Source organism: Hymenobacter coalescens, from assembly GCF_054783195.1.
The window spans coordinates 56,589-168,260 of record NZ_BAAGRA010000021.1 but is presented as its reverse complement, the minus strand read 5'-3'; the positions used below and the strand labels follow the sequence as shown (position 1 = coordinate 168,260).

The window sequence follows — 111,672 nt, the reverse complement described above, 5'->3', positions numbered from 1 at the left end:
CGCCAGCAGCTGCGCCGCTCGCTCAAAACGCTCAAGCAGGAGGGCTTCCGCCACCTCTACCACCTGCACGGCCCCGAGGAAATCGACGCGGTGCAGCACATTCAGCGCGACCCGCTGCACAACAACCGCCGGACCGAAACCGGCCCCTTCGATATCATCGGCGACGTGCACGGCTGCTACCGGGAGCTGGTCGAGCTGCTCGACCGACTGGGCTACACCGTGGAAGCGGAGGAGCGCCTCGACCCGCGCGACTTGGGCGTGCGCGTCACGCGCCGGGCCGCCGCCCAGGCCAGCGGGATGGAGCCGTCGGAGCTGCCGACGCCGGGAAACCCTTTTGAAACAGCAGGCGAGGCCGCGCGCAAAGTCGTGTTCCTCGGCGACCTGGTCGACCGCGGCCCCGATTCGCCGGCGGTGCTGCGCCTGGTCATGCGCATGGTGCAGGACGGGCTGGCGCTGTGCGTACCCGGCAACCACGACATCAAGCTGCTGCGCTACCTGAACGGGAAAAGCGTGGCCGAAAAGCACGGTTTCGCCGAAACGCTGGCCCAGCTGGCCGGCGAGTCGGAAACCTTCAAAAAACAGGTGCGCCAGTTTCTCGACGGGCTGGTGAGCCACTACGTGCTCGATGAGGGCCGCTTAGTGGTGGCCCACGCCGGCCTGCGCGAAGACATACAGGGGCGCGGCTCCGGGGCGGTGCGCGCCTTCGCGCTGTTCGGCGAGACGACCGGCGAAATCGACGAATTCGGGCTGCCTGTGCGCTACAACTGGGCCTCGGAGTACCGCGGGCGGGCCATGGTGGTGTACGGCCACACGCCCGTGCCCGAACCCGAATGGCTCAACCACACCATCGACATCGACACGGGCTGCGTGTTCGGCGGCCGCCTCACGGCCCTGCGCTACCCCGAGCGGGAGCTGGTCACGGTGTCCGCCGCCCGGGTGTACTGCGAGCCGGTACGCCCGCTGCGGCCGGCCGAAGTAGCCGCCGATGCCGCCCTGCTCTCGGCCCAGCAGCATCACGACGACGTGCTTGACATCCGCGACGTGACCGGCAAGCAGATCATTAAGACGCGCCTGTTGCCCTCGGTGACCATCCGGGAAGAAAACGCCGTGGCGGCCCTGGAGGTCATGTCGCGCTTCGCGCTGAACCCCAAATGGCTGCTGTACTTGCCGCCCACCATGTCGCCCTCCGAAACCTCGGCGCTGCCCGAGCTGCTGGAGCATCCGGCCGAAGCCTTCGACTACTTCCGCCGGCAGGGGCAGGAGCGGGTCGTGTGCGAGGAAAAGCACATGGGCTCCCGCGTGGTGCTGGTGCTGGCCCGCGACGAGGAAGCCGCGCGCCGCCGCTTCGGGGTGGTGGGCGAGGGGCCGGGCAAGTGCTACACCCGCACCGGCCGCAACTTCTTCGCCGATGCGGCCCTGGAGGCGGCCTTCCTGGGGCGCCTGCAGCAGGCGCTGACCGCCAGCGGCTTTTGGGAGCAGTTCGGCACCGACTGGCTGTGCCTCGACGCGGAGCTGCTGCCGTGGTCGGCCAAGGCGCAGGAGCTGATCAAAAACCAGTACGCGGCGGTGGCCGCCGCTGCTACGGCCGCCCTGCCCGAGGCCGCCGCCGTGCTCAGCCAGGCCGCCACCCGTGGCCTCGATGGCGTGGAGGCGCTGCTGGCCCGCACCACGGCCCGTCAGGCAGCCGCCGAGCACTACGCCGCGGCCTACCGCCGCTACTGCTGGCCGGTGGACAGCCTGGCCGACCTGCGCCTGGCGCCCTTTCACCTGCTGGCCACCGAGGGCCGTACGTACTTCGACAAGGACCACGCCTGGCACATGGAAACCCTGCGCACCCTCTGCCGCGCCGACGAGGGCCTGCTGCGCGCCACGCCCTACCGCGTGGTGCACCTCAATGACATAGCCGACGTGGAGGCTGCTACCCAGTGGTGGACGGACCTGACGGCGGCCGGCGGCGAAGGCATGGTGGTGAAGCCCTACGACTTCATCCCGGCCGGGCGCAAAAACCTGGTGCAGCCCGCCCTCAAGTGCCGCGGCCGCGAGTACCTGCGCATCATCTACGGCCCCGACTACCTGCTACCCGGCAACCTGGAGCGCCTGCGCGAGCGAAACGTGAAGGGCAAGCGCAACCTGGCCCTGCGCGAATTCGCCCTCGGCGTGGAGGGGTTGGAGCGCTTCGTGGCCGGGCAGCCGTTGCGGGCCGTGCACCAGTGCGTATTCGGGGTGCTGGCCCTGGAAAGCGAGGCCGTGGACCCGCGCCTGTAAGCGCGGGTTCACAGCCGGTGGCGCAGCGCAAGGCTGCTACCGGCCTTGCTTCTGCTTTTTCAGCCATTTCAGCGCTGCTGCTACCTTGGCGTCTTTGCTGAGGTCGGTGAAGTTGTCGCCGCCAGAAATGGGTACGTCCGGGGCAACGCTGGTTTTGTAGGTGGCTTGGTTGCGGTCGGTTTCCAGCAGGCCGGCAATGGTGAGGTAGGAGCTGCCGCTGATGCGGTAGCTTTCGTTGGCGGTGGTGGCGCCGTAGGTGGGCTCGCCGAAAAAGCGGGTGGCCGGGCGGCCTTTCAGGCTGATAGCCACGATTTCGCCGGAGCTGGCCGTCAGTCCGCTGGTCAGCACGGCAATGGGCTTGTCGGTGCGCCGCACGGGGCAGCGGTTGTCCAGCGTGGTGACCTTCAGGGTATCGAGGTAGAAGTTGCCCTGCCGCAGGTACCACTGCTGATCAGGCCGCCCGTCTTTGTCTACAAAGCCGCCCAGGTGCCCGTCGCCGATGAGGGGGGCGAGGCCGGCCAGCATGGGAGCCATGGCGCCGCCGTCGTTGAGGCGCAAATCGATAATCCAGGCCCGGGCTTGGTCGGGGTAGTGGCGGCAGAGCGAGTCCTGCACTACCTGGGCCGCGTCGCGCATGGCCTGCAGGCTGCCCCCGGCGTTGATGCCCGGCAGCTGAATGTAGCCGACACGGCCGGGCAGGAGCCGGATGATCAGACCGGGTTTTTGGGCCAGTGCTTGCTTCACGGCGGCATTGGCGTACGGCGGACGGGCGGTGTTACGCCACTTGTACGTTTTGCCCTTGTAAGTCAGCCAGCCGTGGTCGTCCTGGAGTTGCTCGAACACATAGGGGTAAATCGGGAGCAGTTCCCGCACCGACTGCGCGCCCCGGGCCCGTTGGTAGACCACCTGCCGCAGCTGGGGCCAGTCCACGGCTTTACGCTCCAGGGAGTAGGTCTCCAGCAGGGTTAAGCTTTTGTCTAGGAACGCTTTAACGGAATCGGGAAGCGGAGCAGGAGTTGTTTGGGCGTGAGCCTGGGAAGCAACGGCCACGCCAAAGGCCACGAGCAATAGTTTCTTCATGCCGGGAAGATGCGGTTTCTAGCAGTAGGGTTGTTTAGGGCGGGTAAGTCAGGGCTAATGCGCGTCCGCAATGGCGTGCTATTGGGGTGCCACTGGCAGCGAAACGTCGCCTCCCTGCCGCGCAGGGAGGTACCACAGCGGATTGGGAAGGTGCCGCGGGGCGTCAAGCCTCCAATGATGCCGTAGCCAAGGGCGGCAAGTCCAGTCAGCCATGGACTCAGTTGCTTGGAGCGTCGAGCCGAAAACGTCCGGCAGCTACTTTTCCATGCTCCTTTCCCGCGCTGCCCGAAACTCCGAGCCTTCGCGCCACTTTGGAAAGGTCGTTTCGCCGGCCAGGCGCTGGCCCACGCGTAGGTACAGCTCCGCGTCCTGGGCAATGCCCGCCAAATCCCAGGTGGGGTCGAACTGGTCAGCGGGCTTGTGGTACATGTGGGTGGTGTAGTGCTGGCGCTGCCGGGCAATGACATCCTTGCCGCCAGTGCGGCTCTCGAATCCGCCCGAGGCGTAGAGCGAGGGCACCCCGACGTGGGCGAAGTTGAAGTGGTCGGAGCGGTAGAACATGCCGGTTTCGGGCGTCTGATCGGGCAGCAGGTAGCGGCCCTGCTCCTGGGCCGCCGCCCGGGCGTAGTCCTCCAACTCCGACTGCCCGTAGCCGATGACCGTCAGGTCCTTCATCTCGCCGTAGGGCCAGAGCATGTCCATGTTCAGGTCGGCCACGGTCTTGTTCAGCGGAAACGGCGGGTGCTGGGCGTAGTAGGCCGAGCCAAGCAGGCCCTGCTCTTCGGCCGTCACGGCCAGGAACACGATGCTGCGCTGGGGCTTCTCCCTGGCCTGTTGGAAGGCTTCGGCAATGCTCAGCAACGCCGCCAGGCCGGTGCCGTCGTCCACGGCGCCGTTGTAGATGGAGTCGCCCTCGATGGCGCGGCCCACCCCGAAATGGTCCCAGTGCGCCGAGTAGACGATGTACTCGTCGGGGCGCGTGGTGCCGGGCAGCACGGCCAGCACGTTCTTGCTCGTCTGCCGGCGCAGGCCGTTGCGGATGCTGCCGGTGAGCGTGAGCCCTCCCAGCGGCCGCGGGCGGAAGCCTTTGGTGTTGGCGGCGGCGTACAGCGCGTCGTAGCTCTGGCCAGCCGCCTGAAACAGCTTCTTGGCCGCGTCCAGCGTCAGCCAGCCTTCCAGGGCGCACTTGTCGGCGCCTTTGTTCGCGGTCTGGGCGCGCAGCTTAGGGCTGATGGCGCCACTCAGCACCACCGACCACGGGTAGGCTGCCGGCTGCGTGTCGTGCACGATGAGTACGCCGGCGGCCCCGTGGCGGGCGGCTTCTTCGTATTTGTAGGTCCAGCGGCCGTAGTAGGTCATGGCCTTGCCGCGGAATAGCGTGGTGTCGTTGCCTGCGTTGCCGGGGTCGTTGACGAGGACGACCACCGTTTTGCCCTTTACGTCGAGGTCCGCGTAGTCGTCCCAGCCGTACTCGGGGGCCACCACGCCGTAGCCGGCAAACACCAGCGGCGAGTTGGTGACGGCCACCTGCGGCTGCTCGCGCTGGGTAAAGGCCACGAAGTCGGTTTTGTACGGCAGACTCAGGTTCTGGCCCTTGCCCTTGATTTGCAGGGTCGGGGAGGGCGTGCCGGTGATTTCCACCAGCGGCACGGGCTGGAAGTAGCTGCCGCCGGGACCGGGCTGCAGGCCGAGGCGCTTGAATTCGCGGGCCATATACGCAGTGATGCGCTCCTCACCCGCCGTGAACGGCTTGCGCCCCAGCATCTCGTCGGAGGCCACGTCCCGCAGGTAACGGCCGATGGTGGCCGCGCTGATGGCCGGGACCGGCCGGGCGGAGGCCGTGGCGGCGGCCGGGGCCGGGGTTGAGGCCGCCGTGGGGCTGGTCGTGGTGGGCTTGGTTTGGCAGCCGGGCAGGCCGCTGAGCGCGAGGCCGAGCAGGCCCAGGGCGGCCAGGCCGGGAGTAGAGTGGGGAAAGCGCGCGGAAAAAGACATCGGCAGGGAAGAAGCAAAAACGGTTTGGAGCCGGGCCCCGCTCCCAAAGGCAGCAGGCAGCGGTACCTGCGGCTCAAGGTACTAGTTGCGGGCCTAACGTGGACGCCGGATTGCCGGCGGGCAGCGCCGCAGCCGCACGCTTGGATGGTCAAGCCGGCGGCCATCACCGCCGAATGGCCCGGGGCTTTACCAAGTATTATCGTTAAGAGAAACATATTTATTGTTATTCGATAAATAATGCGTTGGTTTGGGTGTAGTCAATCCCACTTACCTATGCCCACCGCTACGCCCGTTCCGCCGTTGTTTCGTGTGTTACGCACCCTTGCGCTGCTACAATTTATCCTCTCCGCCGTGGGCGTCTTTTTGAGCCTCTCCTGGAGCACCCGTTCCCTGACGGGGAGCCACGACCTGGTGTTTGTGACGCTGGAGCGTACCGCGCCGCAGCGCGGGCAGTTGGCCCCGGGGCAGCTGGATTTGCTGCAGGCCCAAGCGGCGGGCCGCCAGCACTTCCTGATCGACAAAAGCCAGCAGCAGCGGTTGGTGTACCGGGAGGCCCACGTGGGCAAGCGCCTGGCTCTGGCGCTGCTGGGCTACACCAATTCCTCGTTGGGCCGCTCGTCCACGGCCCTGCTGCTGTTCTCCATGTTCACCGGGCTGCTGCTCTACCGCATTCTGCGCGACCTGAGCCTGGATTCGCCCTTTACCAGCGTCAATGCCGCGCGCATCCGCTGGCTGGGGCTGCTCATGATTGGCCTCGACGTGTACAACTTTCTGGCGACGGTGTGCCTGCGTGCCCTGGTGCCGGCGTTTCCCCTCGGCGACGGCAGCCGCGACGCCGTTCGTCGCTTCGCGGTGCTGGACCCGGCCGGCGACCTAGGCAGCTGGAAGTTCGGGCTGGTGCTGCTGGTGGTGGCGGCCGTGTACCAGCGCGGCGTGGTGCTGGCCGAAGAAGCCGAGCTGACCGTCTGAGCATGCCCATCATCGTCAACCTCGACGTGATGCTGGCCCGGCGCAAAATGTCGCTGAGTACGCTCTCGGCCGCCGTCGACATCACGCTGGCCAACCTGTCCATCCTGAAAAGCGACAAGGCGAAGGCCGTGCGCTTCAGCACCCTGGAGGCCATCTGCCGGGTGCTGCAGTGCCAGCCCGGCGACCTGCTCGAGTACGTGCCCGATGCCGTGCCCGGCCGCGGTGGCCCGTCCGCCGAAGCCGAAGTGTAGCCGCGCAGGGCGGCTTAGTGCGTCAGTTCTTGCTTGCGGACCAAGGTCCGCTCGATGCGGCGGTCGGGAATCAGCCACATCAGCGCCACGAAGACGTACACAGCCCCGGCCAGCCAGGGCAGCCAGAGCGAGGAGGTAATGCCCAGCAGGTAGAGCGGGGGCGACGCTTTGCCCTTCAGGTCTCTGCCGATGGCATGGGCCAGCACCGAGTTAGGGCCGTCCTGCCGGATGATCAGTTGCTGCAGCAGCCAATAGGCCACGCCCGACATCAGCAGCACCACCCCGTACAGCAGGAGCGTGGCGGGCGCAAAATGGTTTTCCCCCATCCAACCGGTAGCAAAGGGCACCAACGACAGCCAGAACAGCAGGTGCAGGTTGGCCCAGAGCACGGCGCCGCTGATGTGTGAGGCGCTGCTGAGCATGTGGTGGTGGTTGTTCCAGTAGATGCCAATGTAGATGAAGCTGAGCACGTAGCTCAGAAACACCGGCACCAAGGGGCGCAGGTCGGTCAGGTCGCCGACCCCGTGCGGCACCTTGAGTTCCAGTACCATGATGGTGATAATGATGGCCAGAACACCATCGCTGAATGCTTCCAGGCGGCCCTTGTGCATAGCAAAGTCAATGATCAGGGCGCAATTAACAAGGAACCATCGGCTAAACCACGCCCCTAGGCGGGCGTAGCCACCCGGCTCAGGCCGGGTTGTTCCCGGGCTGCTCGCCCGTCAGGTCGGGCTGCTCGTACTCGCCCACGCGCCCGAACTGCCGCTCGTGCCGGATGCCCGCGTCCTCGCCGTAGGGGTGGCCGCCGAAGCCGTGGCGCATCATGGCAATGGCCTTGGCCCAGGTCGGGTCCTTGTCGCGGGAGGTGAACAGCTGCACCACCGACTGCGTGATGACCGGAATGGGCACTTCCATGTGCAGCGCGTCGGCCACCAGCCAGTTCACCTCGCCCGTGTCCTCGATGTAGCTGGGCACGGTGAAGCCGCCTTCCTGGTCGTAGGTTTTCTTCATCAGCTCCACCAGCCAGCTGCGCACCACCGAGCCGTTGTTCCACAGCTCCAGAATGGCGCTGATATCCAGCTGCTCGCGGTATTGAGCGAGCATGCCCATGCCCTCGCCGATGGCCTGCAGCATGCCGAACTCGATGCCGTTGTGCACCAGCTTCACGTAGTGGCCGGTGCCGGCCGGGCCGGTGTGCAGAAAGCCGCCCGGCACGGCCGTGGCCACGAAAAACTCGCGCAGCAGGGCCACCGCCTCCGCCGGGCCGCCCACCATGTAGCAGGCGCCGTTGCGCGCGCCGGCCGGGCCGCCGCTGGTGCCGCAGTCGAGGTAGTGCAGGCCGTGCTGCTGCACCCGCCGGGCCCGGCGGATGGAGTCGCCCCAGTAGGAGTTGCCGCCGTCCACAATGACGTCGCCGGGATCCAGCACGCCCAGCAGGCCGCTGATCAGCCCGTCGACGGCCGCGCCGGCCGGGATGTAGAGGAACACCTTGCGCGGCCGCTCCAGCCGCCGGGCCAGCTCCGGCAGGCTGCTGACCACCTGAATGCGCTCCGATTCCAGGTCGGGGCGCGGGTGCAGGTCCAGCCCGACGACGGGGTAGTTTTTCTCGGCGGCCTGTTGCGCCAGTGCCGCGCCCATCTTGCCCAGGCCGATAATGCCAATTTGCGTGTTGCTCATCAAGAATGACGTGAAATGGTGGGCGGGGAATGGCTGAATGGGATAGAGGGCAATGCACTAAGGCGAGCCGGCGGATAACAGGCCGCAAGGCTGGCCACGCGGGCCAGTATGGCCGCCACCTGCCTGCGCGTTACCGGCCTACTGGCCGGGCGCTTCCGGAGCCGGTGCTTCCTGCAGTTGCCTGCGTTCCTCGGCTTGGTCTACCACGCTGGGGAACAGATAGCTTTCGGGGCGGCGGGGGTGCAGGAGTTTGGCAATCAGTCCCGTCCAGCCGGTCTGGTGGCTGGCGCCGAGGCCTTGGCCGGTTTCGGCGTGGAAGTATTCGTGGAAGAGCAGGTAGTCGCGGAAGTGCGGGTCGTCGCGCAGGTGCGGGTCGGGGCCGAGGGCGGGGCGGTGGCCCGCCGCGTCGCGCAGAAACAGGCGGGTGAGGCGGGCCGTGAGGGCATCGGCAATTTCCAGCAGGGAGCGGTGCTGCCCGGAGCCGGTGGGGTATTCCACCCGAAAATCGTCGCCGTAGTAGTGGTGAAAGCGCTGCAGCGCCTCGATGATGAGGAAATTCATCGGCAGCCACACTGGGCCGCGCCAGTTGCTGTTGCCGCCGAACAGGTCCGTTTCCGACTCGGCGGGCTCGTAGCGCACCGTGAAGTCGCGGCCGGGAGCGTGGTACACGTAGGGGTGCTCCCGGTGGTAGCGCGAGAGCGACCGGACGCCGTAGTCGGAGAGGAACTCGTCCTCGTCGAGCATGCGCCGCAGCAGCAGCTTCATGCGGTGGCCGCGCAGCAGGCTCAGCAGGTGGCGGCTGCCCTTGCCCGGCTCCTGCCAGCGCGACACCAGCGCCGCCAGGTGCGGGCGGTGCTCCAGAAACCAGCTCATGCGCTTCACAAACTGGGGCATTTCGCGCAGCAGGTCCTCGTCGAGCACCTCCACGGCGAACAGCGGCACCAGCCCCACCAGGGAGCGGACTTTCAGCGGCCGCCGGCCGTGCTCGGGCGTGTTGAGCACGTCGTAGTAGAAGCCGTCCTCGTCGTCCCACAGGTCCAGGCTGGCGCCGGGCTGCTGGCTGCCGGCCATGGCCTCGGCGATGTAGAGAAAGTGCTCGAAGAACTTGCTGGCCATGTCCTGGTAGAGCGGGTTGGTTTTGGTCAGCTCCAGGGCCATGCGCATCATGTCCAGCGCGTACATGGCCATCCAACTCGTGCCGTCGGCCTGCTCCATGGTCACGCCGGGCGGCAGGTCGGCCGAGCGGTCGAATACGCCGATGTTGTCCAGGCCCAGGAAGCCGCCTTCGAACACGTTGCGGTTGGCCACGTCCTTGCGGTTGACCCACCACGAGAAATTCAGCAGCAGGCGGTGAAACGCGGCTTCCAGGAAGGCCGTGTCGCCCTGCCCGCGCTGTTTCTGGTCCATCTTGTACACGCGCCAGGTGGCCCAGGCGTGCACGGGCGGGTTCACGTCGGAGAAGTTCCACTCGTAGGCCGGCAGCTGCCCGTTCGGGTGCATGTACCAGTCCTGCAGCAGCAGGCGCAGCTGCTGCTTGGCAAAGTGCGCGTCGATCATGGCCAGCGGCACGCAGTGGAAGGCCAGGTCCCAGGCCGCGTACCACGGGTACTCCCACTTGTCCGGCATCGAGACGATGTCGGCGTTGTTGAGGTGGCGCCAGTGCGCGTTGCGGCCCTGCTCGCGTTGGGCGGGCGGCGGCGGGAAGGCCGGGTCGCCCTGTAGCCACTCGGGCACGTCGTAGTAGTAGAACTGCTTGCTCCAGAGCATGCCCGCCAGCGCCTGCCGCTGCACGTTGCGTGCGTCGGCGCTGGGCACGCCGGCCTGCAGCACGGCGTAGAACTGGTCGGCCTCGGCGCGCCGCTGCCGCAGCAGCCGGTCAAAGTCGGCGAAGGGTTCGGCCGCTCCGGCGGCGCACAGGCGCAGGCGCAGCACCTGCTGCTGGCCCGCGCCGATGCTCAGCGGGTAGTGCGCGGCCGCCTTGGTGCCGGCGCGCTGCGGGTTGAGGGCCGCGGGCTGCCCGTGCAGCAGGTAATCGTTGATGCCGTCCTTGAAGTACTGCTCGCCCGTGGGCGGCGGCACCTGGTAGAGCCGTTGCGTATTTGTGTGGTTGTCGCAAAACCACAGCTCCGGCGCCGGTCCGCCGGCCGCGTCGCAGTGCAGCTGCAGGGCCGGCAGCGCCCGGTGCGCCACGTCGACGACCGCCGCGTCGGGCGCGGCGGCGCGCAGATCGGGCCGGTAGGCGTCGTGGCCCCAGCTCCAGGTGTTGCGAAACCACAACTGCGGCAGCACGTGCAGCGGCGCCTCTTCGGGGCCGCGGTTGTAAACGGTGAGCTGAATCAGCAGGTCTTCGGGGCCGGCCTTAGCGTATTCCAGGCAGATGTCGAAGTAGCGGTTTTCGTGAAAAACGGCCGTGTCGAACAGCTCAAATTCTGGCCGTAGCCGCCCGCGCCGCGCGTTTTCCTGCACCAGCCAGTCGTACGGAAACGCCCGCTGCGGATACTTGTAGAGCATCTGCATGTACGAGTGGGTGGGCGTGCTGTCGAGGTAGTAATACAGCTCCTTCACGTCCTCGCCGTGGTTGCCCTCGGGCCCGGTCAGGCCAAACAGCCGCTCCTTCAGGACCGGGTCCTGCCCGTTCCAGAAGGCCGGGGCAAAGCACAGCAGCTGCCGGTCGTCGGAAATGCCGCCGATGCCTTCCTCGCCCCAGCGGTACGCCAGGCTGCGGGCCATGTCGTGGGTGGTGGTCCGCCAGGCGTCGCCGCCGGCGCTGTAGTCTTCGCGCACGGTGCCCCACTGCCGGTCGGCCAGGTACGGCCCGAAGCGCCGCCAGGGCGTGGGGCTGTGCGGGTGGTTGGCGGCTTCCAGCCGCTGGTGCTCGGGCGTATCGGGTGTGGTCGACATGGCGGCAAAGCAAGAAGGAATAAGGGGGAATGAAGAAGGAGGATGGAGGAAGCGGAGCAGAAGAGCCACTTCGTCATTCCTCCTTCTGCATTAACAATCAGCCGTTGCCCACAAAGCCGGGGTAAAGCAGCATGCCCCCGTCGGCAAACAGGGTGTGGCCCGTCACGTAGTCCGACTCGTCGGAGGCCAGCCACACGGCCACCTTGCCGATGTCGGCCGGCTCGCCGATGCGGCCGTACGGAATCAGCTTCAGCAGATCTTTCTCCTCCTGCGGCGTGTCGCGGGCTTCCTCGTTGATGGGCGTGGCAATGGCGCCCGGCCCGATGCCGTTGACGCGGATGCGCTGCGGCGCCAGCTCCTGGGCCACGCTTTTCATGAGCAGCATCAGCCCGCCCTTGCTGGCGGCGTAGTTTACGTGCCCGGCCCAGGGAATGACCTCGTGCACCGAGCTCATGCAGATGATCTTGCCCGTAGCTTTGGAAATATCCGGCTGCGGGCCGCGGCGCACAAACTCCCGGGCCGCCTCGCGCATGCACAGAAACTGCCCGGTCAGGTTCACGCCGATGACGCGCTGCCACTGCTCCAGCGTCATGTCCAGAAACGCCGCGTCCTGCTGAATGCCGGAGTTGCTGACCAGGATGTGCAGGGTACCGAAGGTGTCGATGACGGTTTGGAACATGCGCTGCACGTCTTCTTCCCGGCTCACGTCGGCCTGCACGGCAATGGCCTCGCCGCCACCGTCCTTGATGCGCTGCACGAGCTGTTCGGCCGGCTCGGCTTCCTTGTGGTAATTGACTACTACCTTGGCGCCGGCCGCCGCCAGGGCTTCGGCGACGCCCAGCCCGATGCCGGAACTGGCGCCGGTGACGAGGGCAACTTGATTGGCAAGAGGAGAGGGAGTTGAGGGCATAGCGCTGAGGTTAGCGGGAAAGACTTGCTGCATAGACTACGAAAGGCCGTGCTTGGTTACGAAACGCCCGATGGCGGGCGCATGAAGCCGCAACCTTTTCGCTTGGCAAATAGCCGCGTCGTTAGCGGCGAGCTGAGGCAACAAGTCTACTGAACGCGCTTATGAATCAGGCATTGATTAAAATTTTCAGTTGATTGTGAGCAGGTTACAAATTATGTATCACAAGTTTCAATAATTATTGAAACTTGTGATACATTTGAGCCGAACAAGCAGCAAGAACCTTTTACCACCACTTCCACCTGACGCGCTATGGGCCGCACACGCATTGTTCTGGCCGGGGGAACCGGGTTTCTGGGCCAGTGTCTGCTCCACTATTTTCGCCCGCAGCCCGTCGAGCTGGTGGTGCTGACCCGCACGGCGCAGCCGGCCCACGACAACGTGAGCTACGTCGGCTGGGACGGCCGCACCCTGGGCGAGTGGGCCAGTGAGCTAGAAGGCTGCGACACGCTCATCAACCTGGCCGGCCGCACCGTGGACTGCCGCTACTACGAAGCCAACCGGCGCGAAATCATCCGCAGCCGCGTGGACAGCACCCGCGCGCTGGGGGCCGCCGTGGCCGCCTGCCGCCGCCCGCCGCGCCTCTGGCTGAACGCCTCCACAGCCACCATCTACGAGCACACCGAGGGCGACCAGCCGGCCAACACCGAGGCCGACGGCGTCATCGGGCAGGGCTTCTCGGTGGAGGTAGCGCAGGCCTGGGAGGAGGCGTTCTGGGGCTGCGAGGCGCCCGCCACGCGCCGCGTGGCCCTGCGCACGGCCATCGTGCTCGGGGCTGCGGGCGGCGCCTTCCCCACACTGGCGCGGCTGGCTCGCTGGGGCCTGTGCACGCCCCAGGGCTCGGGCCGGCAGTGGGTCAGCTGGCTGCACGAGGCGGACTTCTGCCGCGCCGTCGATTTTCTGCGGCAGCAGCCCACGGCCAGCGGCACCTACAACCTGTGCGCGCCCGCGCCCCTGCCCAACGCCGACTTCAATGCCCTGCTGGCCCGCGTGCTGCGGCCGCTGCTGCGCCTGCCCCAGCCGGAATGGCTGCTGGAAGTGGGCGCGCTCGTGCTCCAGACCGAAACCGAGCTCATTCTGAAAAGCCGCAAGGTGTACCCGCAGCGCCTGCTCGACAGCGGCTTCACGTTTCGGTTCCCGACCTGCGAAGCGGCCGTCACCGATATTCTGCGTACTGTAGACGCGTAACTTTCGCGTCCCTGATTCCGACTTTCCCTTGACCGAGCAACCGCCACTCCCGCCGCCGGCCCCAACGCCGTTGCAGCACGCCAAAGCCCAGTTTATTCAGCTGTGGGGCGCTTCCGCCGCCAACTGGGGCATCAACCGCACCATGGCCCAGATGCACGCCCTGCTGCTGGTGTCGCCCGAGGCGCTGAGCACCGAGGACCTGATGACGCAGCTGCAGATTTCGCGCGGCAACGCCAGCATGACCGTGCGCGACCTGATTGACTGGGGTTTGGTGTACAAGGAGTTGCGCGCGGGCGAACGGCGCGAGTTTTACGTGGCCGAAAAAGACATGCTGCAAGTCACGCGCTGCATCATCCGCGAGCGGAAGCGCCGCGAGCTGGACGCGATGAAGCGCAGCCTCGACCAACTGGCCACCCTGCCCGGCGACCCGAACGACCCCGATTACCGCGAGTTTCACCGCACGCTCACCGATATTCAGCAGATAGCCGACGGCGCCGACCGCGTGCTGGGCGGGCTGATGAAGGCCGAGCGCAACTGGTTCCTGGATAAATTCCTGCGGCTGTTCATGTAGCGCGGCCGCTCCACCTCTTACTGGTTTGGTTTTATGGAAACCGATAAACCGCGGCTGCCCGAGCAGCCGGGCGGGCAGCCGCCCGTTGCCCCTTTCAAACCCTTTCAGCTGCCGCCGCCTTCCCCCGAAAAAGGCGATTTACCCATCGTGCAGGCTCTCTACGCCATCGTGCTGACGGCCCTTATCGGGGCGGGGCTGATGACTTTGTCGACCAACGTGTTTCGCGAGTACGGTTGGGTGCTGTTCGTCGGCTCGCCGCTGGTGGCCGGCATGATTGCCACCCTGCTCTACAGCGTGAATACGCCGCGCAGCAGCTCCGAGAGCCTGCGGGCGGCGCTGTGGGTGGTGTGGCTGAGCGCCATCGTCTGCTCCCTGGGGCTGCTCGTCACCTTGCACGTGGAGGGGCTGATCTGCGTGGCCATGACCTTGCCCATTGCCCTGCCGCTGGCGGCCATCGGCGGTTTGCTGGGGCACGGGCTGCTGAGCCTGCTGCGCAGCCGGCCGCAGCGCCTGCAGGCCGTCACGGCCCTGGTGCTCCTGTACCCGGCCGCGCAGCTGGCCGAGGTGCAAATGGGGGCCGCGGCACTGCCCCGCACGGTCACGACGCGGCTTCACGTGCAGGCCGCCCCCGGCAAGGTGTGGCAGGTGCTCAACCGCCCGGTGCGGTACCCGGCCGCGGTCGGGCCGCTGTTCAAGGCCGGCGTGGCCTATCCGGTGCGCACCGCCCTGGTAATGGATGCCAAAGGCGGCCGCGCGCTGGAGTGCGTGTATTCGCAGGGGCGGGCGCGCTTGCCCATCAGCGTGTGGCAGCCCGGGCGCGAGCTGGAGTTCCGGGTGCCCGAAACGCCCGCCCCCATGCGCGAGCTGAGCCCGTATCCGCAGCTGCACGCCCCGCACCTGCACGGCTACTTCCACGTCGACCGCGGCACGTTCCGCCTGCTGGCCGAGCCCGACGGCAGCACCCTGCTGGAAGCCACCACGGTGTACCGCCACAGCATCGGCCCGCGGGCCTACTGGCAGCTCTGGAGCGACTACCTGCTCGACGACATGCACCACCGCGTCCTGACCGCCATCAAAACGCAAGCTGAACATGAATAGCCGCGTACTCAGCCGCCCCCGGACCGCCGCCCGCCGCGGCCCGGCCGATACCGCCCCCGCCGCCGAGCTGTTTGAGCCCGGCTTCGTGCGCGGGCTTTTTCACCAGCTAGCCCCCAGCTATGGCTGGCACCAGTGGCTGTCGTTGGGCCTGACGGAGTGCTGGCGCCGGCAGGCGGCCCGGCTGCTGCCCGCCCTGCCCGCGACAGGCGTGGTGGTAGATCTAATGGCCGGCGGCGGTGAGATGTGGCCGGCCCTGCGCCGCCGCCTGGGCGGAGGCGCCCAGTTGCACGCCGTCGATTTTGCCCCGGCCATGCTGGCCGGCGCCGCGCGGCGCCGGGCCACCGCGCCGCAGCACGCGCATACCGCCCTGCACTTGGCCGATGCCCTGCAGTGCCCGCTGCCCGCCGGCCGCGCCGACGCGGTGGTGTGCGGCTTTGGCCTGAAAACCCTGGAAACCCGGCAGTTTGAAAAGCTGGCGGAGGAAGTGCGGCGCCTGCTGCGGCCCGGCGGTAGTTTTATGCTGCTGGAACTGACGCTGCCCGCGCAGGGCTGGCGCCGCCGCGCGTTTGAGGGATACCTACAGGCGGTGCTGCCGCTGGTGAGCTGGCTGAGCCGGGGGCAGGCGGCCCTGCACCGCTACCTGCCGTTTTACGCGCACTCCTTTGCCAACCTCGACGCCGTGGAGGGGGCGTTTCACCTGGCCGGGTTCGGGCAGGTACGCCAAGTGCCGCTGCTGCTGGGCTGCGCCACGGCGCTGGTGGGCGTGCGCGGGTAACGAACCGGCGTGGGCGAGGCCCGGTAGCTGGGTTTCGCCTGCGCGGCTAACGGCGCAGGCGCTACTTTCGCCGCATGCAAACCCGGATTGTCGCCGAGCTTCAGCGCCTCGAAGCCACCCACGAGGTACGCGTTCTGTACGCTTGCGAAGCGGGCAGCCGGGCCTGGGGCTTCCCGTCGCCCGACAGCGACTTCGACGTGCGCTTCATTTACGTGCGGCCCGCCGCGGCGTACCTGACGCTGGAAGAAGGGCCGGACACGCTCAATTTTCCCGTTGACGACGAGCTGGACCTGGCCGGCTGGGACCTGCGCAAGGCGCTAAAGCTGCTGCGCGGCTCCAACGCGGCCCTGTTGGAATGGCTGCAGTCGCCGGTGGTGTACCACGAAGCGCTGGACTTCCGGGCCGCCGCGCAGCCGCTGTTGCCGGCCTGCTTTCAGCCGCTGGCCGCGCTGCACCACTACCTGGGGCTAGTGCGCCGCGGAGTGGAAGATGACCTACCCCATTCGGAAATTCGACTGAAGCGGCTGTTTTACGCGTTGCGCTCGGCCCTGGCCGCCCGCTGGATTCGAACCCGTGCCGCCGTGCCGCCGATGGAGCTGGTGCCGCTGCGGACGCTGTTGCCCGCTGATTTGCAGGACTCGGTAACCGAGCTACTGCACCGCAAGGCGGACGCCAACGAGAAAACCGTAGTGCCGCGTCCGGCCGCGCTGGCTGCCTTTATTCAGGCCGAATACGAGGCCGGCCAAGCGGCCCGCGCTGTGCTGCCTTCTGCGCGCCGCCCCGATCCCACGCCGGTGCTAGACGCGCTGTTTCAGCGGTTACTGGCGGCGGCCTTTTAAACCCGCCGCCGGGCGTCACATGACCTATCCTTTCGCTTTCCGTCGCGCCAACGGCGTAACTTATTGCTCATGCTTATTCCAGACCTCCGCCAGCAGCAGCTCATCCTCTTCGAAGCCGTGAGCGGGAGCCGGGCCTACGGCACCAACCTGGCCCACTCCGATACCGACCTGAAAGGCGTGTTTGTGCTGCCCGAACGGCAGTTTCTCGGCCTAAATTACGTGCCGCAGGTGGCCAACGACTCCAACGACGAAGTGTTCTACGAGCTGCGGCGCTTCGTGGAGCTGGCCCTCAAAAACAACCCCAACGTGCTGGAGCTGCTCGGGTCGCCGCCCGATTGCGTGGTGCGCCAGCACCCGCTGTTCCGCGCTTTTCGGCCCGAGTTGTTCCTCTCCCGGCTTTGCCGCCAGACCTTCGCCGATTACGCCGTGGCCCAGATCAAGAAGGCCAAGGGGCTGAACAAAAAAATCAATAATCCCGAGCCGCCGGCCCGCAAGTCCGTGCTCGATTTCTGCTACGTAACCCAGGGCGCCGGCGCGGTGCCCGCCGAAAAGTGGCTGCAGCGCCAGGGCCTGCTGCAAACGCAGTGCGGCTTAGTCAACGTGCCGCACCTGCAGGATCTGTACGCGCTTTTCGTGGACCGCTCCGCCGACGGCCGCCTGGGCTACCGCGGCCTCGTGCGCGACGCCGAGCTGTCCAACGACGTGCAACTCTCGGCCGTGCCGAAAGGGGAGGAGCCGGTGGCGTACCTGTCCTTCAACCGCAACGGCTACAGCACCTATTGCCGGGTGTACCGCGAGTACTGGGACTGGGTGCAGAAGCGCAACGCCGAGCGCTACCAGAACACCGTCCAGCACGGCAAAAACTACGACGCCAAGAACATGCTGCACGTGTTTCGGCTGCTGCAAATGGCCGAGGAAATAGCCCGCGAAGGCCGCCTGCAGGTACGCCGCCCCAACCGCGACTTCCTGCTGCAAATTCGCCGCGGGGAGTTCGAGTACGGGCAGCTGGTGGCTCAGGCCGAGGAGCTGGTGGCGCGCGTCGACGCGGCCTTCGCGGCCTCAGCCCTGCCTGCCGAGCCCGACCGCGCCGCGGTGGAGCAGCTGCTCATCGAAACGCGACAACGGTTTTACCACGCGCCGGCGGGGTGCTGAGCCCCGCCGGCTGACACCGCGCTACTTGATGATTTCGGCCCGGGTGAATTCCCGGCTGCGGTCAAAGAGGAAGCGGAAGGTGGCGTGGGTGCGCCAGATGCGGCCGCCTACCTGCTCGGCCACCCGCATCATTTTGGGGTTGAAGTCGCCGATCCAGTTCATGACAAAGTTTTCGTAGCGCACCTTGCGCGGGTCCTGCACCACTTTGGAGGCCGCCAGCGCCATGGTCGACTCCAAGCCCTTGCGCTGGTGCTCCGGTGCGATGCCGAACACAATGCCGGTAAACGTATTGACTGCCCCGCGCCAGCGGTGAAACGCAAACTTGGCCTTGCCCCACCAGTTCAGGTTGCCGTCGACGTAGCGAAATAGCTCGTTGAGCTCGGGCAGGCTGATCAGAAAGCCCACCGGCTCGTCCTTGAAGTAGGCAAACCAACAGATGCGCTCATCGATGACCGGCCGCAGCTTCTTCATGATGCCGCGGGCCTGCTCCGGGCTCATTTCCTTCACCCCCAGGTGCTTCACCCAGGCTTTGTTGTAGACCACCCGAAAATCTTCCGCGTACTTCTCCAAGTGGGTCAGCCGCAGGTGCTCAAACCGGTAGTTGGGGTTCTGAAACAGGCGTTGCGCTTTCTCCTGGTACTCGGGCGTGAGCGGGTCGCTTACCTTGCGGAAGTACGTGTACTGGTTGAAGTAGAGCTGGAAGCCGTAGGTTTCCAGCAGGCGCCGGTAATAGGGCGGGTTGTAGTTGACCGCGTAGGTAGGCGGCCCGAAGTTGTCGATGAGCAGGCCCCACCACTGGTCCCGGTCGCCAAAGTTGATGGGGCCGTCCATGGCCTGCATGCCGCGGGCGGCCAGCCAGTCGCGGCAGCCGTCGAGCAACACGGTAGCGGCCTGCTGGTCGTCGATGCACTCAAAAAAACCCATGCCGCCGGTCGGCTGCTCAAACGTCTTGGCCGTGCGCTCGTTGATAAACGCGGCCACGCGGCCGATGGTGCGGCCCGCGTCGTCCACCAGCAGCCAGCGCACCAGCGCGCCGTGACGAAAAAACTTGTTTTTGCGCCGGTCAAACACCTGCTCAATGTCCCGGTCGAGGGGGCGGATGTAATTGGGGTCGGCGCGGTAAATCGTGCGCGGCGGAAACGCCACAAACTCTCGTGCCTGCTCGGGGGAGGCAACTTCCAACAACTGCATAAGGGCGGCAACTCAAGGGGAAAATGGCCGCCGACTCGTTCCGGTAGAGGCGCGGCAGCCTTAAGGGGCTACAACTTACGTCAGTTCCCGTTAACGACGCCGTCGACGGGCGCTTGGTGCGCTGATCGGTTCGGGGCAAATGCCAAGCCCCGCCCCGGTAACGCAGGCAGCGCGACCGGGGCGGGGCTTGATGAAGTTCTGGATAATGCGCCTTAGAAGCGCGTCGTGCTATGCTTGGTGCGGAACGGGGCGGCTTTGGCGCGCTTGAGCTGACCGGCTTTGCTGCGGCTGTGGCGCTTGGCAAATTTCCAGCCTTTGTAGCGCTTGTAGTTGGGCCGATGGGTGTAGATCCGGCCTTTCATTTTGGCCTTGGCATAGGAGCTGATGCGGGCCGCTTCGGCCGGCATGGCAACGCTGCTCACCAGCAGCGCAAAACAGAGAAGCAGGATCCTGATCATCGGAGAGAGAAGGTTGATGTGTTTGTTAAACTCCCCAGGCCAGTAGAAAATTGTGTGCCAAGTTCGGCAGTAGTGGATGCCAGAGCATTGTCTATAAGACTTATTTATTGTTGTTTTTGATTGTTATGCTATTGATAAACAGTTGCTTGTTGTAATAAAAATCTAGTTCCCCGCACGCTCTTATTTTTTAAATCTGCTCTTGCCAGCTGATAGAAATAAGATTTAAAGGAGCCAGGGCACCTGCTTCCTGGCCAGGACTTGAGGCAAATGTAGCAGGCTTCATGTGGAATGATGGCCGTCTGTGCATCCAGTCAGTGAGCAACGCACTGGCCGGACCGAATGCTCGACCGGCCGGTTTTTCACGTGAATCTTTTCAGATAGACAGCAGGCGGTGGTACGGTAGGAGGGACCAGTCGTCTGCTTAAAGCCCGCCGGAATCCGGCGGGTTTTTTCATTGCGTTCTGATGAAGTGTGTGATAGTGAGCATAGTGCAATTGGTTAGCTCATGCTTCATCAGGCCGGATCCGCGCTGAGATAGTGCCTTGCTATCTTACGCCCGACTATCCACTGCGCAATGTCTGTTTCTCCATCAATCCTGGAAGCCCAGGTCCGCGCCGCCTTGCTCGGCTTGGCCGTTGGCGACGCCCTCGGTGTGCCCGTCGAATTCAAAAGCCGCTCCCAGAGGCGCATCGACCCCGTGGTGCGCATGCGTGAATACGGCACCCACCACCAGCCCGCCGGCACTTGGTCCGACGACGCCTCGCTCACGTTCTGCCTGGCCCAGGCCATTGTTGATGGCTTCTCCGTCGGTCTGGTCGCCGAGTACAGCTGCCGCTGGTACTACAAAAACCTCTGGACGCCGCACGGCCACGTATTCGATATCGGCATTACCACCCGCGAGGCCCTGAGCCGCTTCAAGGCCGACCCCGACCTGATCCTGGCCGGCGGCACCGACGAGTACAGCAACGGCAACGGCGCGTTGATGCGCATTCTGCCGCTGGCTTTCTACCAGCCCGATATGCCGCTGGAAAGCCGCTTCCATCTCATCTTCGAGGTGTCGGCCATTACCCACGGCCACATCCGCTCGGCCGTGGCCTGCCTGCTGTACCTGGAAATGGCTCGGCACCTGCTCGCGGGGCTGACGCCGGCCCAAGCCTACGCGCGGCTTTGCGCAGATGCGCCCGCGCAGCTGCTGCAGCTGAACGTGCCGGCCAAGGAAGCCGAGCAGTTTGAACGCATCCTCAGCGGCCAGCTGCCCGACGTGCACGCCGCCGCTATCAGCAGCGGCGGCTACGTCCTGCATACCCTGGAAGCCGCCCTCTGGTGCCTGCTGCGCCACGAAACCTACGCCGAAACCGTGCTGGCCGCCGTCAACCTGGGCGACGACACCGATACCACCGGCGCCGTCACTGGCGGCTTGGCCGGGCTCCGCTACGGTGAAGCCAGCATTCCGCCCGAGTGGCTGCAGGTGCTGGCCCGCCGCGCCGATATCGAAGACCTGGCTATCCGCCTCGCCGGGGCTGTGCAGGACTAAAAACGAATCAGCCCCGCACGCTGCCGTGCGGGGCTGATCTGGCGTCAGACGAAGGGAGGCGGATTTACTCTACCACCACACCCATCTTGCCGAATTTGTCGATGCGCTGCGAAATCCGCTCGTCGCTCGGCAGGGCTTCCAGTTCGTCCAAGGTCTTGATGAGCGTTTTTTTCAGCGTCTGAATCATTTTGTCGGAGTCGGTGTGGGCTCCACCCAGCGGCTCCTTCACGATGCCGTCCACGAGCCCGGCCTTGAGCATGTCGGTGGCGGTGAGCTTGAGCGCCTCGGCGGCCTGTTCCTTGTAGTTCCAGGAGCGCCACAGGATGCTGGAGCACGACTCGGGCGAAATCACCGAGTACCAGGTGTTTTCCAGCATCAGCACCCGGTCGCCGATGGCAATGCCCAGGGCGCCGCCCGACGCGCCTTCGCCGATGATGATGCAGATAACCGGCACCTTCAGCATAAACATCTCCTTCAGGTTGCGGGCAATGGCTTCGCCCTGTCCGCGCTCCTCGGCCTCCAAGCCCGGGAAGGCGCCCGGCGTGTCGATGAGCGTCACGATGGGCTTGCCAAATTTCTCGGCTAGCTTCATCAGGCGCAGCGCCTTGCGGTAGCCCTCCGGGTTGGGCATGCCGAAGTTGCGCATCTGCCGTTGCTTGGTGTTGCGGCCTTTCTGCTGGCCGATAAACATCACCGTACGCCCGTCTACCTCCGCGAAGCCGCCCACCATGGCTTTGTCGTCGGCCACGGTTCGGTCGCCGTGCAGCTCCACGAATTTTTGGGTCATGCCCTCGATGTAGTCGAGGGTATAGGGGCGGTCGGGGTGGCGCGAGAGCTGCACGCGCTGCCAGCGCGTGAGGTTGGCGTAGGTTTCCTTTTTGAGGGCCCGGATTTTGGTCTCCAGCGCCTCTACGGCTTCTGAGACGTCAACCTGGCTTTCCTGCGCCAGCTTTTGCATCTCGCGGAGCTTGCCCTCAAGGGCGGCGATTGGTTGTTCGAAGTCGAGCAGCATGGCCAAACGGGGCGACGGTGAGCCGTCGCGCAGTCGTTCTTAACGGTGGAAAATGGGGGAGGGCAAAGGTAAGCGAAGCGAGGCAAGCAAGGCATGGCAATTTTTTGCGTCGGCTGCGAAAAATTTTGTAGTTGTAAATCAGCGACAACAGCCCGCCGGAGCTGTTTTGGAGAAAAAACTTTCTCTTGGGGCTTGCAGCGCCCCGATTTACCGCCCTACCTTTGCAGCGCAATCGGGGAAACGCCCCGGCCACATTGCACCCTGGTTCGGTAGTTCAGTCGGTTAGAATGCCGCCCTGTCACGGCGGAGGTCGCGGGTTCGAGTCCCGTCCGGACCGCAAAGGCCCTTCAGCAGCACGCTGGAGGGCCTTTTGCTTTTCCGGCCAGTGCCCTAACGAAAAGCCAAGCCGGTCTGAGCAAACCTGGTGGCTCTCCGTCCCGAACCGTAGTATGCTTCGCCTGGCCACCGCCACGCGCCAGGGCCAGTGCTCCGCCGGTTGTTCTTGGCTGGCCGCCTATCTTTCGGCTCATTCCTTTTATGCGATGCTGACGACGAAGATTTGTTGGACCAAAAACTGCGCCCTTGCGGGACTGAGCCTGGCCGCGCTGCTGGCTTTTCAGACCAAGCCGACCAAGTCCGCGCAAAACAAGTCCCCTCAGGTTAAGCCCGCGCAAGTCAAAGCGGGGCCAGCCAAGTCAGCGCCGGCCAAGCAACCACCCTACGACCGCCTGAAATCGGGCATTGAGTACCGTATCTACAAGCGCGCCAGCGGCCGCTACGTGCGCCAACCCGCCTTGCCGCCCACCGGCGATGCAACCTACGCCAAACGCGTGGGCCAGGTCATGGCGCTGCACGTGGAGTACCGCACGGCCAAGGACTCGGTGCTGTTCCAGTCGCGCAAGCAGCAGCTGGGCTACCCCGTGCGCGTGCCGCTGCAGGCCGTGACCCGCAAGGGCGGCCTGGAAGAAGCCATTTCGCTGCTCCAGCCCGGCGACTCGGCCGTGTTTCGCTTCAACGCCGACTCGCTCACCTTCAAGACCTCTGGCCGGCCGGCTCCGCCCGAAATCAAGCGTCACGGCAACACGATGCGGCTGCTCGTGAAGGTAGCCGCCATCCAGAGCCAGGACAATGCTATGGCCGCCCAGCAGCGGATGATGGAGGCCATGCAAGCCAAGGCAAAGCAGGCCGACGAAAAGCAAAAGCCCATCGATGACCAGTTGATCCAGGAATACCTGCAGAAAAACAACCTGCAGGCCCAAAAAACGGCTTCGAACCTCTACTACGTTATCACGCAGCCCGGCAGCGGTGCCCAGCCCACCAAAGGCCAGACGGTGGCGGTGCATTACCGCGGCACCCTGCTCGACGGCAAAGAGTTCGACTCTTCGCTCAAACGGGGCCAGCCCATCGAATTTCCCATCGGCACCGGCCAGGTGATTCCCGGCTGGGACGAGGGCATTTCGCTGCTTCAGAAAGGCGCTAAAGCTATTCTGCTCATTCCCTCGGGCTTGGCCTACGGGGCGCGCGGCGCCGGCGCCGACATCCCGCCCCACGCTGTGCTGCGCTTCGACGTGGAGCTGGTGGACATCAAACCCGCTGGGCCCGCGACGCCCGAGCGGTAGGGGCTACGGCCTCTGGCTGCCACGCTAAAAAAAAGATTACTACATATGCCCTTTAAAACCAGCTTTATGCACTGTGGGGGCGGTTTTTTTAGCTCCCAAAGAGCATTTTGTATTTTGAAATGTAAAAACCCGCCTTACCTTTGCAGCACCTTATCGAAAAGCACACGGCTTGAGAGTGGGTTACCTGGTTCGGTAGTTCAGTCGGTTAGAATGCCGCCCTGTCACGGCGGAGGTCGCGGGTTCGAGTCCCGTCCGGACCGCAAAGGCCCTTCAGCAGCACGCTGGAGGGCCTTTTGCTTTTACGGCCGGCGCGGCTGGGCCAGCTAATAACAAAGTGCCCGGAAACGAAACGAGCCCCAACCGCAGGGCCAGGGCTCATTCCATTATTCACCAACGCTGCTGCAGGGCAACAGCATGGCGCAAAAATACAGTTTATCATTCCGGGTTAATACCACATATCCATGTGATGCCGGCCTCTTGGGGCATTGCGCTAGGTGAGCAAACTGAGGCGCTCCACCACGGGCTCGGCCTGGCGCCCGCCGTGCTTGCCAAAGAAAGCCTCCACGGTAGCAGCAAGGCGTTGGCACTCTTCGGTGGGCGAGCCAGCGGCTGATCGGGGCACGGCCATATACAGACGCGCACCGTCGCAGGCGGCGTAGCTGTGCACGTACATTGCCGTTTGCAGCGGCAAGGGGCTGACCCACCGCTCGAAGCCTAACGCAAGAAAGTAAGCCTCATTCATGGCGCTTGTTCGGTTGAGCCGGGAGTATGTGCCTAACCGCTGAACAGTAAACGTGCCCTGCGACGGTAAGGATATCACATGATGATGTGACAAGAACAAGAAATGTACAAAAACACGCTGGTTGGCCTTTAAACGAAACCGAGAGTACGGGTTACTGAGTTTTTGATAAGATTGTAGTTGTTAAAATTATATTATAAGAACTTTGCTTTAAATTAGGATTTGTGTAAATAATCATATTATTGGAGAATTATTTGGGTTATATGATTGGATGAGTTATAAATTGGTGTCAAATACGGACCAAAACCTTTCTGAGTTATGAACAAACTTGTACTCTTGCTCGCTCTGTTTGTGCTCGGCTGCGCCGGGCAGGCCGAAGCCCGTCCCCGTCCCCGCTATGTACGCGCCAAAATAAGCGGCCGGCCCCACGTGCACCGCCCCAATTACACGCCGTACCGCGGTGCCGGCAACCCCTTCCGCGGGGTGCTGGCCCTGCTGCGCTAGCTACTGGTGAAATCAAGCAAAGCCGCCGGGGCCTTCGTGGGGTCGGGCGGCTTTGTGCATCTTGCGGGCATGAACGTTTACACCCTCGATACCGGCCTGTTCAAGCTTGACGGCGGCGCCATGTTCGGCGTCGTGCCCAAGTCGCTCTGGTCGCGGCAGTACCCGGCCGACGACAACAACATGTGTACCTGGGCCATGCGCTGCCTCCTGATTGAAGACGGCGGCCGACTGGTGCTCGTCGACAACGGCATCGGCGACAAGCAGGATGAAAAGTTTCGCGGCCATTTCTACCTGCACGGCGACGCCACGCTCGAAGGCTCGCTGCGGCAGCATGGCTTCACCGCGGCCGATGTCACCGACGTTTTCCTGACGCACCTGCACTTCGACCACTGCGGCGGTTCGGTGGTGCGCACCCCCGACGGGCGGCTGGAGCTGGCTTTCCCGAACGCTACGTACTGGTCGAATCAGGCCCACTGGGACTGGGCCGTGACGCCCAACGCCCGCGAGAAAGCCTCGTTTCTGCGCGAAAACATCCTGCCCATCCAGGAAAGTGGCCACCTGCGCTTCATCGACCCGCAGCTGGGTGTGCCCGCCGACCTGCCCATGCTGCGCGACATTGTGTTTGCCGACGGCCACACCGAGAAAATGATGGTCCCCGTGCTCGACTACAAGGGGCGTAAGCTGGCCTTTATGGCCGATCTGCTGCCCTCCACGGCGCATTTGCCCATGCCCTGGGTGATGAGCTACGACGTGCGGCCGCTGCAGACGCTGGCCGAGAAAGAAGCCGTGCTGCGCCGCGCCGCCGAGGAGCAATGGGTGCTGGTGCTCGAGCACGACGCGCACACCCAGGCCTGCACCGTGCAACAAACCGACCGCGGCGTGCGCCTGCACGAAACGCTGCGCCTCGCCGACCTTTAATGGCAGCCCGGAGCTTGGGCCTGGCCATGTCGGGCGGGGCGGCGCGCGGTATTGCGCATTTGGGCATGCTGGAGGCGCTGGCGGAATTGCAGCTGCCCATTGGGGCCATGTCGGGCGTGAGTTCCGGGGGCTTGGCGGCCGTGTTCTTCGCGGCGGGTATTCCGCCGCGCGAAGTGCTGCGCCTGCTCACCGACACGCGTTTTCTGCGCTTGGTGCGCCCGGCTTACCGGCGCGGGCTGGTGAGCCTGGCGCTGCTGGAAAAGCTGTTTGTGGCGCACCTGCCCGGCCGCCAGACGTTTGCCGACCTGCGCCTGCCCGTCACGCTGTCGGCCACCGACTTGGCTTCGGGCGAAACGGCCTTTTTCGACGAGGGGCCGCTGATTCCGCCGCTGCTGGCCACCGGCGCGGTGCCGGTGCTTTGCCAGCCCATCGAGTACCGCGGGCGGGTGCTGGTGGATGGCGGGCTGCTGAACAACCTGCCGGTGGAACCGCTGCTGAACCGGCCCGAACTGGTCGTCGTCGGGGCCCACACCAACGTGTTCAATCCCGAAGGACCGATTGAAAGCATCCGGCACGTGGCGGAGCGCACATTTATGCTGGCCATCGGCACCAACGTGGCTCCCCGGCTGGCCCGCTGCGCCTTGGTGCTGCAGCCCCCAGAACTGCGCCACTACCGCGTGGCCGACCTGCGCCACGCCGAGGCCCTCTTCGCCATCGGTCACCGCTACACCCTGCAGCAGGCCGCGGCGCTGGAAGCGCTGCTAGCGGCACCCGCCGAGGATTTTGGCTAGCTTTGTTGGCTTTTTCCCCGACACCTTCTGTTACCCGCACCTATGAACGGCTTCTGGCTGGCGTTTTCCAAGTTTTGGTTTAAGCTCGTGGGCTGGCGGCTGGCCTCCAGCATTCCGCCCGATATCCGGCAGGCCATGATGATTGCCGCCCCGCACACCAGCAACTGGGACTTCATGCACGCGCGGGCCGCTTTTTTCCTGATGCGCCGCAACGTGCGCTTCACCGTGAAGAAGGAATGGACGGACATTCCGATCCTGGGCAAGCTGATGCTCAGCCTCGGCGCGCTGCCCATCGACCGTAGCAAAAACAACAGCATGGTGGAAGCCATGACGGAGCTTTTCCGGCAGTACCCCGACCTGATCATCCTCATCACCCCGGAAGGCACCCGCAAGTACCAGCCGCGCTGGCGCCGCGGCTACTACCACGCGGCGCAGGCCGCCGGCGTGCCCATCCTGCTCGGCTTCCTCGACTACAGCCGAAAGGAAGCCGGCGTGGGCCCGGCGGTATACCCGACGGGCAACTACGAAGCGGACGAGGAGAAAATCAAAGCCTTCTACCGCACCAAAAAGGGCCGTTTCCCGGAGCAGGGCATCCGGTAGCGACGGCGGCTGGTTTAGACAAAGGAGCCGCGGAGAGTTGGTGCCTGGTGCGCCAGCCTCCGCGGCTCCTCTGCGTCCGCGCCCGTTGGGGCGCCTGATCATTGGCGCGTAAATCAGCAAGAATCGGGTCGGCCGGGCGCAGGCGGCGTGGTACTTTCGTCTTATGCTCACCGCCGACCACAACCCCGACTACCAGCGCGTCGCCCAGGCCATCCGGTTTCTGGAGGCCAATTTTCGCCGCCAGCCCAGCCTGGACGAAATCGCGGCGGCCGTCAGTCTGAGTCCCTTTCACTTCCAGCGGCTGTTCAGCGAATGGGCGGGCATCAGCCCCAAGCGCTTTGTGCAGTACCTCACGGCCGATTTCCTGAAGGAGCGCCTAGCCGCGGCCGGCAACCTGGCCGAAGCCGCCGAACTGGCCGGCCTCTCGACGCCCTCGCGCCTGCACGACCTGTTCGTGACCCTGGAGGCCGTCACCCCGCACGAGTACCGCACCGGCGGCGCGGGCGTGCGCATCGCCTACGGGGCGCACCCTACGCCCTTTGGTCAGGCGCTGCTGGCCGCCACCGAGCGCGGCATCTGCGGCCTGCACCTGCTCGATGCCCGGCAGCCCGACGTCGACCGGGCGCTGGAGGAACTGCGCCGAAACTGGCCTAACGCCCAGTTCGAGGCTGATGCTGCGCGCACGGCGCCGCTTATGGCGCAGGCTTTTGCGCCGGGGGCGGGGCAGCCGCTGCACCTGCTGGTGCGCGGTACCAACTTCCAGGTGAAAGTGTGGGAGGCGCTGTTGCGCGTGCCGGGCGGACAGGTGGTCAGCTACCAGCACGTGGCGCGGGCTATTGGGCAGCCCAAGGCGCTGCAGGCGGTGGGCTCGGCAGTGGGTGCCAACCCCGTGGCCGTGCTCATTCCCTGCCACCGCGTCATTCGCAAAGAAGGGGTGCTGGGCGAGTACCGCTGGGGTTCGGCCACCAAAAAGGCGCTCATCGGCTGGGAAATGGCGCGGGCCGAGCAGCAGGCGCAGGCCTTGGGCCAGCCGTTCGCGCCGGCCGGGAAACAAACCGCGCCCCAGCCCGGCCAGCAGCTCAGAATGGAATGCCTTTAAACAAATAGGAAATTTCCACCCCGAGCTGCACCTGCACATCGGCCTGCAGCTGCGTCAGAAAGGCCTGACTGGCACGCCGGAACTCGGACTCGGGCACCGTGACGGCGTGCACCTCGCGCTCGTGCTCGGTCCAGACCAGGGCCACCGCCGGGGCCTGCCGCCGGATAAGCAGTGCCGCGTTGTCGGGAAAGCCTTCCAGCGTCAGGCGGCAGTCATCCAGGGGAACGGGGCGGTAGGCCTGCCAGTGGTGCAGCAGCGCGGCCAGGCGAAAAAGCGGAAAATCTTCCCGTAAAAAGGTGCGCTCCTGCGCCGTAATCGTCAATTCGCCCCCGAGCAGGTACCAGAGCGAGGCGCCCGGGTATACATCCAGCTGCGCGGCGGTGGGCTGGCTGGAGAAGCCGCGGTAAGCAAACTGCACCGGATATTATTGCTGGGTGAGGGCGTAGGCCAGCAGGTTGGCGCCCATGCGCAGGGCTTCCTCGTGCTTTTCCACCGGGTCTTTGTACACCTCTGGGTCTTCCCAGCCGTTGCCCAGGTCACACTCGTAGCTGTAAAAGCATACCAGCCGGCCCTTGTAGATCAGCCCGAAGCCCTGGGGCCGCTTGCCGTCGTGCTCGTGCACTTTGGGCAAGCCCTTGGGAAAGGGAAATTTCTGGTGGTAAATGGGGTGGGAGAAGGGCAGCTCCACGAACTCCAGCTCGGGAAATACCTTTTTCATCTCGGGCCGGATGTACTTGTCGAGCCCGTAGTTGTCGTCGATGTGCAGGAAGCCGCCGCCGAGCAGGTAGCGGCGCAGGTTGCGCGCCTCCGCGTCGGTGAAGGTGACGTTGCCGTGGCCGGTCATGTGCACGAAGGGGTACTGCAACAAGGCCGGGGAGGCGGGCTCCACGGTGGCCTCCTCGGGCGCGATGTTGGTCTTCAGCGCCTGGTTGCAGAAGCGGATCAGGTTCGGCAGCGAGGTTTTGTTGCCGTACCAGTCGCCTCCGCCGCCGTACTGCAGGCGGGCAATCTGGAAGCTGGGCGCCACGGGCGCGGCCGCCCCGAGCGTGAACAGCAGGGTAAAGGCAAGCAGCAGGGATTTGAGCATAGCGAAGAAAGGCAGGCAGGGCCCGGATTACAAAGTAACGCACGGGGCGGAAAGTTCAGGCCCGCGCCGTTGGATTCAGAGCCGCCGGCGCCAGGGCACCCTACTGACACAGAAAAGGGAGCAGGAACTGCCTGCGGTATCATGTGTTTCTTGTCGTTTGCACCGGGTGCTGGCCAGCGCCCGGTGCAAACGACAGTAGCAGATCAAACGGTAACGGGTAAGGATGTAGTGAGTCTGGGCCTCATGCTTTAGCTCTGACGATGGAGTATTCCGGTCAGGAAGCTACTCGCGGACAATGTGGGCCGTGAACACGGCCGCCAGCGCCGCCGTTTCGGTGCGCAGGCGCGTGTGGCCCAGCGTCACGGGCCGGATGCCGCGCGCCAGGGCCAGGCCGATTTCCTCGGGCGTGAAGTCGCCTTCGGGGCCGATGAGCACGCAGCAGCTGGCGGCCTGCCCGGCCACCTGCGCCAGGGAGGTTCGTTCGCCCTCGGCCAGGTGGGCAATAAAGGTGGTCGGGGGCTCTACCGTGCGCAGGAAGGCGGCGAAGTCGGTCAGCTCGTCGAGTTGCGGCAGCCAAGCCTGGCCCGACTGCTTCAGGGCGCTGACGGCGATGCGCTCCAGCCGGTCGAGCTTCAGCTCGCGCCGCTCGGAGCGGGCGCAGCGCAGAAACGAGAGCCGGTCGATGCCGATTTCGGTGGCCTTTTCCACCAGCCACTCCATGCGGTCGAGGTTTTTGGTGGGCGCCACGGCCACGTGCACGAAGTAGGGGCGGCGCGGCACCTGCTGCTCGGCGCTGATGCGCAGCTGGCAGCGCTTGGGGTCGGCTGCCGCCACCTCGGCCTGAAAAACGCCGCCGCGGCCGTCGATCAGCTCCACCGCGTCGCCGGGCTGCAGGCGCAGCACCCGCACGGCGTGCTTGCTTTCGTCTTCGGGCAGGGTGTAGCTGCGGCCGGCCAGGTCGGGGGCGTAGAACGTGTGGGGCATGGGGGCAAAGGTAGGCGCCGGGCCGCAGAGCGGAAACGCGAGGATAGCGGCATGCAAAACGCCCGTCGTCGGGCTGGGCCGGTGACGGGCGTTCGGGCAGGCCGCAGGGCCGCCGGCGGGGTTAGTTCAGGGCCTTGTTCAGCACCTCGGCCAGGCGGATGCCGCCCTGCTGCAGGCGCAGGCGCACCTCCCCGATGTAGGTCTGGTAGTACTGCTCGTCCAGGGTGCTGCCGTTGGGCGCTACGGCGTACTGCTTGGTGCTCATCAGGTACGACTCGAACAGCCACTGCTCCGAGCCGGCCCGGCCCCACTGCTGCACCAGCATCTTGTCGGGCTGGGCGTAGGCCTCGGCCATCTGCTGGTCCGACAGGCCTTGGGCCTTGATCAGGCCGCTGTCCCACATGCGGTGCAGGTTGGTGCCCTGGCCCTGAAACTGCAGCTGGATGTCGTTGCCGCCCTTGTCCTCGGCCCGGCTTACGTGCATGGGCTCGTGGATGTCGCCGACGAGGTGCACCACGAACTTCAGCGCCTCCAGGCGCTTTTCGCGCGGCTGCTTTTTGTCGGCGAGCAGCTTCACGTTGTCCTGCAGGGCCTGGTAGGCGTTGGGCTCCGTTTTGGCCTTGAGCTGCTGGTGAAAGTCGGCGAAGCCCATGCCCAGCGGCAGGTTCACGAAGTGCCACGGGCCGGTGTGCTTGTACTCGGGCTTGCTGCGCACCTCGTCGGCCCAGGAGGCCACGTCGGCCAGGGACTCGCTGGCCAGCAGTTCTTTCACCTGCGCGGCGGCTTTGCGCGAGAGGTGCTTTTCGGCAATCAGGGCAATGGTGCGGTGGCCTTCGTGGCCCCAAGCGCGCAGGGAGTGGGGGGCGCACAGCAGCAGGGCCAGGCAGCCGGCGGCCGCGGCCTTGCGCAGGGAGGCGCGGGAGAAAAAGCGGGGTAAGCGGAGCATGAATGGAAGGGAAAAGGTCCAACGACGCCGAAACGCATCGAAGGCTGCCGCAAAGGTCCGGGAAAATTTGCGCGCATCGAAGCAGGCTGGCTGCCGTACAAGAAAGCTTACACGCACTCATTCTTAAATCCACATCCAATGGCCCTGAAACTCAAAAAGCTCAAGGATCAAGTCATCGTCATCACCGGCGCCTCGTCGGGCATCGGCCTGGTCACGGCCCGCATGGCCGCCAAAAAAGGCGCCAAGCTGGTGCTGGCCGCCCGCTCCGAGGGTGCGCTTCGCCAACTCACGCAGGAAATTGAGCAGGAAGGCGGGCAGGCCGTGTACGTAGTGGTCGACGTCAGCCAGCCCGAAGCCGCCCGCACCATCGCCTGGAAGGCGCAGGAAGCATTTGGCGGGTTTGATACCTGGGTCAACAACGCGGGCGTGAGCATTTACGGCAAGGTGGAGGACATCCCCGTCGAAGACATGCGCCAGCTGTTCGACGTGAACTTCTGGGGCCTGGTACACGGCTCGCTGGAAGCCGCCAAGCACCTGAAGACCCGCGGCGGGGCCATCATCAACGTGGGCAGCATCCTCTCCGACATCACGGCCATTCTACAAACCATCTACTCCGCCAGCAAGCACGCCGTGAAGGGCTTCACCGACGGGCTGCGCATGGAGCTGGAAATGGACGAGGCGCCCATTTCGGTGACGCTGATTCAGCCCGCGGCCATCGACACGCCGTACCCCGTGCACGCCAAAAACTACATGGAGCGCGAAGCCAAGCACGCGCCGCCCGCCTACGCACCCGAGACGGTAGCCCGCGCCATCCTGCACTGCGCCGCCACGCAGGAGCGCAACGTGGTGGTCGGCGGGGGCGGCCGCGCCTTCATCAGCATGGAGCAGTGGACGCCCGGCCTGCTCGACAAGTTCATGGAGAAGGCCTTCGTGAAGCAGGAAAAAGCCGACTATGCCCCGCGTCCCCTCGGCCAGAACGCCCTGGACCGCCCCATGGGCGCTTTGGAGGAGCGCGGCAATTACCCTGGCCACACCCGCGAATCAAGCTACTACACGCAGGCCGTGACCAGCAGCCCGGTGCTGAAGACGGCCCTGGCCGTGGGGGCCGGCCTCGCGCTGGCCACCTGGCTCAGCAAGGCCAAGGGCGGCAACGGCGTGCGACCCACCGCGAGCAGCTACCCGCGACCCGCCGTTACGGGCAATAGCCTGGACTTCGATTCGGCGGGCCACGACCACCGCTACTCGGAAACCAAGTCGTACGACCGGCCCTAACCAAACCAGGCGGTACCGACCAGCAGCGCCAGCCCCCGCACGGGAGCTGGCGCTTGTTGTTGCCTATCATCAATAAACCGGTGCAGCCTCACCATCAAGGCCGGGGCTAGGCGTTAGGCGGCGGCTTCCAGCAGGCGTTTGAGCGTGCGCTGATACCGTTCCATCATGCGGCCGGTGTGCCAGCGCAGCAGCCAGCCCGGCAGCGCAAAGCCCAGCGCCTGCCGCACCAGGCGCGCCTCAAACTCCAGCCCGTACACGAACTCCGTAGTGCCGGGCCCGAGCGGGCGAAAGCGGCGCTCCACGCTCAGGCGGTGGGGGCTGCCCGCCACGCTGACGCAGTGCATGCGGCGGCCCGGCTCGTAGACCAGATACTCCAGCTCCGTGAGGGAGTGGGGCTCCCGCGGCGAGAGGTAGGCATCTTCGGTGGCCACCGCGCCCACGGCCGGCTGCTCCGCATGAAGGCGGGTGCCGTGTACCTCCGCGCGCCAGTGGGCGTCGTTGCGCAAGTCGGCCGCGTACGCGAATACCTGCTCGGCCGAAGCCTGAATAACGATACGCCGCTCGACGGCTACGACTGGGGAAGGGGATACGATCTGCTGCATAGCGGCGAAACCCAGGCTGGGGGTGCACGCCGAAGAAGACGGTGCCGGCCTGGAGGCAGCCGCAAAAGTGGACGGCCCGGCTGGATGGCACAACCGCACAATGATGTGACGACAGCGGGGAAGGGTGGCCGGGACGGGTAAAAACCTTTGTGCAGCCGCTGCCGGGCGTTTTTCAGGGTTTACATGCGGGCATGCCTACCTGGCAAAAGCGGCCGCTCACCCATAAGTGTTATCAACGCTGAGGCCTTGGCTCAACACTTTTGCGGTCCACCCTCACCTGAGGGTCAGCTACAACCATGACAGCGAAAAAAATCATTGCCGTAGTCGGCGCCACGGGCGCCCAGGGCGGCGGGCTGGCCCGCGCCATCCCGCAGGACGCGCAGAGCGCGTTTGCCGTGCGCGCCGCGACCCGCAACGCCCACTCCGAAAAGCCCGCGCCCTGCCTCAGCTCGGGGCCGGGGTCGTGGAGGCCGATAGCGAAGGTCGGCCGGCGACGGGCCCTGAAAGGCGCTTGCGGAGCGTTCTTCGTGGCCTCGCCCCAAATACCAAAAAGCCCCGCCGGCAACTGCCGACGGGGCTTTTTTAGTGAGTGAAGATGGAGCAGGAGAAGCCTAGGCGCCGGCTTCGACGGCTACTTTCGGGGCACCGGCCATGATTTCGTCGTTGGCGAAATCGGCAAACTTCTGGAAGTTGTCCACGAACTTCTGGGCCAGGTCGGCGGCCGTGCGGTCGTAGGCTTCCTTATCAGCCCAGGTGTTGCGCGGCTCCAGGATGTCGGTGGGCACGCCCGGCACGGCAGCGGGTACTTCCACGCCGAAGATGGGGTGCTTGTGGAATTCCACGCCGTCGAGCTGGCCCTCCAGGGCCGCCGTAATCATGGCGCGGGTGTAGCTCAGCTTCATGCGCGAGCCCACGCCGTAGCTGCCGCCCGACCAGCCGGTGTTGATGAGCCACACGTTTACGTTGGGGTGCTCTTCCATTTTCTGGCCGAGCATCTCCGCGTATTTGGTGGGGTGCAGCGGCAGGAACACCTGGCCAAAGCAGGCCGAGAAAGTGGTCTGCGGCTCGGTTACGCCCATTTCCGTGCCGGCCACCTTGGCGGTGTAGCCCGACATGAAGTGGTACATGGCGTGCGACTTGTCCAACTTGCTGATGGGCGGAATCACGCCGAAGGCGTCGGCCGTCAGGAAGAAGATGTTCTGCGGCACGCCGGCCACCGAGGGCTCCACCGCGTTCGGAATGTAGTGGATGGGGTAGGCCGTGCGGGTGTTTTCCGTCACCGACTTGTTGGCGTAGTCCACCGTGTGGGTGCCCGGCAGGAAGCGGGTATTCTCCACGATGGAGCCGAACTTGATGGCGTCCCAGATTTCGGGTTCCTTCTCGCGCGAGAGGTCGATGACCTTGGCGTAGCAGCCGCCTTCAAAGTTGAAGATGCCCGCGTCACCCGGCATCCAGCCGTGCTCGTCGTCGCCGACGAGGCCGCGGTTGGGGTCGGCCGACAGGGTAGTTTTGCCCGTGCCCGAGAGGCCGAAGAAAATGGCCGTGTCGCCCTGCTTGCCCACGTTGGCCGAGCAGTGCATGGCCAGCGTGTTGTGCTCGTGGGGCAGCAGGTAGTTCAGCACCCCGAAAATGCCCTTTTTCATCTCGCCGGCGTAGCCCGTGCCGCCGATCAGAATCATCTTCTTGGAGAAGTTCAGAATGGCGAAGTTGGCCTGCCGGGTGCCGTCCACGGCCGGATCGGCTTCGAAGCCGGGGGCGCAGATGATGCTAAAATCCGGCGTCCAGCTGGTGTCCGCGCCTTCTTCGGGGCGCAGGAACATGTTGTAGCAGAATAGGTTGTGCCAGGCCAGCTCGTTCACCACGCGCAGCTTCAGCTGGTAGTCGGGGTGAGCCCCGGCGTAGGCGTCGCGCACGTAGATTTTCTTGTCGGCTAGGTACTGCACCATCTTGTCGTGCAGCTGATCGAACTTCTGCGGATCGAAGGCGATGTTGATGTCGCCCCACCACACGGAATCGGCGGTGTGCTCGTCCTTCACCACGAAGCGGTCCTTGGGCGAGCGGCCCGTGAACTTGCCGGTATCGGCCATCAGGGCGCCAGTGTCGGTCAGCGTGCCTTCGCCGTTCTTGAGCGCCTCTTCCACCAGTTCGGCGGGCGTCAGGTTCAGGCACACCTCTTTGGCTTGGCTGATGCCCAGCGGCTTGAGGCGGTTCATGGCGTTGGTGGAAGCAGCGGTTTCCAGCATATGCGCAGAAATGTGGGAATGAAAAAGGGGTGGGAATGGGAGAATTTGAGACAAAAGTAGTCGAAAAAGCCGAAGCGCCGCAAACGATTGCATCCGGCCTTTTGTCTGTACTAACGGGGCAGCGACTGGGAAAGATTTACTAGATTTACCCGTAAGCCCCAGCCCCCGTGTGGCCGCTGCCGGGCTTTTTTGGTACCTTTTCTCTTCACTCACTTACTCCATCTTCCCCGCACTCATGCAAGTAGCCACCGCCCAGGCGCCGCCGCCGACTTCGCCGAGCACCAAGCATCCTCCCGGCCTGTACCTGCTGTTCTTCACCGAAATGTGGGAGCGGTTCAGCTACTACGGCATGCGCGGCTTGCTGGTGCTGTACCTGACCAAAACCGTCACGCAAGGCGGGCTGGGCATTTCCGAGGCCAGCGCCACGCTGATTTACGGCTACTTCACCGGCTTTGTGTACTTCACGCCCATCATCGGGGGCTACCTGGCCGATAAGTACATCGGGCAGCGCCGCGCCATTCTCATCGGCGGCGTGACCATGGCCCTTGCGCAGTTGTGCCTGTTCATGCAGCCGGCCCTGTCCACCGATGCCGCCATCTTCGGCATGCCTTGGCCCACGGCGCTGGGCCTGCTGCTGCTGATCCTGGGCAACGGCTTCTTCAAGCCCAATATTTCGACCATCGTCGGCAAGCTTTACCAGCAGGGCGACCCGAAACGCGACGCGGCCTTCACCATCTTCTACATGGGCATCAACGTGGGCGCGTTCTTCGCTCCGCTGGTGTGCGGCTACTTGGCCGAAGACCTGTTTGCCACCAAGACCGTCGTCAACGGCGTAACCGAAGTCAGCAGCTACGGCTTCCGCTACGGCTTCCTAGCGGCCGGCATCGGCATGATGCTGGGCCAGCTGGCCTTCAACCTGCTCGGTAAGAAGTACCTCGGCGACGTGGGCATGTACCCCGAAGGGCACGGCGAAGACAAGACCGTGGCCAAAGCACCGCTCACGAAGGAAGAAACCGACCGCATGGCCGTGATTTTCATCATCACGCTGTTCGTGGTGTTCTTCTGGGCCGGCTTCGAGCAGGCCGGGTCCTCGCTTACGCTCTATACCGATAAGTACATCAACCGCGACGTCTTCGGCTTCCTGATTCCGACCTCCTGGTTCCAGTCAGTCAACCCGCTGTTCATCGTGGCCTTCGCCCCCGTGACGGCCGGCATCTGGCTGGCCCTGGGCCGCAAGGGCAAAGACCTGAGCATTCCCGTGAAGATGGGCCTGGGCATGATCCTGCTCGGCGCCGGCTTCCTGTTCATGGTGGGTGCCGTGATGGAACGCGGCGGCGACGTGCCGGACACGACCATCAAAGCCAGCATCCTCTGGCTGCTAGCCACGTACTTCTTCCACACCATTGGCGAACTGTGCCTCTCGCCCATCGGCCTCTCGATGGTGTCGCGCCTTTCGCCGGTGTCGCTCACGTCCATGCTGATGGGGGTGTGGTTCCTGGCGCCGTTTGTGGCTCAGATTGCCGGGGGCTACATCGCTGCCTACGTGGAAGAGCTGGGCGCCCTGAAGGTGTTTGGCCTGATTGCCGCCTTCGTTATCGGCGCGGGCCTGTTGCTGATTGTCATTGCCAAGAAGCTGTTCCACATGATGCACGGCCGCGGTTAAGCGCGCTTCGTGCCCGTTGCACAAGCCCCGTCGGATCTTTCCGGCGGGGCTTTTTGCTAGCTATCAGTTAGCTCCGGGCTGGTGGTGGGGGAGACGGGTAAGCAACGTTCGGGCAGTTATGCGTTTCCTTCGTGCTGAATGGACAGCTCCTAAAACATAGTTACTTGCACTACGCTTGGCCGGGCTTCTTCTCCGAACCTTCCTTCTATGCAACCAACCTCTACGCTGCCTCATCCGCCCCGCACTCCGGCCGCCATCCGCCACCCCACCGGCCTCTACGTTCTATTCCTGACCGAAATGTGGGAGCGGTTCAGCTTTTACGGCATGCGGGCGCTGCTGGCGCTGTACATGGGCCAGTCGCTGCTCTTCGATAAGGCGCAGACGTCGCGCTTCTACGGCAACTACACCAGCCTGGTGTACCTCACGCCCCTGCTCGGCGGCTACCTCGCCGACCGCTACCTGGGCAACCGCCGCTCCATCCTCATCGGCGGGCTGCTGATGGCGTTGGGCCAGTTCTGCCTGTTCGGCAGCGCCTCGCTCTACGTGGCGGGCCAGCCCGAAGCCGGACCCGCCCAAAAGATGCTGTTCTTCCTGGGCCTGGGTCTGCTCATCTTCGGCAACGGTTCCTTCAAGCCCAACATTTCCTCCATGGTCGGGTCCCTGTACCCGGCCGGCGACAAGCGCATCGACGCGGCTTACACCATCTTCTACATGGGCATCAACATCGGGGCCTTCCTGGCACCGCTGGTGTGTGGCTTCCTGGGCAATACCGATAACCCGGCCGATTTCAAGTGGGGCTTCCTGGCCGCCGGTGCGGGCATGCTTCTGGGCACGGCCACGTTTGAGCTGTTCAAGCATCGCCACGTCATCGACGCAGAAGGGGCGCCGTTGGGAGCCCGGCCCGAGCAGCGCGTAGCGCACACGCCGGTAGTCCCGCTGACGCCCGATGCGCCCGTGCGCCGCGAAACGATTGCCGCGCCGGCAACCGGTGTGAGGGCCCGGCACTTGCTGCTGCTGGCCGCCCTTTTCGCCGCGGTGTACGCCGCCATTGCCTGGTACATGGGCGGCGACTGGATCGGCGCCCTGGTGTTTGCCGCCATGCTGGTGGTGCCTCTGGTGGTGCTGGCCGATGCCTCTCTGACCCCGCGCGAAAAGGAGAAAATCTACGTCATCCTCATTCTAAGCTTCTTCGTCATCTTTTTCTGGGGCGCCTACGAGCAGGCCGGGGCCTCGCTCACGTTTTTCGCCGACGAGCAGACCGACCGGCAGTTGGGCCGGTATACCGTGCCGGCATCGTTCTTTCAGTCGGTGCCCGCGCTCTTCATCATCCTGTTTGCCCCGCTGTTCGCTGCTATCTGGACGGCGCTGGGCCGCCGTCGGCTGGAGCCCTCGTCGCCGCTGAAAATGTCGCTGGGCCTGCTGCTGCTGGGCGTAGGCTACCTGATCATCGCCTTCGGCGTGCACGGCGTGGCGGCCAGCACCAAAGTGAGCATGTTCTGGCTGGTCACGATGTACCTGCTGCATACCTTCGGTGAGCTGTGCCTGTCGCCCATCGGGCTGGCGCTGGTCAACAAGCTGGCCCCGGTGCGGTTCGCCTCGCTGCTGATGGCCGTGTGGTTTATGGCCACGGCGGCGGGCAACAAGTTTGCCGGGGTGCTCAGCGGGCTGTACCCCGAGCCCGGTAAAGCCGCCCCCCGCTTCCTGGGCTTCGAAATCAGCGGCCTCTACGAGTTCTTCCTGATTTTCGTGGGCCTGTCGTTTGCCGCTTCCGTGGTATTGTTTCTCATCCACCGCCGGCTGGTGCGCATGATGGCCGAGCCGCAGGCCGCGTAGCCAGCCCAGCGGCCACAAAAAAAGCCCCGCCGGACCATGTCCGGCGGGGCTTTTTTTAATGGGACCAGAGCAGCGAAGCTCGGACCGGCTGATTACATCATGCCGCCCATGCCACCCATGCCGCCCATACCAGCAGCACCGGCGCCTCCGCCTTTCTCGTCTTCGGCTTCTTCCGAAATCACGCACTCGGTCGTCAGCAGCAGGCCGGCGATGGAAGCTGCGTTTTCGAGGGCCAGACGCGTTACCTTGGTCGGGTCGAGGATACCAGCGGCCATCAGGTTTTCGTAGCGGTCCTCGCGGGCGTTGTAGCCGTAGTCGCCTTTGCCTTCGCGCACTTTCTGCACCACTACCGAGCCTTCGCCGCCGGCGTTGGCCACGATGGTGCGCAGCGGAGCTTCCAGGGCCGTGCGGATGATGTTCACGCCGGTGCGCTCGTCGCTGTTGATGGTGTCAACGGCTTCCAGCGAATCCAGGGCGCGCACCAGGGCCACGCCGCCGCCGGGTACCACGCCTTCCTCTACGGCGGCGCGGGTAGCGTGCAGCGCGTCGTCCACGCGGTCTTTCTTCTCTTTCATTTCCACCTCGGTGCTGGCACCGATGTAGAGGATGGCAACGCCGCCCGAGAGCTTGGCGAGGCGCTCCTGCAGCTTCTCCTTGTCGTAGTCCGAGGTGGTCGTCTCGATCTGAGCCTTGATCTGACCTACGCGGCCCTGAATCTCGTCTTTGCCGCCTTTGCCGTTGACAATGGTCGTGTTGTCCTTGTCAACGATGATCTTCTCGGCCTGGCCGAGGTAGTCCAGGGTAGCGTTGTCGAGCTTGTAGCCGCGCTCTTCGGAGATAACCGTGCCGCCGGTCAGGGCCGCAATGTCCTCCAGCATGGCCTTGCGACGGTCGCCGAAGCCCGGGGCTTTCACGGCGGCAATCTTCAACGAGCCGCGCAGCTTGTTCACCACCAGCGTGGCCAGGGCTTCGCCATCCACGTCCTCGGCAATGATCAGCAGGGGCTTGCCCGTCTGCACCACTTGCTCGAGCACCGGCAGCAGCTCCTTCATAGTGCTGACCTTCTTGTCGTAGATCAGGATGAAGGGCGAGTCCAGCTCCACTTCCATCTTCTCCGCGTTGGTTACGAAGTAGGGGGAGAGGTAGCCGCGGTCGAACTGCATGCCCTCTACCGTTTTCACTTCGGTTTCGGTGCCGCGGGCTTCTTCTACGGTGATGACGCCTTCCTTGCCCACTTTGTCCATGGCGTCGGCAATCATCTGGCCGATTTCCTGGTCGTTGTTGGCCGAGATGGTGCCTACCTGGGCAATTTCGGCGGAGTTTTCAATCTTCTTCGACTGGGCCTTCAGGTTGGCCACCACGGCGTGCACCGCCTTGTCGATGCCGCGCTTCAGGTCCATCGGGTTGGCCCCGGCGGCTACGTTCTTCAGACCGGCGCGGTAAATGGCCTGGGCCAGTACCGTGGCGGTGGTGGTGCCGTCGCCGGCCTGGTCGGCCGTCTTCGAGGCAACTTCCTTTACCAGCTGGGCGCCCATGTTCTCGATGGGGTCCTTCAGCTCGATTTCTTTGGCGACGGTCACGCCGTCCTTGGTGATGGTCGGGGCACCGAATTTCTTGTCGATAACCACGTTGCGGCCTTTCGGGCCCAGGGTTACCTTCACGGCGTTAGCCAGTTTATCTACGCCGGCAACGAGTTTGTTGCGGCCTTCAATGTCAAATTGAACGAGTTTAGCGGCCATTGGGCTGTGCTATTGATGTTAAGGCTGGAAGGTGCTTACAGGATGGCGAAGATGTCCGATTCGCGCATGATCAGGTAATCCTGACCGTCGACGGTGATTTCCGTGCCGGCGTACTTGCCGTACAGAACCTGGTCGCCAACCGATACCTGGGGCTTCACCAAGGTGCCGTTGTCGGCTACTTTGCCTTCGCCCACGGCCACGATTTCGCCGCGCTGCGGCTTTTCTTTGGCCGTGTCGGGGATAATGATGCCCGACTTGGTTTTTTCTTCGGCGGCGGCCGGTGCGATGATCACACGGTCGGCCAGCGGTTTGATGCTAACTGCCATACTGCTGGTGTTAGGTTTGGTATGTTAAAGGAGGAAATGACTACTAAGGAGTCGGCAGCCGCTGCACACTTCTTGTGCCAGCCCACCAAAAGCTGACAGAATGAACGCGTACGGGAACTTTCTGCCCGAGTTGTCGCACCCGCAGCCTGCCAAAGCTGACAGGACGGCGGCTCGACCGGAGCGGGCGCAAGTATAGGCAACTGCTGGCAGGATGCCCAAAAAAGGACCGGCGGCTTCTCGCTGATGCGAGAAGCCGCCGGTTGAACAATCGCAGCCGAACTAAATTACTGGGCCGGGGTAGCGGGGGCCGGGGCCGGCTGCTGAGCGGGCGCAGCGGCCGGAGCCGACTGTTGCGGGGCCGGTGCAGCCGTTCCGCCGGGAGCTGCAGCGCCGGGGGCTACCGGAGCCGCGGCGGGCAGGCGGGCTTCCATGGCTTTTTGCTGGTTAACGCTGCGCAGCGGGCCAGCGCTCTGGGTGCTGAGGACCATGTGCGAGCCAAGCGAGAGAACCATCAGGGCAATGGCAAAACCCCAGGTCAGGCGTTCCAGCAGGTCGCCGGTGCGCTTCACGCCCATCAGCTGGGCCGTGCCGCCGGCCGAAAAACCGCCGGCCAGGCCGCCGCCCTTCGAGTTCTGAGCCAGCACCACCAGGGCCAGCAGCACGCATACGAAGAGGGCAATGACAATAATAGCGGTGTACATCTACTCCGGTTGTTGGTTCAGTAAGTCAATTTGAGCGGCAAAATACGCCTTTTTTTCCGGCTGGCGCTGCATCAGCTGCTCGTAAATTTCAATGGCCCGCGCCGTTTTGCCTTGGCGAACCATGATTTTGGCCAAGCTTTCCGACGCCAGGCTCGGCGCCGCGCTGGTGCTGCGCACCGAAAGATCGGCCTGCGGGGCCTCCGTGGGGGCCGGTCGCGCCGCCGCGCTTTTGATGCGGGGTTGGCTTCGCAAGAACTTGTCGATCAGCGCCAGCGACGAGGGAACGACGGGCAGGGCGGCGCGATGGGCGGCCACGTGGGCCAGCACCACGGCATCCGGGTGCCAGTTGTCGGCCAAGGGCAGATCGTGCGTGAACTCGGGTGCGCGCAGCGTCAGGCAGGCGCCCATACGGCTGCCCGCGCTCAACGCGTAAGCCAGGTGCTCGTCGGCCCGCAGGGGCGGAATGGTGCCGACCGCGGGCTCTTCGGGTAGCTCCGGTAACTGGTACGCAGGGCCCGTAATGGGGGCTTCGCTCAGGCCAAACTCAAAACGGGAACTGCCAACTTCCACCGGGGGGCGGATGAGCGGGGCCGCGGCCGGAAGCTCCTCCACCGCTTCGGCCAAGGCCGGCTCGGCATTTTCTTGCGGGGGGGGCGCGGGGGCGGTTGTGGCGAGAGGCGCCAATGGCTCGTCCTGCGCACGTACATCCACAATGGCCTCGGCCAGTACCGGCAGTGCGGGTTCCAGCGCTTCATCACCTGCGGCCACTTCCTCCGAAACCTGAGCCGCCGTTGGCGGCATTGGGGCCTCGTCAGGCATTTCCGTCGGGTGGTTGGCCTCCGAGGCCGGTGCCGCGACATCTGCTTCGACCTTCAGGGACTCATCCGTCGGCTCCTCGGGCCGTGCGGCCGGTGCTTCCGGCGCCGTTGCCGCGGGCCGCAGCTGGGCTTCTATTTCGGTTGGCTCGATCAGGGGCTCCGGCGTGGCGTTGACCTCGGCTTCGTTATTCACCGGAGCGGACAGCAGGGGAGTAACGGGCACTTCCGGGGCCGGCAACTCGATGAGGGCGCGCAGCAGTTCCCGGTCAGCGGCGTAGGTGGCGGCGCGGCGCAGGCGCTGCCCGGCCAGCATGCTGCCGCGGTCGTGGGCGGCTTTGGCCAGCAGCAGGTGGGCCGTCTGGCAGTACGGAAAGGCCACGGCCAGCTGCTCCAGCTCGCGGACTTCGACCTCTGAAATTCCGGTCGTGTGGTCCAGGATGTGCAGCAGGGAGGCGCGGTTCATTGCGAACGAGGTAAAAGAGGGGGCGACTACGCGGCGAAGTCAGCCACAGGGCAAGCGAAGGGAAAATGCGACCAAATCGGCCAAGGGGCCGCAACATTACGGCAATTTAACCGATTGGCAATCGAATCAAGGGAGTTTACCAGTTTGCTACCGACTTATTGAAAACATCGGTGATGATGCGGTCGGTAATGCGCCGGTTGGCCACCGGGTCGTTGGTGATGCCGGACACGTTGGTGGCCGCCGGGAAGTCGGCGTTGCTCTGAAATGTCTGCTCAAAGTCCTGCTTGGAATCCTTGGTGTTGGTAAACTTCACCCGGATCTGAATGGTCAGGCGGTTGATGCCGGCCTGGTCCTGCCCGTTGGTGCTCTGAATGGCCGCCGGCGCAAAGTCGTAGGCCACCACCTGCCCCTCAAACTGCAAATCCCCGTCGCGCGGCACCAGCTTGAGCGTGGTGTTGCGCAAAAAGTAGTCCTTCATGTCCTCGGTAAAGCGCTGCGAGAGAAAGGACGGGCCGTTGGAGGCGTTGTTTTGAAACACCGCGACCGAGAAGGTCTTGATCTGCGTGTAGTCGATGCTGGTGCCCGTGAAGGAGTACACGCCGCAGCCCGCCAGGGGCCAGAGGCCGAGCAGCAAGGCCAGCAGCAAGCCGAAACGCCGGCCCCCGCGCTTATTCCAGGTCATACTGTTTGAGTTTGCGGTAGAGCGTGCGTTCCGAGATGCCCAGGTCCTGGGCCGCGTACTTGCGCTTGTTGTGGTGCTTTTTGAGCGCCTTGATAATCATTTCCTTTTCCTTGGCTTCCAGCGAAAGGCTTTCCTCCTCGGTTTCGTGGGTGATGTCCTCCACGCGCGGCAGCTCGTCGTCCTCGTCGTAGTCGGTGGCGGGCTGCGTGTTGATGATGTAGGGCTCGGCCGGTTCGGCGGGGCGGGCCAGGCGGGCGCCGCCCTCGTAGGGCGTCACGCTCAGGTTGGTGAAGAGGTGGCTGTTTTGCCGCACCAGCTCCTGGGCCTGCCCGGCGCCGTCGGGGCGGGCCGAGCCGGCCGCCATTTCCAGCACCAGGCGCTTGAGGTCGGTCATGTCGCGGCGCATGTCAAAGAGCACTTTGTAGAGCAGGTCGCGCTCCGAAAGGCCCTGCGGCGCGGTGCCGTCGGCGGTGGCGCCCAGCAGCATGGGCAGGTTCGAGCTTTGATCGGCCGGCAGGTACTGGCGCAGGCGGCGGTGGTCCACCTCGCGTTCCAGTTCCAGCACCGACATCTGCTCGGCGATGTTCTTCAGCTGGCGGATGTTGCCGGGAAAGCGGAAGCGCTGCAGCTCCAGCACCGCCTCGGGCGTGAGCGTGATGGGCTTGACGCGGTAGCGCTCAGCGAAGTCCGTAGCAAACTTGCGGAACAGCAGGTAGATGTCGTCGCCCCGCTCGCGCAGGGGCGGCACGGTGATGGGCACCGTATTGAGGCGGTAGTAGAGGTCTTCGCGGAAGCGGCCTTCGCCGACGGCGTTGAGCAGGTTTACGTTGGTGGCGGCTACCACGCGCACGTCGGTTTTCTGCACCTTCGAGGAGCCCACGCGGATAAATTCCCCGTTTTCGAGCACGCGCAGCAGGCGGGCCTGGGTGCCCAGCGGCATCTCGCCGATTTCGTCCAGGAAGATGGTGCCACCGTTGGTGACTTCAAAGTAGCCCTTGCGCGCCTCGGTGGCGCCCGTAAAGGAGCCCTTTTCGTGCCCGAACAGCTCCGAATCGATGGTGCCCTCGGGGATGGCGCCGCAGTTCACGGCAATGAACTGCCCGTGCTTGCGCGGCGAGAGGGCGTGGATGATCTTGGAAAACGACTCTTTCCCCGATCCGCTTTCGCCCGTGATGAGCACGGTCATGTCGGTGGGGGCCACCTGCGCCGCTACCTGAATGGCAAAGTTCAGCGACGGCGCGTTGCCGATGATGCCGAAGCGCTGCTTGATGCTTTGAATCTCTGAAGGTGTCAAATCCGAGTGGTTTTCGGGGAATAGACGAACGGCAGCAGCGAATATTTTACTGACAGCGGTAGAAAATCAGAACGTCATGTCGAGCTTGTCGAGACATCTCGCGTGCCGACGGCAGATAGAAATTACTATCCGGAAAAGCAGTAGAGATGCTTCGACGGGGCTCAGCATGACGTTCTTAAGGTTACGCCACCGCGTTGCCCAGCAGCGTCGTGCTGGTGCACTCGTGCACGAGCACGTTCACGTAGTCGCCCTGCTTGTAGTGCTGGCGCGGGAAGATGACCACCTTGTTCTGGTCGTTGCGGCCGCTCAGGTGCTCGTCGCTGCGCTTCGAGACGCCCTCCACCAGCACCCGGTGCACCTTGCCAACGCCCAACTGGCTGCGCACGAGGCTGTGCTGCTGCTGCCGCGCGATGATTTCGGCGAGGCGGCGCTTTTTCACCTCCAGCGGAATGTCGTCTTCCAGCTTGCGGGCGGCCAGCGTGCCGGGGCGCTCGGAGTAGAAGAACATGTAGGCCATGTCGTACTGGACGTGGTCCATCAGGCTCAGCGTTTCCTGGTGCTCCTCCTCGGTTTCGGAGCAGAAACCGGCAATCATGTCGGTGGAGATGCCGCAGTCTTCGCCCAGGATGCGGCGGATGGCCGCCACGCGGTTCAGGTACCACTCCCGGTCGTAGGTGCGGTTCATCAGCTTGAGCACCCGCGAGTTGCCGCTCTGGGCCGGCAAGTGAATGTAGTTGCACACGTTGTCGTACTTGGCCATCGTGTGCAGCACCTCGTCGGTGATGTCCTTGGGGTGGGAGGTGGAGAAGCGGATGCGCAGCTCCGGGCTCACCAGCGCCACGCGCTCGAGCAGTTGAGCAAAGTTCACGAACTCCGTGCCGTCCTCCGACTGCCACTTGTAAGAGTCTACGTTCTGGCCCAGTAGCGTGACTTCCTTAAAGCCCTTGTTGAACAGGTCGCGGGCTTCCTGCACGATGCTGTGCGCATCGCGGCTCCGTTCGCGGCCGCGGGTGAAGGGCACCACGCAGAACGAGCACATGTTGTCGCAGCCGCGCATGATGCTGATGAAGGCCGTGATGCCGTTCGAGTTCAGGCGCACCGGCGTGATGTCGGCGTAGGTTTCCTCGCGGCTCAGCAGCACGTTCACCGCGCGCTGGCCCGCGTCTACCTGCTTGATTAGGCCGGGCAGGTCGCGGTAGGCGTCGGGGCCGACTACGAGGTCCACGATCTGCTCTTCCTCCAGAAACTTGCTTTTCAGGCGCTCAGCCATGCAGCCCAGCACGCCCACCAGCAGGCCCGGGCGCTTGCGCTTGTGGGCGTTGATTTCCTTGAGGCGCTGGCGCACGGTAATTTCCGCCTTTTCGCGGATGGAGCAGGTGTTAAGCAGCACCAGATCGGCCTCGGCCAGCTCCGTGGTCGTATCGAAACCCTCATCGTAGAGGATGCTCGACACGATTTCGGAGTCGGAGTAGTTCATCTGGCAGCCGTAGCTCTCGATGTAAAGCCGGCGCTGGCGGCCGGTATGGGTGGCTTCGGTCACGCGCACGTCGGCGGGCAGCGGGCTGGCGGCCGGCGCGTTATCCAGGAAATCGAGCGTAAGCAGGGGTTGAGACATGGCCTCGAAAAATCAGCGTAAGGAGGGCAAAGGTACAGCTTCCGGCGGAGAAATGACAGTTTGGCAGACGCGGTTGCGGGGCTACATGGGCAAACTGCTCGGGGGCCGCTGGCTTCTACTGTCAGACAAGAGCCGCCGGCGTTTGGGTTCTGCAACGCTGCCGCTGCAATGCTTGCCGCTAACCTGGACTCCGCTGCTGTCGTTCAGAAGAGCGAAAACAGCCGGTTTGTAGTAGCTTATTGGCGCGGTATCAAAAGGATACGGCCGGGGTAGCCCCTGCGGGGCAAGCCACAATTCACTCATCGATCTTAGGCTGATATGGAAGCCTCCCACCGCGGATGAGCTACAGCAAATTCGGATTACGGCATGAAAATCTTCGGGCCGCCCCTGCAGCTGTGAGCCGCCTGGATTTGCCGGTGCGCAGAAGTCAACCTCAGGGGCTGACGGATGTGCCCAGCACCTCCAACATCGCCCGGGCTTTTAACAGGCATTCCTCATATTCGCGTTCCGGCACCGAGTCGTAAGTAATGGCCGAGCCGACCTGGAAGCTGAGGTAGCCGGTGTCGGCGCGGTACTGCAGGGAGCGGATGACCACGTTGAACTCAAACTCGCCGTCGGGCCAGGCGTAGCCGAAGCAGCCGCTGTAGAGGCCACGGCGGCTGCGCTCGTACTGTTCGATGAGCTGCATGGCCCGCACCTTGGGCGCGCCGGTCATCGAGCCCATGGGAAACGTGGCCCGCAGTACGTCCACCACGTCAACCTCCGGGCGCAGCTCAGCTTCGACCGTCGAAATCATCTGCCACACGTGCCGGAAGGGGTACAGCCCGAACAGCTCGGGCACCCGCACCGTGCCGGGGCGGGCCACGCGGGCCAGGTCGTTGCGCACCAGGTCCACAATCATCAGGTTCTCGGCCCGCTCTTTCTCGTCGTGCAGCAGCCGCTGGCGTTGCTGCTCGTCTTCGGCCGGCGTGGCGCCCCGGCGGATGGTGCCTTTGATGGGCTGGGAAACAATGAGCGGCTCGTGGTAGGCCAGAAACCGTTCGGGCGAAGCGCAGAGCAGGTAGTGCTCGTGCCAGCGGCAGAAGCCGGCAAACGGCGTGGGGGAGGCGGCGTTCAGCCGTTCGAACACGTCGACGGGGTCCAGCGCCACGGCTTCGGCGTAAAACTCCTGGCACAGGTTCAGTTCGTACACCTCCCCGTTGAGAATATCCTCCCGCACGGCTGCTACGGCGGCCAGGTATTCGGCCTTCGGCATGCGCGGCCGCATGGCTGGCACCACCGGGGGGGGCGGCGTGGGCAGGGCGGTAGCCAAAATGAGCTGCAGCGTTTCCTGCGGAGCCGGCCCGTGAATGACCACGACCTCTGCTTGCCAATACAGCCAGATCTGGGGCGTGAAAAAGTGCAGCCCAGGCCACTCCAGGCCGCTGGGGTTGTGGCTGCTCAGCTGCTCAATCTCGTTTTTGACGTCGTAGGTCACAAAGCCGCAGCGCGGCGCGTCCAGAGGCGGGCCGCCTAGCGCGCGCCCCAGCTCACGCAGCGTGGTGGGCGCTTGGGGTGCCGCGCCGGCCACGGCCAGTAGGCGTTTGAAAGGGCCCTTGGGGTAATCCAGTCCGTTGGGCTCGAAGTAGGCGCAATGCACAAAGCCCGCCGCCCAGCGCAGGGCGCGGGTCCGAAAGTCGGTGGGTAGGTCGGACAGCGGAATGGATAGCACGACGCGAAATTACGACGGTAGCCAGGGCAAAGCGGTGGGCTGGCTATTTCAAACTGGCCAGGGCCACTTTGGCTTTGGCGTCCGTGCTGGTTTTGTACTCGTGCTTGCCGTAGCTCAGCGCCTGTTGAAAGTAAGCCCGGGCCTGCGCTTTCTGGCCGGCCTGCTGGCTGAGGTAGCCCATTTGCAGGGCCGATTGCGGCGCAAAATAATACGGAGCCGAGCCGCTAAGCGTGATGGTGCGGCCGTAGTAGAGCCGGGCCGAATCGAGGCGCCCGAGGCCGTGGTAGGCGCGGGCGCGCCGGTACGGCTCCTCCAGCCGGTCGCGCAGCGGTACGGCCGGGCCCGGCCGAAACTGGTCCAGCGTGGCCAGGGCCGGGCGGTAGTAGCCCCCGTCGATCTGCAGGCGGGCGCGGGTCAAGTAGCGGTTAAGCGGCAGCTGGTCGTCCACGAAGCGCTGGGCGTAGCGGTCCTCTTCCACCACCGTCTGGCCATCGGCCCCGATCTGGCGGCGGCAGCGCTCCGCGGCCGCGTCGTCGCCGCTGAGCCAGTGGGCTAGGTACAGCTTAAACCACGCGTCCTTGCGGTAATGCGCGCCACGATACTCGTTGATGAATTGCTGATTGGCGCGGGCCGATGCCGCGTACTGGCCCTGGTACAGTAGTAGATCGGCGGCCATGTGGTGCAGGTACGCCACGGGCAGGTAGGTGCTGGCGGTGGGACGGGCACGGTAGTAGGCCAGGGCCTGGTCGGCGTGGTGCAGCTTTTTCTGCACCGACATGCCCAGGTAGCAAAACAGCAGGTTGTCGGGCTGCGCGCGGTGCAGGCGCTCCACCAGCGCGGCGGCTTCCTCGTCGGCGCCGTAGTAGGTCTGCCGGATGAGGGCCAGCAGAATCTGCGCCTCCAGCTGGAAGTCGTGGGGGCGCTCGGCGGCCGCGCGCAGGTGCTGCAGGCCGGCGGTGGTGTTGCCGGGCAGGCCCAGCAGGTTCAGAAACCAGCGGTACCCCTCGGGCACCGAGCCGATCAGGAACTGGCACAAGCCCAGGGTCTTCTGCGTGGGCAGGTGCGCCGGCCAGCGCTTGGCGCTCTGCTGCACCAGCAGGTAGGCCTGGCGCAGGCTCCAGGCGCCCTGCAGCTCGTGGTCGAACATCACCTGGGCGGCGGCCTGGTGCAGGCGAATCTCGGCGCGGGCGTAGTCGCGCAGGGCCGAGCGCGGCAGCTCGTCCAGCAGCTTCAGCGTGCGGTCCTGCTGGTCGATGACGCCCTCGTAGCGGGCCGGGTCCTGGCTGATGACGAGCTCGGCAAAGCCGGCGCCTTCCTGCACCAGCAGGGCGCCCGGGCTGCGGGGCTGCTGGCGCAGTTCGGCCAGGGCCAGGGCCTTGGCATTGCCGGTCCGCAGCCGCAGCAGCTCGGCGTAGGCGCGGCGGGCAGCGGCGGAAAGCTGATCGGGGCCGGCGGGCAGCTCGGCCGTTGCCTCATCCTGCACCGCGCGCTTGCGGGTGGGTTCCGCGGCCGCCGCGCCGCCGACGCCCAGCAGAAGCACGGCCGCCGCCAGCAACCCCCGGCGCAGCAGGGGCCGGCAGGCCCTCCAGGCTCGGCGAAACTCAGCGGCAATCAACATCCGAACAACAACAAAAAAGGAACGACACGAAGGCCGTTCCTTTTCCAAAAAACACACAACGAAAAACGAGCTACGAAAGCTTACGCGCGCGCTTCCACGTCGGCCAGGATGCGGCCGCAGTGCTCACACACGATGATTTTCTTGTGAGCAATGATGTCGGCCTGGCGCTGGGGGGGCACCGTATTGAAGCAGCCGCCGCAGGCGTCGCGCTTCACCATCACCACGGCCAGGCCGTTGCGGGCGTTGCCGCGGATGCGGGTGTAGGCCGACAGCAGGCGGTCTTCCACGGGCTGGGCCGCCGAGTCGCGCTCGGTCATCAGCTTCTGCTCGTCGGCTTCGCTTTCGCCCACGATAACCTGCAGTTCCGACTGCTTGTTGGTGAGGTCCTTGCGGCGCTCCTCCAGGCGCAGCTTGGTGCCGCTGATTTCCTGGTTTTTCTGGTCGATCTGGTACTGGGCCTCGCGAATTTTCTTCTCGGAAATCTGGATTTCGAGCTTTTGCAGCTCCATTTCCTTGCCGATGGCTTCGTACTCGCGGTTGTTGCGGACGTTCTGCTGCTGGTCTTCGTAGCGGCGGATCAGGGCTTCGGCATCCTTGGCGGCCTGCTTGCGCTGCTTGATCTGCTCGTTGAGGGCCGCAACTTCTTCGTCGAATTTCGCCACGCGGACTTCGTAGCCGGCAATTTCGTCTTCCAGGTCGCGCACTTCTTCCGGCAAGTCGCCGCGCACGCGCCGAATTTCGTCGAGCTGCGAATCGATGCGCTGCAGGTTGAGAAGGGCTTCCAGCTTACTGGCTACGGTGATGTCCGAAGCGGAGTTAGAAATCATAGCGAACAGGGTTCGTGGGGGTCTCGGCTAACAAGACCGCAAAAGTACGCGCAAATTTCTCCATAAGCAATTCCCGGAACAGCTCCCCGGTGTATTGCTCGCTTTCGTAGTGGCCCACGTCGCAGAGCAGCAGGCGGCCTTCGGGCGCGAAGAACTCGTGGTACTTGATGTCGCCGGTCACGTAGGCGTCGGCGCCGGCGGCCACCGCTTTGCGCGTCAGGAAGGAGCCTGCCCCGCCGCACACGGCCACCCGGCGAATCACGGCATGAAACTCCGTGTGCTTGACCACGGGCACCCCGAGCCGCTCGCGCAGCCGGCGCAAAAAATCCTTGGCCGGCAGCGGCTCGGCCAGCTCCCCGATCATGCCCGAGCCCACATCTTGGTGCTGGTTTTCCAGCCGGATCAGCTCGTAGGCCACTTCCTCGTAGGGATGCGCCTGCCGCAGGGCACGCAGCGCCTGGTGCTGCAGGTGCAGCGGCAAGAGCACTTCCACCCGCTGCTCGGGGGCGGTCTGCGGCACGCCGGGCTGCCCGTCAAACGGGTTGGTGCCGGGGCCGGGCGTGAAAGTGCCGGTGCCGTTGAGGCGAAAGCTGCAGTCGTGGTAGTCGCCGATCTGGCCGGCGCCGGCCGCGTACATGGCCTGCAGCACGGTTTCGGTGTGGGCGGGCGGCACGTAGGTGATGAGCTTGGCCAGCAGGCCCGGTTTGGGGTCGAGGATGCGCAGCCGGGTGAGGCCCAGCTTTTCGACCAGGTGGCGGCTTACGCCGTGGCGCACGTTGTCGAGGTTAGTGTGGGCCGCGTACACGGCCACGTCGAGGCGCAGGGCGCGCATGATGGTGCGTTCCACCTCGGAGCTGCCCGTCAGGCGCTTCAGCGGCACGAAGATGACCGGGTGGTGCACCACCACCACGTTGCAGCCGCGGCGCACGGCCTCGTCGATGATGGCGGGCGTGCAGTCCAGGGCGATGAGCACGCCCTTGACGAGCATCGTCGGCTCGCCGCACTGCAGGCCAGCGTTGTCGTAGCTTTCCTGGTAGGGCAGGGGCGCCCAGGCTTCGAGCGTGCGGGTGAGGTCTTGGACGGTAACGGACATGATTCAAAAGTAGCGTACGTCGCCGCTTCTTGCGGGGAGCAACCGTGCGGCAGGATTGGGCTGGAGCAACTGAGGAGCGGATTCCTATCGTTGGGGCAGCCTGCTGCCAACGTCGTGAAACGACTTTGTGACGATATGGGATGGAAAAAAAAGCTGTTTTCCTCTACTTTCGAGTGGCCTACCTGATGGGGAAGGCTACAGACTAAACAGACTGGGCAATAAACGGGCTCCCTACGCTATTCGCCTGCTTATGAATTTCAGAGCAAGACATTAGCAAACCCAATAGAAGAAGAGCAAAGCTCGGTACACAAACTCTTACTGACTCATCCCCGAACATATGAAGCACCACTACGCGATTGCTCTGGTACTGAGCCTATGCGCTTGCAAGAAGGACCCTGAGTCTGATCCCAAACCTGCTTTGGAAGGCCGTTGGGCATACGTCAAGCAAACTGAAACTCTCCATAACTGGGATAACCAAATTCTTGGCCAGTCTACGCAGGATTGGTCAAACCGTGGCTACGCTGAATTGACCAAAAACACGTGGAAGGATTACGCACCTGATGGCACCCCCGTATCTGGGCCACCTTACACTTACACCCGTAACGTTAACACCATACGCTTAAACCTACCTAGCGGCACTTGGCAATACTCCATCGTTAAACTTACTGAGCACGAGTTACACCTACAGAGGACCACAGAGCGCCGCTATTCGAACGCCAATTCGAATACCAGCGTGTACACCGATATATTCTCCCGTTAAGGGGTGAGTGAGTATTGGTAACAAAAGTCTTACTGTCCACACTACTGGAAAGCATGAAAGGCTTGAATTGTAGCCGTCCCCATTAAGTGGGCCACTCAAAAGTAGAGGAACTCACCAGCTTCCTCAGTTGCCGCGCATACTTCGCCACAAAATCCGGCACTTCCCGCCGCTTGTACTGCATAATGAACCGCGGGTGGTCGAAAACCAACACCCGCTCGAACAGGCCCAGCTCGTCGTTGAGCCGCGTGAAATATTCCCCGTTGCGGCGGCCCAGGCTCACGGCCACGTCGCGGCGCAGGCCCAGGGCTACTTGCTCGTGCAGGGAGGTTTGCAGGTCGGGCCACAGAGCCCGCGTCAGAGCCGGCGCGTCGTAGTAGTTGTAGTTGCGGCCCTCGCGCAGCAGCACCAGCGGGTAGAGCGAACCAAGGTAAAAGTGCTGGTAGAACGCCGCCGGCCCGCCCAGCGCGCCGATGAGCTGGTACACGAACTGGCTCGACAGCTCGGCCCGGCGCGGCAGCGCGTTGGCTATGCCGCAGTGCGTGGCCAGGGCAGCCGGGTCGGTGAAGGCCACGCCGGTGCTGCCCGCCCCGAAGCGGCCAGGGTTGATGCCGAGCAGGGCCACGCGGGGTTCATTGTCAGTGTAGTAGCGCTGAGCAAACCGCGCGAGCATGTCGCGGGCGGGCGGCGTCTGGTAGGGGTTCAGGGCGGCCGCGCCGCCGGGCAGGGGCGGGGCTGCGGGGAACTCCGTGAGGAAAGCCAGCAGGCGGTCGGCGAAGGTAGCAGGGCTGTTCATCGGCAAAATCCATACGCAGCGGCGGGCAAAGCGGCTGGACCGCCGCCAATTCGCGTATTTTTGCCGCCCGCCGCCCTGACGCGGCTGCTCCTTTTGCCCATGGCCCGTTTGCTGACCTTGTTGCTTCTGCCCCTGAGCTGGCTGTACGCCGGCGTCGCGGCCGTGCGCAACTGGCTCTACGACAGCGGTGCCTGGGAAAGCAGCGGCGCCGAAGTGCCCCTGATCAACGTGGGCAACCTGCGCGTGGGCGGCACCGGCAAAACGCCGCACGTGGCCTGGGTGGTGCAGCAGCTGCTCGACCGCGGGCAGCTGCCGGCCATCCTGAGCCGCGGCTACGGCCGCCGCACCCGCGGCTTCCGGCTGGCCGCCGCCGCCGATACAGCCGCTACCATCGGCGACGAGCCCTGGCAGCACTTCCACGGCTTCGGCGGGCAGGTGCCGGTGGTGGTCGATGAAGACCGTCGCCACGGTTTGGCCGAATTGGCCCGACTGGCGCCCGACGTCACGGCCGTGGTGCTCGACGACGCCTACCAGCACCGCCGGGTGCGCCCCACGCTCAACATTTTGCTCACGGAGCAGGCCCGCCCGTTTTGGCTCGACCACGTGCTGCCCGCCGGGCGCCTGCGCGAAAGCCGGCGCGGCGCGCGGCGGGCCGATGCCGTCATCGTGACCAAATGCCCGCCCGACTGGCCCGAGGCGGCGCAGCAGGCGGCGGCGGCCCAGGTGCGCCGCTACGCCCGCGCCGGGGTGCCGGTGCTGTTTTCAGGCTACACCTACGGCGCCCCCGAGCCGGTTTTTGAAGACCAGCATCACCCGTTCCCGGTGCCCGGGCAGCCGGTGGTGGTGCTCACGGGCATTGCCCAGCCCGAGCCGTTGCTAGCGGAACTGCGCCGGCAGGGCTTTGCCGTCGTGGCCCACCACCGCTTCGCCGACCACCACGCTTTCACGCCGGCCGAGCTGCAGGCTGTGCGTGCCGCCCGGCCCGCCGGCGCGGCCCTCGTCACCACCGAAAAAGACGCGGCCCGCCTGCGCGACCCGGCGCTGCACACCAGCGCGGCCGATTTGCCGTTGTTTTACGTTCCCATCCGGGTTGCTTTCCTGGCCGACGGCGCTGCGCGCCTGCAGGCCCTGCTCACGCCCTTGCTTACGCCCCGTGCCGTTGCCTGACGCTTTTGCTTTATCCCCGTGCTTGCGGCCCCGCCGCTCGCTGCTGCCGCTGCTGGGGCTGCCCGCTTGCCTCTTGCTGCCCGCTTTGAGCCGGGCACAGGTGGTCGATGACTCCACCAAGGTGCTGTACGGCCCCAACACCACGCTGGTCGTGCGCGAGTCGGCGGTACTGCGCAACGTGCCCGAGGGGACGCCGCTGGACACCACGCTGACGGGCATGCACAGCACCCGCAACTGGTACTACGACAGCACTTTCCACCAAAGTCTGGGCAACGTGGGGCTGGCCTCGCGCCGCCTGCTTTGGACGACCAATACCCAGCTCGGCGCCCGCCTGGGCCGCAACGCCTTTGACCGGTACTTCCGCGACCCGGCCGATATTGCTTATTATGACACCCGCTCGCCGTACACGTTCTTCCGGTTTGTGCAGGGCGGGCTGGGCGAGCAGTTGTTCGAGGGCTCCTACAGCCGCAGCGTCAAGAAGGCCATAAACGTGGGCATTGCCTACGAGCGGCTGGCCACCAACAAGCAGTTGGCCTCCAGCAACCAGCGGGCCGATCAGCAGGTGGTGCATTCCGGGGTGCTGTTTTTTGCGCGCTACCAGACCAAAGACGACCGGTACCACATCCTGACCAATTACTACTTTGCCCGGCACCGGGCGGTAGAGCAGGGCGGCATCCGGCCCAGTCCCTCCGACGGCGACACGCTGACCAAGCTGTACGACTACCGGGGCGAACGGGTGTGGCTCAGCCAGGCCCAGAACAAGGACCATCGCGACCGGTTCCACCTCGCGCATACCTACCGCTTGGTGGGCCGGGGCCTGACGGCCTTCCACGTGCTCGACTGGAGCCGGCAGTACAACCGCTACACCGATGACGCGCTGCAACTCGAAACCGGTGCGCCCGTGTTCTACCCGCGCTTCCGCCTGGATTCCGCCCGCACCGATGACCGCGCCACCTACCGCCAGCTGGAAAACACCGTGGGGCTGCTCGGGCGCACCGAGTGGCTGGAATACCGCGTGTACGGCCGCTACCGCAACCCCAAGCTGACCACGCGCACCCTGCGCGCCCGGCCCACCGAACAGTTAGTAGAAGCCTTCCCCGACGATTTAGCCAACCAAGTATTCCTGGGCGGCAACGCGGCTTTTCGCTGGCGCAAGGTCTTCGGGGTGGAGGTGGCCGGCGAGTACAAGCTCGTGGATGAGTTCTGGCTGCGCGGGCGGCTGCGCTTCGGCCCGCTCACGGGCGAGCTGCTGAACTCCTCGTACGCGCCCACGCTCACCCAGCAGCGCTTCGTGGGCAACCATTACGCCTGGCGCCGCGACTTCGACAATACCAACGTGAACCAGCTCACGGTGAGCCTCGACCAGCGCTTGGGCCGGTCCACGACCAAGCTGCAGCAGCGGGTGCGGGCCTCCGTGAGCTTTGTGAATATCAGCAACTTGGTGTACTACGACGGCGTCCGCACCGATACGCTGCTGGTCCGCCAGGATTTTGTGCCCCGGCAGCTCAGCGGCAGCAAGCAGCTGGTCATCGGCACGCTGCGCCACGAGCTGCGCTACGGCATCCTGCGCCTCGACAACGAGGTCATTCTCACGCGGGGCGGCGACGGGGAAGGCCTGCGCATTCCCGGCATTGTCGGCAACTCGCGGGTGTACGTGGAGGGTTTCCTCTTCAAAAAGGCGCTGTTCACCCAGATCGGGGTCGAAACCTACGTGCAGTCGCGCTTCACGCCCTACGACTACTCGCCGAGCACCCAGCAGTTTTTCGTGCAGGACCGCTTCACCTCCCGCAGCTACCCTGTGGCCGACGTGTTCCTGACGGCCGATATCAAAACCGTGTCGGTGTTTCTGAAGATGGCCTATATCAACCAGGGCATCTACCGCGACGGGTACTTTGCCTCGCCCTTTTACACCGGCAACCCGCGCAGCTTCCAGCTGGGCCTGAAATGGAATTTCTTCGACTAAACGGCTAAATGGTTAAATGGCTGGATATTTAGCCGCGTCGCTGAAAGCAGTGCTTTAGATGAGAACGGCCAGCCATTTAGCCATTCAACCATTCGACAATTATGACACCATGACCGATCATAACGCCGCGCCGCCCTCGGCCGATGAGGCCCGGCAGCGCGAAAAAACCATCCTCAAGCTCAAGCTCAACACCGACCCGCGTTGGGTGGATATTGCCAGCAAGAACATCGGCGACATCCTCGTCGACCACGCCTACTGCGAGCAAAAAGCGGCTTCCACCGGCATCTCGCTCATCGTGAGCTACCCCGAGAAAACGCGCCTGGTGGATGAGCTCACGGAGCTGGTGGCCGAGGAGTGGAGCCACTTCGAGCGGGTGCTGCAGGAGCTGCGCAAGCGTGGCCTGCCGCTGGGGCGCCCGCGCCGCGACGAGTACGTGGTGGAATTGCTCAAGCACGTACGTCGCGGCGGGGCCCGGGAGCGGCAGCTCATGGACCAGCTGCTGGTGTCGGCCCTCATCGAGGCACGCTCCTGCGAGCGGTTCAAGCTGCTCTGGAAGCACATTCCCGACGCCGAGCTGAGCAAGTTCTACTACGAGCTGATGGTATCCGAAGCCGGGCATTTTGTGGCCTACGTGGACCTGGCCAAGGAATATTGCGACCCGCAGGAAGTAGACGTGCGCCTGCAGGAGCTGCTGAAGATTGAAGGCGAGATAGTGACCAGCCTGCCGGTGCGCGATGACCGGATGCACTAAGCCGACGCCGGGCGCCCAGCGCCGGTGGTGGGGCCTCTGGGCGGTGCTGGTCGGGCTGCTGGTAGGCCTGGCGCCGACCGGCGCAACGGCCCAGGAAGCGGCCACGGCCGCCGTGCCCGATTCCGTCCGCACGGCGCTTTCGGCCCGCCACCAGCGGGTACCGGGCTCCACGTTCTACGTCCGTCCGGCCGCTGGTTTCGTGCCCGAGGAGTCGCTCTACGGTTTGGCCAAACCCAGCGGCGCGCTGCTGGAAGTAACCCGCGTGCCGGGGGTCAACTTCCTGAAAATCAGCAGCATGATTGTGCAGCAATACCTGGCCGAGCGGGGCGCGCGCGTGGCGGAGCAGCGCGAGCTGACGTTCAACGGCTACCCGGCCGTGTTCGGGCGGGGCGAGAGCCTGGAGCCCGGCAAGGACCTGATGCTGCTGGCCTTCGGCGATTCTGCCGGCGTCGAGCTCGTATTCGGCCTCTACCAGGACGACGACGCTGCGGCCGAAGCTGAGCTGCGGCAGATGCTGCTCACGGGCTGGTACGACGCGCGCGGCACGGTGCCGCCGCTGGAACTGGCGCCCTTCGTCATCAGCCTGACGGGCACGCCCTTCCAACTGCTGGAGGTGCGCCCCGCCGAAAAGCTGTACCTCTTCGGGCCCAAGACGGCGGCCGCATCTGCCGATTCTTTCGCCACGCGCTTCAGCGTGCAGGTGCTGCCCCCCGCCGCCCCGGACGACGCCCGCCTGCGGTTGCTACGCCTGGCCCGGGCCTGGACCACGCCCGGCGCCACGCTGCAAAGCCGGGAACGGCAACTAACAGGCAGCCCCTACACCTACGAGGTGGAGGGCAGCGGCACGCTGCGGGGCCGGCGCAACGCGTTCTACCAGGTGGTCAGAACCGACGAGGAGGCTACGCTGCTTTTTCACGGTGTGAGCTTCGACGCCGCCCCCAAGCCAACGGCCCCGAAGCCGGCGGGCCAACGGACGACCAGCCGGCCAGGCGGCCCCCCGGACCCCACGGCCGGGTTTCGAAGGGCAGCCGCCACGCTGCGCATGAAACGCTAGCGCGGCCCGCGGGGAAAAATTTCAGCCTTGGAATCGTTTGCGGCCCACCATTGCCTGTTCTGCCGGCCGGTTAAGCGGTATATTGGCCCGACTTTAGCCTATAGCGCCGCATGAACAAAATCGTTTTACTGGCCTTGTTGCTGATTCCCGGCTGGGCCGTTGCGCAGGCGCCGGCGGCCCAGCCGCCCATGAATTTCTGCGGGGTTGATGTTCCGGTGCCGTCCGGCTGCACGCCGGAGTCGGGCTACGACCTGCGTTGCGATAAATACCAGCTTTCCTGGATGTACCTTAACTTCGGGCAGCTCAAGCCCGTGGTGGAAGAAGTGCTCAAGCAGGAAAAGAAAAAGCACAAGGGCTTGGAGCAGCGGCCCATGGACGGTTTTATCCTGGATCAGCCCGCGCAGGGGTACCACTTGAGCTATGCTACTGAAACGGGCATGGCCTACCAGCTGATTTTCTACGGCACGGCCAAAGGGCAGCCCGTAGTGGTGCAGCTGACCATGGACGTTGACCCGGAAAAGACGGCTGACCTGCCCGAGCCGGCCCGGCAGATCGTACGGCTCACCCGCTAAGGCGGCGCGGCCGCGCCCGCTTCAGCCAAGCGGGCGCGGCTCACTTCTCAACACAAGGGCTGTCGGCGCGAGTTGAGCAGACCCGCCGGCACGGACAGGGCCCCGGTATGCGGGTCGATCAGGCCGTTGCGCTCGTCCTCGATGTTGGTGGCTTGGGTGTAGACGTCGCCGGCAATGGGGCGCTGGCGCAACTCCTGCTTGAACTGCCGGATGCTCTCCGTACGGGCTGCCGCGTCCTGTGGCCCCCCGTAGTCGGGAAAGCCGAAACCACCCCACTCACTGACGAGCAGCGGTACCTGGTGGCGGAAAAAGAACGGGTCACCCACCACCAATGGAAACGCGGCAACGCCTTCCAGCTGCCCCCCGCTGAGGCGGTCGAGCAGCTCGCGCCAGTGGCCCAGCTCCGGCGTGTACAGGTGCGCCGTGAGCAGATCCGACTTCAGGCGCCCTTCCCACGACACGTGCTGCCACCCGTCGTTGTCGACCACCAGAAACTGCGGGTGCTCGATGTGCATGTAGTGGTAGGTGTCGATGATGTAGCGGCGCGTGGCCGGGTTGGTAGCAATGTCCTGGGCGCCCCAATCCTCGTTGTACAGGCTCCAGATGACAATGGACGGGTGCGTTTCCATCAGGGCCAGCATGCGCAGCAGCTCGGCGCGGTGGTTCTGGCGGCTGCGCGGGGTGGAGGAGTGCGGGCTGGGCACTTCCACCCACAGCATCAGGCCGAGCTCATCAGCCAGCTGGTAGATGCGCGGGTCGACGCCGGCAATGTGCACGCGCACGAGGTTGCAGCCCAGTTCCTTCATGGCGTGGAAGTGCCGCTTGATTTCCTCGAACGTGGCCGTGCCGGGCTGGTAGAGGATGCCGTCGAGGTACACGCACTCGTTGTTCAGGTACACGTAGCGCCCCCGGGCCTCAATTTTGCGCAGCCCGAAGCGCGCCTCGATCTGGGCCGCGTAACCGTCCTGATCAATGAGCTGGGCCACGAGGCGGTACAGGTTTGGGGCTTCGGGCGACCAGAGCTTCGCGCTGGGCACTTCGAGCACCACCCGCTGTTGTTTCTGCCCGGCTTCGAGGCGCAACGGAAAATCGGACGTGGCCAGCGGCAGTGCGCCGTGGCCGTTTGGGTGCCCGTTCTGCCGGTCGAACACCTGCAGGCGGAGCGTATACTGACCCGGGTCGTGGATGCGAGTGGTCAGGTTAAAGCGCACCAGATGGTCTTCCACCAGGCTCACCACGCCCACGCGGGAGCGGAGGCGGTTGCGCTCCACCAGCTCCAGCCACACCGAGCGCACCGCCCCGGTGTAGGTCTGGTACCAGATGCCGCCGCGCTTGTACACGTGCGACTCCTGCTTGCCACGGGGCGTTTCGGCGTCCATGGTATCGGCGATGCGCACGGTGAGGCGGTTGATCGGGCGCAGGTTGTCTTCGTGCAGCTCGAACGAAAAGGAAGTGTATTCGCCGTAGTGCACGTCTTCGCCCTCCACGGTGCGCAGCTGGCGGCCGTTGAGCCACACGCGCGTCTCGTAGCCGCAGGCCCCGAAGGTGAGCTGGTACATGGAGCGGCCGGCCGGCTCGTCGTGCGGCGGCAGGGTAAATTCCCGCTCGTACCAGGCCACCACCTGGTCTTGCCAGCGGGCCGCGTCGCTTTGCCCATGGGCTTCAGCCAGGTGCATTTCCACCGAACCCGGCCAGGTGGCCCGGTGCTCGTAGTCGCGCCCGAGGTACCAGCATTCGCGCAGGCCCACGTCGTGGGCGTCGAGTGAAAAGCGCCACTCGCCGTCGAGCAGCATGATGTTGTTGAGGCGGAGCACCGCCCGGGGCAGGGGGTTGGGCAGCTCCTCCAGGGGTTGTTTTTCCTCTTCGCTGATCGAGAGGCCGTAGTTCACGTGCTCGGTGTCCATGCAGGTGGAAATGAGTGCAGACCTTACAAACGGATGGCTGCCGCAAACGGATGCCTACCGTCAAGCTTACAACTGGATTGCCGGTGGTTGCACGTGGCGCAGCCAAGGCTCCTGGCGCCTCGCAACGGCACATAAAAAAACCGGTCCTGGCAGGACCGGTTTGGGGGAAAGCGAAGTTTGCGGATCAGGTTTTTTGCTTCTTCTTCTTTGCCGCCGGAAACAGAATGTTGTTCAAAATCAGGCGGTAGCCCGGAGAATTGGGGTGCAAGCTCAGGTCGGTGGGCTCTTCCTCCACCAGGTGCTGGTAGTCTTCGGGGTCGTGGCCGCCGAAGAACGTCCAGGTGCCCTTGCCCAGCTCGCCGTGCATGTAGCGCACCTCGCCGGAGGCCTTGTTTTCGCCCAGCACCAGCACGTCCGATTTGATCAGGCTCTTGCGAAAGGCGGTGGTCTGGCCCATGAAACCCTTCACCGTTTTCTCGTGGTCCTGGGTAAGCATGGTGGGCACCGGGTCGTACTTGGCCGAGAAGGTAAACAGCTGGAAGTAGTCGTTGTCTTCGCCCACGCCCCGCTCGTAGGGCTGCATATCGATGTTGGAGTACTCGTACTGGTACGGGTCGCGCACGATCTGGAAGTCCTTGAAGGCCAGCGTGCGGTTGTAGTTGAGCTTCTGCTGGGCCTGCGGGTCGGCCGGGTCGCCGTCGTACATGCTCTCCACCATGTCCAGCCCCAGGCCGGCCAGGGCAATGTCGTAGGTATCGGTGGCCGAGCACATGGCGAACAGGAAGCCGCCGCCGGCCACGAACTCCTGCATCTTGGTCACCACCGAGGCCTTCATCTGCGCCACCTTCGCGAAGCCGTGGCGGCGCGCCGCCGCTTCGGAGTCGCGCTGCTGCTGCTGGTACCAGGGGCGGTTGCGGTACGAGGCGAAAAACTTGCCGTACTGGCCCGTGAAGTCCTCGTGGTGCAGATGCAGCCAGTCGTACTTGGTGAGCTTGCCGTCGAGCACTTCGTCGTCGTAAATCTCGGTGTAGGGGATGTCGGCGTAGGTGAGAACCAGGGTCACGGCGTCGTCCCAGGGCTGCTTGCCTTTGGGCGTGTACACCGCGATTTTGGGCGCCTTTTCCAGCTTCATCACGTCCATGTTGGCATTCGGGTCGGCAATCTGCCCGAGGATGCCCGCGTACTGCGCGTCGCTGACGACCTGGTAGCTCACGCCGCGGATGGCCAGCTCCTGCTCGGCGCCCTGCACGGCCGGAAAGGCGAAGGCCCCGCCGCGGTAGTTCAGCAGCCAGTCCACCTCCACGTTCTTGGTGAGCAGCCAGTACGCCGCCCCGTAGGCCTTCAGGTGTTCCTTCTGGGCCTCGTCCATGGGAATGAGAATCTCGCTGGCGCGGGCTGCCCCCGGCAGCAGCGAGGCGAGCAGCAGCAGCCCGCAGGTCAGCAAACGTTTTCCTATCATAGTCGTCACGAGGCAAAGGAAGAGAAGCGGTGGCGCTTCGTTGCATCAGAACGGCGCCGGCGGGGGCCGCGTTCCGTGCCGGGCACCGGACCGAATGCGTACGGCCGCAGAAGCGCTGCGCAGCGCCCAGCCCCACAAACAAATGTAGCGAAAGCCCTACAGGTTCGGCCGAAACCGGCTACCTTTCGGCGGGCTGATTCCAGGCACAACCGCCCGGAAGCCGCTAGCTGGATTTGTAGACTTTTTCGTCTAGGTGGGTATGCATTTATTGGAAAACATTCGCGAAGCGTTCCGTTCCATTCAAAGTAACCTGCTGCGCACCGTTCTCACTGCGCTGATCGTCAGCATCGGCATCATGTCGCTGGTGGGCATTCTCACGGCCATCGACGCGATGAAATACTCGCTCAACGCCACCTTTGCCAGCCTCGGGGCCAATTCCTTCGATATCGAAGCCAAAGGCTACAACAACCGCTTCCGCCGCGGCGGCGTGCGCGGCAAAACCTACCCGGCCATCAGCTACCTGCAGGCCACCCAGTACAAGCAGCAGCTCGGCGACGAAGGCCGCGTGGGCGTCTCCGCCTTTATTGCGGGTGCCGTGAAGGTGAAGGCGGGCAGCAAGGAAACCAACCCCAATACCAACGTGGTGGCCGGCGACGAGAACTACCTGCTGAACCAGAGCTACAACCTCTCAGCCGGGCGCAGCTTCTCGCAGCTGGAGCTGGACAACGGCTCCAGCGTGGCCATCATCGGCGCCGAGGTGCGCGAAAAGCTGTTCGGCAGCAATTCGGATGCTATGGCCGTGGGGAAGTACGTGTACCTGCTGGGGCGGCGCTTCCTGGTGGTGGGCACGCTGGAGCGCAGCGGCTCGGGCATGGGCGGCGGGGGCGGGGCCGACCGCCTCGTGCTGCTGCCGCTCGCCACTGGCAACCAGATGCCGCGCAAGCAGGCCCTGACCTACGACATCAAAACGGCCGTCATGCAGCCCGAAAACCTGCCCTTCGCCATGGACCAGGCCCGGGGGCTGATGCGCGCCGTGCGCCACGACCGGCTCGGGCAGGAAGACAGCTTTGAGATGGAAAGCAGCGACTCGCTGGCCGGCAAGCTCGAAAACATGTCGGGCAGTCTGCGCCTGGGCGGCTTCGTGGTCGGCTTCATCACGCTGCTCGGGGCCAGCATTGCGCTCATGAACATCATGATGGTGTCGGTGACGGAGCGGACCCGCGAGATAGGGGTACGCAAGGCGCTCGGGGCCACGGCCCTGCAGATCCGCCAGCAGTTCCTCATCGAGGCAATTGTTATCTGCGTGCTGGGCGGCGCGTTTGGCATCGTGCTCGGCGTCTCGGCCGGCAATGCCGTGTCGCTGTTCGTGGGCGAAGGCACCTTCCTCGTACCCTGGCTGTGGATGATGATCGGACTGGCCATTTGCATCACGGTGGGGCTGGCCTCGGGTTACTATCCGGCCAGCAAGGCCGCCGGCCTCGACCCCATCGAGTCCCTGCGCTACGAGTAACAGCCGCTGAGGTAGGTTGGGAAAGATGCTGCGAGCGAGGTATTGGGCCCTGGCGACCGGGCTTTTGGGGTGCGGCGTAACTGCGCGGGCCCAGACGGCCGCCGTCCTGCAAGCCCACGTGTACACGGTTACCGAAGGGCCCCGCGACGGACGCTTTCAGGTGGCGCAGGTAAAGCTGGCCAACGCCGCAGTGGCCCGGCGGATCAACCAGCGCGTGGCTGACCTGATGACGAACTCGGAAGCCCCATCTGGCCAGAGCCTGCGCCAGCGGCTAAAAGCGGCGGAGCGAGACTGCTGCTACGACGAAGAAACCAATCGGTGGATGAACGCCGGCTCGGGACTCACCGGTGCCAGTTACAGCGTGCTGCTGAATCAGCAGGGGCTGCTGTCCCTGGAGTACGTGATGGAATCTACCGGCAATTACTCGTGGCTGGCTACGGCGCACGTGACCTTCGACCTACGCACCGGTAACGAGCTACAGCTTGCCGATCTGGTGGCAGATTCACCCGCACAGCTAACGGCCCGGATGCGCGGGGCTATCAACCGTCGCTTCGGTGAGGCCATGGCTACAGCCACCAAGGCAGGGGCTGATTCAGCTACGCTGGCTTATATGACGGAGACATTATATTGGGACAGCCGCGCAGGGCGGGTGCGGTTTGGTACTCTTACCGAAGAAGGAGCGACGCCACCGCAGTTGGAGGATTTTGCCGTCACGCCAAAGGCCTTGCTGCTGTTCTACGACGCAGGATTCCACCGCCTGCGGCCCTCTTTCGAACCCGATGCTACTTATCGTTTCCCTTTCGCTCGGCTAAAGCCAAACAGTATTCTGCAGCCTTTAGTTAATGAAGCTAGGTAGGTGTTGTGCAAATGTTGTTTTATATTTGAATAAATATCATTTGGGTAAATGGCGAATCAGCAAACAGTAGGGCAGCGTTTTAGTCAGCTCATTCAGGCGTTGGGCATGTCAAAGAATGCCTTTGCGCTTTCTCTCGACAAGACGGCTACGGTCATCCAGCACATTGTAGAAGAAAGGAATAAACCGGGTTTTGACCTTTTGTGCAAGGTGTTTGAGGTATATCCAAATGTATCAAAAGATTGGTTGTTACAAGGTTCTGGTGATATGTTTTCATTTGGGCAAGAGCAGGGCCCCGAGCCGAAGATGCCCAAACCCATAGAAGAGGAGAAGGTGCTGCCAGCAGCCGTAGCCGACACGCCGCTTGTTGCGGCCGAGCCGCCGGTAGCAGCGGTGGTAGCGCCGCCTGCGCCGCAGCCGGTGGTGCCCGCAGTAGCTTCCGCGCCCGGTGCTGTGGCGCCTGAGCAGCCGGCTCCGGTCCCCGCAGCAGCACCAGCCGCCGGGCCTAGTTGGGAAGTAGCCCTTTACGCTCAGCAGCTGCAGCATCAGTTGGCCCTGGCTGAGCTGCGCAATCAGCACTTGCTGGAACAACAGAAAATGCTGCAGCAAATGGTGGAGCTGATGCGTCAGGCACGCTAGTCACCCGATTCTTATGACCTAAAAAGCGCGGGGCCAGCCGGAAATCAATTCCGGCTGGCCCCGCGCTTTTTAGGCAAGGTGGGTATTAGTGGGTCAGCACCTCGAAGCCCAGTTCCTCCGCTTCCATCAAGCCGTTGGCGTTGACGGCCGTCAGGCGCAGCTTCTTCAGTTCACCCACCAGCAGCGGATCGTACTTGGCCGCCACACGGATGTAGTTGGGTGTGTAGCCTTCGATGCGGCCGTCCGGGGCGAGGTCATCTTCGAACAGCACTTCGGTCTGCTGACCCACGTGCTGCTCGTAAAAGTGGCGCTTCTTCTTCTCGGAAAGGCTGCGCAGCTGCGTGGTGCGCTCGTGCCGCAGGCGGTCCTGCACCCGGCCCGGCAGCGTAGGGGCCAGGGTGTTTTCGCGCTCCGAGTAGGGAAATACGTGCAGGTAGGAAACCGGCAGCTCGTTCAGGAACTGATACGTTTCGAGGAAATCCGCCTCGGTTTCGCCGGGAAAGCCCACGATGACGTCGACGCCGATGCTGGCGTGCGGCATCAGCTCCTTGATCAGGGCCACGCGCTCCTGGTACAGCTCGCGGCGGTAGCGCCGGCGCATCAGGCCCAGGATTTTGTTGGAGCCCGACTGCAGCGGAATGTGGAAGTGCGGCATGAAACGCTCTGACGCGGCCACCGTGCGGATAATCTCGTCGGTGAGCAGGTTCGGCTCGCAGCTGCTGATACGAAAACGCTGAATCCCTTCGACTTGGTCAAGTTCTTTTACCAAATCGGTAAACGTCTCCAGGCGCTGCCGGTCCTCGCCCTGCAGGCCGAAGTCGCCGAGGTTGACGCCCGTCAGCACGATTTCCTTCACGCCGGTAGCGGCCAACTTCTGCACGCGCTCCACCACGCTCTGCACCGAGCCCGAGCGGCTTTTGCCGCGGGCCAGCGGGATGGTGCAAAACGAGCAGGAGTAGTCGCAGCCGTCCTGCACTTTCAGGAAGGTGCGCGTCCGGTCGCCGAAGGAGTGCGCCGCGTGAAACTCCGTGGCTTCCGAAATCGGGGAGGCAAATACCTGGCCCGGCTGCCCGGCCTCGGGCTTGCGGTAGGCGGTTTCGTCGAGGATTTCGGCCAGGCGGAATTTCTCGGCGGCGCCAAGCACGGCGTGCACGCCGGGGATGCCGGCAATTTCCTGCGGCTTGAGCTGCGCGTAGCAGCCCACGATGGTCACGTAGGCCTCGGGGTTGTGCTTGAGGGCCTGCTGCACCACCTTCCGGCATTTGCGGTCGGCGTGGTCGGTGACGGAGCAGGTGTTGATGACGTAGACGTCGGCGCCCTGCTCGAAGGCGACTTTCGCGAAGCCGCGTTCTTCGAACTGCCGGCCCAGGGCCGAGGTTTCGGAGAAGTTGAGCTTGCAGCCCAGCGTGTAAAAGGCAACGGTGCGCGTGTTCATAGGAACGGCAAAGATACGTAGAAGCGGTGGGTAGCGTGGGCTGCCACGTAGCGCGTTGGCCTGAACGGGTTGGCGGGCAAGGAATAGAAACCTATACTTTCGCGTGGCTCACCATACGGGGAAGCTTACAAGTCCATATATAAGGAAATTAGCAACATGCAAAGCTTACGCGTGCTGTCACTGCTTTACAGCGGGCCAGCACTTAGAAGTATGTTGCAAAATAATAGCCTCCTGCAGCCAATTAAGAGTAAGGTGGAAAAGCATAAAAAATGCCTTTGCCCAGTAGCAGCGCAAGCAACTGCTGGCCCTCTGCGACTACGCGCTGACCGGTGCGGCTGAGCACTTGAAAACTGTGCAGAAGATCGAGGCTTGGATGCTGGATCTACAGCGGCCTGAAGTGTTTGACGATGGCCACCCGGACAACGTGGTGACGGTTCAGCGGCGGGCCTTTGCGGAACTTCGTGCGGCCCTTGCCGACCACGGTGTGCTCCAGTCTGAGCAACTGACCGTGTTTCACTTACGGGCCAGGGCGGACTACCTGGAAAAGAAGGTTGAAGCTCAGAAACCGTAATTGCCGCAGCTGCCTAGCCTCGTGGGCTCCTGAAAGGCGCTGGACGTACTTCCTGGCTTGAAAATACCTGGATGTAGGTATGGCCCCAATGTTCTCCCCATGCTTACATTTGGGGTTATGCGTGGATTGTTAAGGTTGGGTTGAGCCTCGGCCTCATGCTCCTACGCATCTCTCTCAATGAATTTATGTTGCTCAATTTACCTCAGTCTAATTGAGCAAAACGCAGTTTCGAAATTTTGCCTTTGCACTTTTTTTTGAATGAAACAGATAACAGTACTCGCTTTTCTTTTATTGACCTCCGTTTTGTCCTACGGGCAGAATGCGAAGGCGACACACAATTCTAACCAGCCTAATTCAACTTGCAAATACGCCAAGAATAGGTGTAGGAACGCTGAAGGTTGCAATACGTGCTTCGCCTGCATAGCTGAAGAGGACAAAGCCAGGGCGGCAAAAGAGGAAGCACGGCAAAAGCAGGCTAAAGCCAGCTACGAAAAAAGTAGGGCGGAAGCAGCCGTTGCAGCGGCGGCGGCTAAGAAGAAAAGAGCCGAGGATGATGCTCGAGCTAATGCTGGCAAGGTTTATATCAATGGCGACGGGCCGACGAAAGGGGGGGCTGTTCCTACTAAGCCAGCGAAGCCAGCGCTGGGTGGGCAGAAGGTTTACATCATCGGAAACGGTAGACTGTACAACGGAACTACCAATGATGAGATACCTGCGCCTGAAAATATGTATTATGAGGCTAGGATCGGTGCGGGAAGCCTAGACTATAATCGTGTGATAGACCCCACTAATGTTCAATACGAGTTTCCTGCTAACACCGCTGTTGTGCAGTTTCGTAATATTAATGCGACTATGGAAAATCACCCGTTTGGTGATATGGCGAATGGGCAATCTTATCCTGTTTGGGATATTTTGGATAAAGATCATAAGCGCACTTTCAATTCAAATTCCGTCGCTCATATCGATCATTTATATGGGAATTGGTTTATAATTGGATATGATTTCAAGAATAGATTTAACTTTGGATTCGTGTCTGCCAAATTATATAATGTAGCCACGAAGCAATACATAGACATTCCTGAAAGAGTTACCCCCATTGGCGCTGTTCACTTGCGCGAATTTAAATCGCATGGGATGACCCTTTTGGGTCGCGCCTATAATTATCACTACATAAGCGGCAAGTTCTCCACAACAACTCCTCAGGGACATCCTGTTACGCGTGAGGAGGCAGATCAGGCCATTGATGGCTTGCTCGGTGGGCCTAGCAAGTGGAAAGCTTTCGTTGTGGTTTCCACCGGGCCGCGCGGGGTCGATATGCCGGGCGTCGTCTACTATGTAGATGAAAACAACAAGATTCAAAAGGCAACTGCAAGTGCAGACGTATTAAAGGGTTTACCATCGTATTAAAGGAAGACCGTTCTACGAAAAAGCCCTTCCGGCCATCTGGTCGGAAGGGCTTTTTTTTGCGCGGTTACTTACTACGCTGGTGGCTGGCTTACCACTCGCTGGCCAGGATGGTGGCCCGGGCGGTAACGTAGGCGTTGCCGGGCGCCGTGGTGTTGTCGATGCTGACGGTTTTGCGCACCTGTCCGTCGACCAGGATGTCGGCGCGCAGTACGGCCCCGGCCGGGGCGCGCTGGGTGCCGCGCACGGCCGTGAAGGACACGGTGGTGCTGAAGTCGTCGCCGGCCGGGATGATGAAGGCCTGCGGCTTCTGCTCGCTGACGTTGGTGCGGGAGGCCAGGTCGTCGAAGAAGTACGCCGTGGTGACGCCGCCGGGCGAGGTACTGCCGGCGGATACCTGGGCCCCGAGGCCGGTAATGTTCTGGCCGTTGTAGCGCACCACGACGCTGTGCGTGGTGGCGGGCTTCGGGTCGGCTTTCTTCTCGTCATCGTCGCCGCAGCTGCTCAGCAGCAGCAGTGGCAGTAGGAGGGCGGATAGGGAACGGAGGGGATAGAGGGCTTGCATGCAGGGAAGATATGTATTGGGATTAACTACCTAAGCTGGACTTGTAGTAATACCAAACTGTCATGATGAGCTTACAATCCCTTGTAAGCTAGCTTCCCGTATGGTGAGCCACGCTAAAGTATAGATTCGCCCGTCGGCCGCGTATGATCAAGGCCATACTGGCAGAAAGGCTTCAGCCTTGCGTATTCGTTGCCAGCCGTTGCCGCAGCAGCGTCATCAGCCCCGCCAGCTCCAGCGGCTGCATTTCCGCCGCCGTGACGAGCGGTGCCACCTGGCCGTTCTCATCTTCCACGAACACGGCCGGCAGCGGCTGGTCTACTAGCTGCGGGTAGGCAGCCGGCAATTGGTCGCGGTAGAGGAAGCGCGCCGGCAGGGGCAAGGTCTGCAGAAACTGCTTCCACTGCGGGCGCATGCGGGCGGCGCCGTACGTCAGCTCGCAGAGCGTGCAGGGGTACGTGGCGGGCGAAACCAGCTTGTGCACCGCATCGAGCAGCGCGTGGCCCAGACCCGAATCGGCATTGTAAACGAAGAGCAGCTGGCGCATGGAAAGGGGTGGTTTTGACCGGCCGATTAGCTGGCGCTACCGCCGCAGAAAATCGGCAAACGACTCCTGCTGGTACGCCTGCCCCTGCAGCACCTGCTGGTCCTTCACGGCCGGGTCGCGGCCGATGATCTGCTTGGCGACGTTGTCCATGGTCAGCTCTCCGTCGGGCGTCATCAGGCCGAAGCCGTCGGTGTAGCAGTAGAAGGCAAAGCCGCCCGGGGCGGCGGCGGGGTCCGGGGCCAGCAGGTTGCGGCTCCAGGCGTACTCGCGGCTCGGCAGGCCCAGCTGCGTGAGCAGGGTCGCGGCCACGTCGGTCTGGCTGCCGAAGGTGCGCACGGCGCGGCCGGCCGCTTCAGGGCGCAGGGCGCCGCCGGTGAGCAGCAGCGGAATCCGAAACTTGGTGGGCGACTGAATGGCCGAGCCGTTGGGCAGGGCGTGGCCGTGGTCGGCGGCAATGACGACCAGGGTGTTGTTCCACCACGCTTCCTGCCGGGCGGCGCGCAGAAACTGGCCCAGCACGTGGTCGGTATAGGCAATGGAGTTGCGGAACTGCATGCCTTCCTCGGCGCCGGGGAAGCGTGGGCGCATCGGCACGTCGAAGGGCTCGTGGCTGCTCAGGGTGAAGGCCGTGACGAAGAACGGGGCGGGCTGCTGGCGCAAATCGCGCAGCACGCGGCCCAGCAGCACGTGGTCGTGGGCGCCCCACTTGGAGTTCTGGTCACGGCGGTTGAAGTCCTGGCGCTCCACCAAGCGCTGGTAGCCTCCGGCCAGCAGGTAGGCTTTCATGTTGGCGAAGGCCAGCTCGCCGCCGTAGTAGAAGGCCGACTGGTAGCCCTGCTGCCCGAGGCTGCGCGCCAGGTTCGGCAACCCCTCGGTTTTGCGCGGGTACTTGATGATGCTCGTCGTAGGCTGGTTGGGGTAGCCGCTGAGCAGGGCCACGATGCCCTTTTGGCTCCGGTCGCCGCTGGCGTAGAAGTTGGTGAACGACACGCCCGTGCGGGCCAGGCTGTCGAGCGTGGGCGTGATGCCCGCTTCGCCGTCCAGGTGCTGAATGACCTTGGCCGTGAAGCTTTCCAGCACGATGAACAGCACGTTGGGTCGGGGCGTGCGCAGCAGCTGTACCGGCATGGGGTCGGGCACAGGCAGGTATAGCTCGGCCACCAGCCGCCGCGCGGTGCTGTCGGGCAGGTATACGTTGGCGTTGAGCCGCTGCTCGCTCAGCCGCAGCGACTGCACCACGTTCCAGGGCACGTTCACGGCGCTGTGGTTGGCAAACGGCGACGAGGCCGAAAAGTACACGTCGCTCTGGTTGACCGGAATCTGCTGCACTCCGCCGCGCAGCGGCACCACCAGCAGCGCTATATATAGGATGCCGGCCAAGCAGGCACGCCAGCGCGCAAACGTGGCCGGCACCAGCGGCAGCGGCGTGAGCAGGCGGCGGTACAGCAGCGTGCCGAGGGCCAGCAGCCCCGCGAAAATCAGCACCAGCAGCAGCACAGGGGCCGAGCCGGCCGAGGCCGCCATTTCCGCGGGCGTGCTAAGGTACTGCAGCGGCGTGCTGTCGAGCCGGAAGCCCCAGGCACGGTACAGCTCCAGGTCGACGGTGGTCATGAGCGCCACCAGCGCGCCGATGACCGCCGTGTACACGGCCAGGGCGCGGGCCCCGCGCCAGCGCGGAAACAGGCCGCCCACCGCCAGCAGCACGAAGGCCGGCAGGCTCAGGTACGCCGCCGCCGAGCCGTCGAGCCGGGCGCCGTACAAAAAGGTGCGGGCTATGGTGCCGCCATCCAGGGCAGCGGTATTCGACCAATGATAAAGCAGAAAGGCCGCGCGCCCGAGGACGAACAGCAACAGCCAGAACAGGAAATAGCGCGGCTGGTAATAAAAGCGGTTTCTCACGGGCGGAGGACGAAGCCGCAAAGGTAAGCGGAGCCGCAGTAGTGTAGGACCGAAAGCAAAGGATCGAAAAACAGGGTGGCTGTGATGAATTGTGTGGAAGGGGTTGTCAAAAACAGGGGGTGGGCTCGATGAAAACGTTTGCGAGAGGAAAAAGGCCCCTAAAAAAAGAGGGGGTCATTGTGAAAAGTGAGTTTCGAATCTATCTTTGACCCATCAAAAGCAGTTTCCCCGCTTTTCTTACTTCACCCTCCCCGTTACGTGGCAACCCTTCGCTTTCGTGCTTTGAATCTGGTCGACCAGCGCAAACCTGTGCCGGTTGAGTCCTCCGAACGCCGTTCGGAGTCGTTTGGTCGCAACGTGTTTGGCCTGGAGGCCATGCGCGCCACCATGTCGGGCGACTACTTCAAGAAGCTGCAGTCCGCTATCAAGCAGGGCCAGCCCGTGGAGCGCTCCGTGGCCGACGCCGTGGCCGGCGCCATGAAGACCTGGGCCATGAGCAAGGGGGCCACGCACTACACCCACTGGTTTCAGCCGCTGACCGGCGCCACCGCCGAAAAGCACGATTCGTTTTTTGACCTGAACTCCGACGGCCGGCCGATCGAGAACTTCAAGGGTTCGGCGCTGGTGCAGCAGGAGCCGGATGCGTCCTCGTTCCCGTCGGGCGGCATCCGCAACACCTTCGAGGCCCGCGGCTACACCGCCTGGGACCCGACTTCCCCCGCCTTCATCATCGAGACGGCCGGCGCCAAGACGCTGTGCATCCCGACCATCTTCGTCGCCTACACCGGCGAAGCCCTCGACTACAAAGCCCCGCTGCTCAAGTCGCTGGTGGCCCTGGAGCGCGCCGCGCTGCCCGTGTGCCAGTACTTCGACAAGGACGTGCAGCGCGTGACCACCACGCTGGGCATCGAGCAGGAGTACTTCCTGGTGGACCGCGCCCTGTTCGGCGCCCGCCCCGACCTGGTGATGACCGGCCGCACCCTGTTCGGCCACGCGCCGGCCAAGGGCCAGCAGCTCGAAGACCACTACTTCGGCTCCATCCCGGCCCGCGTGCACGCCTTCATGCTCGAGTTCGAGGAGGAGGCCAACAAGCTCGGCATTCCGCTGCGCACCCGCCACAACGAAGTGGCCCCGCACCAGTTTGAGTGCGCCCCCACCTTCGAGGACGCCAACCTGGCCATCGACCACAACCAGCTCCTGATGGACATCATGGACCGCGTGGCCGACAAGCACGACTTCAAGGTGCTGCTGCACGAGAAGCCCTTCGCGGGCGTCAACGGCTCGGGCAAGCACAACAACTGGGCGATGAGCACCGACACCGGCGTGAACCTGCTCAGCCCCGGCCGCAAGCCCAAGGAGAACCTGCAGTTCCTGACCTTCTTTATCAACACGGTGAAGGCCGTGCACACGCACGCCGATCTGCTGCGCGCCTCCATCGCCTCGGCCTCGAACGACCACCGCCTCGGCGCCAACGAAGCCCCGCCGGCCATCATGTCGGTATTCGTAGGCAAGCAGCTCTCGGAAGTGCTCGACGAGCTGGAGCGCAACGCCAAGCTGCCCCTCGACAAGGGCGACAACCTGTACCTGAAGCTGGGCATCGACAAGATTCCGCCTATCCTGCTCGACAACACCGACCGCAACCGCACCTCGCCCTTCGCCTTCACCGGCAACAAGTTCGAGTTCCGCGCCGTGGGTTCGTCGGCCAACTGCTCGTCGTCGATGACCGTGCTGAACGCCATCGTGGCCGACCAGCTCGAAACCTTCCGCCAGGAAGTGGACGCGCTGATCGAGGGCGGCCGCAAAAAGGAAATGGCCATCATCGACGTGCTGCGCCAGTACGTGATTGATTCCAAGGCCATCCGCTTCGAGGGCAACGGCTACTCCGACGAGTGGAAGGAAGAGGCCGCCAGCCGCGGCCTGTCGAACGTGCCGACCACGCCGCCGGCCCTCGATGCCTTCGTCACCGAGTCGGCCGCGCAATTATTCGAGCGTTTGGGCATATATTCGCACGTTGAACTGCACGCCCGCCACGAAATCCTCCTCGAGGATTACATCAAGCGGGTGCAGATCGAGAGCCGCGTGATGGGGGATTTGGCCGTAAACCACATTATTCCGACCGCGGTAGCGTACCAGAACAAGCTTGTGCAAAACGTGCGCGGCTTGCGCGAACTGGGCCTCGACGACGAGTACTCGCAAGTGACCGTCGATTCGATCAAGGAAATTTCGCGCCGCATCGCCACCATCAAAAACACGGTGGGCGACATGATTGACGAACGTAAAAAAGCCAACAAGCTGGAGGACACGCGCGAGCGGGCCCTGGCCTACGGTGAAAATATCCGTCCGCTGTTCGACGTAATCCGTCGGCAGGTTGACAAATTGGAACTTCTGGTGGCCGATGAAGATTGGCCTCTAGTAAAATACCGCGAGCTGCTTTTCTTGCATTAGCAGCCTCGGGTGCAGCCGGTTCGAATTCGGGTGGGAATGCAGTTCGACCGGCTCGCCACTAAGCCCGTTGGCCCCGCAGCAAGTGCGGGAGCCGGCGGGTTTTTTCATTTTTAGACGGTTTTTGGACCGTCGACTCCAAAAGCCCGGTTGTCTCATAACGGATAGCCGGGCTTTTAAATTTTAGTCGCCTCCGCCACCACAGCCACCACAGCCGCTGCTGCTACAGCCGGAGCAACCGGAGGAGCAGCCACCGTCGCCGCCGAAGTCGCCGCTGGCACCGCCACCGCCGGAGTGGCCGTCGCCAAAGTCGGTGCCGCTGTCTGAATCAGAGCTACCGCCTGCGCTCCAGTCATTACCGGCGCGATTGGCCCGCAAGGCCCGCAGAAATTCCTCATCGAACAGGCGTAGCGCCAAAGGCGGTTCGACGCCGACCAGCAGCGCGTTGCCGTACAGCAGCGGCAGTACTGCCGCGGCGGCTGGCACGCCGTCGGCCATCTGGGTGATAAGCGCATCGGTTTCCTGCCGCAGGGTGATGCGCAGTACGCTTCCGTCGTGAGTCAAGGCAAACGACTGGAAGAGCTTATACCAACCATTGCGCAGGATGTGGCCTTGCAATCCTGGGGCCTCGGCCACCAACAAGCGGAAGCGGTGCGGCTCGGGCAAGCTCTCTAACAGCATGCCCACGTAGTGCTGGAGCAGCACCATCTGCCGCCCTTTCGGCAAGACTTGTAACAGTGGCTGCTCGTGGGGGCGGCACTGGTAGGTGGCGGCTGCGTCGCCGGGGCGCACATAGTAGCAGGGCGCGGGCAGGTTGTGGGGTAAGGGCTGGAAGGGGCGGTTTTCCAGCCGCAGCACGTCGCGTAGGATGAGGTCGGCGAAGGTCAGGCGCAGCATGTGGCGCACGGGCGCCTGGGTGGTGCGCTGCAGCAGGAGCACTTCGGCGGGGGAGAAGCGGGCCAGCTGCATCAGAAACGACGGAAAAAACGGAGTTTGGGCAGCAGCCAGAAGCGGCCTAGGTTGACACGCCGGAAGTTGATGTCGCCGAACCGCTCGGCGCCCTCGGGCCAGAGGTCGGCAGGCGGGGTTTGGCCGAAGGTGGCATGGTACAGCGCCTTGGTACGGGCGTACCAGTCGGTAAACTGCGCCCGCTGCTGGGCGCCGCCGCGGGTGGGGCCGTGGTGCATGGGCCGGCCGAGCACGTGGGGGCACCATTCTTCCCAGTAGGAGCGGGTGTAGAGCAAGTGCAGGTGCCAGACCTGATCAACCTGGTCGGAGGGCGTAAGCGGGTGCTCGGCCAGGCACAGCAGCAGCATAAAGCGCTTGTACTCCTGCACGGCGCGCAAGCTGTAGCTCAGCGGCCAGCCGTTTTCGCGGGCCAGGCGGTCGGTAAACGTGAGGGCCGCGTGCGGGTCGTCGAGCTCGAAGGCCTCGATTTTCTGCCAAAGCGCGAGGTGGTCGGGGCGCATGGGGCGAAGCAGCAGCGGGTGGGGCGGACGAGCTTTCTACGCTACGAAGCCTCGGCGGTTGGAGCCGGGGCGGGCAGTGCGGGCAAGTCGTGCTCCAGCACCTCGGCCTTGGAACCGAAGTCGGGCGCAACGGCCCGGCGCAAGCGGTTGGTCAACTCGTCGAGGGTGCGGCGCACGTTCGTGACGGTGGGGTGCTGCTGCAGCCGGGCGGCGGCTTCGGTCTGGAGCACGGCCCGCACGATTTTCTCCACCACGAAAGGCAGAATCCAGCCGACCACGTTGGAGGCTAAGGCCCCGCGCAGGCCCAGGCGGGCCAGCAGCCGAATGGTCATGCGCTCCAGCAGCAGGGCCTTGGCGGCGGGTGCGGCCTTGTCGACCAGGAAATCGGCCACCAGCTTGGCATTGCCCTTCTGCACTTCGGCGCGCAGCACCTCCTGCACCGAGTCGGCGGCCGAGCGAAAGGCTTTGCGGAACAGCGGGCCGGTTTGCCAGGCGCGCAACCCCAGGGCGCGGGTAGCGTCGAGCAGGGTGGGAAAAATGGCGGGGGCTTTCATCACTGCCAAGAAACGCAAATGCGGCGGAAAGGTGCGGGCAGGCTGTGGTGCCGCAAAAGTTTTCCGCTGCGATGGCCCGGGGGCCGTAGAGTAGCAGCAGAGTTTGTTTTCTTGCGTTACGGCTGTTCTCGTCCGCCGATGCGCCGCCGATTGCCTCGCAACACACCCGCACCCAGCATGCACGCCATTGTTATCAGCCGGCCCGGCGGCCCCGAAGTTTTGCAGTTGCAGCACCGCGACGTCCCGCGCCCCGCACCCGGCCAGGTGCTGGTGCAGGTGCTGGCCGCCGGCGTCAACCGCCCCGATGTGCTGCTGCGGCAGGGCAAGTACGGCGGCGCGGCCGACGTGGCGGGCCTGGTGCCGGGCCTCGAAATTGCCGGCGTGGTGGAGCAGGTCGGGGCCGGTGTCACGCGCTGGCAGCCCGGCGACGCGGTGTGCGCCCTGCTGGCCGAAGGCGGCTACGCCGACTACGCCGTGGTGGACGCGCGCCACTGCCTGCCCGTGCCCGAGGGCTGGCGCATGTCGGAAGCGGCGGCGCTGCCCGAAACGGTGTTTACCGTGTGGCACAACGTGTTTCAGCGTGGCGCACTGCGGCCCGGCGAAACCCTGCTGGTGCACGGCGGCAGCAGCGGCATCGGCACCACCGCCATTCAACTGGCTCGGCTGCTTGGCTCGCCGGTGTACGCTACGGCCGGCTCCGACGAAAAGTGCCGCGCCTGCGAGGCGTTGGGCGCCACCCGCTGCTTCAACTACCAAACCGAGGATTTCGAGGCCGAGCTGCGGGCGCAGGGCGTCGACGTGGTGCTGGACATGATCGGGGGCGACTACACGGCCAAAAACCTGCGCCTGCTCAAGGACGACGGCCGGCTGGTGTTCATCAACGCCATGCAGGGGGCGAAGGCCGAGTTCAACGCGCTGGAGGTAATGCGCCGGCGCCTGACCATCACCGGCAGCACCCTGCGGCCCCGCTCGGCCGACTTCAAAGCCGCGCTGGCCGCTGCGGTGGAACAGCACGTCTGGCCCTTGCTGGTCAACAAGCAGTTCAAGCCCGTGCTCTACCGCAAGTTTGCCCTGACCGAAGCCGAGCTGGCGCACCGCCTGATGGAAAGCAGCCAGCACATCGGCAAGATCGTGCTGCGCGTGAACCGGTAGCCCGCTGCTCCCGGGTAAAGCAGCAATGAGCAAAGCGGGGCGCCGACCAAGTCGGTCCGCGCCCGGCGTTTATTACTGGCCGGCGAGGCTAGAACTCCACGATAAAGCCGATGGTGGGCAGTACCGTGGCCTCGTCGTCGGCCAGGATGACGGGCACCGCGTTCGAGCCGTCGGGCAGAATGGGCTGGCCGTCGGTCGTCGCAAAGCCCGCGTTGTCGGCCGTGCGCTGGAAGGTGTACTGCGGCAGCGCGGGGTTTTTGATTAGGAACACGTTCTGCAGGTCCACGAACAGGTCGATGGTCACGCGGCGCAGGTTGTACTTCTTGTCGAGGCGGAAATCCACCTGCTGGAAGGAGCCCAGGTGCTGGGTGTTCAGGCGCGCGTAATCGAGCACGCCTTGGCCGATGCTCAGGTAATTCTGCTGCGAGGCCCCGAGGTCGAAGGGCGTGTAGGGGGCGCCGCCGGCAAAACGGTACTTCAGCCCCAACTCCCAGCCGCGGCTGAACTTGCGGCCCAGCAGCGCGGAGGCCAGGTGGCGGGTGTCCCAGGCCGAGGGCTGGTACCGGCCATCGGCGCCGCTGAACTCGCTGCGGAACAGCGTGTAGGAGGCCACCGCAAACCAGTTGTTGGTAAGCTTCTGCTGGAAGAAAAACTCCCCGCCGAAAGCCCGGCCCTGGCCGGTGCTGGTCACGGCTTCGTTGCCCAGGGCCACGAAGTCGCCGCCGAGGTTGGCCAGGGAAATACCGTCGCGTACCGACACGGGGTAGTGGTCGTAGCGCTTCAGGAAGCCTTCCACCGTCAAGCGCGTATTGGCCGCGGGCAGGAACTCCAGGCCCGCCACGTAGTGCGTGCTGCCGATGTAGCGCGTGTTCTGGTTCACGAGCTGGCCCGCGTTGTCGCGGAAACCGAGCAGGGTGGAGGGCAGAATCTTGTAGTAGCGGCCGATGGAGGCGTTCAGGTTCCAGCGCGAGGCCAGCGCGTAGGAGGCCGAGAGGCGCGGCGAGAGGGTGCGCAGCAGGTTGGCCCCGCCCTCGGTAAAGGAATTGCCGTCGGCGCGGATGCCGGCCGACACGGTCAGCCGGTCGTTGGGCAGGAAGGGACGCGTGACCTGGGCGAAGGCCCCGAAGCGGGCAAAGCGCAGGTCGGACTGAAAGCGCACTTCCACGGCCGGCTGCAGCACCGAACCGTCGGGCGCCTGCACTTCGCGGCGCAGGCGGTTGAAGTAGCGCGAATCGAAGGTAATCCACTGGCCCACGCCGCCGTATGCGTACTGCCACTTGCCCAGGCTGCGGTTGACGTCCACGCGCAGCTTGTTTTCTGTTTCGCCCGAGCGCGTGAGCAGGTTGCGCCGGCTTTCGTCGCCGCTGAACTCCGCGCCGCCCTCAAAGCGGTTGACCTGGTTGTCGAGCTGGGTGCGGCTCAGCGCCACGTTTACGTAGCCCCGCTCAATGAGCTGCCGCAACGACGCGCCCAGCGTGTAGTTCCACTGGTCGATGCTGGGCGTGTTGCGCAGGGTGTATTCCTTTTCCAGCGACGATTCGCGCGGCACGGCCACCTCGAAGTGGTCGATGGCGCCCAGGCCGAGGGCCGTCAGGGTGGTTTTGGGCGAGAGTTTGGTGGTGACTTTAAACTGCGCGTCCCAGTAGTTGGGGCGGATGGGCAGGTCGATGGCCTTGAACAGCAGCTGCAGGTAGGAGCGGCGCACCGAGGCCAGAAAGGTGGTGTTCGGGGCCAGCGGCCCTTCCAGCGTCCCGGCTACTTCGGTGCCGCTCAGGCGCACGTTGCCCTGCACGCGGTCGGGGTTGCCGTCGCGCTGCCGAAACTGCAGCACGCTCGAGAGGGTGTTGTCGTAGCGGGCCTCGAAGGCGGAGGTGCTCACCGTCACGTCTTCGATAAACGACACGTTGAGCAGGCCGGTGGGGCCGCCGGCCGAGCCCTGGGTCTGGAAGTGGTTGATGACGGGCACCTCGATGCCGTCGAGGTAGTACACGTTTTCGTTGGGTGCCCCGCCGCGGATAATAATGTCGTTGCGGAAGCCGGCCGTGCCGCCGGTGCCCCCGCCGCCCACGCCCGGCAGCACCTGCACCACCCGCGAAATGTCGAAGTTGCCGCCGGGGTTGCTTTTGATTTCCTCCACGTTCAGGCGCTGCACCGACAGCGGCGTTTCGGCCGTGGCCACGCGGATGGCGCGGTTGGCCGTCACCTGCACTTCGCCCAGCTGCTGGGCCGCCGGCGTCAGCTCCAGGCTCACGATGTTGGCGTTGCCGGAGGTGATGCTCACGTTGGCGCGCAGCAGCGGCTCGTAGCCCACAAAGGAGGCGCGCACGTTGTAGCTGCCCGTCGGAATGCCGCTCAGGCGGAAGCGGCCCTGCTCGTCGGTGGCGGCGCCCAGCGCGGTGCCTTCCAGCGCCACCGTCACGCCCGGCAGCAGCTGCTGGGTGGCCCGGTCGCGCACGGTGCCGGTGAGCACGCCGGTGCTCTGGGCCTGGGCCAGCAGGCTGGTCAGCAGCAGCCACAGCACAAAAGAGTATCGAAGGGGCATGGGAAGGAAATTATGGTTTGTTTCCGTACGAACCGGCTGGTTTATGGTATGTTTAAAAACTAGATAATATATTTTCATACTACTTCATGAACCGCACCGGCCTTGGGTTGTTACTTTACCCGCCATGGATTATTCCTTACTGAAGCAGCTGCTGGAGCAAGTGGAAGAGTTCGACAAGGCGGGGGGCGCAGACAGCCGCCCGGCCGACCTCGGCAGCTTTGCCACCTGGCTGTACGGGCGCACGGCCGCGCCACCCCCGCCGCGCGGCCCCGCCGCGCCCCCGGACGTGCCGCCCATGCCGCCCGAGGCCGAAATCGGCAAGCTCATCATCTTCCTGAACCGCTACGCCCGCTCCTACATCCGCCTGGGCCTGGCGGGCACGCCCCTGCTGACGCCGGATGACTTCGCGTACCTGGTGACGGTGATGGGCCACCAGCCGCTTTCCAAAACCGAGCTGATTGCCCGCAACATTCACGAAAAAGCCACCGGCACCGAGGTCATCAAGCGGCTGCTGGCGCGCGGGCTGGTGGCCGAGCACCCCCACGCCACCGACCGCCGCAGCAAGCAGCTCACCATCACCGAAGCCGGCGGCCTGCTGCTGCGGCAGGTATTCGGGCGCATGCACCAGGCGGCCCAGCTCATTGCCGGCGACCTGACGACCGCCGAGCGGGCCCAGCTGCTGTACCTGCTGCAGAAGCTCGACGCGTTTCACCACCCCATTTTCGCCGGGCCGCGCGCCCAGTCGTTTGCGGAGCTGCTGCGGCACCTGCCGGCGAGCAACGGGGAGGCGGGAGCGGCTACGTCAGCTCCTGGCTTCAACGAAGGCTGGCAATAAGGGCCGCGTAAAACCAAAAGCTGGGGCCGCCGGTACACCTGGGGAGCGGTGCCCCACGCTGGGTGCGCCCGTTAGCCCGCCTCCGCATGAAAACTGCCCTGCTCATCGGCGCCACCGGCCTCGTCGGCGACTACCTGCTGCGCCAGCTGCTGCTCGACCCGCGCTTCGGCCGCATCAAAGTCTTTACCCGGCGGCCCACGGGCTACCAGAACCCGGCCAAGCTCGAAGAGCACCTCGTGGATTTCAACCACCCGGAGCAGTGGCAGGACCTGCTAAGCGGCGACGTGCTGTTTTCCGCGCTGGGCACCACGCTCAAGCAGGCCGGTAGCCAGCGGGAGCAGTACAAAGTCGATTATACGTACCAGTTTCAGGCCGCCGAAGCGGCCGCCCGCAACGGTGTGGGCACCTACGTGCTGGTGTCGTCGGCCTCCGCCGACGCCGGCTCCAAGATCTTTTACACCCGCATGAAGGGCGAGCTGGAGCGCGACGTGCGGCAGCTGCCGTTTCAGTGCATCCGCATTCTGCAACCCGGGCCGCTGGCCGGCCCGCGCACCGAGTCGCGGCCCCTGGAAAAGGTGGGCATTGCCGTGACCAGCGTGTTGGGACTGTTGCCGCCGCTGCGCCAGTACCGCCCGGTGCACGGCCGCGTGGTGGCCCGGGCCATGATCAACGCCGCGCTCGACGAGACGCCCGGCGTGCAGGTGGATACGCTGGGCGGGGTGTTCGAGCGGGCGGGAGAGGAGTAGCCGTTGCCGGCAGCCAGGCTGCACGGAAGGCGCCGAGTGCCTTGCCGTGGCGCACGGAGCCGCTTCGTACCTTTGCGGCAAGCAACTTTGCCCCCCGCAACGCTGTTTCGCATCCGACCCTTCGGCCCCCCGCATGAGCTCGACTTCCGCTTCCAAGATTTACTGCCCCAGCCTGACCGAATACAAGCGCCGCGAGGCGCGCGTCGTCCGCATCGGCGACCTGCCCCTGGGCGGGCATTACCCCATCCGCGTGCAGAGCATGACTACCGTCGACACCATGGACACCATGGGCTCGGTGGAGGAGACGCTGCGCATGGTGGAAGCCGGCTGCGAGTACGTGCGCATCACGGCCCCCAGCATGAAGGAGGCCCAGAACCTGCTCGAAATCAAAAAGGAGCTGCGCAAGCGGGGCTGCACCGTGCCGCTCATTGCCGACATCCACTTCACGCCCAACGCGGCCGAGCTGGCCGCCCGCATCGTGGAGAAAGTGCGCGTAAACCCCGGCAACTACGTCGACAAGAAGAAGTTTCAGACCATCGAGTACACCGACGCGGAGTACCAGGGCGAGATTGAGCGCATCCGGGAGCGGTTTCGCCCGCTGGTGCAGATCTGCAAGCAGTACGGCACCGCTATGCGCATCGGCACCAACCACGGCTCGTTGTCGGACCGTATTCTGAGCCGCTACGGCGACACCCCGCTGGGCATGGTGGAGTCGGCGCTGGAGTTTCTGCGCATCTGCGAGGACGAGAACTACTACGACGTGGTGCTGTCGATGAAGGCCTCCAACACGCAGGTGATGGTGCAGGCCTACCGCCTGCTGGTGCAGAAGCTCGAAGCCGAGGGTCTGCAGCCCTACCCGCTGCACCTGGGCGTGACGGAAGCCGGCGAAGCCGAGGACGGCCGCATCAAGTCGGCCGTGGGCATCGGTACGCTGCTGGAAGACGGCCTGGGCGACACCGTGCGCGTGAGCCTGACCGAGCCGCCCGAAGCCGAAGCTCCCGTGGCCCGCATGCTCATCGACCGGTACACGAACCGCGCCGCCGAGGCCAAGCCGATTGCCCCATTGGGGAATGACGAAGGAAAAATGACGAAGGAAGATGGCAACAGCGAATCTTCCATTATCCTTCCTCCTTCTGCCCTCATCCCGATTGACCCGTTCCAGTACCACCGCCGCGCCACGCACGAGGTGCTGAACATCGGCGGGCAGAACGTCCCGCGGGTTGTTGCCGACATTGCGCGCCTGCCGCAGCTGGAGTACGCCGACCTGCGCTGCGTGGGACACCTGTACTCGGCCTTCCTCGACAAGTTCCAGATGAACGACCTCGGGGCCGACTTCATCTACACCGGCCAGCGCCCGGCGCCCTTCATGCTGCCCAACGGCCTGAAAGAGCTGGTTGACTATTCCGCGTGGATTGACGGCGGCAAGCGCGCGGACCACTTCCCGGTGCTGACCCACAGCGAGTACGCGGTGGCGGCCGCCACGCACCCCGAGGCCAACTTCGTGTTTCACCACCTGGAGTCGCTGACGGCGCCGGCCCTTGAGCAACTGCGCCAAGACCGCACAGCCGTCGTCATCCTGTACACCGACAACGCCCACGCCATGCCCGAAATCCGCCGGGCGTTCTTCCGGCTGCTGAACGCGGGCGTGACCAACCCGGTCATCATCAACCGCCAGTACCCCGAGCAGGCGCCCGAGCAAACCCAGCTCCACGCCGCCACCGACGTGGGCGGTCTGCTGCTCGACGGCCTCGGCGACGGCGTGGTGCTCAGCACCGAAAAGCTGCCCGACGCCGACCAAACCACCTGGCTTCAGCGCCTCGACGGGCTCAATCAGCTCAGCTTCGGGATATTGCAGGCGGCGCGCACGCGCATGAGCAAGACGGAGTACATCAGCTGCCCGAGCTGCGGCCGCACCCTGTTCGATCTGCCCGAAACCACCGCCATGATCCGCCGCCGCACGGACCACCTCAAGGGCGTCAAAATCGGCATCATGGGCTGCATCGTGAACGGCCCCGGCGAAATGGCCGACGCCGACTACGGCTACGTGGGCGTGGGCCGGGGCAAGATTGCCCTCTACCGCGGCCAGGAAGTCATCAAAAAGTCGGTGCCCGAAGAAGCCGCCGTGGACGAGCTGATTAACCTCATCCGCGAGGACGGCCGCTGGGTGGAGCCGGTGCAGGTGGAAGAGCCGGTAGGGGTGTAACCGGGAGACTTCCATGATGGGTGCTGATAAGATGGCTCAGGCGCTGCTGGCAGCGGGCCTAGATTCAAAGAAGTACCAGGAGGAATTTCGACCAGAGAACCGAACCGTGTTGGTTGGCATGGGCATCAACCCGCTGGCCATTGATTTTTTTGCAACGTTCTCTTTTAACGAAGCCGTTTCGATTGGCGCTTACAGCTATTCTCAAGCCAATTGCTTTAAAAAGGAGCATGATTGGGAAGAGGAATTTCAAAGAGCAGCTAAGACAAATTTGCTTGTGGTTGGCAGCGCCCGCAACGGCGATGTAGTGGTTCTTGACTTGAATGATTATCAGGTCGTACTGCTTAAGCACGAAGATTTCTGGGAGGACGAAGACTCAGACCCAAGGGCGCATCTTGTCAAAATGAATTGCTCCATTGGGCAGTTTTTTTGGAACGCTGCATCCGTGCCTGATTACACCCAAGACGCCTACGAAGCTGCCGAATACCTGAACGCAGAGCTCGGGGAGTAAGCGGGAAGTGGAGCATGGGTAACTTCGCCCGCATGATTCACACCGTCATCTTCGACATGGACGGCGTAGTGGTTGATACCGAACCGCTGCACCACGACGCTTTTTTCCGCCACTTTGCTGAGCTGGGGCTGCCCATTTCCGACACCGAGTACGCCACCTTCCTCGGCGGCAGCACCCGCAACATCTACCAGCGCCTCAGGCAGGAATACGACTTGCCCCAGGACGTGGACACGCTCATGAACCGCAAGCGGGAGCTGTTCGGTAAGTCCTTCGACGAGGCCACGGACCTGGATTTACTGCCGGGCGTGCGGGCCCTGGTCCAAGGGCTACACCGCGCGGGCGTACCGTTGCAGCTGGCTTCGTCGGCCTCCAAGGAAACCATTGCCCGCGTGTTCACGCGTTTTGAGCTGTACCCGTACTTCGATAACCTGGTGAGCGGGGAAGATTTTCCGCAGTCGAAGCCCAACCCGGCCATTTTCCTGCACGCGGCGAAGCTGGCCGGCGTGGCGCCCCAGCATTGCCTGGTCATCGAGGACTCGGCCAACGGCGTGACGGCGGCCAAGGCGGCGGGGATGTACTGCATCGGCTACCGCAGCGCCCACTCCGGCGGGCAGGACCTGCACCACGCCGACCGCGTGGTATCGGACCTGCGGCAGCTCGACGCGGCGCAGATTCGGGCGTTTCCGGCGGCGCGGTAAGCCTCTGTCGGCCGCGGGGCTTCTGGCCGGTGGAGGCCGCCTGCCCTGCCCGAGACAACATGGTGACGGGCGTTGAAAGCCGGTGACAGGCCGATGAAGCCACCGTGGCCATGACCCGAAACAATGCTTGGCAGGCAGATGCTTGCTTCAGGTTGGGGCCACGTCCGACCGGGTTTCGCGTATGAGGAACAGACGCCGATACCGCTGCTACATGTCTTATCGTTCGCTGAACCTGCCAGAGCTCGGCTTGCTCATTTTCCTGCTGCGCGACCGTCCCGCCGCGGAGTCGCTGTTGACCCAGTTGCATACCGTGCAAGTGTGCGAGATAAATCACGACGGAGCGGGCAGCCTGCGGTTTTTGGGCCACCAGCCCAACCGGCGGCTGGGCGAGGTGATTGGCAGCACGCAGTTTCTCGACGAAGACGGCGTGCCGGTGCTCGTTTCTCTCTACCTGGATCAGGATGGAGAGCTGTACGAGCTGGACTGCTGGAAAACCGACGATTCGCCGCTGCGCCGCATCCCGGCGTTCTGACTCGGGCCGTCGTTAACGCACGGCGTAGGTACGCTGAAGGCGGCGGTTTTGTCCCAGGGTTTGATCGAGCCACGCGGTGGTTTGGGCGGCCTGCTGCGGGTTGAGCAGCACCTGGTGCAGGGCGGTGTTGAGCTGACGGACGGCGCGCCGGGACACGCCGCTGCCGCGGCTCAGGTCAAGGCACAGGCGGCTGAGTCGTTCTTCGTACACGAGCTGGTCCTGAGCGTTGTAAAACCGCACCACCGTGAAGTCGCGGGTAATCAGGTTGGTTTCCAGGTTCCAGTAGCCGCTGTTCCGGGTCTGAGCGCGGGCCAAGGCCGGCGTCAGCAGCAGGAACAGGGCAAAGAGCAAACGGGAGGGGGCTTTCATAGCGTTGGAGAAAGGATTGGGGTGAAACCATGGGCAGCACCCGGGCTGGCCGGGCCACGGCCGGTAGGGCGCCGGTGCTGTCAACTGTCCCAAATATGAGCCGGGCCAGCAGCCCGCGCTGGACTATTCGCCCGGCGGCATGCAGCGCCCGGAATAAGGAGCGGGCGCGTCGACCAACGGCAGCTGTGGTCGTTGGTCGATGAAGGGCAGACGTTGGTCTATAAAGCGGAATGCAGGCTGGTTGCGCGTCCGCGAATCGGTATAATTCAACTTGGTATATAAAGTGCGGCACCGATGACACCAGCAGCAACCAAGTGGCTCACGCCGGCTCTGCAGGCCGTAGACGAGCGGCGCGCCCTGCGCCACGGCTTGTTCTGGGGAGCCGATGTAGCGTTTATGATGTGGCTGTTTCAGTACGTGCACCACGTCACCCCGAACCTGGGTATGGCGCTGCGCGACGCGCTGCTGCTGGTGGCTGGCACGCACCTGCCGGCCACGTACGCCCTGCTCTACGGGGTGCTGCCCGTGCTGTGGCGGGAAAAGCGGGACCGGCTCAGCCTGCTGATGCGCCTGGCCGGGTGGATATGCCTGGCCCTGGCCCTCAATTACACTTTTCGCTTTTTCGTGCTGGTGCCGCTGCGGGCGGGGCTGCCGTCCACGTTTCCCGACTACCAGGGCGTTTTTGCGTCCGGCAGCCACATGCCGCTGCTACTGATAGCCGGCGTGGCAGCCTGCCTGCGGGTGTACCGCGAATGGCGGCAAAAACAACTGGCCAATGCGCAGCTGAACCAGCAAAACTACCAGGCCGAGCTGCAGCTGCTGCAGGCCCAGATCCACCCGCATTTTCTCTTCAACACGCTCAACAACCTCTACGCCCTCACGCTCAAGCAGTCCAGTCAGGCCCCGGCAGTCGTGGAGCGCCTCACCGGGCTGCTGCACTTCGTGGTGGAACAGGGCAGTGCCCCGTCGGTAGCGCTGCGCGACGAGGTGGCCCTGCTGCGCAACTACGTGGCGCTGGAACAGTTGCGCTACGGCACCCGGCTCACCGTGGAGTTCGAGGCGGCCGCTATGCCCGCCGACGGCTGTATCGCACCCTTGCTGCTGCTGCCGCTGGTTGAAAATGCCTTCAAGCACGGCTCGGCCGAGCAGGTGGGGCAGGCGCACATCCGCGTGGCCCTGGCGGTGAGCGGCAACCTCTTTACCTGCCTTATCTCCAACACCAAAAACGCCGAGCCTGCCGCGGGTGAGCCCGCGGGCATTGGGCTGCGCAACGTGCGGCAACGCCTGGAATTGCTCTACCCGCAGCGCCACCGGCTCGAGGTGGAGGCCCGCGCCGAGACATTTGCCGTGCGGCTGGAGCTGCAGCTGACCGTAGCTGCCGCAACGCACGCGCCGGCTGCGGTGGCCGAACGGCCCGTGGCGGCCCGGTGGTCGGTCCCGGCACAACCCCACGTTAGCCGCTTGCTCCAGCCATGAAAGCGCCACTCACGAATCGGTTCGTCCGGCACGGCCTGTTTTGGCTGGGGGTGCTGGCGTTCAGCCTCCTGGTGCAGCTGCCGGCGTACGTGGGCGCGGGTACCCGGCTGTACGTCTGGGGCTTGTTTTTCAATCAGTTGCCGGCCTCGATGCTGACCACCTACCCGTTGTTGTATTGGGTGTTGCCGCGCTTGCTGCGGCAGCGCCAAACCGGTTTGTTCTTGCTGTTGCTGGCCGGGTGGCTGCTGGCTTGTCTGGGCCTGACGGGTCTGACGCGCATGTTCTTCGATCAAGTGGTGATGCCCGGCCTGCTGCACCAGGAACCTGACCCCTCGTGGCAGCCGACGGGCTACTGGAAGCTGAACTATACGTTTTTCATGGCCCTGGTGACGGCCGGCGCGGCCGTGGCCACCAAGGTGGTGGACGGCTGGTACGAGCAGCGGCAGCTGAGCCTGCGCCTGGAGCAGCGGCGCCTGCACACCGACCTGCAGCTGCTCAAGGCGCAGCTGCAGCCCTCGTTTCTGTTCGGCACCCTGAACACGCTGCGCGCCCTCACCGCGCGCGCCGCGCCGGAGTCGCCGGCGGCGGTGCTGCATTTGGCAGGGCTGCTGCGCTACATGCTCTACGAAAGCCCACGAAACACCGTAGGGCTGGCCGACGAGGTGGAAATGATTCGGCATTACGTAGCCCTGGAAGAGCTGCGCACGGACCGGCGCGCGGACGTTTCCTTTAGCTGCACCGGCCCGCTCGATGCCCATGCACTGGCGCCGCTGCTCCTGCTGCCCGTCGTAGAAAACGCCTTCCGACTCGGCACTGTGCCGGAGCTGGAGTGCCCTTGGGTGAGCATTGATCTGGTGGTCCGCCGGGATGCGCTGGTGCTGAAGGTCATCAGCAGCCAGCTGCCGCCCGCCGCCGGCTGCACCGAAAGCCCGGAGCTGTGCCGCCTGCGGAAACGCCTTTCCCACTTGTACGCCGACCGCTACCAGCTCAGCTTCGTGTCGGAGCCCGATACGTTGTTGGCCGTGCTGCACGTGCCGCTGACGGCCGGGGCAGCCGTGGCCGCTGGGCCGCCGCGCGCCGCCTCCTTTGCCACCCTGAACCCCTGACCGCTATGAAACTACAGTGCTTGTTGGTCGACGACGAGCCTCCGGCCCTGGAAATACTCGAATCCTACGTGCGCGAAGTGGCGCACCTGGAATTGGTCGGTACCTGCCAGAACGCGCTGCAGGCCTTTGCCGCGCTGCAGCAGCAGCCGGTGGACCTGCTCTTCCTCGACATCAAGATGCCCAAGATGCTCGGCACCGACTTCCTGCGCAGCCTGCGCCATCCGCCCCAGGTCATCTTCACCACCGCCTACCGCGAGTACGCCTACGAGGGTTTTGAGCTGGACGCGGTGGACTACTTGCTCAAGCCCGTGTCGCTGGAGCGGTTCCTAAAAGCCGTGGCCAAGGCCGGCAAAACCGAGGCCGCGCCGCCCGAGGCCCCTGCTGCCGTCAACCCCGACGCGTTTTTGTATTTCCGCATCGACCGGAAGATGGTGAAGGTGGTGCTGCGCGACGTGCTGTACGTGGAGGGCCTGAAGGATTACGTGAAGATTCACTTGGTGGCGGGGCCGCCGCTGGTGGTCAAGCAAACCATCAACGGCATGGAGGAGAAGCTTTCGGAAAGCCGTTTTCTGCGCGTGCACCGCTCCTTTATCGTGGCCCTGGACAAGGTGCGCACCTACAGCCCCCGGCACCTGGAAGTGGGGGCCGCCGAGGTGCCCATTGGCCGGCTGTACCGCCCGCAGGTGGGCGAAGCACTGCGCTGAGGGCCCAAGCGCTACTTGCAGTTGTCTTTGCGGCGCGTATCGATGATGTAGGCGATGCGCCAGCCCTCGGCCAGCTTCACCAGCTGAAAGGAGTTGTAGCCGCAGTGGCTGAACGTGGAGCCGACGTAGAACTGGTAGGGCGTCCACACGCTGGCCAGGTCAGCATCGATGAGTACCTGCTCGAACTTGATGCGTTCGTCGTACACGCCCTGATGCGGCGTGCCAAGGGCCTTTACCACCGCCGCCACTTTCTCGGTGCGCACTTGCACCACGCCGTTGCGGTTGGCAATGGTTTGAAGGATTGCGGTGGGCGCCAGGGTACTGCGCACCATGGCGCTATCGGTCTTGCGCATGCCCTCAAAGAAGCGGGTGATGGTTTGCTTGACGGCCTCGGTTTCGGTAGCGGCCGGGGCTTGGGCCAGGGCGGCCGGGGCGGCAAGCAGCAGCAGGGCGGCGGGTAGAGCGTGTTTCATCGCGGGAAAGGTAGGTAGGGGATACATAGGCGCGAATCGGGCCCCGCCCGTTGCGCCGCCGTCGGCCGCGAAAAAGGCCGCGCCGCCCGCCCGATCTTCTGCCGGCGGCCGCAACTATCCGCCCCGCCGGGCTGTTACCAAGACAGCAAACGGAGGCAGCCGACGTGATTTGTTACCTTCGTTTATTCCGTTGTCCTTAATCCTCGCCCGTATGCGTACCAAAGGTTTGTTTGATTTCGGCCCGGTGTTCGGTTACTTCTTCCGTAAGAACGACCCGAACCGCCACACCAACTTCAATCTGCGCACCATGCACGTCATCAATAAGATTTCGATGCTGATGTTCCTGGCGGGGTTGATTTTCATGCTGTTCAAGTTCGTCATCCTGCGCTAGCCGCGCCCGAAACGAATTCCCGCTTATTTGCCCAAGCCTGTCGGTGCGCGTTGCCGGCAGGCTTTGCCGTTTCTTCTCGATTTGCGCCCGCCGGCTGGCGGCCGCCTTCTTTTACCCGGAATGCATACCAAGACTGCGGGCCACGGCGGCCTGATTTTGCTCCTCGGCCTGCTTACAGCCTTTGGTCCGATGAGCATCGACATGTACTTGCCGGCCTTCCCCACCATGGCCCGGGAGTTTGGCGTCCCGATTTCGGCCGTGCAGTTTACCCTGGCCTCGTACAACATCGGCATTGCCCTGGGCCAGCTCGTCTACGGGCCGCTGGCCGATCAATACGGGCGCAAAGGCAGCCTGCTGGCCGGCCTGCTGATTTATGCGCTGGCCGCGGCGGGCTGCGCCCTGGCCGAGTCCGTGGACGAGCTGGTGCTGGTGCGCTGCCTGCAGGCCCTGGGCGGCTGCGCGGGCATGGTCATTACCCGGGCCGTCGTGCGCGACCGGTTTCGGGGCAACGAGTCGGCCGGCGTGTTCAGCACGCTCATGCTCATCATGGGCGTAGCGCCCATCCTGGCGCCCACCGTCGGCGGACTGATCCTGGCGCACCTCGACTGGCGCTTCATCTTCTGGCTGATGGCCGCGCTGGGCGGGCTGGCCCTGCTCGCCATTGCCGTGACGCTGCCCGAAACGCTACCCGCCGAGCGGCGCAACCCGTTGGCCTTGCGCAATTCCTTTCGTACCTACGCCGGCCTGCTGCGCGACCGGGAGTTTGTGGGCTACGCCCTCTCGGCGGGCATGGTGCAGGCCGGCATGTTCACGTACATCACCGGCTCGTCGTTCGTGTTTATGCAGCTGTTCGGGCTGAGCGAGCAGCAGTTTGGCATCCTGTTCGGGCTGAACGCCTGCGGCATCATCGGCGCCTCCCAGCTCAACAACCGGCTGCTGCGCCGCTACTCCTTCGACCAGATTCTGCGCCGCGTCATCGGGTTCTACGGCTGCGCCGCGGCCGTGCTGCTGCTGCTGGCCTTCACCGGCTGGCTGGGCTTCTGGGGCGTGGCGGTGCCGCTGTTCTTCGCCGTGAGCTGCGTGGGGCTGGCCGTGCCCAATGCCTCGGCCGGCGCCATGCAGCACCACGGCCGGCAGGCCGGCAGCGCATCGGCTCTCATGGGCACGCTCATGTTCAGCTGCGGCGCCGGGGCCGCCGGCACCGTCAGTGCCTTAGCGGCCGAGTCGGCTCTGCCGCTGGCCGGCACGCTGGCCGTCTGCGCCCTGGGCAGCCTGCTGATTAACCGTACCATGCTGCGCAAAGCCCCTCCCGTAACCGAAACGCAACTGGAGCGGGCCTGAAGGTCGTTGTGGCAAGGTCGCTCGGGCTGCAGCACGCCGGTGGCGCTGGCTGCGACTGGAATCCGCCGCAGACTGGCCGGACGCGGTGAATTCGGGTACGTCCGAGACCCTTCTGAATCCGCCGCGGCCTGAGTACCTTGCCCGCCGTAGCCAGCCGCCCGCGTCATGAACATCGAAGAACTCCGCGACTACTGCCTTGCCAAGCCCGGCACCACCGAAGAAACGCCCTTCGGCCCCGACACGCTCGTGTTCAAGGTCGGCGGCAAAATCTACGCTCTGACCAGCATCGACGACTACGGCAGCGTGAACCTGAAGTGCGACCCGGAGCGCGCCACCCAGCTGCGGGAGCAGTACGACTTCGTGGTGCCCGGCTACCACATGAACAAGAAGCACTGGAACACCGTGCTCATCGGCACCGGCATCACCGTGCGGCAGCTGCAGGAGCTGATTGACCATTCCTACGACCTCGTCCGGGCTTCGCTGCCGAAGGCGGTGCAGGCCAAGCTGGCTGCCGCGGAGGCTCGGGACCAATAGCCGCGACACGGCCGTTGTAAAGACGAAAAAGCCCGCTAGCGCGAAACCAGCGGGCTTTTCGTGTCTAAACGTCGCGACGTTTACACCACCACGTTCACCATGCGGCCGGGCACCACGATGACTTTCTTGGCCGGCTTGCCTTCGGCGAAGCGAGTCAGGATGTCGGTGGCGCGCACGGCCTCCTCAATTTCGGCGGCGGTAGCCGAGGCGGCAAACTGCATCTGCTCGCGCACCTTGCCGTTGATGGCCACGGGGTAGTTCACCGTGTCCTCCACCAGGTAGGCCTCGTTAAATTCGGGGAACGGGGCGGTGCTCAGCGAGCCGGCCGGATGGCCCAGCTGCTCCCACAGCTCTTCCGCGAGGTGCGGGGCGTAGGGCGAGATGAGCACCGTCAGCGGCTCCAGAACGGCGCGCTTGCGGCAGTTCAGCGCCGACAGCTCGTTCACGCAGATCATGAAGGTGCTCACCGAGGTGTTGAACGAGAACCGCTCGATGTCCTCCTGCGCCTTTTTGATGGCCTTGTGCAGGGCCTTCAGCTCGGCCGGGGTGGCGGGCTCGTCGGTTACGGCCCAGTCGCGGTCCTCGGGGTAATAAAGGCGCCAGAGCTTCTTGAGGAAGCCCGAGACGCCGGTCATGCCCTGGGTATTCCACGGCTTAAACTGCTCCAGCGGCCCGAGGAACATCTCGTGCAGGCGCAACGCGTCGGCCCCGTAGCGCTCAATCAGCGTGTCGGGGTTCACCACGTTGTACTTCGACTTTGACATCTTCTCGATTTCGACGCCGCAGACGTAGGTGCCGTTATCTTCGAGGACGAACTCGGCCGTGGCGTAGTCTTCGCGCCACTTTTTGAACGCTTCCACGTCGAGCACGTCGTCTTCGACGATGTTGACGTCCACGTGCAGGGCCGTGGTGTCGTGGTCCTTACGCTTGGAGGCCGTCACGTACGTGTTGGTGCCGTTGATGCGGTACACGAAATTCGAGCGGCCCAGGATCATGCCCTGGTTGATGAGCTTCTGAAAGGGTTCCTCGGTCGTCACCAGGCCCAGGTCCTTCAGAAACAGGTGCCAGAAGCGGGAGTAGAGCAAGTGACCGGTGGCGTGCTCGGCTCCGCCCATGTACAGGTCCACGTTCTGCCAGTACTGCTCAGCTTCCTCGCCCACGAAGCGGTCCTCGTTCTTGGGGTCCATGTAGCGCAGGTAGTACCACGAGGAGCCGGCCCAGCCGGGCATAGTGCTCAGCTCGAAGTCGAACTGCCCGCGGTACTTCCAGTCCTGGGCGCGGCCCAGCGGCGGCTCGCCGGTTTCGGTGGGCTTGTACTCGTCGATTTCGGGCAGCACCAGCGGCAAGTCCTGCTCGGCCACGCCAAAGGCCATGCCGTCGCGGTAGTACACCGGAATCGGCTCGCCCCAGTAGCGCTGGCGCCCGAAAATGGCGTCGCGCAGGCGGTAGTTGATCTTGCCGGTGCCAATGCCCATTTCTTCCAGGCGCTGAATGGCGGCCTGAATAGCGGGCTTCACCTCCAGGCCGTTGAGGAAGTCGGAGTTCATGATGCGGCCTTCCTTGGCGGCGTACGCCTCACCGGCTTCCTCATCAAAGCCTTCCACCACCGGCACGATGGGCAGCGAGAAGTGCCGGGCGAAAGCGAAGTCGCGGGTGTCGTGGGCGGGCACGGCCATGACCACGCCGGTGCCGTAGCCGGCCAGCACGTAGTCGGCCACCCAGATGGGCAGCTTCTCGCCGCTGAACGGGTGCAGGGCGTAGGCGCCCGTAAACGCGCCGGTAATGGTTTTCACGTCGGCCATCCGGTCGCGCTCCGAGCGGTTTTTGGCGTACTCCACGTACTGCTGTACGGCAGCGCGCTGCTCGTCGGTGGTGAGCGTGGCCACCAGCTCCGACTCCGGCGCCACGGCCATGTACGTCACGCCGAACAGCGTATCGGGGCGGGTCGTGAACACCGACAGGGGCAGCTCGGGGTGGTTTTCGACCTCGAAGCGCACCTCGGCGCCCACCGAGCGGCCGATCCAGTTGCGCTGCATCTCCTTCACCGCGTCGGGCCAGTCGATGTGGTCCAGGCCGTCGAGCAGGCGTTGGGCGTAGGCGGTGATGCGCAGGTTCCACTGGGGCATCAGGCGGCGCTCCACGGGGTAGCCGCCGCGCTCCGAGAGGCCGTCTTTTACCTCGTCGTTGGAGAGCACCGTGCCCAGCTGCGGGCACCAGTTCACGTAGGTTTCCGACTGGTAGGCGAGGCGGTAGGGGTGGACGGCGGCAATCTTCTGCGCCTCGGTCATCATCTGCCACTGCCCGGCCGAGAAGTCGTGAACTTCCTCCTCATCGCACACGGCGCGCACGCCCCGGGAGCCTTCGGCAGCGAAACGCTCCTGCAGGGTGCGAATCGACTCGGCCTTATTCGTGTCGAGATTGTACCAGGAGTTGAACAGCTTCAGGAAAATCCACTGCGTCCACTTGTAGTAGTCGGGGTTGGAGGTGCGGATTTCGCGCGACCAGTCGTAGCTGAAGCCCAGGGACGAGAGCTGCTCGATGTAGCGGGCAATGTTCTCGCGGGTGGTCTTTTCGGGGTGCTGCCCGGTCTGGATGGCGTACTGCTCGGCGGGCAAGCCAAAGGAGTCGAAGCCCATGGGGTGCAGCACGTTGAAGCCGCGGTGGCGCTTGTAGCGCGACACGATATCGGAGGCAATGTAGCCCAGCGGATGGCCCACGTGCAGCCCGGCCCCGGAGGGGTAAGGGAACATGTCGAGCACGTAGTACTTGGGCTTGTCGGAGTGGTTCTGGGCGCGGAAGGTTTGGTTCTGCTGCCAGAACTGCTGCCATTTCTGCTCTATCTCCTGCGGTCGGTAGCCGGGCATAGCGTCGTCGGAATCAAATGCGTTGAGCCGGCGAAAATACGCGGAAAAGGCGGCACGCCCGAACCCGGCGGCAAATTCACGCCGCCACGCCAAGGGCCAGGCCGGTTGTGTTCATGCCCCCAAAGTACGGGGCGCCGGGAAGGCTAGGCCACGCCCCAGCGCTGGGTCATGAGCACGAGCTCGTTGACGCTGCGGATCGGGCCTCGGTAGAGCACATCCGGGCTGTATAGGTCGCCCGCCGACAGCTCCACCTCGCCAAAGGCATCGTAGGGCAAAAACACGCGCAGCGAGCCGGCGGGTGTCAGGCGCACGTACAGGTCACCGCGGGTGTAGCAGGTGCCGGCAGGCACGTAGTCAGCGTACAGGAAACCGGCCTGTTCCAGTTCGGCGTGGGTCATGGCGGGCGGGCGGTGGAGAAGCGAGAGCAACAAACGGCGAGCAGCAGCGGGCAGCGCAACTACCGGTAAGCGTTTTCCGCGAAACGCCGCGCCAAACCTGTCTGCTCGGTGATACAGCAAAAGTACCGCCGGCTGCTTCGGCCCGACAGCGGGTTTATACCCTATTTGGGTGCTACCACTACTGATTCTTTGGCTGGTACAAACAAGAGCGGTTCATCGCCGCGCCGGGCAGCCCTTGGCGGGCGCCAAATACGGGGTGTTGAATTCCGTACAAAACACCCCGCAGAACCCGTACTAATGCGGTATAGGAGCACCCGGGAATGGATGACCTTTGTCATGAGCAGGCCGCCCGTCAAATGCGGCAACTGGTGCGACTTCAGGTGTGGGGTCGTACCGTGACGGGTGGTCTGCTCTTTTTTTTGGCGGCGTCAGTGCTGCTGCGACTACAACGACAAGGCCCGCTGCTCAGCAGCGGGCCTTGTCGTTGTAGTCGCCCGGGCGGAAGCAGCCGTTCAGCGGCGCTACAAGGCGCTCAGGCTAGTGGCCGCTGCTTCGTCGAAGCGCTGAAAGGCTGCCCGGGAGCTGTAGTAGGCGCTGTACTGATCCGTGCTCAGCACCCGGCGCAGCTCCAGGTCGCGCTGCTTGAGAATGGCTCTGGCCGCCGCCGGGTCAGCGTCGGGGGTGGCTTCGAGGGCCGCCAGCCGGGCCAGCTTGTCTTCGTTGATGGCGCGCAGCCGGGTCGTCTGGTAGTTGTTGAGGCGCAGGCTGCGGGCCATGTAGTCCGACAGCCGGTCGACGCGCTGCTCCAGCGCCGCGGCGGCTACCGGAGCAGGGGCGGCCAGGGCGCTGGCAGTGGTGCTGAGCACCAGGGAAGTCAAGAGAATCAAGGCTTTCATGGCAGCAAGACGGACAGCTGGCGTTGTTGCCAACTACCCGCTTATATGGAAAAACTGTGCCAATTTGAAGTCTGCCTGCCGGCTTTTTCCTGCTGAAGGGAGGCGTCGTCCTCGGATCAGTGGCGCAAATTACAGATGAGCCGCTGGGTGATTGGTCAGACTGCGGTGAGCCCCTGGGCCCCTGCTTGCAAAGGTTCCTGGCCGTCCCAACGGCCTTCGACCTGCTCTACCCGGAAGCGCACAAACAGCTCTTCGCCGTACCAGCCTTCCTGACGGGTGCGCCGCACTACCTCGCGGTGCTCGGCGCTGTGCTGCGCGCCGTAGGCATACTCCCGCATCAGGGCGGCCGATTCCCACAGGCTGAAGGTGGCCTGCCGCACGATGGGTAGCTCGCCCAGGCCCACCGCTGCCAGCAGCCCGGGGGCACCGGCTACGGCGCGGCTGACGGGTGGCACGGCCCGCCAAAAGCTCCAGGCCCGTAGTGGCCGGATGCTGGCGCGCGTGAGCACCGCCACCGGGCCGTCGGCGCCCGAGGCCGCTGGCTCCGCGGGGTAGTCGAAGGGGTTCTGCCCGTCCCAGGCGCCGTGGGCCTGCAGGGGGGTAAGGTGCGCCGTCCACAACTCGCTGCTGCGCTGCCGGTACGCCTGCCACAGCTCGTGCTGCCCGAAGAAACGCTCGGCGTCGGTCGCCTCGTCCCACACGGCCATCAGGCCGTAGCGGCGCAGGTTGGGCCGCAAGCCGAAATCAAAGCCCGAGCCGAGCAGCTTGAAAAAACGCAAGCCCGGCACCTGCGCGAGGCGCGGCGGCACCGTGCCCATGCGGGCCAGGGCCCAGCGGCGGTGCTCGGGCCGCACGGTGATGATGGAAAGGGTGGTCAGTGGCAAGGGCAGGTGGGTTAAAAGGGGACGGACGCGGCAGGCAGCTCAGGCGGACAACAAAAAAAGGGACGGAATGGCTTCCGTCCCCTGTAACTGATGCGGCCCGGGCTAGTTGGAGCGGGCCTTTACCTGGGCGTGCTGGTTCACATCGTCGTCCTTGCTCTTCTCGCCCGTTACCACGGCACGCACGTAGCCGTAGGCGCGGCTCAGGACAGAGCTCGGCGAATCCCAGTATTCGGCCTTCTGGATTTCGACCCGCAGAATGCGGATGTTCGGGTCGTCCTGGCCCTTGGGAAACCAGGCGCGCATGTCTTCCGACCACAGCTCGGCGATTTTGGCTTTGTCGTGGCTGATGCTCGCGTGGCCCGTCACCGAGGCGTACACGTTTTCGCCGGGGTGGGCGTAGCTCAGGTTCACGTGGCTGTCTTTTTTTACCTCGAATACCTTGGCCGATTCGCTGTCGGTGAAGAACAGCAGCGAGCCGTCGTGCTCCGGCTTGAGGGTGTACATGGGGCGCGAGTGCAGCTCGTTCTGCTCGTCGAAGGTGGTGAGCATGGCGATGCGCACATCCTTGATTTTCTCGAACAGCTTGCCGAGGTCGTGCGTCACGGGCGTTTGGTCAGACATGGGATGGGCGTTTTGGTGTGGAATCAATAGAAAGGAGTACCCCGGCTTACGGGCCGAGCCGGGCCGGGGTTGGCTTGGAGCGGGGAGCCAACGAACCGGGCGGGAACATTTCGCGTCGGCGCGGTTGCTAAAACGCACCGCCGCGTGCCGGCGTCCGCGTTGGCAGTCGGCCCCGCCGAATCAGGCTACCTTGCCCGCGTGAACTTCCTCGCCCACCTCGTTCTTTCCGGCCCCCACGACTCCGACCTGCTCGTTGGCAACTTCGCCGCCGAAGCCGTGCGCGGCCGCGCCGCCGTGGCCGCCTATCCGCCGGCGGTGCAGCGCGGCATCCGCCTGCACCGCCTCATCGACTCCTTCACCGACGCGCACCCGGTGGTGCGCCGCAGCACCGCCCGCCTGCGCGCCGCCGGCTTGGTCAAGTGGGCCGGCGTGGTGGCCGACGTGGGCTACGACCACCTGCTGGCCCGCGACTTTGCCCGCTACCACTACGATGCCGCCGAGCCGTTGCCCGCCTTTGCCCAGCGCATGTACGCGCTGCTGCACCAGCGCCGCCACGAACTGCCCGAACGCCTGCAGCAGATGCTGCACTACATGCGCCAGCACGACTGGCTGACCGGCTACGCCCACCCGGAAGGACTAGCGCGCGCCCTGCGGGGCCTGAGCCAACGCGTGCCGCAGGGCGCGGTGCTGGCCACGGGCAGTGCGGCCTTCCTGACAGAGCTACCGGCTTATGAAGACGATTTTCGGGCATTTTGGCCGGAGCTGCAGGCGGCAACGGCAGCCTGCCGTGCGGAACTCGGTCTGGCAGGCTAAACCAGCGAATAATGCCGGCGCGCTACCTCAATCAGCCGGGATGTAGGCGACGGCGGAATTCGCGTCGCCCTGGCTCTTCAGGACCAAACGGCTATCGGTCAGCTCCACCACCTGGATTTGCCGTTCGCCCCGCTCGTCGCTTACCAAGGTCAGCGTGCGGTTTTCCTCATCCAGCTGCCAGCGCAGCTTGTGGCCCGCTATGAGCAGCTTGGTCTTCACAATTCCGTTCTCCCGAAACTCGTAGCGGGCCATTTCCAGCACTTTGCGCACCGCGTCCGGGTTGCCGGCCAGGTAATCCGCCTTCTTGGGGTCCATGGCCCGCAGCCGGGTCAGGATGTTTTGGGCGGCGGCGCCCAGCGAGGCCGGCTCGATTCGCCATTCCTTCAGCAGCAGCTTGCGCAGCTGCACGTAGCTTACCTGCACCTCGCCGATGAGGTAACGCTGCTCCTCTAGGGCCACGTCGGCGCCGAGCTTATCGGCGGGTACCGTGAGGGGTTGGTAGCCCACGTGCGAAAACGTCAGGCTAAGCCCTTCGGCGGGCAGCGTCAGCGAAAACCGCCCGTTCTTGTCGGTGACAACGCTGGTCGGTTGGCCTTCCACGCGCACCGTCACCTGGGGCAGGGCTTCTTGGGTGCTCAGGGCCGTCACGCGGCCGCTGACGGTGCGCTGGGCCAGCGCCACGGCCGGCAGCAGCAACAGGGCCAGCAGGAAGGAAAGGAGGCAGTTCGGAGTTGGAATAAAGCGCATGACAACGGGTTGAACAAAGACAACGCATAGATACGCCCGCCGCCGCACTGGTTGTAGAGGAGCCGCAAATCGGCCCGGGCCGCGGGCACGAAAGTGGTGTTGTTTGGTTCGCCCCCAGAGACGCTGCATGAGCCCCGGCCCCAGCCGCGGGCGGCAATCGGCCTTGGTCGCCGAGGCCAATCGTGATAAACGAAAACGCGTGTGCTGTTGGAAGTTTTAATTTTTTTTTAATTTTTACCTCACTTCGCCCGGCTTACTCTAACTACCTATTGCAACGTTGAGTAATGGCTTCCATTTCCGGAAGCCATGTGTATTAACCAAGCCGTTCCCGAAGCGGGAGCAGGCTTCCTCTCTGTTGCTATGGATACGATTCCGTTGACGCGCTGGGTCTGGCCGCTGGGGCTGCTCGTGAGCCTGCAAGCTTGCCGTGACCCCGCGCCGCCCGCGCCCGCGCCCTGCTCGGCCGCCGACCGCAACCCGCTGCGCTTCACGGTCACGGAGTCCTTCGGCGCGGCCGCCCTCGACACGGTGTACACCGGCGGCCCCGTGGGCTTTGCCGGGCCCGGTGCTCCCTACACGGTCTGGCAGTGGCTGGTGGGCCCGGCCACCACGCGCGCCACGCGCACCTTCAGCCTCTCGTTCGACCGCACGTTCACCGGGCCCTTGCCCGTGCGCCTGATTGCCCGCCGCCCGCCCAACCCGCGCTGCCCCGGCGACGACGGGGTGGACACGCTCACGCGCGTGTTCACCTTCGTGCCGTTCGACCTGCAGCGGTACCGGCCGGCCGTCTTCGGCAAGTTCCAGGGCGCCAGCACCGACGCGCCCCGCGACACGTTCACTGTGCGCGTGTTTTTAGGCCCTAATCTTGATTATCCCAACAATCCGGCCGCCCCGCCTGCTCCCTACCTGGGCGGGCTGCCCAAGGGCTGCACCATACTCTACCGAAATTTGGGCGTAGACTGGCGTGGGGTAAGGGGCAGCGGCGGCTGCATGGGCAACGACGTGCGCGCAGTTCTGACCACGCGCGACAGCATCCGCATCGAATACCGGCCGCAGGTATTCCCGCATATCGTCGACAAAGTCTTCCGGGGCCGGCGCGTGCGCTAAGGTCTTTCATTTCTTCATTCTATTTATTATGCGTAAAAACCTACTCGCTACGGTAGGGCTGGCCTTCGTGTGGCTGCCGCAAGCCCTCGCCCAGCAGGCTCCGTGTCCGCCCGTCGGCATCGTCACCGACCCCAGCGGCCCGGCCACCAACCCCGGTGGCGTCCCGAACAGCTTCAACTGGTACTTCGGCGACTACCAGCCGGCCCTCTACAACGGCCGGCGCTACACGCTCAACGCCCCGGTTATCGGGCAGCCCTACATCGAGCTGCCCTGGCAGCAGCCGCTGAACGTGAACATGGGACGCTTTCAGGGCAAGAACGACGTGCCCGCCGATGGCTGGGAGCTGGTGCGCCGCGACCTGGGCTTTGACGACAACGGCAACCCGGCCAACACGCGCAACCCCACCGTGCTGCTCTACAACCGCTACACCGGCGTGCTGCGGGTGTTCGTGGCCTGTGGCGACGTGAAGGCCGCGCACCAGCTGGCGGAGGTCAAGCTGACCTTTGACGGAAACGGACGCAACAAATCCGCCACCCTGAACCGGGTGTACGCGCTGGGCACGGCGCTGGAGGATCTGCCGCCGGGTGAGAACGTGGAGTTTGTCGCCGTGTCGCGTTACCTCAGCGATGCGGGCAAGTGGTTTGTGGCCGATTTTCCCATGGATTACGACCCCTGCGTCTGCCTGTTCGATTCGCGCTTGCGGGTCGAAGTGAGCTTGATTTCGGAAGCCGACGTGAACCTGACCGGCGTTACGCAGGGCACCATTGCCACGGCCGGGGGCGGCAGCAGCAGCACCGCGGGCGATTTTGACAAGGGCATTCCGCTCATGCGGAAAATCAACAATGTGTTGTCGGCCGGCGGCAAGTCCTACGAAAGCATCGACAAGTTTACCAGTAAGCTCAGGCGCGACAATCCCGGCAAAGCCGGGGCGGTGGACAACCTGGGCAACGACCTGAAGGCGCCCGGGTTTCTGCAGCAGGGCCTGGCGGCCTTGCCTTACCTTGGTGCGGCCGTCAGCATGCTGGATTACTTGCTGACCGGCGGCAAGGCCGACCCGGTCCCGGCCATGAGCCTGCAGCCGATGACCATCGAAATGACGACCAAAATCACCGGCAAGATTATCGCGCCTACCCTGTACGTCACGGTGCCTTTTCACAACCCGGGCAACCGGTTGGCCTCGACCCTGCCTGAGAACGTGCCGTACTACAACGAAGGAATGGGCGTGCTGAGCATATTGACGCGCCCGGTGCTGGATGTAAAATCGCGCCTGTACACGGGGCCGAACCGCGAGCTTATTTCCGAGCGCACCTGCCGCCTGACCCAGGATATCAAATACGTAATCAATCCCGCGGCCAAGCTGGACGTGCAGGATTTCAAGGTGGCGCTGGTGGTCGAAGGCTCCAGCCCAGTAGGGGCCGGGGGCGATTATACCTTTTACGAAGGAGTGGGATCCAATCCGGGCGGGCCCGACACGTACGCCTATCGCACGGAGTACGTGGATGCGGCCTGTATCAAAAACACCATTTTCAGCATCCAGTCTTCCAGCCGTAATCCCGACCCGGCCAATGATTTTGTGGTCAAGGGCAACTACCTTAAAATCATGGTGAATCTGCGGCCCCGCAACGCTTCGCCTACGCAACAGAACGTGTTGCTGGTAGCCCGTTACCCGGTTGCTGGGCGACAAGTCACGGGCTTTGCCGCTCTGCCCACGGCGGCCTGCGGCGTACTGCCCCAGGCCAGTGCCGCCGAGGTAGGCGCGGTATGCAATGGAAGCCGTTACCCCACGGCCGCAGTGCTAACGCGTCCGTCGGCCGTAGCCGCAAGCCCGGCGTCGGCGCCAGCCCTGGCGCCAAAGGTGGAAATATTCCCCAACCCAGCCCGCGAAATGCTGCGGCTGCAGGTAACCACCGCCGTCCCCGGCACCGTCGAAGCCGAGCTGCACAATGCGCTGGGGCAACCGGTAAAGAAAATGAATGCTTGGCAGCCAGTCGGTCCGGGCGTCTATCAGCAGGATATTTCAACGCTCGATTTACCCAACGGGGTGTATTTCTCGGTTTGCAAAACGGCGGAGCACTCGGTAACCCAGCGGGTACTGGTGGTGCACTAAACGGCTACCACATACAAGCAAACCAGTTACGCAAAAAGCGGGGCCGCAAGGCCCCGCTTTTTGCGTAACTGGTTCTTGTCGGGCCGCCGCAGCTGCTAGTGGTGATGCCCACCTTCGCCGTGTACGTGGCCGTGGTCCAGTTCCTCGCGGGTGGCGTCGCGCACGTCCACCACCTGGCCGTCGAAGTGCATGGTCATGCCGGCCAGCGGGTGGTTGAAGTCCATTTTCACGGTGTCGTTGCCGACGTACACCACCTTGCCTTGCAAGTGGTTGCCGTGGTTGTCCGACATGGGCAGGTAGTTGCCGATCTGCAGCATTTCGGGGTCGGTCTGGCCGTCTACCTCGAACACCTGCTTGGGCAGGTCCACTAGGGCGTCCTGGTCGTATTCGCCGTAGCCCTGCTCGGGCGAGAGGGTGAAGCTGAACGAGTCGCCGGCCTGCTTGCCCTGCAGCTGCTGCTCAAACTCCTCGGGCAGGCCGCTCATGCCAAACAGAAACACCATGGGGCTGTCGGCTTCGGCCTTTTCCACGAGCTGTTTTTCCTGCTCGTTGTTGGTAACGCTCAGGTCGTAGGTCAGCGTCACGACCTTTTGATCTGCAATCTGCATGGGTTCGGGGGGAGGTAATAAGGAAAACAATGGCAAGTAAAGGAAAATAACGCGCCGGCCGCGGGTTTGTTCGGGCAGAGGCAGAATTCAAGCCTGCGGCAGCCTTGGCCGCATTGGCGCGGCCCAGCTGCCGCAAGTGACCTCATCGTCGTACCACCGGCAGCCCGAAAACGTCACCGCCCAAAACCCGTGTCAATGGTTTCGGGCGGTGGCGTTTGGCCGCTTTGCACGTTCGTCAGGACCGTTGGGCTGGCGCCTTGCTGCGGTGTCGGCGACCTTCGGCGCGGCTACACTTGGTCAAGATGGCCGGGACCACCGCCGGTCGGGTCTACAAATCCTGAAACTCCCAGGCCGTGCGGTAAGCGCCGATGTCTTCCACGTAGTTGACGAAGTCGCGGTAGAAGGCGTTGGAGCTGAGCGTGGCCGAGTCGCCGGTCATCAGCAGCTTGCGGCGGGCGCGGGTCATGCCCACGTTCATGCGGCGGATGTCGGAGAGGAAGCCGATGTCCGAGGCCGCATTGGAGCGCGTGAGCGTGATGGCAATGATGTCGCGCTCCTGGCCCTGGAAGGAGTCGACGGTGCCGATGCTGAGCTGCCGCTTGTTCTGCAGCGCCAGCAGCTCGGGAATCTCGTCGACGCGGTCCTTGAGGTAGTTGATTTGGGCGCGGTACGGGGCGATGACGCCGATGCTCAGCGGCTGCGCCTCGTGGTCTTCGGCGTGGTAGTCCTGCAGCAGCTCCACCAGGCGGCGCAGCAGCAGGTCGGCCTCTTCGGGGTTGGCCACGGAAGGCGAGTCGAGAATGCCCAGCTCGGAAAAGCCGCAACCGGCCGTATCGATGAACTCCACCGCGCCGGGCTCGGGCGGAAAGCGCAAGTCGAAGGCGTGCAAATCGGCGCGGCGCACTCGCTCATCGGCCACCAGGCGCCCGCCGTAGAACTGGTCCGACGAAAAGCGCATGATGTCCTCGTGCATGCGGTACTGTACCTGCAGCATGCGGGCGGTGGCGGGCTGGCGGGTGATGCACTTCTCAAACAACGTTTCGCGCAAACCCTGGGCCGCGGCTTTTTCGCTTTTGACGGTAGGCGGCAGCTGGCAATGGTCGCCGGCCAGCACCACGCGCTCGGCCCGGGTGATGGGAATCCAGCAGCCGGGTTCCAGGGCCTGGGCCGCCTCGTCGATAAACACCGTTTCGTAGGTGAGGTGGCGGATGGCGCGGTTGGCGGCCCCCACCAGCGTGCAGGTAATCACCTGCACCTTCTCCAGCAAATCCTCGGTGATGTACTTCTCGAGCTGATCCGACTCCTGCAGCAACTGGTGGGCCTGCTCCTTCAGGTGCTGGCGCTGCTGCCGCTCTTCCCAGCCGAAATTGCGCTTGAACTTGCCCGCTTCCTCGCGGTACTGCTCGGCCGTCTGGCGCAGGCTGCGCAGCTCCGGGTAGTGCTTGTGGGCCATTACCTGCGCGTCGAGCGTGTGCTCCAGCAAGAGGTCCGACACCCGCGAGGGGTTGCCCATGCGGATGACGTTGACGCCGCGCTCGGCCAGCTTCTCGGTCAGCAGGTCCACGGCCGTGTTCGAGGGCGCGCACACGAGCACGCGCCGCTCCCGCCGAATGGTTTCGAGGATGGCCTGCACCAGGGTGGTGGTTTTGCCGGTGCCGGGCGGGCCGTGGATGATGGCTACGTCCTTGGCGGCCATGACCAGCTGCACGGCCGCCAGCTGCGAGGCGTTGAGCGGATTAGGGTAGTAGAGCTTCTCCGTCTCGGCCTCCGGCTTGAACTCCGCCGGGCGGTGGCCCAGCAGGGTGTCGCGCAGCTCCTGCAAACGGCCAAAGGCGCCCTGTACCTTTTGCAGGGCGTACTCCATTTCGCGGTAGCTGACCTCGTCGAAGGTCAGGTCGATGCCGAGCTTGCCCTCGTCGATCCAGTCGGGCAGGTCTTCCTTGTTGGTGGCCAGCGTAATCTTGTTGCGGCGCACCGACGTCACCACGCCCGAGAGCATGGGCTTGTCGGAGCCGGCGCGGCCGGGGATGTTGCCGAAAATAGCGGCGTTCTTGCCGACCTGGAACAGGTGCAGCTGCTGGCTCTGGCCGGCGGGGCGCTCCAGTTCCAGCACCAGCTTGCCGCCGAAGCCGATGTCTTCTTTGGTGATTTTGACGGGGTACCAGGTCAGGCCGCGGTGCACGCGTTCCGAGATGGTGCTCTTGGCGTTGCGCAGGCGGTATTGCTCCAGATCCTCCTGTTGCTCCAGCTTCAGCAAAGCCTGGACGCGGCGGAGTTCTTCGTAGACGGAGTCGGTGGGTATGTGGGGGGCGGTTTCGGCCAACGTTGCTTCTGTAATCAAGTGTAAACCGGTTCAACAACCGTTGAACGGCAAACGTGCGGCCGAAGGTCGGGGAGAAATGTGGAATTGCGCCGCGTGGGCCTAAACGGGTAGACAGCTGGCCGGCGTAGCCCGGCCGTGTCTACCACCAGGTCGGCGGGGTGCTCCCAGTCGATGGTCCGGCCGGGACGGCGGCAGGGGATTTGCGCAAGTCAGGGGAAGGGTCAGTTGGCGACGGCCTTCGTCACGTCCTGCCCCTGAATGGCCGCCGCCATCAGCGGCGGAAACTTATCGGGGGTGCAGGCAAAGGACGGAATGCCCAATGCGGCCAGCTTCTCGGCCACCGAGCGGTCGAAGCTCGGGGCGCCTTCGTCGCTGAGGGCCAGCAGCACCACCACGGTCACGCCGGCGGCTTTAAGTTCCGCGGCGCACCGGAGCATGCCGGTTGGGCTGCCGCCTTCGTACAGGTCGCTGATGAGCACCAGGATGGTATCGGAGGGGCGGGTGATGAGCTGCTGGCAGTACGTGAGGGCCAGGTGGATATCGGTGCCGCCGCCCAGCTGCACCCCGAACAGCAAATCCACCGGGTCCTGCAGGTCTTCGGTCAGGTTCACCACGCTCGTATCGAAGGCCACCATGTGGGTGCGCACGGCCCGGATGGAAGCCAGCACCGCCCCGAACACGCCCGCGTACACCACCGAGGCGGCCATAGAGCCGCTCTGATCCACGCACAGCACGATTTCCTTGAGCGCCTGCCCGCGTCGGCCGTAGCCCACCAGCTTTTCCGGAATGATGGTGCCCAGCGCGGGCTGGTAGTGCCGCAGATTGGCCCGGATGGTGGCCGCCCAGTTGATTTCGCGGTAGCGCGGGCGTGGGTTGCGCACGCTGCGGCTCAGGGCGCCCTGCACGGCCTGCCGCAACGGATTGGCGAGCTTTTGCTCCAGGTCGTGCACCACGCGCTGCACCACTTCGCGGGCCGTGTGCCGGGCTTTGGCGGGCATCACCCGGCCCAGCGACATGAGCAGGCCCACTAGGTGCACATCGGGCTGCACGGTGCGCAGCACTTCCGGCTCCAGCAGCAGCTGGTTCAGGCCCAGGCGTTCCATGGCGTCCTGCTGCATCACGGCCACCACCGACGAAGGGAAGTAGCGGCGGATGTCGCCCAGCCAGCGCGTGACGCGCGGCGCCGAGGAGCCCAGCCCGCCCCGGCGCTCCGACCTTTGCTCGTCGTAGAGGGCCGTGAGCACCTCGTCCATGCGGCCGTAGTCGGGGGTAAGCGGCACGTGCTGGGCCGCGTCGGCGGCGGAGCCCAGCACGAGTTTCCAGCGGGCGGCGTTGCTCATGCAAAAAGTAAGGGAAGAAGGGTCGTGGGGCGCTGCGTTCCCGCGCTTGCGCCGGTGAAGGTAAGGCCGGCGCCGGGCTATGACCAAGCCACCGGGCCTAGCCCGGCAGCGTAACGATGAACTCGGCGAACTGCCCCTCCTGGGTTTCGACCCGCAGCGTGCCGCCGTGGCCCTTGGTGACGATGTCGTGGCTCAGCGAAAGGCCCAGGCCGCTGCCTTCGCCCACGGGTTTGGTGGTAAAGAAGGGCTGAAAAACGCGCTCTTTCACGGCCTCACTGATGCCGGGGCCGTTGTCGCGCACCCGGATTTCCACCCGCCCGGTGCGTTGACGGGTGCTGATGCGCACTTCGGGGGCGTACTGCGGGTCGTCGGTTTGCTGGCGGTGGCGTACGGCGTGGAAGGCGTTGGTGAGCAAGTTGAGCAGTACCCGCGCTACGTCCTGCGGTACCAGGTTGACCGGGGGCAGCTGCGGCTCCAGCTCCAGCTCGATGGCCGCCTGAAAGCCCGGATGCTGGCCCTGCACCGCCTCGTAAGCCAGGAGCACCTGCTCGCCGACCAACGCATTCAGGTCGGTGAGCTGGCGCTGGGTGGTGCCGGTGCGCGAATGTTCCAGCATGTCCTTGATGATGGAGGAGGCCCGCCGGCCGTGCTGGCTGATTTCCTGCAGGTTCTGCTTGAGGCCGGTCAGGATTTCCTGTTCCAGGCTGGCCTGCCCGGCGGGGGGGCGGCCGTCGCGCTGCACGCTCTCCAACATGGTGGCGCTGACGTCGGCAAAGCGCTTCATGAAATGCAGCGGGTTCTGCAGCTCGTGCGCAATGCCGGCCGATACTTCACCCACGAAGGCCCACTTTTCGGCTGCCACCAGCTGGTTCTGCGTCTGGCGCAGCCGGGCCAGCGTGCGTTTGTTGACGCGCAGCTGGCGGTACAGCACCACGCCCAGGCCCGACACCAGCACCACGGCGCCGAGGGCGAAGCCCAGCAGCAACCCGCGCTGGCGCAGCCGGACGGCCTGCACGGCCTGTGCCTGGCGCAGGTTGGCTATCTGCGCGCTTTGGGCCAGCGCCACCCGTTCGCCTTCGTACTGGGCAATGTTGTAGGCATTATGAGCTGTGCTTAGCGAGTCGCTGAGGGTCAGGTAGATCCGGGTGTATCGTTGCAACTGCTCGGGTTGCTGGCGCAGGTCGTAGAAGCGCAGCAGCTGCTCCAGCAGGTGCGGCCGCAGCAGGTTGAGCTTGCTGCTGGTGGCTTTACGGTAAGCTGCCAGCCAGTGGGCTTCGGCCTGATCGTACTGGCCGCGCGCCTGGTAGTAGCGGGCCCAGGTGGCATCCAGCGGAAATTCCCCGAGGCGGCCGGAAATGTTCATGCGTAGCGAATCGGCCAATTGCTGGGCCCGCACCAGCAGCGGGTAGGCCTGCTCGGGGTGTTGCTGCACCAGCACGGCGCTTTTCAAGACCAGCGCGTAAGCCGTGCCGGACTGGCGGATCAGTGAATCGTGCTGCGCGACCTGCAGGGAACGGTTGGCGTAGCGCAGGGCTTCCGGGTAGCGTTGCTGCTGCAGGTACACCCGGGCAAGCGCCTGCAGCGTGAAGAAGCGGCGCATGTCCTCGAAATGGTACTGGTCTTCCAGCGCCATGGCCTTGTGCAGGTACTCCAGCGCTTTGCGGTGGTTTCCCCACTCGGCATAGGCCGAGCCGGTGGCCATGATTTCGGTGATGTAATAGCTGCGCTCAAACTCTTGGAACAGTTCCGCCGCTTTCAGGTAATGACTGATGGCTTGGTTCTGGTCGCCGCGGTGCCGGTACGAGCCGGCCAGTACCAGGTAGCAGGCTGCCTCGTTATGACGCGCTTCCTGGCGCTGGTACTGCGTCAGCTTCCGCTGGAAATACACAAACCGCTCATCACTGGCTTTCAGGGCGTTGAAGACTGGCCCTAAGTCGATCAGCAGCCGGGGGGCCGGGTGGCCGGCCGCATCAAAAAGCTCAATGGCCTGATAAAAGCACCGCAGGGCCATGCGCATGTCCTTGTTTTGGAGCCAAAGCCCCACGCCACGGCGCAACAAACGGTAGGGGCGCTCATCGGGTAGTAGGTGGGTGCGCTGGTTCAGGCGCAGCAGTTCGTCGAGCAGGGGCAGGGCCCGCTCGCGGCGCTGCAGGTCGGTCAGCTCCGTGATGTCGAGCAGGTGCACGAGGGTGCGCAGCCGCGCCGAGTCGGCCAGCGGGCGAGGCGCCACCAGGGTGCGCCGCAACGAATCGTAGTCGGCGTCCCAGTACCGGAACTGCGCGTGACCCGCCGCCGCTTTCAGCAGGAGCAGCAGCAGGCACAAGAAAAAGGGAACGTTTGGGCGCACGAACAAACTGAAGAAGTGCAATAGGTAGAGTGCAGGCTCGCGCCCGGGCGGTGCGGCGGCTCGTAACAAGCAGCCAGCTAGCCCGGGAGAAGCCCAAGGAGCGGGGTAACCCTCAAAAATAACGGAATCCGCATGAGTGCGGTCCAGCTAGTTAATGGCGGGCCAAGCGGCAGATACGCCGCCCGCCCCCAACCGGATTTCGGCCGCGCCCGGCAAGCACCGGCATTCGGGGTAGCCGCCCGGGTTTCGGTTACTTTGGGGCCTGATTGCCGACTGTCCGCCCCTGATGAAACTTGCTCCGTACGTGCGCCGGCTCGCCGGGCTGCCGCTACTGGCCCTGCTGGCCTGCACCCGCTTGCCGCTTAGCTCCCCCGCGCCACCTGCCGTGGCGCCGCTGCCCGTGGTGCCGGGCGTAAGCCAGCAGCTGGCCGAATACCGCAAGCAGCTGCTGCGCGGGCTCAGCTACGCGCTGCACGTAACCGTGCCGCCGCGCAAAGACCAGCCGGTAACCGTGCTGGAAACCCTGCGCTTCACCCTAAAAGCGGCGGAGCAACCCCTGCATCTCGACTTTAAAGCCCCGAGCGGGCACTTGCAGCAGCTGACCGTGAACGGCCAGCCCGTGGCCCTCGACCACCGGCAGGAGCACCTGCTGATTCCGGCGGCGGCGCTGCGGCCCGGCCCGAACGAGGTGCGCCTGGCGCTGCGGGCCGGCGACCAGTCGCTGAACCGCAATGACGATTTCCTCTACACGCTGCTCGTGCCCGACCGCGCCCGCACGGTATTTCCGGTGTTCGACCAGCCCGACCTCAAGGCCTCGTTTCAGCTGACGCTGACGGTGCCCACGGGCTGGCAGGCCCTGGCCAACGGCCCGCTGCAAGATTCGACGGCTGCGGCCGGTGCCACCACGTTGCGCTTCGCCCCGTCCGACACCATCAGCACGTACCTGTTCTCGCTGGTGGCCGGCCGCTTCGCGCGGGTGCCGCGCACGGGGCAGGGCCGCGCCATGACGCTGCTGCACCGCGAAACCGACCCGGACAAGCTGCGCCTGAGCCTCGACCCGGTCTTCCGCATTCATGCCGAGGCGCTGGGCTTTCTGGAAGAGTACACGGGCCTGCCGTACCCGTTTCGCAAGTTTGATTTCGCCGCCCTGCCCGACTTTCAGTACGGCGGCATGGAGCACGTCGGGGCCATCGACTACAAAGCCGCCACGCTGTTTCTGGACGCGGGCGCCACCCGGGACCAGGAGCTGGCCCGCGCCAACCTCATTGCCCACGAAACCGCCCACATGTGGTTTGGCGACCTGGTGACCATGCGCTGGTTCAACGACGTGTGGATGAAGGAGGTGTTTGCCAATTTCATGGCCGACAAAATTAGCCGCACGGCCGTGCAAGGCTCCAACTACGACCTGAAGTTCGTGGTGGACCACTACCCGGCAGCCTACGGCGTGGACCGCACCACGGGTGCCAACGCCATCCGCCAGGAGCTGCCCAACCTGCAGGACGCCGGCTCGCTCTACGGCAACATCATCTACCACAAGGCCCCCATCATGATGCGGCAGCTGGAGCGGCTGATGGGCGAGGAGGCGTTCCGCGACGGCCTGCGCGAATACCTGCGCCGCTACGCCCACGGTAACGCCACCTGGCCCGACCTCATCCAGATCCTGGACGCGCGCACGCCCGCCGATCTGCAGGCCTGGAACCAGGTATGGGTAAACCAGCCTGGGCGCCGGGTATTCGATTATGAGCTGCAAATCAGCAACAACGGGATTACCAGCCTGCAGCTGACGCAAAAGGCCGAAGACGGCTCCGACCGCCTCTGGCCGCAGCTGTTTGAAGTGCTGCTGGTATACCCCGACGGCCGCAGCAGTGAGCTGACCGTGAACATGAACCAGCCGAGGGTGCAGCTAGTCGAAGCAATGGGCAAGCCGGTGCCGGCGTTTATTCTGTTCAACTCTACCGGCCTGGGCTACGGCGTGTTTCCGATGGACAACCAACTGAACGTCCTGCTCAGCTACCGCTACGACGCCCTAGCGCAGGCCCTGGGCCGCAACTTAGCCCTTCTGCCGAGCTCCGTGGCCCGCGCCGCCAGCTACGTCAACCTCTATGAGAACATGCTCAACGGCCGCTACCTGCGGCCACGCCCGCTGCTGGACGTGTACCGGCAGCGGCTGCTGCAGGAGCGGGAGGAGCTGAACCTGAAGCTGCTCACCGGCCAGCTGATGGACATCTACTGGAAGTTTCTGAAGCCCGAAGAGCGCACTGTCCTAGCGCCCCAGCTGGAAAAGGAGCTGTGGCAGGCGCTGACGCATAACCCAGCCCCGAATCAGAAAAAGCTCTTGTTCAAAGCCTACCAGTCGGTAGTCCTGAGCAAGGAAGCCCAAGCCCGGCTGTACCAAATATGGGAGCAGCAGCAAGCCCCAGCCGGCGTGAAGCTCACCGAGGACGACTACACCGCCCTGGCGCTGGCCCTGGCCGTGCGCGACTACCCGGCCGCCAAACCCATTCTGCCCGCGCAGCTGGCCCGCATCCAAAATCCCGACCGCCAGAAGCGCCTGCAGTTCCTGCTGCCGGCCCTGTCGGCGGACGTGGCCACCCGCGACGCCTTTTTCGCCTCCTTGAGCGAGGAGAAAAACCGCGAGAAGGAAGCCTGGGTGACGGCCGCGCTGGGCTACCTGCACCACCCGTTGCGGGCGGCCGCTTCCGAGAAATACCTGCCCCAGAGCCTGGCGCTGCTCGAAGAAATTCAGCAGACCGGCGACATTTTCTTCCCATATTCCTGGCTGCAGGCCACCCTGGGCTACTACCAAACGCCCACGGCCGCCCGCACCGTGCGCACGTTTCTGGCGGAGCACCCGCAGTACAATCCGCAGCTGCGCGCCAAGCTCCTGCAGGCCGCCGACGACCTGTTTCGGGCCGAGAAGCTGCTGGCGCCGCCCCCGAAATAGAGGTACGACGCGCCTGACCGTCTTACCCGAGCCCCAGCAGCTCCTGGA

General features: G+C 64.4%; 99 protein-coding genes and 2 tRNA genes (2 of these 101 running past the window's edge). 50 read left to right on the top strand and 51 right to left on the bottom strand.

The annotated features are described in order from the left end of the window. Window positions 1-2,265 carry the 3' portion of a polynucleotide kinase-phosphatase gene (locus ACYVKQ_RS19925; protein ID WP_460677113.1) on the top strand. 411 nt of this gene lie to the left of the window's left edge, so only the last 2,265 of its 2,676 coding nucleotides appear in the window; its start codon lies beyond the left edge, outside the window; the stop codon is at window positions 2,263-2,265. Between the two features lie 36 nt (window positions 2,266-2,301). On the opposite strand, the gene ACYVKQ_RS19920 is transcribed toward ACYVKQ_RS19925, so the two are convergent. Then, window positions 2,302-3,345, bottom strand: coding sequence for a S41 family peptidase (locus tag ACYVKQ_RS19920; protein ID WP_460677112.1), 1,044 nt, complete (start codon window positions 3,343-3,345; stop codon window positions 2,302-2,304). A gap of 255 nt (window positions 3,346-3,600) precedes the next feature. Then, complete coding sequence (locus ACYVKQ_RS19915; RefSeq protein WP_460677111.1) at window positions 3,601-5,337, bottom strand: M28 family metallopeptidase; 1,737 nt, start codon at window positions 5,335-5,337, stop codon at window positions 3,601-3,603. 309 nt (window positions 5,338-5,646) lie between these two features. Here ACYVKQ_RS19915 and ACYVKQ_RS19910 point away from each other — a divergent pair, with 309 nt between their 5' ends. Beyond that, window positions 5,647-6,306: a DUF2975 domain-containing protein gene (locus ACYVKQ_RS19910; protein ID WP_460677110.1), complete on the top strand. Its 660-nt coding sequence runs from the start codon at window positions 5,647-5,649 to the stop codon at window positions 6,304-6,306. A gap of 2 nt (window positions 6,307-6,308) precedes the next feature. After that, complete coding sequence (locus ACYVKQ_RS19905) at window positions 6,309-6,557, top strand: helix-turn-helix domain-containing protein (RefSeq protein WP_460677109.1); 249 nt, start codon at window positions 6,309-6,311, stop codon at window positions 6,555-6,557. Between the two features lie 14 nt (window positions 6,558-6,571). Here ACYVKQ_RS19905 and ACYVKQ_RS19900 read toward each other — a convergent pair whose 3' ends face one another. The 4 genes from ACYVKQ_RS19900 to ACYVKQ_RS19885 all read right to left on the bottom strand — a co-directional run bounded on the left by ACYVKQ_RS19900 (window position 6,572) and on the right by ACYVKQ_RS19885 (window position 12,045). Next, window positions 6,572-7,168, bottom strand: a complete 597-nt coding sequence (locus tag ACYVKQ_RS19900; RefSeq protein WP_460677108.1) for a TMEM175 family protein — start codon at window positions 7,166-7,168, stop codon at window positions 6,572-6,574. A gap of 79 nt (window positions 7,169-7,247) precedes the next feature. After that, window positions 7,248-8,234 (bottom strand): NADP-dependent phosphogluconate dehydrogenase, encoded by a 987-nt coding sequence (locus ACYVKQ_RS19895; RefSeq protein WP_460677107.1) that lies wholly within the window; start codon window positions 8,232-8,234, stop codon window positions 7,248-7,250. Window positions 8,235-8,372: 138 nt separating this feature from the next. After that, a complete protein-coding gene (locus ACYVKQ_RS19890) occupies window positions 8,373-11,135 on the bottom strand; it encodes an MGH1-like glycoside hydrolase domain-containing protein (protein WP_460677106.1) in 2,763 nt (920 codons plus the stop codon). 97 nt (window positions 11,136-11,232) lie between these two features. Then, window positions 11,233-12,045, bottom strand: coding sequence for an SDR family oxidoreductase (locus tag ACYVKQ_RS19885; RefSeq protein ID WP_460677105.1), 813 nt, complete (start codon window positions 12,043-12,045; stop codon window positions 11,233-11,235). A gap of 309 nt (window positions 12,046-12,354) precedes the next feature. Here ACYVKQ_RS19885 and ACYVKQ_RS19880 point away from each other — a divergent pair, with 309 nt between their 5' ends. The 6 genes from ACYVKQ_RS19880 (at window position 12,355) to ACYVKQ_RS19855 (ending at window position 17,725) form a co-directional block, all read left to right on the top strand. Further along, a complete protein-coding gene (locus ACYVKQ_RS19880) occupies window positions 12,355-13,290 on the top strand; it encodes a TIGR01777 family oxidoreductase (protein ID WP_460677104.1) in 936 nt (311 codons plus the stop codon). A gap of 28 nt (window positions 13,291-13,318) precedes the next feature. Continuing rightward, window positions 13,319-13,861, top strand: a complete 543-nt coding sequence (locus ACYVKQ_RS19875; protein WP_460677103.1) for a GbsR/MarR family transcriptional regulator — start codon at window positions 13,319-13,321, stop codon at window positions 13,859-13,861. A 33-nt stretch (window positions 13,862-13,894) separates the two neighbouring features. Then, a complete protein-coding gene (locus tag ACYVKQ_RS19870; RefSeq protein WP_460677102.1) occupies window positions 13,895-14,959 on the top strand; it encodes a hypothetical protein in 1,065 nt (354 codons plus the stop codon). Beyond that, window positions 14,952-15,734, top strand: a complete 783-nt coding sequence (locus ACYVKQ_RS19865; protein ID WP_460677101.1) for a class I SAM-dependent methyltransferase — start codon at window positions 14,952-14,954, stop codon at window positions 15,732-15,734. The genes ACYVKQ_RS19870 and ACYVKQ_RS19865 overlap by 8 nt, the downstream gene beginning before the upstream one ends. A gap of 74 nt (window positions 15,735-15,808) precedes the next feature. Further along, entirely contained in the window at window positions 15,809-16,573 is a 765-nt protein-coding gene (locus tag ACYVKQ_RS19860) for a nucleotidyltransferase domain-containing protein (protein WP_460677100.1), read from the top strand. A 69-nt stretch (window positions 16,574-16,642) separates the two neighbouring features. Next, window positions 16,643-17,725: a nucleotidyltransferase domain-containing protein gene (locus ACYVKQ_RS19855; RefSeq protein ID WP_460677099.1), complete on the top strand. Its 1,083-nt coding sequence runs from the start codon at window positions 16,643-16,645 to the stop codon at window positions 17,723-17,725. Between the two features lie 21 nt (window positions 17,726-17,746). Here the strand turns inward: ACYVKQ_RS19855 and ACYVKQ_RS19850 are convergent, their stop codons facing one another. Further along, window positions 17,747-18,916, bottom strand: coding sequence for a hypothetical protein (locus ACYVKQ_RS19850; RefSeq protein WP_460677098.1), 1,170 nt, complete (start codon window positions 18,914-18,916; stop codon window positions 17,747-17,749). 212 nt (window positions 18,917-19,128) lie between these two features. Continuing rightward, window positions 19,129-19,374, bottom strand: a complete 246-nt coding sequence (locus ACYVKQ_RS19845; protein ID WP_460677097.1) for a hypothetical protein — start codon at window positions 19,372-19,374, stop codon at window positions 19,129-19,131. Between the two features lie 574 nt (window positions 19,375-19,948). Between ACYVKQ_RS19845 and ACYVKQ_RS19840 the strand changes: the two genes are divergently transcribed. Further along, window positions 19,949-20,908, top strand: coding sequence for an ADP-ribosylglycohydrolase family protein (locus tag ACYVKQ_RS19840; RefSeq protein ID WP_460677096.1), 960 nt, complete (start codon window positions 19,949-19,951; stop codon window positions 20,906-20,908). Between the two features lie 64 nt (window positions 20,909-20,972). Here the strand turns inward: ACYVKQ_RS19840 and ACYVKQ_RS19835 are convergent, their stop codons facing one another. Further along, entirely contained in the window at window positions 20,973-21,920 is a 948-nt protein-coding gene (locus tag ACYVKQ_RS19835; protein ID WP_460677095.1) for an acetyl-CoA carboxylase carboxyltransferase subunit alpha, read from the bottom strand. Between the two features lie 263 nt (window positions 21,921-22,183). On the opposite strand from ACYVKQ_RS19835, the gene ACYVKQ_RS19830 reads away from it, so the two are divergent. The 3 genes from ACYVKQ_RS19830 to ACYVKQ_RS19820 all read left to right on the top strand — a co-directional run bounded on the left by ACYVKQ_RS19830 (window position 22,184) and on the right by ACYVKQ_RS19820 (window position 23,799). Then, a tRNA-Asp gene (locus ACYVKQ_RS19830) sits at window positions 22,184-22,257 on the top strand. Between the two features lie 205 nt (window positions 22,258-22,462). Further along, window positions 22,463-23,539, top strand: a complete 1,077-nt coding sequence (locus ACYVKQ_RS19825; protein WP_460677094.1) for an FKBP-type peptidyl-prolyl cis-trans isomerase — start codon at window positions 22,463-22,465, stop codon at window positions 23,537-23,539. A 186-nt stretch (window positions 23,540-23,725) separates the two neighbouring features. Further along, window positions 23,726-23,799: transfer RNA gene (locus ACYVKQ_RS19820), tRNA-Asp, on the top strand. A 230-nt stretch (window positions 23,800-24,029) separates the two neighbouring features. Here the strand turns inward: ACYVKQ_RS19820 and ACYVKQ_RS19815 are convergent. After that, on the bottom strand, window positions 24,030-24,281 hold the full coding sequence (locus ACYVKQ_RS19815; protein ID WP_460677093.1) for a hypothetical protein: 252 nt from the start codon (window positions 24,279-24,281) through the stop codon (window positions 24,030-24,032). 315 nt (window positions 24,282-24,596) lie between these two features. Here ACYVKQ_RS19815 and ACYVKQ_RS19810 point away from each other — a divergent pair, with 315 nt between their 5' ends. The 5 genes from ACYVKQ_RS19810 (at window position 24,597) to ACYVKQ_RS19790 (ending at window position 28,190) form a co-directional block, all read left to right on the top strand. Beyond that, window positions 24,597-24,782 carry a hypothetical protein gene (locus ACYVKQ_RS19810; RefSeq protein ID WP_460677092.1) on the top strand — a complete coding sequence of 62 codons (186 nt, stop codon included), beginning with the start codon at window positions 24,597-24,599 and terminating at the stop codon, window positions 24,780-24,782. Between the two features lie 69 nt (window positions 24,783-24,851). Further along, window positions 24,852-25,700 (top strand): MBL fold metallo-hydrolase, encoded by an 849-nt coding sequence (locus tag ACYVKQ_RS19805; RefSeq protein ID WP_460677091.1) that lies wholly within the window; start codon window positions 24,852-24,854, stop codon window positions 25,698-25,700. Continuing rightward, the gene (locus ACYVKQ_RS19800) at window positions 25,700-26,491 is read left to right on the top strand and encodes a patatin-like phospholipase family protein (protein WP_460677090.1); all 792 of its coding nucleotides are present in this window, start codon (window positions 25,700-25,702) and stop codon (window positions 26,489-26,491) included. The genes ACYVKQ_RS19805 and ACYVKQ_RS19800 overlap by 1 nt, the downstream gene beginning before the upstream one ends. Before the next feature lie 42 nt (window positions 26,492-26,533). After that, window positions 26,534-27,091, top strand: coding sequence for a 1-acyl-sn-glycerol-3-phosphate acyltransferase (locus tag ACYVKQ_RS19795; RefSeq protein ID WP_460677089.1), 558 nt, complete (start codon window positions 26,534-26,536; stop codon window positions 27,089-27,091). Window positions 27,092-27,254: 163 nt separating this feature from the next. Beyond that, window positions 27,255-28,190: a methylated-DNA--[protein]-cysteine S-methyltransferase gene (locus ACYVKQ_RS19790; RefSeq protein ID WP_460677088.1), complete on the top strand. Its 936-nt coding sequence runs from the start codon at window positions 27,255-27,257 to the stop codon at window positions 28,188-28,190. On the opposite strand, the gene ACYVKQ_RS19785 is transcribed toward ACYVKQ_RS19790, so the two are convergent. From ACYVKQ_RS19785 to ACYVKQ_RS19770, 4 genes are all read right to left on the bottom strand, one after another. Beyond that, on the bottom strand, window positions 28,171-28,608 hold the full coding sequence (locus ACYVKQ_RS19785; protein WP_460677087.1) for a hypothetical protein: 438 nt from the start codon (window positions 28,606-28,608) through the stop codon (window positions 28,171-28,173). The two genes, ACYVKQ_RS19790 and ACYVKQ_RS19785, sit on opposite strands and share 20 nt — an antisense overlap. 6 nt (window positions 28,609-28,614) lie before the next feature. Then, on the bottom strand, window positions 28,615-29,277 hold the full coding sequence (locus ACYVKQ_RS19780) for a DUF4159 domain-containing protein (RefSeq protein ID WP_460677086.1): 663 nt from the start codon (window positions 29,275-29,277) through the stop codon (window positions 28,615-28,617). 282 nt (window positions 29,278-29,559) lie between these two features. After that, a complete protein-coding gene (locus ACYVKQ_RS19775) occupies window positions 29,560-30,261 on the bottom strand; it encodes a 16S rRNA (uracil(1498)-N(3))-methyltransferase (protein WP_460677085.1) in 702 nt (233 codons plus the stop codon). 121 nt (window positions 30,262-30,382) lie between these two features. After that, window positions 30,383-31,207, bottom strand: coding sequence for a S1/P1 nuclease (locus ACYVKQ_RS19770; protein ID WP_460677084.1), 825 nt, complete (start codon window positions 31,205-31,207; stop codon window positions 30,383-30,385). A 138-nt stretch (window positions 31,208-31,345) separates the two neighbouring features. Between ACYVKQ_RS19770 and ACYVKQ_RS19765 the strand changes: the two genes are divergently transcribed. Next, complete coding sequence (locus ACYVKQ_RS19765) at window positions 31,346-32,479, top strand: SDR family oxidoreductase (protein ID WP_460677083.1); 1,134 nt, start codon at window positions 31,346-31,348, stop codon at window positions 32,477-32,479. A 113-nt stretch (window positions 32,480-32,592) separates the two neighbouring features. Here ACYVKQ_RS19765 and ACYVKQ_RS19760 read toward each other — a convergent pair whose 3' ends face one another. Beyond that, window positions 32,593-33,081: an SRPBCC family protein gene (locus ACYVKQ_RS19760; protein ID WP_460677082.1), complete on the bottom strand. Its 489-nt coding sequence runs from the start codon at window positions 33,079-33,081 to the stop codon at window positions 32,593-32,595. Window positions 33,082-33,377: 296 nt separating this feature from the next. On the opposite strand from ACYVKQ_RS19760, the gene ACYVKQ_RS19755 reads away from it, so the two are divergent. Next, window positions 33,378-33,674: an NmrA family NAD(P)-binding protein gene (locus ACYVKQ_RS19755; RefSeq protein ID WP_460677081.1), complete on the top strand. Its 297-nt coding sequence runs from the start codon at window positions 33,378-33,380 to the stop codon at window positions 33,672-33,674. A gap of 18 nt (window positions 33,675-33,692) precedes the next feature. Here the strand turns inward: ACYVKQ_RS19755 and pckA are convergent, their stop codons facing one another. Continuing rightward, window positions 33,693-35,324, bottom strand: a complete 1,632-nt coding sequence (pckA, locus tag ACYVKQ_RS19750; RefSeq protein WP_460677080.1) for a phosphoenolpyruvate carboxykinase (ATP) — start codon at window positions 35,322-35,324, stop codon at window positions 33,693-33,695. A gap of 235 nt (window positions 35,325-35,559) precedes the next feature. Between pckA and ACYVKQ_RS19745 the strand changes: the two genes are divergently transcribed. Beyond that, a complete protein-coding gene (locus tag ACYVKQ_RS19745; RefSeq protein WP_460677079.1) occupies window positions 35,560-36,987 on the top strand; it encodes a peptide MFS transporter in 1,428 nt (475 codons plus the stop codon). A gap of 207 nt (window positions 36,988-37,194) precedes the next feature. Next, window positions 37,195-38,820, top strand: a complete 1,626-nt coding sequence (locus ACYVKQ_RS19740; RefSeq protein WP_460677078.1) for a peptide MFS transporter — start codon at window positions 37,195-37,197, stop codon at window positions 38,818-38,820. A 92-nt stretch (window positions 38,821-38,912) separates the two neighbouring features. On the opposite strand, the gene groL is transcribed toward ACYVKQ_RS19740, so the two are convergent. The 12 genes from groL to ACYVKQ_RS19680 all read right to left on the bottom strand — a co-directional run bounded on the left by groL (window position 38,913) and on the right by ACYVKQ_RS19680 (window position 53,260). Then, window positions 38,913-40,559: a chaperonin GroEL gene (gene groL, locus ACYVKQ_RS19735; RefSeq protein ID WP_460677077.1), complete on the bottom strand. Its 1,647-nt coding sequence runs from the start codon at window positions 40,557-40,559 to the stop codon at window positions 38,913-38,915. 35 nt (window positions 40,560-40,594) lie between these two features. Further along, window positions 40,595-40,885, bottom strand: coding sequence for a co-chaperone GroES (groES, locus tag ACYVKQ_RS19730; RefSeq protein WP_460677076.1), 291 nt, complete (start codon window positions 40,883-40,885; stop codon window positions 40,595-40,597). A gap of 284 nt (window positions 40,886-41,169) precedes the next feature. After that, window positions 41,170-41,586: a preprotein translocase subunit SecG gene (gene secG / locus ACYVKQ_RS19725; RefSeq protein WP_460677075.1), complete on the bottom strand. Its 417-nt coding sequence runs from the start codon at window positions 41,584-41,586 to the stop codon at window positions 41,170-41,172. Continuing rightward, complete coding sequence (locus ACYVKQ_RS19720; RefSeq protein ID WP_460677074.1) at window positions 41,587-42,867, bottom strand: hypothetical protein; 1,281 nt, start codon at window positions 42,865-42,867, stop codon at window positions 41,587-41,589. 136 nt (window positions 42,868-43,003) lie between these two features. Then, the gene (gene lptE / locus ACYVKQ_RS19715; protein ID WP_460677073.1) at window positions 43,004-43,549 is read right to left on the bottom strand and encodes an LPS assembly lipoprotein LptE; all 546 of its coding nucleotides are present in this window, start codon (window positions 43,547-43,549) and stop codon (window positions 43,004-43,006) included. Next, window positions 43,536-44,843 (bottom strand): sigma-54 interaction domain-containing protein, encoded by a 1,308-nt coding sequence (locus ACYVKQ_RS19710; RefSeq protein ID WP_460677072.1) that lies wholly within the window; start codon window positions 44,841-44,843, stop codon window positions 43,536-43,538. The genes lptE and ACYVKQ_RS19710 overlap by 14 nt, the downstream gene beginning before the upstream one ends. A gap of 181 nt (window positions 44,844-45,024) precedes the next feature. Then, window positions 45,025-46,458 (bottom strand): tRNA (N6-isopentenyl adenosine(37)-C2)-methylthiotransferase MiaB, encoded by a 1,434-nt coding sequence (gene miaB, locus ACYVKQ_RS19705; protein ID WP_460677071.1) that lies wholly within the window; start codon window positions 46,456-46,458, stop codon window positions 45,025-45,027. A gap of 433 nt (window positions 46,459-46,891) precedes the next feature. Next, window positions 46,892-48,169, bottom strand: coding sequence for an anthranilate synthase component I family protein (locus tag ACYVKQ_RS19700; RefSeq protein WP_460677070.1), 1,278 nt, complete (start codon window positions 48,167-48,169; stop codon window positions 46,892-46,894). Between the two features lie 43 nt (window positions 48,170-48,212). Continuing rightward, window positions 48,213-49,787 (bottom strand): tetratricopeptide repeat protein, encoded by a 1,575-nt coding sequence (locus ACYVKQ_RS19695; RefSeq protein ID WP_460677131.1) that lies wholly within the window; start codon window positions 49,785-49,787, stop codon window positions 48,213-48,215. An 80-nt stretch (window positions 49,788-49,867) separates the two neighbouring features. Further along, window positions 49,868-50,614 (bottom strand): zinc ribbon domain-containing protein, encoded by a 747-nt coding sequence (locus tag ACYVKQ_RS19690; protein WP_460677069.1) that lies wholly within the window; start codon window positions 50,612-50,614, stop codon window positions 49,868-49,870. Next, window positions 50,604-51,707, bottom strand: coding sequence for a Nif3-like dinuclear metal center hexameric protein (locus tag ACYVKQ_RS19685; RefSeq protein WP_460677068.1), 1,104 nt, complete (start codon window positions 51,705-51,707; stop codon window positions 50,604-50,606). The genes ACYVKQ_RS19690 and ACYVKQ_RS19685 overlap by 11 nt, the downstream gene beginning before the upstream one ends. Before the next feature lie 842 nt (window positions 51,708-52,549). Then, the gene (locus ACYVKQ_RS19680) at window positions 52,550-53,260 is read right to left on the bottom strand and encodes a uracil-DNA glycosylase family protein (protein ID WP_460677067.1); all 711 of its coding nucleotides are present in this window, start codon (window positions 53,258-53,260) and stop codon (window positions 52,550-52,552) included. A gap of 99 nt (window positions 53,261-53,359) precedes the next feature. Between ACYVKQ_RS19680 and lpxK the strand changes: the two genes are divergently transcribed. The 5 genes from lpxK (at window position 53,360) to ACYVKQ_RS19655 (ending at window position 58,767) form a co-directional block, all read left to right on the top strand. Next, entirely contained in the window at window positions 53,360-54,427 is a 1,068-nt protein-coding gene (gene lpxK / locus ACYVKQ_RS19675) for a tetraacyldisaccharide 4'-kinase (protein ID WP_460677066.1), read from the top strand. Between the two features lie 22 nt (window positions 54,428-54,449). Beyond that, window positions 54,450-56,390 (top strand): putative porin, encoded by a 1,941-nt coding sequence (locus ACYVKQ_RS19670; protein WP_460677065.1) that lies wholly within the window; start codon window positions 54,450-54,452, stop codon window positions 56,388-56,390. Between the two features lie 109 nt (window positions 56,391-56,499). Beyond that, a complete protein-coding gene (locus ACYVKQ_RS19665; RefSeq protein ID WP_460677064.1) occupies window positions 56,500-57,141 on the top strand; it encodes a MiaE family protein in 642 nt (213 codons plus the stop codon). Beyond that, window positions 57,125-58,195 (top strand): hypothetical protein, encoded by a 1,071-nt coding sequence (locus ACYVKQ_RS19660; RefSeq protein WP_460677063.1) that lies wholly within the window; start codon window positions 57,125-57,127, stop codon window positions 58,193-58,195. The genes ACYVKQ_RS19665 and ACYVKQ_RS19660 overlap by 17 nt, the downstream gene beginning before the upstream one ends. A gap of 110 nt (window positions 58,196-58,305) precedes the next feature. After that, window positions 58,306-58,767, top strand: coding sequence for a hypothetical protein (locus tag ACYVKQ_RS19655; RefSeq protein ID WP_460677062.1), 462 nt, complete (start codon window positions 58,306-58,308; stop codon window positions 58,765-58,767). Between the two features lie 47 nt (window positions 58,768-58,814). Here ACYVKQ_RS19655 and ACYVKQ_RS19650 read toward each other — a convergent pair whose 3' ends face one another. Both ACYVKQ_RS19650 and ACYVKQ_RS19645 read right to left on the bottom strand, forming a co-directional pair. Further along, window positions 58,815-60,671 (bottom strand): glycoside hydrolase family 2 protein, encoded by a 1,857-nt coding sequence (locus ACYVKQ_RS19650; RefSeq protein ID WP_460677061.1) that lies wholly within the window; start codon window positions 60,669-60,671, stop codon window positions 58,815-58,817. Between the two features lie 184 nt (window positions 60,672-60,855). After that, complete coding sequence (locus ACYVKQ_RS19645) at window positions 60,856-62,130, bottom strand: asparagine synthetase B (protein WP_460677130.1); 1,275 nt, start codon at window positions 62,128-62,130, stop codon at window positions 60,856-60,858. 259 nt (window positions 62,131-62,389) lie between these two features. Between ACYVKQ_RS19645 and ACYVKQ_RS19640 the strand changes: the two genes are divergently transcribed. From ACYVKQ_RS19640 to ACYVKQ_RS19630, 3 genes are all read left to right on the top strand, one after another. Then, on the top strand, window positions 62,390-63,640 hold the full coding sequence (locus ACYVKQ_RS19640) for an ABC transporter permease (protein ID WP_460677060.1): 1,251 nt from the start codon (window positions 62,390-62,392) through the stop codon (window positions 63,638-63,640). 118 nt (window positions 63,641-63,758) lie between these two features. Further along, window positions 63,759-64,496, top strand: coding sequence for a hypothetical protein (locus ACYVKQ_RS19635; protein WP_460677059.1), 738 nt, complete (start codon window positions 63,759-63,761; stop codon window positions 64,494-64,496). Window positions 64,497-64,544: 48 nt separating this feature from the next. Continuing rightward, complete coding sequence (locus tag ACYVKQ_RS19630; protein WP_460677058.1) at window positions 64,545-65,132, top strand: hypothetical protein; 588 nt, start codon at window positions 64,545-64,547, stop codon at window positions 65,130-65,132. 85 nt (window positions 65,133-65,217) lie between these two features. On the opposite strand, the gene mtaB is transcribed toward ACYVKQ_RS19630, so the two are convergent. Then, window positions 65,218-66,567: a tRNA (N(6)-L-threonylcarbamoyladenosine(37)-C(2))-methylthiotransferase MtaB gene (gene mtaB, locus ACYVKQ_RS19625; RefSeq protein ID WP_460677057.1), complete on the bottom strand. Its 1,350-nt coding sequence runs from the start codon at window positions 66,565-66,567 to the stop codon at window positions 65,218-65,220. A gap of 352 nt (window positions 66,568-66,919) precedes the next feature. Between mtaB and ACYVKQ_RS19620 the strand changes: the two genes are divergently transcribed. Next, window positions 66,920-67,138 (top strand): hypothetical protein, encoded by a 219-nt coding sequence (locus ACYVKQ_RS19620; protein ID WP_460677056.1) that lies wholly within the window; start codon window positions 66,920-66,922, stop codon window positions 67,136-67,138. 258 nt (window positions 67,139-67,396) lie between these two features. After that, window positions 67,397-68,545: a hypothetical protein gene (locus ACYVKQ_RS19615; RefSeq protein ID WP_460677055.1), complete on the top strand. Its 1,149-nt coding sequence runs from the start codon at window positions 67,397-67,399 to the stop codon at window positions 68,543-68,545. Window positions 68,546-68,633: 88 nt separating this feature from the next. Here ACYVKQ_RS19615 and ACYVKQ_RS19610 read toward each other — a convergent pair whose 3' ends face one another. The 3 genes from ACYVKQ_RS19610 to ACYVKQ_RS19600 form a co-directional block, all read right to left on the bottom strand. Further along, complete coding sequence (locus ACYVKQ_RS19610; protein ID WP_460677054.1) at window positions 68,634-69,107, bottom strand: hypothetical protein; 474 nt, start codon at window positions 69,105-69,107, stop codon at window positions 68,634-68,636. A gap of 172 nt (window positions 69,108-69,279) precedes the next feature. Continuing rightward, on the bottom strand, window positions 69,280-69,651 hold the full coding sequence (locus ACYVKQ_RS19605; protein WP_460677053.1) for a hypothetical protein: 372 nt from the start codon (window positions 69,649-69,651) through the stop codon (window positions 69,280-69,282). A 36-nt stretch (window positions 69,652-69,687) separates the two neighbouring features. Beyond that, window positions 69,688-71,550: an LTA synthase family protein gene (locus ACYVKQ_RS19600; RefSeq protein ID WP_460677052.1), complete on the bottom strand. Its 1,863-nt coding sequence runs from the start codon at window positions 71,548-71,550 to the stop codon at window positions 69,688-69,690. Between the two features lie 258 nt (window positions 71,551-71,808). On the opposite strand from ACYVKQ_RS19600, the gene ACYVKQ_RS19595 reads away from it, so the two are divergent. Next, the gene (locus ACYVKQ_RS19595) at window positions 71,809-73,995 is read left to right on the top strand and encodes a glutamine synthetase III family protein (protein WP_460677051.1); all 2,187 of its coding nucleotides are present in this window, start codon (window positions 71,809-71,811) and stop codon (window positions 73,993-73,995) included. A gap of 180 nt (window positions 73,996-74,175) precedes the next feature. On the opposite strand, the gene ACYVKQ_RS19590 is transcribed toward ACYVKQ_RS19595, so the two are convergent. Genes ACYVKQ_RS19590 through ACYVKQ_RS19580 form a run of 3 tightly spaced genes read right to left on the bottom strand, consistent with a single transcriptional unit; the run spans window position 74,176 to window position 76,015 of the window. Continuing rightward, entirely contained in the window at window positions 74,176-74,961 is a 786-nt protein-coding gene (locus tag ACYVKQ_RS19590; RefSeq protein ID WP_460677050.1) for a hypothetical protein, read from the bottom strand. Beyond that, complete coding sequence (locus ACYVKQ_RS19585; protein WP_460677049.1) at window positions 74,961-75,461, bottom strand: glycine-rich domain-containing protein; 501 nt, start codon at window positions 75,459-75,461, stop codon at window positions 74,961-74,963. The genes ACYVKQ_RS19590 and ACYVKQ_RS19585 overlap by 1 nt, the downstream gene beginning before the upstream one ends. A 41-nt stretch (window positions 75,462-75,502) precedes the next feature. Further along, window positions 75,503-76,015: a hypothetical protein gene (locus ACYVKQ_RS19580; RefSeq protein ID WP_460677048.1), complete on the bottom strand. Its 513-nt coding sequence runs from the start codon at window positions 76,013-76,015 to the stop codon at window positions 75,503-75,505. 177 nt (window positions 76,016-76,192) lie between these two features. Here ACYVKQ_RS19580 and ACYVKQ_RS19575 point away from each other — a divergent pair, with 177 nt between their 5' ends. Continuing rightward, window positions 76,193-77,167 carry an NAD(P)H-quinone oxidoreductase gene (locus ACYVKQ_RS19575; protein ID WP_460677047.1) on the top strand — a complete coding sequence of 325 codons (975 nt, stop codon included), beginning with the start codon at window positions 76,193-76,195 and terminating at the stop codon, window positions 77,165-77,167. An 88-nt stretch (window positions 77,168-77,255) separates the two neighbouring features. On the opposite strand, the gene ACYVKQ_RS19570 is transcribed toward ACYVKQ_RS19575, so the two are convergent. Next, the gene (locus tag ACYVKQ_RS19570; RefSeq protein WP_460677046.1) at window positions 77,256-79,709 is read right to left on the bottom strand and encodes a TonB-dependent receptor; all 2,454 of its coding nucleotides are present in this window, start codon (window positions 79,707-79,709) and stop codon (window positions 77,256-77,258) included. Between the two features lie 124 nt (window positions 79,710-79,833). Between ACYVKQ_RS19570 and ACYVKQ_RS19565 the strand changes: the two genes are divergently transcribed. The 6 genes from ACYVKQ_RS19565 to ACYVKQ_RS19540 all read left to right on the top strand — a co-directional run bounded on the left by ACYVKQ_RS19565 (window position 79,834) and on the right by ACYVKQ_RS19540 (window position 85,231). After that, window positions 79,834-80,544 carry a MarR family winged helix-turn-helix transcriptional regulator gene (locus ACYVKQ_RS19565; protein ID WP_460677045.1) on the top strand — a complete coding sequence of 237 codons (711 nt, stop codon included), beginning with the start codon at window positions 79,834-79,836 and terminating at the stop codon, window positions 80,542-80,544. An 86-nt stretch (window positions 80,545-80,630) separates the two neighbouring features. Beyond that, a complete protein-coding gene (locus ACYVKQ_RS19560) occupies window positions 80,631-81,290 on the top strand; it encodes an NAD(P)H-binding protein (protein WP_460677044.1) in 660 nt (219 codons plus the stop codon). A 133-nt stretch (window positions 81,291-81,423) separates the two neighbouring features. Beyond that, complete coding sequence (gene ispG / locus ACYVKQ_RS19555) at window positions 81,424-83,493, top strand: (E)-4-hydroxy-3-methylbut-2-enyl-diphosphate synthase (RefSeq protein ID WP_460677043.1); 2,070 nt, start codon at window positions 81,424-81,426, stop codon at window positions 83,491-83,493. 13 nt (window positions 83,494-83,506) lie between these two features. Continuing rightward, on the top strand, window positions 83,507-84,001 hold the full coding sequence (locus tag ACYVKQ_RS19550) for a hypothetical protein (protein ID WP_460677042.1): 495 nt from the start codon (window positions 83,507-83,509) through the stop codon (window positions 83,999-84,001). A 32-nt stretch (window positions 84,002-84,033) separates the two neighbouring features. Next, entirely contained in the window at window positions 84,034-84,699 is a 666-nt protein-coding gene (locus tag ACYVKQ_RS19545) for an HAD family hydrolase (protein ID WP_460677041.1), read from the top strand. Between the two features lie 211 nt (window positions 84,700-84,910). Beyond that, the gene (locus tag ACYVKQ_RS19540; protein ID WP_460677040.1) at window positions 84,911-85,231 is read left to right on the top strand and encodes a DUF6984 family protein; all 321 of its coding nucleotides are present in this window, start codon (window positions 84,911-84,913) and stop codon (window positions 85,229-85,231) included. Between the two features lie 12 nt (window positions 85,232-85,243). Here ACYVKQ_RS19540 and ACYVKQ_RS19535 read toward each other — a convergent pair whose 3' ends face one another. Beyond that, window positions 85,244-85,600, bottom strand: coding sequence for a hypothetical protein (locus ACYVKQ_RS19535; protein ID WP_460677039.1), 357 nt, complete (start codon window positions 85,598-85,600; stop codon window positions 85,244-85,246). A gap of 294 nt (window positions 85,601-85,894) precedes the next feature. Here ACYVKQ_RS19535 and ACYVKQ_RS19530 point away from each other — a divergent pair, with 294 nt between their 5' ends. Genes ACYVKQ_RS19530 through ACYVKQ_RS19520 form a run of 3 tightly spaced genes read left to right on the top strand, consistent with a single transcriptional unit; the run spans window position 85,895 to window position 88,886 of the window. Then, the gene (locus tag ACYVKQ_RS19530) at window positions 85,895-87,076 is read left to right on the top strand and encodes a sensor histidine kinase (RefSeq protein WP_460677038.1); all 1,182 of its coding nucleotides are present in this window, start codon (window positions 85,895-85,897) and stop codon (window positions 87,074-87,076) included. Beyond that, window positions 87,073-88,182 (top strand): sensor histidine kinase, encoded by a 1,110-nt coding sequence (locus ACYVKQ_RS19525; RefSeq protein ID WP_460677037.1) that lies wholly within the window; start codon window positions 87,073-87,075, stop codon window positions 88,180-88,182. The genes ACYVKQ_RS19530 and ACYVKQ_RS19525 overlap by 4 nt, the downstream gene beginning before the upstream one ends. A 5-nt stretch (window positions 88,183-88,187) precedes the next feature. Then, entirely contained in the window at window positions 88,188-88,886 is a 699-nt protein-coding gene (locus ACYVKQ_RS19520; protein WP_460677036.1) for a LytR/AlgR family response regulator transcription factor, read from the top strand. 11 nt (window positions 88,887-88,897) lie between these two features. Here the strand turns inward: ACYVKQ_RS19520 and ACYVKQ_RS19515 are convergent, their stop codons facing one another. Beyond that, window positions 88,898-89,359, bottom strand: a complete 462-nt coding sequence (locus ACYVKQ_RS19515) for a nuclear transport factor 2 family protein (protein ID WP_460677035.1) — start codon at window positions 89,357-89,359, stop codon at window positions 88,898-88,900. A 211-nt stretch (window positions 89,360-89,570) separates the two neighbouring features. On the opposite strand from ACYVKQ_RS19515, the gene ACYVKQ_RS19510 reads away from it, so the two are divergent. The 3 genes from ACYVKQ_RS19510 (at window position 89,571) to ACYVKQ_RS19500 (ending at window position 91,625) form a co-directional block, all read left to right on the top strand. Continuing rightward, window positions 89,571-89,750 (top strand): DUF6728 family protein, encoded by a 180-nt coding sequence (locus tag ACYVKQ_RS19510; RefSeq protein WP_460677034.1) that lies wholly within the window; start codon window positions 89,571-89,573, stop codon window positions 89,748-89,750. A gap of 120 nt (window positions 89,751-89,870) precedes the next feature. Continuing rightward, entirely contained in the window at window positions 89,871-91,091 is a 1,221-nt protein-coding gene (locus ACYVKQ_RS19505; RefSeq protein WP_460677033.1) for a Bcr/CflA family multidrug efflux MFS transporter, read from the top strand. A 165-nt stretch (window positions 91,092-91,256) separates the two neighbouring features. Then, window positions 91,257-91,625 carry an MmcQ/YjbR family DNA-binding protein gene (locus ACYVKQ_RS19500; protein ID WP_460677032.1) on the top strand — a complete coding sequence of 123 codons (369 nt, stop codon included), beginning with the start codon at window positions 91,257-91,259 and terminating at the stop codon, window positions 91,623-91,625. Between the two features lie 80 nt (window positions 91,626-91,705). Here ACYVKQ_RS19500 and leuS read toward each other — a convergent pair whose 3' ends face one another. From leuS to ACYVKQ_RS19475, 5 genes are all read right to left on the bottom strand, one after another. Further along, a complete protein-coding gene (leuS, locus tag ACYVKQ_RS19495; RefSeq protein WP_460677031.1) occupies window positions 91,706-94,489 on the bottom strand; it encodes a leucine--tRNA ligase in 2,784 nt (927 codons plus the stop codon). 143 nt (window positions 94,490-94,632) lie between these two features. Then, the gene (locus ACYVKQ_RS19490; protein ID WP_460677030.1) at window positions 94,633-94,887 is read right to left on the bottom strand and encodes a hypothetical protein; all 255 of its coding nucleotides are present in this window, start codon (window positions 94,885-94,887) and stop codon (window positions 94,633-94,635) included. A 521-nt stretch (window positions 94,888-95,408) separates the two neighbouring features. Further along, the gene (locus tag ACYVKQ_RS19485; RefSeq protein WP_460677029.1) at window positions 95,409-95,783 is read right to left on the bottom strand and encodes a hypothetical protein; all 375 of its coding nucleotides are present in this window, start codon (window positions 95,781-95,783) and stop codon (window positions 95,409-95,411) included. A 155-nt stretch (window positions 95,784-95,938) separates the two neighbouring features. After that, window positions 95,939-96,667 carry a spheroidene monooxygenase gene (locus ACYVKQ_RS19480; RefSeq protein ID WP_460677028.1) on the bottom strand — a complete coding sequence of 243 codons (729 nt, stop codon included), beginning with the start codon at window positions 96,665-96,667 and terminating at the stop codon, window positions 95,939-95,941. Between the two features lie 102 nt (window positions 96,668-96,769). Then, complete coding sequence (locus tag ACYVKQ_RS19475) at window positions 96,770-97,288, bottom strand: pyridoxamine 5'-phosphate oxidase family protein (protein ID WP_460677027.1); 519 nt, start codon at window positions 97,286-97,288, stop codon at window positions 96,770-96,772. A 198-nt stretch (window positions 97,289-97,486) separates the two neighbouring features. Here ACYVKQ_RS19475 and ACYVKQ_RS19470 point away from each other — a divergent pair, with 198 nt between their 5' ends. Further along, window positions 97,487-98,101 (top strand): acyl carrier protein phosphodiesterase, encoded by a 615-nt coding sequence (locus ACYVKQ_RS19470; protein ID WP_460677026.1) that lies wholly within the window; start codon window positions 97,487-97,489, stop codon window positions 98,099-98,101. Between the two features lie 27 nt (window positions 98,102-98,128). Here ACYVKQ_RS19470 and ACYVKQ_RS19465 read toward each other — a convergent pair whose 3' ends face one another. After that, entirely contained in the window at window positions 98,129-98,848 is a 720-nt protein-coding gene (locus ACYVKQ_RS19465) for a carboxypeptidase-like regulatory domain-containing protein (RefSeq protein WP_460677025.1), read from the bottom strand. A gap of 360 nt (window positions 98,849-99,208) precedes the next feature. Here ACYVKQ_RS19465 and ACYVKQ_RS19460 point away from each other — a divergent pair, with 360 nt between their 5' ends. Continuing rightward, complete coding sequence (locus ACYVKQ_RS19460) at window positions 99,209-99,955, top strand: hypothetical protein (RefSeq protein ID WP_460677024.1); 747 nt, start codon at window positions 99,209-99,211, stop codon at window positions 99,953-99,955. Between the two features lie 28 nt (window positions 99,956-99,983). Next, complete coding sequence (locus tag ACYVKQ_RS19455; protein WP_460677023.1) at window positions 99,984-102,062, top strand: T9SS type A sorting domain-containing protein; 2,079 nt, start codon at window positions 99,984-99,986, stop codon at window positions 102,060-102,062. Between the two features lie 95 nt (window positions 102,063-102,157). On the opposite strand, the gene ACYVKQ_RS19450 is transcribed toward ACYVKQ_RS19455, so the two are convergent. The 4 genes from ACYVKQ_RS19450 to ACYVKQ_RS19435 form a co-directional block, all read right to left on the bottom strand. Beyond that, window positions 102,158-102,670 carry an FKBP-type peptidyl-prolyl cis-trans isomerase gene (locus ACYVKQ_RS19450; protein ID WP_460677022.1) on the bottom strand — a complete coding sequence of 171 codons (513 nt, stop codon included), beginning with the start codon at window positions 102,668-102,670 and terminating at the stop codon, window positions 102,158-102,160. Window positions 102,671-102,998: 328 nt separating this feature from the next. Beyond that, window positions 102,999-105,011: an AAA domain-containing protein gene (locus tag ACYVKQ_RS19445; RefSeq protein WP_460677021.1), complete on the bottom strand. Its 2,013-nt coding sequence runs from the start codon at window positions 105,009-105,011 to the stop codon at window positions 102,999-103,001. A gap of 203 nt (window positions 105,012-105,214) precedes the next feature. Further along, window positions 105,215-106,333: a VWA domain-containing protein gene (locus ACYVKQ_RS19440; protein ID WP_460677020.1), complete on the bottom strand. Its 1,119-nt coding sequence runs from the start codon at window positions 106,331-106,333 to the stop codon at window positions 105,215-105,217. Window positions 106,334-106,430: 97 nt separating this feature from the next. Further along, on the bottom strand, window positions 106,431-108,680 hold the full coding sequence (locus ACYVKQ_RS19435; protein ID WP_460677019.1) for an ATP-binding protein: 2,250 nt from the start codon (window positions 108,678-108,680) through the stop codon (window positions 106,431-106,433). 286 nt (window positions 108,681-108,966) lie between these two features. On the opposite strand from ACYVKQ_RS19435, the gene ACYVKQ_RS19430 reads away from it, so the two are divergent. Further along, complete coding sequence (locus tag ACYVKQ_RS19430; protein ID WP_460677018.1) at window positions 108,967-111,624, top strand: M1 family metallopeptidase; 2,658 nt, start codon at window positions 108,967-108,969, stop codon at window positions 111,622-111,624. A 22-nt stretch (window positions 111,625-111,646) separates the two neighbouring features. Here ACYVKQ_RS19430 and ACYVKQ_RS19425 read toward each other — a convergent pair whose 3' ends face one another. Further along, window positions 111,647-111,672, bottom strand: partial view of a DUF5682 family protein gene (locus ACYVKQ_RS19425; RefSeq protein ID WP_460677017.1) — the end only. It continues 2,293 nt past the right edge of the window; only the last 26 of its 2,319 coding nucleotides appear in the window; its start codon lies off the right edge, out of view; it ends in the stop codon at window positions 111,647-111,649.

Bases quoted from the DNA above. Each gene is read 5' to 3' on its own strand.
- ACYVKQ_RS19920 (WP_460677112.1), bottom strand. From the start codon at position 3,345: ATGAAGAAACTATTGCTCGTGGCCTTTGGCGTGGCCGTTGCTTCCCAG.
- ACYVKQ_RS19915 (WP_460677111.1), bottom strand. From the start codon at position 5,337: ATGTCTTTTTCCGCGCGCTTTCCCCACTCTACTCCCGGCCTGGCCGCC.
- ACYVKQ_RS19905 (WP_460677109.1), top strand. From the start codon at position 6,309: ATGCCCATCATCGTCAACCTCGACGTGATGCTGGCCCGGCGCAAAATG.
- ACYVKQ_RS19900 (WP_460677108.1), bottom strand. From the start codon at position 7,168: ATGCACAAGGGCCGCCTGGAAGCATTCAGCGATGGTGTTCTGGCCATC.
- ACYVKQ_RS19895 (WP_460677107.1), bottom strand. From the start codon at position 8,234: ATGAGCAACACGCAAATTGGCATTATCGGCCTGGGCAAGATGGGCGCG.
- ACYVKQ_RS19890 (WP_460677106.1), bottom strand. From the start codon at position 11,135: ATGTCGACCACACCCGATACGCCCGAGCACCAGCGGCTGGAAGCCGCC.
- ACYVKQ_RS19885 (WP_460677105.1), bottom strand. From the start codon at position 12,045: ATGCCCTCAACTCCCTCTCCTCTTGCCAATCAAGTTGCCCTCGTCACC.
- ACYVKQ_RS19880 (WP_460677104.1), top strand. From the start codon at position 12,355: ATGGGCCGCACACGCATTGTTCTGGCCGGGGGAACCGGGTTTCTGGGC.
- ACYVKQ_RS19870 (WP_460677102.1), top strand. From the start codon at position 13,895: ATGGAAACCGATAAACCGCGGCTGCCCGAGCAGCCGGGCGGGCAGCCG.
- ACYVKQ_RS19865 (WP_460677101.1), top strand. From the start codon at position 14,952: ATGAATAGCCGCGTACTCAGCCGCCCCCGGACCGCCGCCCGCCGCGGC.
- ACYVKQ_RS19860 (WP_460677100.1), top strand. From the start codon at position 15,809: ATGCAAACCCGGATTGTCGCCGAGCTTCAGCGCCTCGAAGCCACCCAC.
- ACYVKQ_RS19855 (WP_460677099.1), top strand. From the start codon at position 16,643: ATGCTTATTCCAGACCTCCGCCAGCAGCAGCTCATCCTCTTCGAAGCC.
- ACYVKQ_RS19850 (WP_460677098.1), bottom strand. From the start codon at position 18,916: ATGCAGTTGTTGGAAGTTGCCTCCCCCGAGCAGGCACGAGAGTTTGTG.
- ACYVKQ_RS19845 (WP_460677097.1), bottom strand. From the start codon at position 19,374: ATGATCAGGATCCTGCTTCTCTGTTTTGCGCTGCTGGTGAGCAGCGTT.
- ACYVKQ_RS19840 (WP_460677096.1), top strand. From the start codon at position 19,949: ATGTCTGTTTCTCCATCAATCCTGGAAGCCCAGGTCCGCGCCGCCTTG.
- ACYVKQ_RS19835 (WP_460677095.1), bottom strand. From the start codon at position 21,920: ATGCTGCTCGACTTCGAACAACCAATCGCCGCCCTTGAGGGCAAGCTC.
- ACYVKQ_RS19825 (WP_460677094.1), top strand. From the start codon at position 22,463: ATGCTGACGACGAAGATTTGTTGGACCAAAAACTGCGCCCTTGCGGGA.
- ACYVKQ_RS19815 (WP_460677093.1), bottom strand. From the start codon at position 24,281: ATGAATGAGGCTTACTTTCTTGCGTTAGGCTTCGAGCGGTGGGTCAGC.
- ACYVKQ_RS19810 (WP_460677092.1), top strand. From the start codon at position 24,597: ATGAACAAACTTGTACTCTTGCTCGCTCTGTTTGTGCTCGGCTGCGCC.
- ACYVKQ_RS19805 (WP_460677091.1), top strand. From the start codon at position 24,852: ATGAACGTTTACACCCTCGATACCGGCCTGTTCAAGCTTGACGGCGGC.
- ACYVKQ_RS19800 (WP_460677090.1), top strand. From the start codon at position 25,700: ATGGCAGCCCGGAGCTTGGGCCTGGCCATGTCGGGCGGGGCGGCGCGC.
- ACYVKQ_RS19795 (WP_460677089.1), top strand. From the start codon at position 26,534: ATGAACGGCTTCTGGCTGGCGTTTTCCAAGTTTTGGTTTAAGCTCGTG.
- ACYVKQ_RS19790 (WP_460677088.1), top strand. From the start codon at position 27,255: ATGCTCACCGCCGACCACAACCCCGACTACCAGCGCGTCGCCCAGGCC.
- ACYVKQ_RS19780 (WP_460677086.1), bottom strand. From the start codon at position 29,277: ATGCTCAAATCCCTGCTGCTTGCCTTTACCCTGCTGTTCACGCTCGGG.
- ACYVKQ_RS19775 (WP_460677085.1), bottom strand. From the start codon at position 30,261: ATGCCCCACACGTTCTACGCCCCCGACCTGGCCGGCCGCAGCTACACC.
- ACYVKQ_RS19770 (WP_460677084.1), bottom strand. From the start codon at position 31,207: ATGCTCCGCTTACCCCGCTTTTTCTCCCGCGCCTCCCTGCGCAAGGCC.
- ACYVKQ_RS19765 (WP_460677083.1), top strand. From the start codon at position 31,346: ATGGCCCTGAAACTCAAAAAGCTCAAGGATCAAGTCATCGTCATCACC.
- ACYVKQ_RS19760 (WP_460677082.1), bottom strand. From the start codon at position 33,081: ATGCAGCAGATCGTATCCCCTTCCCCAGTCGTAGCCGTCGAGCGGCGT.
- ACYVKQ_RS19755 (WP_460677081.1), top strand. From the start codon at position 33,378: ATGACAGCGAAAAAAATCATTGCCGTAGTCGGCGCCACGGGCGCCCAG.
- pckA (WP_460677080.1), bottom strand. From the start codon at position 35,324: ATGCTGGAAACCGCTGCTTCCACCAACGCCATGAACCGCCTCAAGCCG.
- ACYVKQ_RS19745 (WP_460677079.1), top strand. From the start codon at position 35,560: ATGCAAGTAGCCACCGCCCAGGCGCCGCCGCCGACTTCGCCGAGCACC.
- ACYVKQ_RS19740 (WP_460677078.1), top strand. From the start codon at position 37,195: ATGCAACCAACCTCTACGCTGCCTCATCCGCCCCGCACTCCGGCCGCC.
- groL (WP_460677077.1), bottom strand. From the start codon at position 40,559: ATGGCCGCTAAACTCGTTCAATTTGACATTGAAGGCCGCAACAAACTC.
- groES (WP_460677076.1), bottom strand. From the start codon at position 40,885: ATGGCAGTTAGCATCAAACCGCTGGCCGACCGTGTGATCATCGCACCG.
- secG (WP_460677075.1), bottom strand. From the start codon at position 41,586: ATGTACACCGCTATTATTGTCATTGCCCTCTTCGTATGCGTGCTGCTG.
- ACYVKQ_RS19720 (WP_460677074.1), bottom strand. From the start codon at position 42,867: ATGAACCGCGCCTCCCTGCTGCACATCCTGGACCACACGACCGGAATT.
- lptE (WP_460677073.1), bottom strand. From the start codon at position 43,549: ATGACCTGGAATAAGCGCGGGGGCCGGCGTTTCGGCTTGCTGCTGGCC.
- miaB (WP_460677071.1), bottom strand. From the start codon at position 46,458: ATGTCTCAACCCCTGCTTACGCTCGATTTCCTGGATAACGCGCCGGCC.
- ACYVKQ_RS19695 (WP_460677131.1), bottom strand. From the start codon at position 49,787: ATGTTGATTGCCGCTGAGTTTCGCCGAGCCTGGAGGGCCTGCCGGCCC.
- ACYVKQ_RS19690 (WP_460677069.1), bottom strand. From the start codon at position 50,614: ATGATTTCTAACTCCGCTTCGGACATCACCGTAGCCAGTAAGCTGGAA.
- ACYVKQ_RS19685 (WP_460677068.1), bottom strand. From the start codon at position 51,707: ATGTCCGTTACCGTCCAAGACCTCACCCGCACGCTCGAAGCCTGGGCG.
- ACYVKQ_RS19680 (WP_460677067.1), bottom strand. From the start codon at position 53,260: ATGAACAGCCCTGCTACCTTCGCCGACCGCCTGCTGGCTTTCCTCACG.
- lpxK (WP_460677066.1), top strand. From the start codon at position 53,360: ATGGCCCGTTTGCTGACCTTGTTGCTTCTGCCCCTGAGCTGGCTGTAC.
- ACYVKQ_RS19665 (WP_460677064.1), top strand. From the start codon at position 56,500: ATGACCGATCATAACGCCGCGCCGCCCTCGGCCGATGAGGCCCGGCAG.
- ACYVKQ_RS19660 (WP_460677063.1), top strand. From the start codon at position 57,125: ATGACCGGATGCACTAAGCCGACGCCGGGCGCCCAGCGCCGGTGGTGG.
- ACYVKQ_RS19655 (WP_460677062.1), top strand. From the start codon at position 58,306: ATGAACAAAATCGTTTTACTGGCCTTGTTGCTGATTCCCGGCTGGGCC.
- ACYVKQ_RS19650 (WP_460677061.1), bottom strand. From the start codon at position 60,671: ATGGACACCGAGCACGTGAACTACGGCCTCTCGATCAGCGAAGAGGAA.
- ACYVKQ_RS19645 (WP_460677130.1), bottom strand. From the start codon at position 62,130: ATGATAGGAAAACGTTTGCTGACCTGCGGGCTGCTGCTGCTCGCCTCG.
- ACYVKQ_RS19640 (WP_460677060.1), top strand. From the start codon at position 62,390: ATGCATTTATTGGAAAACATTCGCGAAGCGTTCCGTTCCATTCAAAGT.
- ACYVKQ_RS19630 (WP_460677058.1), top strand. From the start codon at position 64,545: ATGGCGAATCAGCAAACAGTAGGGCAGCGTTTTAGTCAGCTCATTCAG.
- mtaB (WP_460677057.1), bottom strand. From the start codon at position 66,567: ATGAACACGCGCACCGTTGCCTTTTACACGCTGGGCTGCAAGCTCAAC.
- ACYVKQ_RS19615 (WP_460677055.1), top strand. From the start codon at position 67,397: ATGAAACAGATAACAGTACTCGCTTTTCTTTTATTGACCTCCGTTTTG.
- ACYVKQ_RS19610 (WP_460677054.1), bottom strand. From the start codon at position 69,107: ATGCAAGCCCTCTATCCCCTCCGTTCCCTATCCGCCCTCCTACTGCCA.
- ACYVKQ_RS19605 (WP_460677053.1), bottom strand. From the start codon at position 69,651: ATGCGCCAGCTGCTCTTCGTTTACAATGCCGATTCGGGTCTGGGCCAC.
- ACYVKQ_RS19590 (WP_460677050.1), bottom strand. From the start codon at position 74,961: ATGCAGCTGGCCCGCTTCTCCCCCGCCGAAGTGCTCCTGCTGCAGCGC.
- ACYVKQ_RS19585 (WP_460677049.1), bottom strand. From the start codon at position 75,461: ATGCGCCCCGACCACCTCGCGCTTTGGCAGAAAATCGAGGCCTTCGAG.
- ACYVKQ_RS19580 (WP_460677048.1), bottom strand. From the start codon at position 76,015: ATGAAAGCCCCCGCCATTTTTCCCACCCTGCTCGACGCTACCCGCGCC.
- ACYVKQ_RS19575 (WP_460677047.1), top strand. From the start codon at position 76,193: ATGCACGCCATTGTTATCAGCCGGCCCGGCGGCCCCGAAGTTTTGCAG.
- ACYVKQ_RS19570 (WP_460677046.1), bottom strand. From the start codon at position 79,709: ATGCCCCTTCGATACTCTTTTGTGCTGTGGCTGCTGCTGACCAGCCTG.
- ACYVKQ_RS19565 (WP_460677045.1), top strand. From the start codon at position 79,834: ATGGATTATTCCTTACTGAAGCAGCTGCTGGAGCAAGTGGAAGAGTTC.
- ACYVKQ_RS19560 (WP_460677044.1), top strand. From the start codon at position 80,631: ATGAAAACTGCCCTGCTCATCGGCGCCACCGGCCTCGTCGGCGACTAC.
- ispG (WP_460677043.1), top strand. From the start codon at position 81,424: ATGAGCTCGACTTCCGCTTCCAAGATTTACTGCCCCAGCCTGACCGAA.
- ACYVKQ_RS19550 (WP_460677042.1), top strand. From the start codon at position 83,507: ATGATGGGTGCTGATAAGATGGCTCAGGCGCTGCTGGCAGCGGGCCTA.
- ACYVKQ_RS19545 (WP_460677041.1), top strand. From the start codon at position 84,034: ATGATTCACACCGTCATCTTCGACATGGACGGCGTAGTGGTTGATACC.
- ACYVKQ_RS19540 (WP_460677040.1), top strand. From the start codon at position 84,911: ATGTCTTATCGTTCGCTGAACCTGCCAGAGCTCGGCTTGCTCATTTTC.
- ACYVKQ_RS19535 (WP_460677039.1), bottom strand. From the start codon at position 85,600: ATGAAAGCCCCCTCCCGTTTGCTCTTTGCCCTGTTCCTGCTGCTGACG.
- ACYVKQ_RS19530 (WP_460677038.1), top strand. From the start codon at position 85,895: ATGACACCAGCAGCAACCAAGTGGCTCACGCCGGCTCTGCAGGCCGTA.
- ACYVKQ_RS19525 (WP_460677037.1), top strand. From the start codon at position 87,073: ATGAAAGCGCCACTCACGAATCGGTTCGTCCGGCACGGCCTGTTTTGG.
- ACYVKQ_RS19520 (WP_460677036.1), top strand. From the start codon at position 88,188: ATGAAACTACAGTGCTTGTTGGTCGACGACGAGCCTCCGGCCCTGGAA.
- ACYVKQ_RS19515 (WP_460677035.1), bottom strand. From the start codon at position 89,359: ATGAAACACGCTCTACCCGCCGCCCTGCTGCTGCTTGCCGCCCCGGCC.
- ACYVKQ_RS19510 (WP_460677034.1), top strand. From the start codon at position 89,571: ATGCGTACCAAAGGTTTGTTTGATTTCGGCCCGGTGTTCGGTTACTTC.
- ACYVKQ_RS19505 (WP_460677033.1), top strand. From the start codon at position 89,871: ATGCATACCAAGACTGCGGGCCACGGCGGCCTGATTTTGCTCCTCGGC.
- ACYVKQ_RS19500 (WP_460677032.1), top strand. From the start codon at position 91,257: ATGAACATCGAAGAACTCCGCGACTACTGCCTTGCCAAGCCCGGCACC.
- leuS (WP_460677031.1), bottom strand. From the start codon at position 94,489: ATGCCCGGCTACCGACCGCAGGAGATAGAGCAGAAATGGCAGCAGTTC.
- ACYVKQ_RS19490 (WP_460677030.1), bottom strand. From the start codon at position 94,887: ATGACCCACGCCGAACTGGAACAGGCCGGTTTCCTGTACGCTGACTAC.
- ACYVKQ_RS19485 (WP_460677029.1), bottom strand. From the start codon at position 95,783: ATGAAAGCCTTGATTCTCTTGACTTCCCTGGTGCTCAGCACCACTGCC.
- ACYVKQ_RS19475 (WP_460677027.1), bottom strand. From the start codon at position 97,288: ATGTCTGACCAAACGCCCGTGACGCACGACCTCGGCAAGCTGTTCGAG.
- ACYVKQ_RS19465 (WP_460677025.1), bottom strand. From the start codon at position 98,848: ATGCGCTTTATTCCAACTCCGAACTGCCTCCTTTCCTTCCTGCTGGCC.
- ACYVKQ_RS19460 (WP_460677024.1), top strand. From the start codon at position 99,209: ATGGATACGATTCCGTTGACGCGCTGGGTCTGGCCGCTGGGGCTGCTC.
- ACYVKQ_RS19455 (WP_460677023.1), top strand. From the start codon at position 99,984: ATGCGTAAAAACCTACTCGCTACGGTAGGGCTGGCCTTCGTGTGGCTG.
- ACYVKQ_RS19450 (WP_460677022.1), bottom strand. From the start codon at position 102,670: ATGCAGATTGCAGATCAAAAGGTCGTGACGCTGACCTACGACCTGAGC.
- ACYVKQ_RS19440 (WP_460677020.1), bottom strand. From the start codon at position 106,333: ATGAGCAACGCCGCCCGCTGGAAACTCGTGCTGGGCTCCGCCGCCGAC.
- ACYVKQ_RS19430 (WP_460677018.1), top strand. From the start codon at position 108,967: ATGAAACTTGCTCCGTACGTGCGCCGGCTCGCCGGGCTGCCGCTACTG.